Here is a 111,066-nt window from a genome sequence, read left to right as displayed (position 1 = left end):
GATCTATCCGCTGCCTGGCTACTGGGTGGAGTGGGAAGTCCTCGGTGCATGTGAGGTGCTGGGGATTGACTTCGAACACCTAGCTGACCACGAAGATGAAGCTGCGATATCTACTGCAGCGTCAAGCGCAACAAGCATTTGACCAACAACTAACACCTCGGAGGGGTTTAATCGCCCTTCTGGGCGAACCTCTCCGTGGCTTTTTTATGGAGAAACGAAATGGCCCATGAGGCTTACATTGTTGCCGAGCTCGAAGACGCAGGCGATGCTCCGTCCTATTGCGTGAGCTGCGAATGGAAAGGGTCGGCAAGTGAATTCCCGAGGATTTGCCATGTCCCGGGATCTAGAAATCATCAGCAAGGGGCGGTGCGTAAAATTGCTGGAAAGTGAGCTTGATGACATGCGAACCATCGGCTGTGGATGGTTTGCTTATGCCCAGCAGCGTCTGGACAAAAATCACGCCGAGACTTTGGTCTATTTCTCCCAGTACCCGGCATATGCATCACGTATTGCGGGGCTTGTCTCTCGCTAAACCAAATGGAAATTCAAATCAGGCCCAGCATTCCCCCTCGGGGAGGCTGGGCCTTTTTACTGCCGGAGCGTGGTGTCAATGAGGGAAATCAGGAGTGCGCTTCAAACCAGCAAACCCATGTTTGAGCAAAGTCCTCAATTTTGGCGATAGCATCGTCCGTGTGTCGTTCAATGCCGGACAAGACTAGGCGCTGGGCGGTGAGCTCGACGAGGATCGCATCCAGGAGCGGCGGAACATCAAGCTGCTGAGTCGCAACAGTGGGCAGGAGGCGTGCGATACGCGTGTGTCGATTTAGTACGCTGTCGCGCTCCTCTCGTAGGGTAAGTATGCCCTCTACCGTGCCTTTGAAAGCGAATTGGTATTTTGGAATCGGCCAACCTCGTTGGCGAAGGCGGTGTAGGAAGATGACCATTCCAGCACTGTACAAAAATACAGCATAGCGGGCAAGTTTAGGCAATCTCGATTGCGGAATGCGCGGACGCTATAGCAGCGAAAGACGGCGCTTGAAATTTGAGCAAGGCTCAGAGAACATTCCATTGGCAATCTATCAGCGGAACGAAATCGGAGATGGGATGGGGATGACAAAGGAAGAGGTGTTGGCGTTGGCTGAATGCATGATCTCCGCTGCGGGGTCTCGCAAGTACACCGAATTCCAGCTCGGCTATTTTGATGGCCTGGTTGGCGCTTGGTGTCAGAGTGGGCTGATCAGCATCCAAGAGATGCAGACCTTGCGTCGTAGAGTCAGAGAAAGCGTGCCTGTGGCGCGGCCGGCATGGTGGGATATCGCTACCCGCATTGGGCTATGAGTAGATTTCGACAAAGGAGAGTTTGTTGAGTAATTTAAATTTGCCGTACTTGAAGGTCGGGGTGCAACTTACATCCCAAGACGAGTTATTCCCGACCGGCCGTTGCTTTGGCATGGAAGATCATGAGCGCCATAAGGAACGTTTGGCGAATCAGCTTTTTACGATCGAGGATGACCTGCTTTATTCTTGTATCACCTACGGGGAGGGTGTTGAAAACCCCCTTGTTGCCGGATTTACCAAGTCAAAAAACGGTTTGGGCTACGCGTTACTGGCATTCTTCGCAAGCAGGGCACTAGGCTTGTATCGATTGCCATTTTGTCCGGATCGGGCCTTTGAATGGCCCGTTGGATACGGCGATACTGAATTACTTCGGGGTGTCTTGTCTCAACTTACCCCACCTCGCGTTGATGCGATATGTAATGAAGTTTCGCGGCTCTACGAGCACACCCAGCGAATGCTCAGAGAGGCTGGGGTGACAAGTGTTAATTTGAAGCGAAATATCAAGGATGAGAAGGGGGCTTTTGACAGAGGCGATGGTTACGCCGAACTGTTATTCAAGCTGAAAAGCGCTTGTGAAATAGCCGGGCGAGAAACATTGCGTATTGAAATGGATGTACTTAATAGCTACGGGGATGACGGCGGGTATTCGCATTACCCCGTTAGAATCGCGAAGTCGGTAGTGGCTGAAGATATTCTTTACTGCAGCAATCTAATTCGTTCCAGAAAGAGGGGTTACGACGGAGAGCCTACCAGTGCCGTCGAACCGGGTGAATGGGTAGTCATCAACCGGACTCATGATGGTGTTGTTGAGGTTCCGGTAGCGGACATTCAGCTCAATACAAAGGATTGGCTTGATCGATGGGAAAGGCGCTCCAAGGAAGCTGAGAGTGCCAAGCGATTCCTTGAACAGTGGGATCCGATAATCCTGAGAGGGGCTGGAACCTTGAACACCTACAGACCTTTCAATGGCGGGGTCGTAATGCGCAGTAGGGCGCGGATACGAGAGGCAATCCGAATACTTTGGACCGGCCAGCTACGCTCGTAAGCTGTCATCTTGGTTTTGCAAGGGTATGCCCTTGACGAACCACCGTGTTCTGGTACTGTTTGGTTGAAAACCAAACCCAAAATAAACCGGTTCGCGCATTGAACCCCAAGAGTACCAATGAACTACTTTGTCCGCGCCTACCTTCGGGCATCAACCAACGAGCAGGATGCCGAGCGCGCCCGGGGCGCGCTGGATCGATTTGCGGCCGAACGTGGCGTCACGATCTGCAACTACTACGTCGAGAACGAATCCGGGGCTCGCCTCGATCGCCCCGAGTTGTTCCGGCTGCTCTCGGATTGCCGGCCGAGCGACGTGCTCCTGGTCGAAGACATCGACCGACTGTCGCGCCTGGCCAGCGCTGACTGGGAAGCCCTCAAACGGACCATTCGCGAGCGCCAGGTGCGGGTGGTCGCGGTCAACGTGCCAACGACCTGGCAGCATCTGGCGCAGGCGCAAGGCGAGTTCGATGCGCGAATCTTCGGCGCGATCAATGACATGCTCCTGGACATGCTCGCCGCTTTCGCACGCCGCGACTACGAGCAGCGTCGCGAGCGCCAGGCTCAGGGAATCGCCAAAGCCAGGGGGCAGGGGAAATACCAGGGGCGGCAACCCAACCAAGAGCGCTACGACGCCATCAACCGAATGCTGGCCAGCAACAACTCCTGGAGCGTAGTTCAGCGAACGATCGGCTGCAGCCGGGCAACGATCAGCAAGGCCGTCAAGTTTGCCGCGGAACAGCGTTCCGAAACCTACTGCGAAATTCTGACAACATGAGCGAGCAGAATCGAGCGCTCGGAAGTCACCCACAAGGTGTAGTCGCCCCTCAACAAGGAAGAAGCGCATGCGCATCATAGGCCGCCGCAAGGAGCATCCCATCACTTTCTCGGCCTCGGCCGAGCTGTTGGCTGAGGGCGCGCGATTCAATGACGAAATCCACCGCCTTCCGACTGGCAACACGACCCATATCCCGAAGGGGCTCTACCGGTTCAAATCCTTTGAAGAGGCCAATCAACACCAGCAGGATTGCCTGATCGCCGGCATGGCAAAAATCGCCCTGGAGCGGATGTAATGGATGAATACAGCCGCCCGGCAACCATTGATGACCTCAAGTCGCTGATTGCCTCGCTGAATGACCAGGGCGCTGATTACCTGCTGATCGGTGGATATGCTTTGTTCGCGCACGGCTACCATCGAGCCACCACGGACATCGACGTTCTGGTGCCGGCGACTCAGGAGGCCGGGATCAAGATTCGCTCTGCGTTGATGGTACTGCCGGATCAGGCGGCGAAAGACATTGATCCGGCCTGGTTCGACGAAGGCGAGAATATCCGCGTGGCAGATGCCTTTGTGGTCGACGTCATGCTCAACGCTTGCGGCGAAACCTATGAAACCCTGAAGCAGTACGCCGAAACCGTCGATCTGGACGGTATTCCCGTTCGCACAATCAATCTGGAAGGCCTGCTGCGGACCAAGCAAACGATGCGTGAAAAGGACGTGTCCGACAGAATCGTCCTGGAGCGAGCGCTCGAAACGCTCAGGGAGCGCGTAAGCAAGCCGGATAATGATGATCGGTTTTGATTCTGGAGTAAGAGCACGTTATGCATCTGGCCCTTCTCTTTGGTGTTTTCCTTGGAGCCTACCTGATCTACATGATCTTCGTAGGCGGGGCGTCGAGCCTTTGCGCATTCGCGTCCAATCATCCCTATCGGTTTACCAGGGGAGTGATTGGTGCGATCGCCGGCTTCTTGGTCGCCTGGCTGTTTGGTCTTCCCTACGTCATCGAGATAACAAGTTCCAGTGCGCTCTGTTCCGTTGTGCTCGGGGAGATCGTCTGATGGCGTCAGCGCTGGCGATTTTGGTGATGGTCGTGATGGTACCGGTGGTGCTGTATCAGACGGCCTCGGTCCTCATTGGAACCTTGCGAAACGTCATTGTTGCCAGTCCCGGGTTCGCCGTGAAGGCATTCGCGTCGGGTTCGGTGATGGCAATCATTGGCTATCTGAAAGATGGCTTTGTGACGATCGAAATCGTGGTCTACGGATTTCTGGGATGCCTCTTGTATGCCCTGGTTCTCCTGATCAAATTCGACGGCAAATAGCCTACCAACGAAAGGGGAGGGTATGCAGCAGCATTGGAAAATCGCGGGAGCAATAGTCATTGGCTTCGCGATCAGCTTGCCGGCCGCCGGCCAGGATGGCTTCAAGGAACCGCGTTCCGATGCGGAGTGGAAGGCCTTTTGCGAAGCACCGGACTACAAGCAGAAGTTGCTGGCCATCGAGGACAAGGTGCAGCGTGAACGGGTGGCTGGCACCTGCCTGCGGGCACCCTGGCAGAAATTCGTGCCAAGCAAACCGAAAGCCTGGTGAGCGAGTATCCGCGCAGATGACCAGCAGTCGGCCGCATCGCGCTTGGGTTCGTCAGCCTTCCGGCCGGCGCCTTGATCTGGCCAATCCGACCCCTTTCGATTGGGAAGACAGGGATCTTGCGATCGGCCTTGCCCGGACCTTCCGCTGGGGCGGCCACTCGACCTGGCCGAGGCCGATGTCGGTTGCGCAACACAGCATCCTGGTGCTGGAGCTCCGACGCCAGATGTCGCCGACACCACTCGATCGTCAGGCCGCCTTGCGCGAACTCCTGCACGACGCGGAAGAGGGACTGATTGGTTTCGATCCGATCTCTCCGCTCAAACCAATCCTGGGCGATGCGTTTGAGGCCCTGATGGACCGTTTGACGCGAGTGGTTTTCCTGCGCTACGGGTTGCCGTGGTGGACGGAAGAGGAAAAAGCTAGACACAAGGAAGCCGACAGGTTGGCGGCCGCCAGCGAGGCGGTTCATGTGGCAGGGTGGTCGGCCGAGGAAGTCCGCGCAGTGCTCGGCATCAAAATCAAGCCGCTCGTCGAAGATCCGCTTGTCGTTCTGTACGGTGGCACGCCCTGGGAACCCTGGCCGGCGAGCGTTGCGGCCGATCGCTTTACGGCCGCATTGGCAAATCCATGAGGTAACACGATGGGACGCAGAAAACAGGACTCACTGGTCGAAGACATCGCCGAACTGGCAGCACGCTTTCATTGGGGCGTTGGTGTTGCCCTGGCCATTCTCAATTACCTGGTGCTACATCACTTTGCCGGCCTGCCTACGGTGGCCACCGTCACCCCGGGCGAGATTGGTGCGATGGTGACGAGCACGGTGTTTCGCTCAGCATCGCAGCTATTTCAATACCTCGCGCCGCTGCCATTTCTGGCTGGGGCTTTGGTTTCCGCGATCCGGCGCCGCCGCGCCGGCGAGCTGCATGATCAGGTAGCAGCCGATGGATCGGATAACGCGCTCGAGAAGATGACCTGGTTGGAATTCGAAGGTTTGGTCGCTGAGACATTCCGACGCAAAGGCTATCGCGTCCTGGAGAAGGGCGGCGACGGCCCGGACGGCGGTGTCGACCTCGTTGTGTATCTGGGCTCGGACAAGTACCTGGTGCAGTGCAAGCAGTGGAAAACTCGCCAAGTCGGGGTGGCGATCGTTCGGGAACTCTATGGTGTGATGACGGCCGAGCGCGCAGTCGGCGGTTTCGTAGTTGCTTCAGGTGATTTCACGCCGGATGCGAAAGCCTTTGCGATGGGACGCAGCATCGAGCTGGTCAACTCCCGCAAGCTACGGCACTTGGTCGGCGGTGAGTTGCCCGCCGCGCAGGCTTCAGCTACCGCCGCCGATCCCAAATGTCCAAAGTGCGGTAGTGCGATGGTGAAGCGGACTGCAAAGTCCGGCACATACGCGGGCAACCAGTTCTGGGGCTGCACGAAATTCCCCAGTTGCAAAGGGATTATCAATTTGGGCAAATCCGCTGAGTAGCGCTCAACGACAACGGCTCACGGGAACTCCACGAACACCTGGCCACACTCGCAGCACTGGATCTTGAGGCCTGGCTTTCCCCAAAGATTGGTATTGCAGCAGCAGGTGTATTTCGACCGGTTGCTCTTATTGGTGGCGGCGCCGGCAACCTCGCCAGGCGCCGGGGCACCGGCCGAGGCAGATGCTTGCACAAGCTGGACCCCGGATATCGCGGGAATGCTCGCACCGGCCGGCGGCAAGCTCGGCGACAGGCTGGCGACGTTACTTTGACTGACGGCCACTTCATCCGCCGGCGCAAAACGGTCGTACCAGGAGATTTGGTAATCCGTGGTCAGCAGCTCACAACAAACCTGCAGAAATCGTCCGCCATCGAGCGGATAGTCCGCGATGCAGTCGCCAGTTCGTTTCCCCCCAGGCTTGCCCGTGCTCGACGGCATCAAGCCCAGTGCTTCCATCTTGTCCGCCCACTCCCCGTTGTGATAGCGGCCCCGGCCAGGTGTGCCGAAATGGTGCTGCCAGAGGTGCACCATTTCGTGGGCCAGCGTCTGCATGATCTCGACGATCGGGACGACGGCGAAGTAACTGGGGTTGAGCGCGATTTCGTCGACGGTCTCACCGTTCCTGTTTCCGAAGCGATCGGCCGAGAAATAGCCATAGGTTCGCTTTTCCCGCTGTAGGGTAATCAGGCACTCCGGTAGCTGGCCACCGAAGAGGCGAGCGTTGAAAGTGTCATAGGCGAGCTGGAGCTCAGCGTAGGTTTTGACAGTTGGCTTCACGGGCAAATTGTATTGTGCAATACAAACCAAACCGGGAACAACACCCTATAGTCGATAGGTACTCAGTAGATGAGGCGGCAGATGCTGCTCCGCTCCTGTCCTGGAAGAGCAGGCCGTTGCGCAGCATAACCAGGACAGAGCATGATCGACAGCACGGGTTACTGTTTGTCGAGTTCAGTTCGTTGGGCGCAGGCCAAAACCTTTTCATTTTCTGGCTGACCGCAAAATGCTTTCAGTGCTGACCGCATCCGGACCTGGAAATCTTCAGTGGCCATTACTGCGGTCAATTCCTCGCGGCTTTCAAACGGCTTGCCACGCTCGACCTCAATATCGCTGATTGCTTGATACGCGGCCGGCGAAAAGGCGTAGAGCACAGATCGATCGATGGGTTCGGCGGCTGCACTTCCCAGCAGCCCCATCAGCAGCAGGCCGATAGCGGTGTTTTTCATGTTCATGGGTTTCTCCTTGAGTAAAAGTCAGTAAGTGTGGCTACGCCAAATAGGCTGTCCGGTGCTCAAAATGTAGTCAATCACCTCCATCCGTGACAGTTATTGGACTGCAGCATGACTATCCACAGGCTTATCCCCGGATTCTGTGGATAACCGCCTAATTGAATTCCCTGACCCCCTTGGCGACTCGGCAGCGCTCAACGTTGTCACGCATCAAATCGGCCACCGCCATGGGATCGTGAACCGCCTCAAGCACGATGTGAGGGGTACTGACGTCACTGGTGGTCAGGATGACGCGGCCGCAGCCAGCCAGGCGCTGCAGGAGCGGCAATTCGACGGAGATATCCTTGACCCGATAGAGTTCGCAGGCTTCCGAGCGCACGAAAATGATGCCCGAGCGTTCGGAGAGCCGCTGCGAGGTGAGTGTGTAGATGTGATTCCGGACCTGCAGGTAGCGAACCAGGGCGAGCAGCGCCGGCAGCAGCAGCCAGGCCAAGAGCAGGCAAACCAGGTAGTACCAAAATGACGCAACGTGGCCTTCGGTCTCCTGCCAGATCGGATACGAATCCGATTGGTGCTGAGCCGGGGTGTAATCGATGGGTTCCACCATGGTCGTCGCCCTTCCTATTGCGAAATCATCCCGTCCGGCGTGATCAGCACCGGCCACACGGTGATGCCGGCGGCGCCGGCCAATGCGTCGATTGATCCCGGCACCAGGCGCACGGCGCCGGCATGCGAACGCAGATTCTCGAGCGCGATCAAATCACGCACTGAGGCTACCAGGCAGGCTGCGCCCATCTTCTCCAGCGTGCCGCGGTTGAGGCTGAGCCAGTGCCGAGACAGTTGGTCGTCACCAACAATGCAGATCGGAACCCCGGGGCCGCCTGGAAGATTTGCACGCACGGCCGGGCCAAGAATCCCCGGTTTCGCCGCCGTCGTAACCACCGGAAAAATCAGGTGGGGCTGCAATTGTGGTTGCGGTGGCGCGGCTGGTTGCTCGGCCGGGCCATCGAGCTCGATCTCGTCGCCGAGCTCGGCCGCGATCGAGACGCCGCCGGCATCATGAATCACGACCGGCGCAGCACGCGCCGTCTGAGCGCCGGCCGGAATACTTGCGAAGCCCAAGAGAACCACACCAGTGAGACAAATCGCGCGGAGCATCACCATTTTCCCCATGTGACGGCGTAAAGGAATGTGCCTCGCTTTCGGCAGCAGGCATAGGGCCGCCACAGCGTGTAGGCATACGAATCGGTTGAGCTCGTTAACATGTCGCCATAGCCCGATAGCGACAGTGTGTCGTTTGCGCCGAATACGTGGCAGGACGATGTCGCGCTACTGGCGGCCTTCGGCGCCGCGAGTTGCCACAGCCCACCCATTTCACTGTTTTCTCGCGCCGCCGGCGGATCCCAGACAATTTGGCCGCTCCGAGAGGTCCGGCCGCCCGATTTGAGATAGCGGTAGATGTGAGGCTGGCCACTGTGCGTGACGATATCGGCGATCCGCTGCGACAGCACCGCTGCAACCTTGACGGGGTGTTGATGGGTGTGCCAGCCCGTGCGAGGCATGACGCTGCCCCAGGTGTTGAGCGGAAAGCTTCCGATTTCCCGCATGCCCGGCACCCACGACGCCGGATACAGCAGTTCGGCCGGGACAAAATCCCGCCAAACCGCAGCATCGGTGAAGCTCGAAAAGTAGGGCGTAAACGGCGTTACGGCGCGAGGGCAGGTAGCAAGGCCGAAGCCGCTCCCTGGATGGCCAATGGCGTCAGCATCGCGGTACTTGGCGGCCCTGTTGCGGCGATCGCCTTTGGTGAATGATCCCGCGCCGTCTCCGATAAATGCCTTCAGGAGTGTTGAGGCACCCACTGCGAGTGCCTTACCGGTTGGAATGCCGACTTCCGGCCAGGGATGATTGTCCAGATCCTGGTAGGTCGAGACGACGAGATCCGGGGCGAAGTGCGAGTAGCGCACCGTGGTCCGGATACGGCAATGATGCGAGCAGTAGAGAAAGAAGCAGACCCCGCTGACATGCCACTGGCTGCAGGATGGGAAAGTGACCGTTGCCTGAGTGAATAGCGCAGCGGTGTTGGTAACGTCGCCACCGACGCCGGATTTTCCGGAGCCGGTGACTTGGGCGAGGGCCATGCCGCCCATGGCCAGGCCAGCCAAGCAAGCGATCAGCTTTTTCATGGGCGTCCCCTCTGTTGCAGCCAGGTCATGTAGATCGACCGGGCGCGATCGACATCGAAGAGGCCGTAGACCGTTGCCTTGCCTTCGAACACGATCGCCGGTGTCTTCGTGATGCCGTACTCGGCCGCGCGCACTCGTGCGATCGCTGAGGCACGCAAGGCGTTCTGCTCCTGCGGCGTCAGCGCCTGCAGGCGGTTGGCAGCGACTGTCGTAGCCGCCGCTTCGTTGTCAGGCAAGCCCGCAGAGAGCGCATCCATGTTGCGGCGAAGCTGATCGACGACGTGCACAACCGCGATACCGGAACCGACGAAATTGGGCTGATTGCTCAGCTTGAAGACCTCTGCTGTCTGAGCGTGTGCGAGCAGAGATACAGCCGAAAGCCAAGCGGCGGTAACTATTTTGGATTTGGAGAGCATCACCGCACCAGACTACGAAAATCGGAACCCACTTTCTTCCAGAAGGCTTGATTGTGGAATTGCGGATTTGGATACTTGTCGCTTGTGGCCATGCAATACTCAGCACGTACGGTGCTGCCCGCCCCGGTATCGTTCTTGATTAGAACTAAATCGACGTGCATAGCCACATCAGCGTATCCGGGATACTTGACTTGGGTGGCAACGTCATAGCGGACTCCGGGTACTCGTCCGTGATTGAAGCCTGGCTGAGGGTACTTGGCCTTCGCGTACTGTTCTGGCGTTGGAAAGCGGTATTTGTTCATGGCGCGGTTGTAGGCCGCGTCAACGCTGGCCGGACCGGAAGCATTTGTTTGCTCACAGCGCTCTTGGTAGCCCTTGTTACGTTGCTCGGAGCCACCATCATCAATGGTGCCGGTGAATTCGCCGCTCTGCTTTTTCCTGGCGTAGTCCTCGTATTCCTTCTTGGCCTTGGCCTTGCACGCTTCTACGTTGGCGTCACCGGCACACTTGACCGAGTAAATCATGTCGTCCAGGAACTCCAGCGCGCATGCAGGCGGCGAGTTTAGAAGCACACCCAGCGAGAGCAGGGCGGCGAAGGTGTTGCGCTTCATGGGCAGTCCTTTCATTACCAGAGAATCAAGATCAGCAGCATCGTGACGACCATGCCGCGAACAATGTCGCCACTCATTTGGTGGAGCTCGACACGACCTTCCGTAAAGGCCGTCCAGGAACCAAAAACGACATAGGCCAACCAGGTCAGGAAGGCAGCGGCCGCCACCAAAGTCAGCATGCTTCTGGTGTCGCTCATGGTGCTACCTGAGCCACCAGCAAACCCGTCCAGGGGATTGGCGTAAACCGACACTGCGCCGGTCGACGGCGAGGCGAGAACGGATGGGCTCGTCAGCGACGCAGGCAGGGGTGTCGTGGCTGTGCTGCTCGTCGTTGCTGTCGAGGCGCCTCCAGACGGCTTTGCGGACAGCACTTCCGCGTAAGTCGTCGGCGTTGGCAAGCCGTAACCACCGAACTTGGCGATGTAGCTGGCGATGCTGGTGTTGTTGGCATCAGTGCCGATTACGCCGCCCTGCAGGAAGGCCTTCAGGCCGGGATTTTTGGCATTTCCGATGCCCAGGAGGTGATAGCCGGCCAGCAGCCCGCTGGCGGTGACTTCAACACCATTGACGGTTTGACCGACATACTTGTCCAGCCCGTAATACTGAATCGTCTGCCAGGCTTTGGTGTGGTAGGCGGTTACGGCGTTGGTTTGGGCCTGCGCGTTCGCCAGAAAATCGGCCTGACTGTTGATGCCATCCTTGCCGGTCCAGGCGCCAGAGGCCGTCTTGTAGCCCGCGTCCTGCAGCGCGCCCGAGCCCATCTGGTACAGCCCGGAATAGCCGTATTTATTCACCGCGTACTGGTTCATCGACGATTCACGCTGCGCGAGCGATCGCAAATAGTCCGCATAGGTGGTGCCCGCCCAGACTGCAGTTGCCACCAGCAACAGGCTCAACAATGCGTGTCGGCGAATCCAGTTGGATATTGATCTGGCCATCGCTTTGCTCCTCCGGTCGAAATCAGAGCCCTTTGCAGGCGTCGGGCATCTTGGGGTCCGCCACGCGCCCCTTCAGGACGTACTTCCGCTGCGTCTCGGCGTAACCCCAAACGGGATAGCAGAAGCCCCGGACCGCCGGCATGATCTCCGGCCAGGCGCCGGGTTTCGCAGGTTGCATGTGGACCTCGTCACCGTCCGCGCTGATCACTGTCCGCCAGCGGCCTTGCGCGTCACTGGTGACAACATGGGTGACCCGACCTTTCATGCCGTAGGCGCAACTGTTGCCCTCGATCACGATCACCTCGGTGCGGCCATCGCGGTTCAGGTCACGCAGGGTGACCACTGGCTCGCTCGCCTGTTTGCACTCGCTGTCCACCAACCCTTCCGGGCCGATAGCGATAGGGAGCAGGGCGGCGATCGCCTGTCGATCGGCGGGGCTGAGTACCTGGGCATTGGCCACGCCCTTGAACAGCAGGTCAGGCACCGATTGGGCCAGCGCCGGCAACGCCAGCGCAGCGAGAAGGAGTAATTTGCTGTGACGTAATTTCATGAAGGTTCTCCGCAACTGAATTACTGGACCATGGACGCATCAAGCACAGTGGACAGCACATCGATGGGCACGCGGCCGACCATGCGCTGCCCATTGCCCAATACGATCGTCGGCGTGTTCTGCACCTTGTGCTGATTGCCGAGCGCGACGAGCTGGCCGACTTTCGCCAGCGCTGGCTCGCACCCTTGATCGACCTTTGCAGGAATCGCCTCAGCGCCAGTCATGTAGGCATGCCACTTCGCCGCGCGGCGGTTCGCCGGCAAGCAGAGCGTCATCGCGACAGCGGGCGGCGAGGCCTCGGATATGATCGGCAGCGGGAAGTGGTAGATGGTCACATCGCTCAATTGAGCCAGGCTGCCATGTAGCTCGCGACATGCGGAGCATGCTGGATCTTCAAACACCGCAAGCTGACGCTTGCCGGACCCGTTCACCGTCTTGATGGCCAGATCAAACGGCAATTTCTTGAACTCGATCCTGGACACCTTTTCCAGGGTGGCTTGCGTCAGATCCTGACGCTGCTCGGTGTCGACCAGGCGGCCATCCACAATCACGAAACGGCCGCTGGCGTCGCTATAGAAGACATCAGTGCCCGACACAACTTCGAAGAGGCCGGGAATCGGTGTCGGGCTGACCGATGTCACCTCAATTTTTCCCTCGGTGTGGCGAGCGATACCTGCCCGAACACGGTCAAGGGTTGCGTCGGCAAGAACATGCGACGAAAACAACACGCCCACGACAAGGGCGAATACGGCACGCGGCAGCATCATGAAAGCTCCTGGGTTGAATCTTGGTTTGACGAATTCATGCTGGGCGACGACGGTCGCCGTGGCGCCCGGTGAGGGAACCGGAAACTCCGGCCCTTGGCGCCCGTAATCAAAAAGACAGGGAAGATTTCAGCGCCATTGACGCTTGAAACCTTCGCCTCACGCTGAAAACGGTGAGGCAAGCAGGCAGACCATTTTGGACCATGATCCGACGATGGCAGCGGCTTGTAGGACTCCATCATAGCGCCAACCATGACGACGTCAACCATTTCAATCTTGACCACTGGCATCCCCTTGTCCTATCCTGAATGTGCCTCAGTGCTGGGCGCATACTGTGCGCCGGCCCCGTTTATTTGAATGACGTTCCGCCATGTGGCTTTGGCCGCATTGATCGAGGCGGTGAAAATCCCCATCAACGCTTTGCGGAAATAATTCATCATGGACCTCCTGAAATTCCTGTTCTTCACGTTCAAACTGGCTTGGCAATTGCTGCTGGCCGCTGGAGCGTTCTTCCTGTGGCTGTTGTCGTTGCTGCCTGATGAAACTTCCGGTGATGAGGAAGAGTGGCACTCCTACCTTTCCGACAGAGGAAATGGGGGGCACGGGCCGATGCCAGGTGAAGTCAGAACGTACTACCGCCGTGATATGTAATCGGGTCGCTCGTTTGTCGGAGACTGTGTTCATCGCTTGCTGGCCGCTTTCTTCGCCATAGCCGTTCCGCTAGAACCGCTCTGTATGGCCGTTCTGACGGCTGTCTCTTTCATATCAGTCAAGCCACGCATGATGTTGTAACCAATCCACCCCATCATGCCGGACCAGACCATGGGGATACCGAGGTACATGCTCACCAGGACGGTATTGAGCGTGATGCGCTTGATGACGCCGTCAGCGCCGCCGGACTGCCATCCGTCGAAGAACTGACCAAAAACCGTAGCGGCGTCCGGATACATGGCCTTTAGAAGGTGGTCATCCATCACGCGTGCGATGAACCACATCAGCGGCCACATCTTGATCGTGAAGATCGCCAGGCCGCCCAGGAACATCACCTGCAGGCTGTAGCGGCCAATCACCACGATCAATGGCAGGAACATGTAGATCGTCATCAGGATCAGCGGCTGGGCCATGCTGACGAACTGGACGATCGGGTAAAGGGAGGCCCGGGCCTCAATCGCTTTCCCGGCGGTGCCGGCAATCCCCAGGATGTCGAGCGGCGCCTGGATCAGCCGATCCAACTCTCCGCGATCCTCGCCGATGATTGCCGTGGTATCGACCAGGGTTGGACGCTGCTTGGTGATTGCCAAGCGGATTACCGAGTCCTCAATGGTCGTAGGGTCCGTGCCCGGATAAATTGACGTCAGCGCTGTCGTGATCGACGTAGTGAAGGCACCGCCGCTGGTTACAAAGCCGGCCAGGATGTCCGACTTCAATTGCGCCCACCAGGTGTTGCACGCCGGCCGCCCAAAGTCGGGCGGCACCGTCGTGCCGGCGACATCGGCATCTGCGGTGGCGTCAACGGCGAATCCCTCGACGCCACGCGTCGCTGACAGCGTGTCGTAATAGCCAGGTTCGGTCTGGAAGAAATGCGAGCCAATCCACTCAACATCCGAGGGGCCAAACGTGCCGAGGACAGCCGTGCCGGCGGCCGTCACGGGATTGGTGTTCATGTAGTATTTCGAACGTGCTGCGGTGTAGCACTCGGCCGTGAAGCGCTGGACGTTCGCGCGCAACTTCGGATCGTTGATACTGGCCATACGGGCCATTTCTTCCATCTGCCGGAATCCCGCCATATCGTTGCCGATACCCGCCTTCGCTGCTTCGACAACGCCGGACGAGATGCCCATCACGAAATACCACCAGGCGGGGATTTCCACGGTTGCCGGCGCCCCGGCGAAGGCGTCGGTGTAGGAGCCTGCGGCCGCACTCGTCGCCGTCGTCGATGTCGTAACGGCGGTCGCGTCGGGTGTGTGGTTCAGACTGACCTGGCTGATGTTCAGCCCAGGGATCGTCGTGAAGCACATGGCCAGTACGAAGATCGCAACGCCGAGCTCAACCTCCATCACGCGGATCATCCAGCCGGCGTCAGCACCATCGGTCGACGCCTGCTTGTGCGCCTCGATCCATGTGCCGAGAATGAGAAAGATGAACGGCAGGTAGATGAGGCCGGTACCGACCAGGATGTCCTTGAAGATCGCGGCAAAACCCCAGCCATACATCGTGGTGAAGAGTTCAAGATAGCTTTGAACGGTCATGACAATCCTCGCTCATGCGGACCAGAGAAATACGCTCAGGCCGATCAGCGCCAGCCCCCAGAAGAACAAGCGATCGCGGGCGGCCAGCCAGGCCGCCTCGATGGCGCCCGTGAAGTGCGCCGCCTTCACGATGCTCTCCCACTTCCACCAGATGAGTGCCAGGCCGCCGAGCTGCAGCAGAAGCACCGCCGGGCGTGCCAGGTCGAGCCAGTAACGCACACGAACGGCCACCGTCTGCGGCGCATCACTGCGGATCAATAGCCCTGCTGTAAACAAGCCCACTGCGAGCAGGATCAGCATCAACGCAATACCGGCGCCGGCGAAGGTCAGGGCGGTGCGTTTGCGGGACTTGGGCACGGTGTTTTCGGCACGCGGTTGATCGGCGACCATCACTGCACCTTGCCGTTCGTCATCGGACGACTGTCCGCCGGCCGCGTCGCAGGAATGGCCGCCGAAGACGAGCGCGCCGCCTGGTAGGTTTGCAGCAGCGTGCCGGCCGAGGTGGATACCACTTCGCGACGCACCCGGGCCTCGTACATCAGGCTCTCGATCGCCTTGTTGAGGTCATCCAGCTTGGCATCAACGGCCGTAGTCACATTGTCAGAGACTGCGGCCGGAATGGTTTTGCCGGTGACGAGCATCTGACGGACCAACAAGGCACGATCCACCGTTCTAGCCAACGCAATTTCTTGCGACAAGCGACTGTAGGCGATCGCCTGTTCGGGCTTCGGCAAAGCACGTATCGCGTCCACTAGATCTCGGGTGATCAGCACGCCCGGCGCGGAGGCGGCCTCAAGAGCCGATGCCGTCGGCACGTTGGCCGACATGACCGTATTCAAATGACCTTGCGCTACTGGGATCTCTTCTTCGAATTTCTTGCTGAGCCCGATTCCTGACGAGGTGCCTTTTGGCGGGCAGTCCGGCCTATCGCAAGTCGCGATTTCGACGTCACCGACCGTATCGACCGCGAAATCCGATGCTGATTTAGGTGTGGGAAATGCCTTCGCCAAGCGGCTGTTGGTTGACGCATAGTTGGCCGTTGGGGATGCAGTCGTGGGCTGCATCATGGTCAGGTTATATGCACCAATGACTAGATCCGTCACGATCCGGACTGGATCTTGGTTGCTACCACCGACTTTGGTTCCGAAAATCCAGTTCACACCATAACGACCAGAATCGGACTGAACATCCTGCTTCGCACTGACGATACTGCCGCCCGAGGCAGCTTTTTCTTTCCACTGTTCGCCCATAGCCATCGTCACCCACTTGTCGTAGGGGTTCTTGCCGTCCTTGATTTGCGCTTCCATCTGCTCGCAGGACTCGAAGCTCACATTGACCAGGTCGCGGGCCTTCTGCAGGTAGGTCTGCAGGAGTTCGTAGAGGCCGGGCTGAGCACGCTGCAGGATGTACATCGGCAGAGCGGAAATCGCTGCCTGGATGGCATTCATCAGGACGCTGTCCACGTTCTTCAGGCCATTCAGGGTGTCCTGGATTGAGGCCTGAACATCGAATTTCCCGCAGGAGTAATTGAGTCGGCCGCTACCCGACAAACCCAAGCGCAGACGCATCGAATTCGGGTTGGGCGCCCGGGCGGCGGGATCGCTGCCGCCCAGGGAGTAATACAGCGACGAGCCCCGGCCGGATGAGGGCATGGTGACCGCCGCGTCGGCGACCATTGGCGACAGCAAAGCCAGTGCGATCAGGGTTGCACCAATGGACAGCTTGCGATTTCTCATGATTCAGATCCTTCTCCGGATTGCCGGATGAACGACGCGGCAATGAGCGCTGCGCGCTGGTTGCTCACCACGTCGGTTGGAATGAGTGCGTCGGCCGCCATCCGAAGATGGCACAACACCGGATGCCGGATGAAAGGGGCGGCCAGGCTGACTGGGGCGACTGTCAGCCTGCTGCGCCAGGCGCAGCGCCCGAGAAATTTCAGCAGGCTGGGCATGTCTCGGCGAGCCGCGAGGTCAACCCCATCAAGGACAACGACATCGGCGGCCGCTACTCGCTCGAAAAGGGCGGGCGCCTGCAGGTCGCAGTTGTATTCCTCTTGACGGGCGTACCGCAGGCGTATCTCGCCGCCGGCGAGGTCGGCGAGATCAACCAGTGCGGCCGACGGTGTGCGTAGGCTGAAATCCTGGCACCAGGTCGCCGCTGCGAGCGCCGTGATCGACGACGCCCCTGTTTCGGCGAAAACCAGATCGACGGCGCCGTAGCTTTCGAGTAACAGGTCGCCGAGTTGATCGGCGATCGTCCGGCAGGGTTGCAGCACTTCGGTCGAGATCATGCTCGGCGCCTCACGCATATTCACGCCGAGCGGCCAGTTTCTTCGCGACCACGTAAGCAGCCTGCAGCTCAGTGCAACCTTGTTCGTCCATGATCGCGCGCCGCTCGGCTTTTTCGTGCATCTCGGTCATCGCCAGTGCGATCGGCAGCGCCGGCGGGACGTTCCTGAACAACGCCTGCATGACGGACGAAATGACAACGCCTTCCGTGTATTTCGGCGGCTCTTTGGTCGCCGATTCCATCAAGCGGCGCTGCTCTTCGCTGAGGGTCTTGAACCGCGCGACATGCTCAATCTCGTCCGGCGGCATCGTCAGCAGCCACCACCATTCGCACATCGAGAGGATGCGCGCCACGTCATCCGGAAAGTCTTGCATGTTCTGGGTGGCGAGCCAGAACCACGCACCCAGCTTGCGCCACATCTTCGTGATCTTGACCACGTAGTCGGACAGAAGCGGGTTTTTCGTGATCAAGTGGCCTTCGTCGGTCAGGAAGATCAGCGGGCGCCCCTCGTAATGCGTCGCCTCGGCCAGGGCATGGACGTGGCTGACGAGCGACGTGTAAGCGACGGACAGTGCATCCTCGTAGCCCGACATGGCCAGCGTACCCATTTCGACGTGGATCACGTCCGCATCCGGCCAGCTTTCGCCATAGCCGTTGAACAACTTTCCCCGCAAGCCGTTGGAACAGAACACCATCATCGCCTGCCCCATGTCTTCGGCGCGGTCGCGACGTTGCGGCCCAAGGTGGGGCGAATCCCGCATTTCCATCAGTGCAGTTGCGACATCCTGAACCCGGGGATGCGGCTGGCCGGCGGCCTGTGCCTTGCGCGCGGCGCGAAATAGCGCCTGCTCAATCAGGTAACGGTCGGCGCGGCTCATTTTCTCGATTTCGCGCTTTTCGCCGCCGGTGATCATCAGGCTCGCCTGAATCACCATTTCGCCGAGCAGGTCGCGTTTCTCGTCCAGGTTGTTATCGTCGGCGTCAATGTCCGCTTCAATGGTCGAAATCAACGACTCGTCGACCGCATTGGCATCGCGCGCATCGACCGCCGATGCGGCGAGCCCCGGATCTTCGAGCAGCTTGTAGGCGTCAGCAAACGGCGGGAGACTCTCCTTGGAATCCGGCGTGAACCGCAGCTTGTGCACGGACAGCCCATGATCCTTGAAGTGGTCGCTCAAGAGCCCCATCGAATTGCCGGCATCGACGATCACCAGGCGCACGCGATAAATGGCCATCACCAGCATGCAGAGATAGTTCAGCAGCGCCGACTTGCCGGCGCCGGTGGGGCCGAAGATCAGCATGTGCGCGTTCTTCTTGCGGTCCCGCTTGTTCAGCGGATCGCAAAACAGCGGTTCGCCGCCACGGTTCCACAGCCAGAGGCCGGGATTGCCCGTGCCACGCGCCCGGCCGTACAACGGGAGCAGAGCGGCCACCTGTGAGACCCAGACCAGGCGCGATCGGCGCAGTTCGCGGGCATCGAACTCGGGCTCGAAATTCATGGGCAAACCGCGCATGAAAACATCGCAACCGACGAGCTCATGCCGAGGATCGATGAAGCGCAGCCCGGACGCCGTCAGCGACGCCGAAATTTCGGCAACCCGGTTGTTCAGATCCTGGTGATCCTCTCCGCGCACATAAAGGCACATGTAGAATGGATAGAGCTTGTCGCCCTTGCTCATCCATTTGAGCACCCGTTTCGATTCGTCGTGCGCAAGTTGCGCATCCGACGTGCGAGCGCGCGACGCCGACTGGATACTCTGCACCCGGGCACGAATCCGATCCTGCGGTGATATCACCAGGGTGCAGGACAGCATCGTGCCAGGCGGCATCCGGTCGAAACGGGCGAAGCGTTTGCTGCCATGCAGGCGCTCGGCCGTGAAATGACCGCCCTGGGGCGTTTCGCGAACTCCCTGCAGCGCCAGTGCGCGCATCGGCTTGCCGTTGAAAAGCCAGGTGCCGGTTTCCGGGTCTGAAACCGGCGGCGAGAGCAACAACAGGTCGCCCATGTCGGTCCCGAATGGCAACGGTGCCTCGTCGCCTTCCTGGTCATTGGGATAGGGACAGCGCTTCAGGATATCGCTGACCGTGGTCGCCAGGTCGCCGAACGGCCGGGGATTGAAGAACGGCAGCAGCCATGCATAGAAGTCTGGCGCCAGCATGACGCGCGAGCGGATACCTGCCTCGCGAAGGCCGGCAACCAAGCCGTTGGCGGCCTGGATCAGCGAAGTGCGCGGCGACCCAAAGTCGCCGCCGAAGTCGTGTTTCGGTGGATACCAGCGATAGATCGCCATCCGGACACGACGGAATTGACCGCGCCAGATGTTGTCCGACACCGACTCGTCACGGAAGAAGCCCTCCGGCTTGGCGACCGAGCGCAAATGCTCAGCCATTTCCTTGACGAACGACTGGGTGAATTGCGACGACAGCACTTCTTGCGCCCGGCGCCGCTGGCTATCGGCATCCCCTTGAGCACTCAGGATGTAGCGGGTCAACTGATCAATCAGGGGATCGAGACCGGTATCGTCATTGACGAAGAACTGGGCCACCCATTGCGCATCGTCCCATTCCGGCAAAGCCGACAAGGCGAGCTTGACCTTGTGCATGCAGGCTTCCATGAATGCGTCGTCCGAACCTTCGGTCGGGATCGGGTCCAGCTCGTACATCATGCCGCAGGAGATGCCGTCCTCGAGGAGAACCACGCCCTCACGGTCGCATTCCATCCACGGCAGCATATCGACGAAGGAGGGCGGCCGTTGGGCCATGGCGCGGCGCTGGGCCAGCGTCAAACCCGGTAGTTTTCCGGATGCTGCAACATCTGGCTGTTGCAGCGCTTGCGGCGCATCCGCTGGGCTGCCATCAGGCGCCACCTGGGGCGCCTTCTTGCCGCGATGCAACAGCGATTCGATCATGGTGTTGAGCATCAGCGCAGCCCGTCGAAGTTGCTGGAAGCCTCACCGGGCAGCAGATATTCCACCGAGTCGTACATCGGGAACATCGTCACGTAGCCGGGGATCGGGTATTTCCCCCTGGCTAGGTGCGGAAAGACCGTCATCAGGAGGTCCGGGTTGGCCACCCGGGCAAAACGCCGCTCGATCTGTTCCTGGGCGGCAAGCTTGCTCGGCCCCGGGTTGTAGTCGCTGGCGGCGCGCAACGGCAGCCGGTCCCGCGCATCCTTCGTCCCGGTACTGCCGGCGCGATCGTTATGGTTGCGGTAGATTTCTTCCATCGTGCCGCCGCTCTTCGGCAGCGGTGATTCGCGCGGCATGACCGTGCAGGCCGGCAGGATGCCCGTGAGCAGGGCGAGCAGCGACAAAACGCGAAGCGGTGACTTAATCGAAATCATGGTGGCGAGCCTTTCGTTGCGAGGAACGGTTGTCGGCATCGATGCGGTCGTAGTCGATACGGCGGGCATCGGGTTTCTTGTCGATCGGGATTTCCTGGTCGATGTTGACGACGACCTCGGCGCCGGCCAGGGTGAGGATCGCGTCGAACGAGTTGCCCATCCGCTTGGTCAGCCACTCGGTCACCTCGTTGGTGGCGCCGGATGCGGCTTTGCCGAGGATGTAGCGGTTCTGGTCGCCCGTCACCGTGCTGGTCGACGATGTGCCGCCATAGCCGGAACTTGAGGACACCGTCGTCTGTGCCATCGCGGCCGCTTCGCCTGCGAGTGACAACATCTTGAGGCCGATGGTATCGGTCAGGTAGGCCGGGGCATTGGTGATGAACTTGCCGGCAATGCAGGGGTTGCCGTAGCGATCGCTGATGTAGCCGAGCTTCGAGGTTTGAGCCAGGCCTTTGGAGGAACTTCCGCCTTCACCCATGCCCATGGTTGTGACGGCACCACCGTTGCGCTGGCTGACCGTCTGGATCGTGCCGTCTTTGAAGACGAAGGTCATTGACTGGATCAGGCCTTCGGAGCACTGCAGGTTCAGGTCGCCGATCGCGATCCCGGACATGATGATGCCGGACAGGTCGCGGGGCAGGTACTGGCCGCTGGCGGCGAGGTTTTCCGGGCCGATGATCAGTTTGAACTGCATCGGGTCATTGACCTTGCCGTCCACCGGGATGCGGCCGATGATCGCCGACATGGCGGTGGCACCGAGCAGCGTGGAGTTTTCCGGGATGGTGAAATAGCGCTTGGCTTCCTTCTTCTTGCCGTTGCCCGCACCGGTACCATCGAAGGGCGCCAGAGCGCTCGACGACGGCGGGGCGGTGGGCGTTGCCGTGCGGCCGCGTTCTTCGACACCAGCGGTTGCCCGAACCAGGGCGTCCCGGCCGTCAGTCCCCTTGCCGACACGAACACCGAGCGGCAGGACAGTGCGATAACCACCCGGTGCTGCTCCGGCCGTCCCCATCGCCGCGTCGCCCAGGGCGACACCACCGCTGGAGCCGCCCTGCAGGGCATCGAAGCCGAAGCCTTGCGGGAGTTGCGACACCAGGCTGCTGGGATCAAGCAGGCCGTGTTTCGATGGCGTGGCCGGGGCTTGGGCGGGCGCTGCCGGCGCCGGCACTTCGGTACGCAGTTCGTTGCGCAGTTCATCACGCAACTCGTCCTTCATCTGCCGGCGAGCCTGCTCGGTCTGCAGCCCTTGTGCGCGTAGCTGACGGTTCTCGTCGGTCACGCGCTGCATTTCCAGCCGGGCCGCAGCGATCTCGGCGGTCAGCGTCTTGAGGGACTCGGTCGGCGTGTCCGCATCGGCCGATTGCTGCGATTTGGGATTCTTCACCCCGCCCAGCAGACTGCCGCTGACGAGCCCGGGTTGACCGGCATCCGCTTCCTCGGCCGGCGGTTGCTGCGCCGGCACCGCTTCAAGCGGCGACTCCGTCAATGCGGGCGCCGGATCTTGACTCGCCTTCAGGGCAACGAAGCCAACTACGAGTAGCGCGATGACGGCCAGAAACGGAATCAGTTTGTTGGATTTGATCGCCGGCATGATTACGGCCTCGCAGCATCAAAGGGTTGTTCGGAAATGAGGCATACCGCCGTCGTGTCGGCTTCGCTGCCGGCCGGCGCCAGGATGTGATGCTGGGGTGTTGCTGCAACCCAGCGGCCGCGCAACAAGTCCATGTCGAGCTCAAGCTCGGATTGCCCACGATTCGTGAAGCGCACCGCCGTCACGTAGAGCCCAGCACTGCGCCAGGCGCCGATCGGCGTGGTCAGCACGGCGCTGGTCCGATAGAGGCCGGCAACCGGTTTGCTGCGGATATCGACCGCGCGTACCCCGGGCAGCGGTTTGACCAGACGCTGCGGGGCATAGAGTTGTTGGGAGCAATGACGCGTCAGTTGCACCAGGTCCGGTTCGTCCGGTTCATCCTCGTCGTCATCAGCCATGGCTGCGCGACGCGCGGGCGCCCGGCGCTCGTTGCGCGTCGCGATGCTGATCTCCATTTCACCGGGCACGCCCGCTTGATCGCGGACCTGGACATCGAGCGGGATCATTCCCTGGCCATCCAGTCCTTCGGCAATCACCCGCACGGTGGGTTGACCGCTTTGGCCAGTCAGGTAGAGGGTTGAGCCAATGACCTGGGCATTCAAACCAGCGGCATCCGGCGGAAGATGCAACGCGGCCTCCCACGGCAGGTAGACGCGACGCTCCTGCCCGGCGCTCAAGGCGACGCGCAGCGGCGACCGGTCATAGACCACCCGCTCGATGCCGGGAGCGACCGCCGGCTGTCCCGCCTGCAGGTCATCCGCTGGGGGGAAGGTTTCCAGCACGGGCGCTGCGCTTCGTTCGCCGCGGCCCTTTTTCCGGGAAGTCGAAACGACCTTGGCCGTAGGTTCGGCGACCGCTGCAGGGCGATCGGGCGGCAGCTCAGGTCCGGGTTCGCCGGCAATGGCATGCGATCCCACAGCAATCAGGATCAGGGCGATAGGACGTAGGGAAATCATCAGCGACTCCATCTCAACGGGGTTCCTGGGCATTCGGCAGCGCTGCTGCAGCCGGCGCTGCCGGTGTAGGCAAAGCTGTCGGGGCGGGTGCGGCGGCTTCTGGTGCGCCCGGCGCCGCGTTCGACGGGCTTGCAGGCGGTTCGCCAACCAGCGGTATCGCGTTGGTCACCGCTTTGGGCAGTACGGCGGGGATGGCGGCATTGGGTGCCATGACCTGTTCGACAACGATATCCCGCTCTTCCAGGCGCTCCGGTCGGCGGTTGCCAAAGCAGTCGATCGCCAGACCGAACGGGTTCTGTTCGCGGTTGACCTCATAGCGCACGATGCGCAAGGGGTACCGAATGTACGTGCGCTTGACGGCGACGCCGCGCGAGGTCTCCAGCAGTGCCGCGTCAAGCAAGACGGTCCAGGCGCCGCTGCCGTGATCGGTCACCCGGTTTGCGGCAAAGCCATAGCCGGGGATCTCCATGACGGCGCGCGTGCGCTGCGCCAGTTCGCCATTGCCCGCCTTGATCTTCAGGTCGGCATCGAGCTGGGCGCGGCAGGCGGGCGTGATGTAGGACTGCAGTGCGAAAATCTGCTTCGCGTAATCGGTGCCGCCATCATTGGGCCAGTTGTTGATCTGCTGCCAGATGTAATACCCGAAGGAGTAGACATTGGGTGCAGGCACCTGGGGCGTGCCGCCGATCTTGAGCGACGTGCCGTTGGAAAGGTCGGGCGGAATGTGCGCGGTCAATTCCGTTTCCTTGTAGCGCCAGCCGGCCAGGGCGGTCAGCGTGACGATCCCGAGGACACCGATTACGAAGCGTTGCGATCGTGCAATTGAGGCGGCCTGGGAGAGAGCGTTCTTGTAGCGGGACATATCCCCTTATCTCCGGAAGAAGTTGAAGCGACGGTCGGAGACATCGCGTGATTCGAGGCGACGGCCGACATCCCACTCGCCGACGTGGGTGATGTAGCGTGAGCGCCGCAGCCCCTTCTTCAACGCCCACTGGCGCATCGCGTGGACGTAGTAGAGGTCTGGGCGATTGCGTTTGACGACGGCCATCTTCTTGGCGACCAGCCACACCGATGCCAAGGGTCCGACCGTCGCCAGGAGGATGAAAAGAGGCAAACTCGGTTTCAGCAGCATGACCAGCCCAGCGACCGGCACCCAGATGGCGAACGCCAGCCCGATCACCCACAGCGCCTCGCTGTTGGAGAGACCGAGAAGAATCACCGGCTCGACGTTGACGCGATCGATCTCGGGCGCGGCATGCACGTCGATATCGGATAGCGGGTGGTTTTCGCTCATCTGGGGCACCCGATCACAAGACGGCTGCGGCTTCGGTCAGCAGGTAGACGATGATGACCAGGATGACAACGCCGACCACGGCATAGACTGCGACATCACTGAGCTCGGCACGGCCGACACGGAACTCGTTGAATTTGCCGATCGCGCCACCGGCGACGTTGATCAGCGCATACGCGGCGATCAGGAGACCCAGGAACAAGAAGCCGTTCTTGAAGTATTCCTTGGCGATCGAGATGTAGTCCCCCGTGGCCGTCCCGGTGGCCGGCGTGACAGCAGTCGGCAAGGCGGCCAGGACGGGGTTCGTCATGGTTGTGGCAAGCGCGGCGACGACGAAGGCCGCAAGACGAGCCTGCAGACGCGTCCGCGTGGATTGGTAGAGCTTCAGAAGCGTGGTCAGTGGGTTATGCATGGTGATTGCTCCAGTAAGGACGTGATCCCGCGTACTTGAGGTAGGCCGATGCCGTGCGGGAAGGCATCGGCCAGAAAATCAGACATTCAGGATGGAAACGACGAGCAGAACGAGCACCAGGACGCGCACCTTGAAGGCAAACATCTTGGGTGCTGGCATCCGACCAGCCAGGAAGTCATCCCCCAGCCGAAACACGATGTAGGCAGCCCACAGCAACAGCGCGGCCCCGGCAATCAGCCCGAGCAGCAGCGCGAAGTCACCCGGCAGGTATCCGCCAGATGTGCCGCCGACGGCGTTCTTGAAAGCGGTGGTTTGTGCGCTGTTCATGGGGATCGGTCAGCGACGGTAGTTGCCCTTGAGCGGCGGAATCGGGCGCGGCTGACGCGGAGCATCCAGGTGTTCCTGGATACCTTGCTGGATCAGCTCAAGATCACGGTCCAGCCAGTCGTAACGGAACTGCACCCGGGCTGCGCCCGGTGCCTGCTTGGAGGCATCAGCAACCTGGCGGCGCAGGTAGGTGATCTCCTGAGTCAAGTTGGCCAGACGTTCGCGCTCGACGTCGACCTTGTCCTGTACGCGCATTTCGGATTCGGCCCGGACGCGCTCGGCGCGCGGCGCGGGATCGGGGCGGTTTGCGTATGCCGTCACGGATTCCAGGCCAATGAAATCGCTTTCGTTGGCATGAAGCAGGCCGGTGAACGTAAGCGCCAACAATGCAGGCAGTGCATGACGGATGGAGCAGGACCGGGTTTGCATCGAGTTTTCTCCTTAAAGGTATTTTTTAAACGCAGCGACAGTGACGGAGAGCGACATCGCCACTAGCGCTGCGAACGTGAGAACCATCCACGCCGGATTGAAGCCACCGATCGGCCACGCCAGATACAGCGAGAAGCCAGCGGTCAGGAACCACGCGGTGTAGTGTTTGCTGTGGTGATAAACGAAGCTCGATTCGCGCCCACCGGACCACTTGCGTAAATCACGCTTGACCAAACCGTCGACCAGACCCAGTAGGCAGGCCATGGCAAATGCCGGCAGCGCAAAGAAGGCGACGCAGAGACGAACAGCGGTGTCCTGTGTCACGTAGAGCAGGATTTCGAGCACCCGGGCAATCTCGGCAAGAAGCCGCTTCAAGATCCGCTGCATCGGCTTGGCCGGTACCGTCTGTTCGGCATTCCTGGTGCGCTCAAAAAATGCTGGCGCGTTGAGTACGTCCCACGGTTTGGACACCAGGCGCACCATGTCTTTCGCAAATGCCACGGTGTTCGGCACCAGGACCGATTTTGGGAACAACTCGATATAGCCAAGATCCACGATCACCTGCGCCTGGGCATGCTCGATGGCCTTGCCTTTCCACCAGGTGTGATCGCCGATAAGTTCGATTGCGACTCCAAGGAACAACGATGTCACGATGGATGCAACAAATCCGATCAAGGCGGCAACGATGACGCTGACCGGTCCACGCGGCCGTGGGCGGCCGACCTGGCGTTGTGCCGGTGCGCTGTTCGCCGTTGCGGTGTTCGCAGCCATCAGGCCACCCCTTCGGTAGCGGATTCGACACCATCGGACGACGCCTCAGAAGCAACCGGATCGGCGGCATCGAGTGCCGGCGCGAGCGAGAAGTCGCCCAGGTCGACCAAGGCCGGCGAGCCGGCCAGGCCGATCGGCATGTCCTTGAGCCAATCGTTGTCCGATGCCCAGTTCTCGGAGGTGTGATAGCGAGCACGCATGGCATCGCCGATCGCGCGCAGCGACTCGGGCAGAAACTCGTCGTCATTGGCCGATACCGGCAGAGGTATCCGGATGTGATACAGGCGATTGCCTTCGAGCAACGCGAAGGCCTGGCCCTGCGGCTGCGCCATGATGTCGGCCGGCGTTAGCATCTCCGTCTGCGTGGTGCTGACCCGGTCCTCGTTGCGTGACACGAAGTCGACCGGCCCCTGGTCGGCCGAGCTATCGGTGACCCCCGAAACCGACGTCAAGCTGGTGATGTTGACCTTCGGCAATTGGTTGGTGAAAAACTCTGCCGTCTCGGCACTCTTCACGCGCAACATGACCAGGTGGTTGAAGTTGCCGAGCACCTGTTTGGCCTTGGCGGCATCGCCAAGCCGCGCCTCGATGTCGGGGATGGTCTGGGTGTACGCATGGATCCGGAAGCCCGAACCACCCATCTTGTTGACCATGGGCACGAATTCCGGGCCCACGAGCTCGTTCACTTCGTCAAGGTGGCAATCAACGGTGGGCAGAACGATCTTGCCTTCCGGATGATGGGGATCGAGGCCGGTCTTGTAGAGCTTGCCACCGACCGATACCAGGTCGGCCAGCATCGAGTTACCGACGGCGCTGGCCACGACCGGATCGGAGAGCGCATCCAGCCCGACGTAGACGATGCCCTTCTGGCGGATGATGCTCATCCAGTCGAAGATCGGCCGCTTGTCCGTGGTATCGAAATAGTCTGGCGAGATCAGCTTGCCAACGGCGCCAGTAGTGAGCTTTTCGAGGAAGGGGCCAAGGCTGGCCACGATCTTCTCGAAGAAGGTGCGCTCGTAGCGCACGGCAGACGCCAGCCCCTGCACCACTGGCTCGGGCAATTGCAATTCTTTCAGGACATGGACCAGGGCAATCAAGCGCGGCGTGCGGTCCTGCAGGGCGCGTGGCACAGCGTATTTCTTCTGCTGGATGGCTGCTTCAATCTGCTCGATTTTCTTCAGCCAGCCTTCCGGCCCGATCTTGGCCAGGACATGCTCGGAGTAGCGGACGAACAGCGGCTCGATGTCGGTGATGTCGCGCAGCAGCAGTTCGTAGGTGGGCACCATGCCGAGTGCTACCTGAGCCTGCGCGATCAGGTTGGTAAAGCGCCAGGCGAATTCCTTGAACGCTGCCGAGTTGCCGCCAGAGGGCAGGGCATTGGTTGCCCGGTTGGCGACTTCGGTGATGCGGGCAAAATTGCCGATGCCGTTGTAGCGCGCCGATAGTTCCGGGTAGCCCAGATGAAAAATGTAGAGCTGATCAAGGCGCCCGGCGCGTGCCGCTTCGGCGTAGACGCGCATCATCAAATCGGCGTCGCCCTTCGGGTCAATGACAATGACGCAATGCCCATCGCGGATATCCTGAGTCACCAGGAGCTCCATCAAGCGCGTCTTGCCGACGCGCGTGGTGCCGATGACAAGCGTGTGACCGACGCGGTGTTTTTGCGACAACGACACCGGTACTTCGTCCGGTTCGACGCCGTGGAGCAGGGGCGAGCCGCCCAGGTCGGGAATGTCGGCGATCGGGTTCCACCAGCGCGGCGCGACCAAGGCATTGCATACGCGTTCAAACCCGGGCAGTGGCGCGCGGGCGGCGCGCTTGACCAGCTTCCTGCAGGCTTTGGCGGTCAGCGTCCCCAAGGGACTCGGCGTCAGAAAATCGCGGGCGTCCGGCCGACGTGCATCGGTCAAGCGCTGGGTATGACGTTGCGTCCATTCAAACCCTTGCCCCATGTACAAGCGCTCGGGGATGCGCGGCAGCTTGTGCGGCGCAACGGAGGTGATCTTGAACTTGGTCAGGCCGACGGTGTAGCGCAGCACCTGGAAGCCCTGGGTGCCGCGATAGAGGGCGAAGCCTGTGGCGACGCCGGCAGCAGCCAGGCCAATCCCCGGCGACAGCATGAGTGCCCACGGCGCGGTCGCGGCAATGATGCCGATCGAACCGGCCGTCGCTGCGGAGTAGAGCTCGACGGGCGGGCGCAGCATGGCCTCGGTGACGCCGTATTTCATGCAGCCTCCCGTAGCATCGGAATGCGCCGGAAAACGGCCTTCGCATAGGCGGCGGCGCGCGCGGTATCGGTCGGATGGTGATAGCGGCCTGCTGCGACCATCCAGTCGCCGGCATCGCGGTAGTGGGTGGCCAGGATCGAGGCGCCGACCGCCAGGTTGTAGTGCGCGTCGAGCGCCTTCTCGAAGCTCTGCAGCTTGTCGCCATGCCAGCGCCAATTGACCTGCATCGGCCCGCAATCGACGTTCCTGATCCCGCGAGTGCGCACCCAATGACTCAACGCGCGCACGCCGTCGCCGTAGGTCGCGTAGCGATGCGGATTGCCGGCGACGTTGAGTGTCCACAGCCAGGGCAATACGCGCTCACCGAAGAGCATCTTCGATTCCTGCAGGGCGATGCCGTACAGCAGGCGGGGCGGTACACCGGCACGCAAAGCCGCGTCGCGATAGGCGGGCGGCACATCGAGCAGAAGCTGGCCACCGCGAGCCCGGGCGAGCGCTGGCAGCGCCATCGCCGCAAGCGTGCAGCCGGCGGCGGCGAGGAAGGCGCGGCGGCGAAGCGGAGAGGGATGGTCGAAGGCGTGCATCATGTCAGCGCAGGAAGACTTCCTGGCTCTTTGGCAACTTTGCCCCACCGAAATCGAGGAGCTTTTCGTTCGGATAAAGGCGCTTCGTGACTTGCCCGTAGGTCGCGGTCCAAGCCAGGACGCGCTCGGTATCAGCGCGCAGCGCCTTGGCGAAGAGCGTGGCGTAGCGAGTGCGTTCAGCGGCGGTCTGAGCGTGAATGCCGAGCACCTCGACCGGCGAGATGTTCGGCGACGAGAATGTCGCCCTGGGGCTGCCGGGCTGCATCAACTGACGTGCGCGCTGCACTTCCTCGACAGTCAGTCCCCAGACCCGTGCCTGCTCGATGTCCGATGCGGTTTGGGCATTCTGGGCCACGGCAACACCGCCCCGCTGGGTCCGGCCGATCTGGGTTGCGACAGGTTCGGCGGCACATGCCGCGCCAGCGATGAGTAGGGCGAGGACGGAGAGGGCACGCCGCATCACTGCGCCTTTCCGATCAGCGTGGACACTGAACCATCGGCATGCCGGACGGTGACGCGTTGCTCGGCAACCTGCACGCCGCCGATGACGCCGCCGCCGGGCAGGCGGTCACCGAGTGTCAGGAACTGGACCTTGCCGTCGCTGTCGCGCACGACCACGGACGGCTTGCCTCCCCAGCTATCAACCGAGAGCACCGCCGCTTTGGGCGCCGCCGACTGGGCCGCCGGCCTGGCGGCGCGACGATTCTGCTGCGCTGCCCGGCGCTCTTCCGCCTGGCGCGCAGCTTCGGCCGCCTTCTCGGCCTCAGCGTCGGCACGCAAGCGCAAGGTCGCGACGTCGGCCGCGATTGCGGTCTGCGCGTCGATCGAGAGAGTGACCTGCGCGGTGAGGTAGCGCACCATCGTTTCCAACCGATCCAGTCGCTCCACCACCGCATCCGGCACCTGAGCTACCGGTTCGGGAGCCGGCAAAGCCACGGGCTCGGGCCGGGTGATGGCGGTGAAGTAGCCGAATGCGGCAAGGACCACGACCAGAAGGACGAGCGAGCCAGCAATGGCACTGGTGCGTGACAGGCGGCGCTTAATCGGCGCCGGTGCGTCCGGGGAAGGGGAGGGTGTATTCATCATTGGGAGGCCTCGCTATTCGCGGCAGGGGGGGTAACTGCTGGGCAGGAGGAGCCATTGATATCGGCCTGCACCACAATTTCGCGGCCGAAGCGATCAACACACAGCCGGTAGTTGCTACCGCTCAGTACCTGGGCCAGCGTGCTGACCCGGGCGGGGCCGAGCTTGCGTTGCGACTCGGGGAGCGGCAACTGGAACAGGCGAGTGCTGTAGTCGTCTGCCGGGCGAATCGTGTAGCCGGTGCGCTGTAGCAAGTAACGCAGGGCATCACCGACGTTCTGGATCGCTTCGCGAGGAAACTTCAGTTGAACAACGACGGCCAGGGGATCAATTTCGGCGGTCTCGATGGCATCGGTGGTGGAGGTATAGCGACCGACGGTAATGGCGTCGCCATCCCTCGGCGCGGCGCTTGCGGCAACGGAAATCGAAAGAAGTGTTGCAGCCAGCATGAGATAACGACATAGCGGATGCGTCAGCATTTGGAAGCCTCGAATGTCATCAAAAAAACCCCCGGCGTGAGCCGGGGCCAAGGAGGGATGGACACACAACGTCCGTTCCAGTCACGGCGAGACAGTAGGTTTTTGCGACGCGGGCTTCCAGCGAAAAGGGGGAAAAAGATTTATGAGGCTTTTCGCTGGACAGAAATATTCTGTCGTGCTATGGCGACGGGATTTTGACGGCCGGTTCTGGATCGAGAAATTACGATGCGATATGGTTCGCAGTTCATGAACTGCGAACTGCCATGAGGCACGCGCGCCCTGCCGGACATGCCAGGCGCGGGCGGGACGCAACGTCACGCGGGTGGCGGAAATGCCCGCACGGCAAAGGAAACGGCTGGGGCAAGCCGGCGGCGGCTTGCCCTCTACAGGGGTACAGGCCCTATCTGAAAGGCCGCGCCAGCCCTATAAATCGGGGGCTGGCGCAAAGGGTTTTACTGGGAAGGGAGAGGCGAATTACAGGTAGAAAATCTACGGGTAGTTTCTGGTCCGCGCGGCGCGTACCAGAAACAAAAGGCACTGTCCAGCGAAAAGCCGTTATCGTTGATAACGCCTTTTCGCTGGACAGCAGAAGCAAGCCACGGACAATCCGCAGCACCCGTTGTGGCGTGGCGCAAATCAGATGACGAAAGGCTTGCAACCATCGGCACACACGGGCGTCTACGCATAGTGTTGTGCTGGAACGGCAATACGGTCGGTCAGTTGGCAGCTATAACTAACGTGATAGAATCATTTCATGGTCGGACTTCCCCCAATATCTCCCGAACACCAGCGCGAGCATTGTGCTGCAATGGATCGTATCGGTTGTCACCTTGACGCACTCGGCGAGCCCGGGTGGTTTGGTGTCATTTTGGAATGGCTCGACCACTACGCCGGGCTTGAGCAATATGTCTGGCCGGAAGACGATCCTGTCGTGTTGGTTCTTGGCCTGCTGCAGGACTACATCAAGCTGGAGCGCAAGCTCCGGCCGGGTGATTTTGCGCGCGAGCTCGCGGCACTGTCCTTTGTTGGACTGGCGGCACGGCACGTAGACGGAGGCAATCGCTGGGATCCATTGACCGAGAAGTTCGAGACATGGACCCGTGGCGAATACGTCAACGTGTGGGACGCCCTGGAATCCGGTTCGATCCGTGATATGACCCAGACCAGATTGGTGGTCAGGTTTACCAAGGCGAGCACACCCTCAATCTGAAGCAGTGATGTCGCTGCTCGCGGTTATTCTGGCCGCTGTATCGTTCGCTGCCGCCGGGTGGATTGCCTGGCGTTATCTGCGCCAAGCCACCGAACCGGCTGCCACACCCGCAGCGGTGACCGTGCTGCCGGCACCGGTGATACCTCGGTTGTCGGGAAGCGCAGATAGCTGGCTCAGGGTGCAACCTGGCGCAGTCCTGCTGCAGTATTGCCACGCACAGCGAACCATCGACGAAATCTATCGCCAGACGCGCCTGGCGCAGGATGTCTTCGAGCGTGACTTGCGCAATGCACTGGTCGCCTACGCCGAGTTCGTGCAATTGGCGCCCGCCTCGGAATCACATCACCACGCCCATCCCGGCGGACTTCTGGCGCATACACTGGAAGTGCTTTTGGCTGCTACAACGCTGCGCAATGGGTATCTGTTGCCGCTGGGCGCACCTACCGAAACCATTGATCGCCAGCGCGATCACTGGACCTACGCTGTGTTCTACGCGGCTTTGCTGCACGACATCGGCAAGATCATGACCGACTTGCGCCTGCATGTTCGCGACACACCCCAATCGCAGACGCGCCGCTGGCTGCCGCTATCCGGCCCCCTGACGCAATCGCATGCCACCGAATACCAGGTTGGCTTTGCGCCAACCGCTGAACGCGATTATCTGGCCCACAAGAAACTATCACTGATCTTGCTGCAAGCCATTGCTCCGGCCAATGCACTCGCTTTTCTTGGGCGAGAGAACTCGGTCCTGGAGGCGCTGAGTGCCTATCTGGGCGGCGAGGGCGCCAAACCTGGCACCAGCGCCTTCGAGGGCGTAAAGACACTTGGCGCAATCATCCGGCAGGCAGACCAGATGTCCGTTGCTCACAACCTGCAGAGCGGTCCGCGACAACGTTTCGCGACCGCCACGGCAGTGCCGCTCATCGAGCGGCTGATGAGCACAATCCGCAGTTTGCTGGCGCAAGGCACCGCCCTACCTCTGAATCGGGATGGCGCAGCAGGCTGGGTCTTTGATGGCGCAATCTACTTCGTGGCCAAGCGACTGGCCGACAAGGTCCGCGAGCAAATCCAGAAGGACGAACCCGAGGATGCGGCCGGCGTCCCCGGGCCGAACAAGAACGATCGGCTGTTCGACACCTGGCAGGATTATGGCGCAATCGATCTCAATCCCGTCACCGGCCAGGCCATCTGGCACGTCATGATCGAAGGCGAGGGCTACAGTCACGCCTTGTCGGTGTTGCGCTTCCCGTTGCATCGCCTGTACGACGATCCGGCTCGCTACCCGGCGGCCATGGCCGGTCGTATTGTTCTGGTCGAGAAAGGCGCCAGCAAAGTCAAGGTAGCGGCCGCCGAATTGGCAGGGGAGGGCAGTGCTGTCGCTGCGACCGCCGCGCCCATGGAATGGGATGCGCCGGCGAACGATGTACCTACGGCGCTACACCCTGCTGAAACACAGCTTCCACTCGTCTTGCCTGACGCAACGCCGACGCCGGCGCCGGCATCCAGATCGCCGAAGGATCGAGCGCGCGATGCGGACCCTGACGACGACCTGTATGAACCGCTTACCACTGAAGCAGTTACGAGCTCGGCGGCCTTGGCGCCACCGCCGAGCCCTCCAGGGCGACCTCGAGAACACGATGGTGATCGACCTGCCAAGGCAGTAGGCCGATCCAGGGAGATACAAGCGCCGCGCCCACCGCGAGCCGCTGAGAGCAAGAAGCTCGCGGTGATTGATGCCAAGCCGCAGAAAGCCGCCAGCACGCCGCGAAAGGATTCAAGTCCCCCCGAGGCGAAGCCGAGCTCGCCTGGTGATGATTTGCTCGACGAGTCGGACGCGATCGTGACGCATCGACGCAAGAAGCCGGCCGGCAATCGCGCAGCGCCGACAACCACGGTCGCGCCTTACGCCGTCGCGCCGAAACTGGTGCCCAGCGGGCCGACGGCCGAGCCGACGCCCCTGGCGATCGCTTTTATCGAATGGGTGCAACATGGGCTGGCCAGCGGCGGGCTGACGTACAACGAACCGGGCTCGCCGATCCATTTTTTACCGGCCGGTATGGCGCTGGTTTCACCACGGATCTTTCGGGACTACGCAGAGACGGTCGGCGAAAGCAGCAATGCGGTGCAACAACAAGTAATCGCCGCCGGCTGGAACGTCAAGGCTGCAGGAAACAGCAACATTCTGCACTTTGCCGTCGTCAAGCGTGACGGTGTTCGCGCAGGCAAGCTCAGCGCAGTGGTCATTGAACAGCCGGAACGCTGGGTCAATCCGCTGCCACCGATCAATGGCTGCATCGTGCCGTTTGATCTGTCGACCAATGCCTCGTAAAAATGACATTTGAACAAATACGTTGACAGTCCTCGCCTGTTTACGGCAATGTGACGGCGGAAGGACTGAACGGCCAAGGGTGTAGCTGTGAAGCGCGCATAATTTGTATTATGTTAAATTTAACGAAAAATTATGCACATAGAATTACTCGGGTTTGCGCGCCCCTACCTCAAGTTGTTGACTAACAATCTCCACAGGCCGAGTTGGTCCAACCTTTCGTCCTCTTGCTCCTGCTTCTTGATGTACTCCCTTACCACTGCCTCATCACGACCGACTGTCGAAACAAAGTACCCCCTTGCCCAGAAATGCTGCCCAACAAAGTTCCGCTTGCGCTCTCCATACACCCGTGCCAAGTGAATCGCGCTCTTGCCCTTAATGAAGCCAATCACCTGCGACACCGCATACTTCGGCGGTATCGCAATCATCATATGCACATGGTCAGGCATCAGATGCCCTTCCACAATCTCGCTCTCCTTCTGCGCCGCAAGCTTGCGGAACACTTCTCCGAGATGCTTACGCAGCTCCCCATACAACGTCTTTCGCCGACGCTTCGGGATGAATATCACGTGATATTTGCAGTCCCACGCCGTGTGGCTCAAACTTTCAAACTTGTCCATCTGGTTTCTTCCTTTCATGTGCTTGGCGGCTCACGATTGAAAGTTTCCACGATGGACAACCCCGAATACGTCAAACTTTTACTGCCTCCCTGGCAAAGCCGGGGGAACTCCCTTGGTTGTTAGCATTGACGCCGTTGGCCAGGGTAATCCCAGCCACCGAGGCGCTTGGCTCGCAGCAGGCTTCCACCACCGCCTGCTTGAACGCCTCCGGGTGATGCCGCCGCCGGCGAATTGGCTTCTGTATTTCCATTGATAGCGTCCACCATCGCTTTTAAGGGGACACTATCTTCGCGGCCTATCGGAGCAATTTGTAGGTGGGTTTGCCGGGGGCTTACAATTTCGAGGCCTCAATTTAGCCCCTTCGGTCTCAAGCTAGCCCCCTCGCTAGGATGAGGAAGATACGCAAACTATCCCCCTGCCGCAAAGCAGTCTCTTAGGCTGCAGGGGGATAGGATTACATCAGGCTGGCTTCTGTTGTTCCTTCGTTGTTTCAAGGTGAAGGATCCACTCCCCTACCCTATTTCTTTGACATTACCCCCAGTAGGTCAGAGGTTCGGCATTTCCAGCGTTCGCAGGATTGACTGCAGAAGTAAGAAGCGCACTCAGTTCCAGACACCCCACGCGAAAGATTACAGACCGTGAAGGACGGAAATGCGAATAACCGGCTTGTGGTGAAAGCCAGCTGGTCGGCCAGAATTGAATTTCGTTGTCGCTGAAAGAATTTCGAATTCTGGACTCATGCTCCTGCAGCCCGGTCGATAATCAACAGCGTCGATGTCGCTGAGGCAAAGAGCTTGCCCTCGGCGTCTAAAAGACGGGCTTCGGCAAAGGCAACTCGCCGCCCGATGGAAACGACGCTACCCTCTGCCCGCAAGGGCCCCGTGTTATGCGTTATTGCCTTGTGGTAGGTGGTTTTCAGTTCCAGAGTTGTGTAGGCCTGAGCCGCCGTCAATCTGGAATGAACGGCACATCCGCAAGCCGAGTCAAGCAAGGTTGCAGCATAGCCTCCATGGACAGTCCCAAGCGGGTTGTAGGCATGTTTGCCGGGTTTGCCGGCAAAGACGGCTTTGCCGACATCCACCTCAATGAGTTCGAAATCCAGTGACACCAAAATCCCTGGCTTGCGGCCGGAAGACATCAGTGCCCGCAACTGGTCGAGGCCATTGAGTCCGGCGCCGGTTTCTTCGATGAGGCTCATTTCAACACCTTTCGAGACAGAGAGCGATGCCCTGACCGCCGCCGATACACAGCGAGACGACAGCCTTCGATTGACCGGTGCGTTGCAAGGCATGTGCTGCCTTCGTAATCAGGATGGCGCCGCTTGCGCCAATGGGATGTCCATGAGCGATCGCACCACCATCGACATTGAGGCGCGCCGGATCGATGCCCAATTTGGCCTGTGCGACAAGTGCTACAGCAGCGAAAGCTTCATTGATCTCATAGCGATCGACGTCATCGACCCACCAGCCAGCTTGTGCGAGTGCCTTGTGGATCGCCGGGACCGGCCCCACTCCGAACATCCCCGGCTCGACGCCCACCACTGCCGCACTGCGGATCACGAGCATAGGACTCAGACCGAGTTCTTGTGCCAATTCACGCTCACAAACGATCATCGCGGCAGCACCAGCGTTAATTCCTGGAGCATTGCCGGCAGTGATTGTGCCGTCAGGGCGGAAGGCGGGCTTCAGTCGTGCGAGGGACGCCTCGGTGGTTTCCGGACGATTGCTTTCGTCGGATGCAAACAGTGTCGTCCCTTTTCGCGACTCAATGGCGAGAGGAGCGATCTCGGGGACAAAATAGCCCGCTTCTTTTGCCGCGGCAAAACGCTGCTGGCTGCGCGCAGCGTAGGCATCCTGGGCCTCGCGGGTCAGACCAAACTGCTGCACCAGATCTTCGGTGTGCCAACCGGAGTGCTGCGACGAGAAGGCATCGTGCAAGCCATCCAGAAGTATCGAGTCAACGGCCCCCGCATCGCCCATGCGAGCACCGAAGCGCATGGCGGGCATCAAATACGGCGCGCGATCCATATTTTCCATTCCGCCGGCGATCACGCAGCGGGACAAGCCGCTGGCAATTTCGGCAAATGCCGTGACCACCGCCTGAGCCCCGGAGCCGCAAACACGATTAACCGTCATGGCTGGCACATCAACCGGCAGGCCTCCGTGAATCGCCGCCTGCCGGGCAATGTTCATGCCGTTGCCAGCCTGGATCACATTGCCCATGATCACAGAATCGACAAGCGCCGGATCCAACCCGGCACGTTGAAGTGTCGCAGCGATGACATGAGCGCCTAGCGTGGCAGCCGGAACATCCTTTAATGCGCCTCCAAATGTGCCGATGGCACTGCGGACCGGAGAGCAGATAACGATTTCGTGGTTCATTTTCTTTCCTTATTTATCAGATGAGGTTCCCTGGTCCGTGACTTCAGACCAATTCTGTTCAGCTCACATCGGTGGCGGATTGGCAATCAGATCGGCATTGAAGGCATTGATTAGCGCATGTTCGCCGGGACCGGGATTCGCGCGAACCGGACGAACAGCCTCGACGACGACTTCAGGAACTTCAGTGGCCAAGCCTTGCATTGTTTCAGCGATGAAGGCATCAACCGGCATGGCACGGGGGTCACCACTTTTCTTGATGAGATCGGTATCGACCCAGGGCGGTGCAATTTCCTGCACGGTGACATTCGTGTCGCGCAGCATGAAGCGTTGCGACAGCGCGTACGAATGCAGGGCTGCCTTCGAAGCGGAATAAACCGCGCTCGGCGCAAGCGGCAGATAAGCCAGAATTGACGTGTTGTAGATAATCGTCGCTCGCGGTTGGCGCTTCAGGTGCTCGATCAGCACGGAGGTCAGAAGGATCGGGCCTAGCAGGTTGGTATCGACGATGCGGCGAGAAACGGCCTCATCGATATGGCCCCCGGCATCATCGAAAGGCATGATGCCAGCGTTGTTGATTAGCACATTGAGGGTCGGATAGCGGGCGATCAGGGTTGGTGCCACAACGTTGATGCTGACCGGATCGGCGACATCCAGTTCGATGGCTTCCATGCCGGGATTAGCAGAGCAAACCTCTTCAAGTAGCGCCTTGCGGCGCCCTGCGATGATGACTTTGTTGCCCAGTTGATGGAAGGCTTCGGCAAGTCCCCGGCCGATGCCGGATGCGCCACCTGTGATCAATATCGTGTTTTGTTCAAGTTTCAAGATGTGTCCTTTTGAGATGTGAAGCGGAATAAATCAAATTGTTCAGAGCTCAGGCCTTGCGCGTTCCCTTGACGAATGCACCGATCTGCGTGGCCGCAATTCCCGGATATTGGTGGTGCGGTCCGTGGCCGGCCTTCGGATAGGTGATCAGGTTCAGCGTCGGCAACTGACCGTTCAGGGCGTACCAGTTCTCGATCGGGAAGATGATGTCGTGATCGGCGCCGAGATGAAGGATGGGGGTCGTCGTGGTTTTCAAGACATGAAGCACTTCGTCCGACGGAAAGACCGGGTTCCGCGGTGTGTTACCGATCTGGGCGATGGCCCAATCGGCCGGAACGTCCGGACTTCTCTCAATCTTTTGCCCCATGATGCGATCGAATGAACGCTTGGAGGCAGCCCGACTGCCTTCGTCCTTCGGTTCAAAGAAAATGGTGGTGAAGTTATCCAGAGCGATGCCCGGCACGGCGGCAGCGTCATAGAAAAGTTGCTCGGCCGGCTTGACGAGCGTTCCGGGGGGCGTCGTGGCCAGCAATACGACGTGGCTGACGTTGGCGCCAAACATGGCCAGGAATATCTGCGCCACGATGCCGCCTATCGACCAGCCCGCGATCACGACATCCTTGAGGCCGAGTGCATCAACCAGATCCTTGGCATCCTTGACCATGGCGCCCGGGTTGTAGGTCTTCTCGCCAGTCGAAAGACCGAGTCCCGAGTAGTCGAAGGTGACAACCTGGAAGCCTTCCGCTGCCAAAGCATCGATGAAGGCCGGATCCCAGAGACCCAGCACGCCGCGAAAGCGATGGCAGAGCACAAAGGGCTTGCCTGTTCCCACAGAGCGGTAGGCGATTCGTCGACCATCAACTTCGACAAAACTCGTAACCGCGGTGGCCGCGCTATTGCCCTTAGCATGCTTGTCCCGGGGACGTGCGTTTGCCGGCAGTGAGACGGCAAGGGCTGCTGCCATGGCGGCGCCGGCCGTCAGTACCTGACGACGGGACACCGGCTCAGCGCCGCTGATTTCGCTATTGGTTGCAGATATGGCTGTCGTGTCAGCAGTCTTGGAACTATTCATGGCATGCTTCCTTTGTTGGTGTGAAAAGAGGTTTTGCTCTGGTTTTCGTGTTTACGCCAAAGCAGATCGCCAGCGTCAGCAGGGCAAGCCCCGCATAGCACAGGCTCAAAATTTTGAAGTCTTCGAGCATCAGGTTCTGATGCCCGACCAGCACGACCGTCAGGGCAACGCCAAGGACACTTCCGAACTGCCTTATCGCCTGGTTGACCGCGCTTCCAGCGCCGTATTGATGCGGCAGCAAAGTAGCGACTGCAGCGCCTGATAATGAAGGCATGGCCATGCCGACGCCGATGCCGGTAAGTAGCTGACTAGGCAACCAGTGCTGCAGATAGTGCGCATCGACACCGGGCACGGTGGCTTGCCAAAGCCCTCCCAGAGCGAGCATCAGGCACCCAGCGATGAGCAGTGGGCGATGCCCGGCTCGTGCGGCAATCTTGCCGGACAACATGGCGACGGGTACGACCATGAGCGGACCGGGCGTGATGGCCAGACCGGCTTGCGGCAGCGTGTAATGCCAGATGCCAGTCATGAAAAAGAAGAAACCAAAGAACATCATCGAGAAGGCCATCCCGAAAACCAGCGAGGCGAGGTTGACCGCCCGATAGCTCGGATTGGCGAACAGCCGCATGTCGAACGCGGGGTTCGGGTGGTGTCGTGCCCAGCGGGAGAATCCCCACAGCATGACGCCGCCGAAAATGCTGCCGCCCAATACCTGTGGGTGCCCCCAGCCCAGCGCCTCGACGCGAACGACGGCCCAGGTCAGGGTTGCCACGCCGACGATGAGCAGGCACACGCCGACCATGTCCAGCGGCGCGACCGGCTCCGTCCGGTGGGATTCGGTGAGGCGGGTCTGGGCGCGCCAGATCGACCATAGCGCCGGCGGCAGGTTGATGAAGAAGGCCCAGCGCCAGCCCAGATTGTCGACCAGCAGGGAACCCAGGCTTGGCCCGATGGCCGCGGCCAAGCCGCCCACCGCGCCCCACAGACTGACCGCAACGGCACGTTTTTCGATTGGAAAGGCTTCAAGCACGATAGCCAGCGACGCGGGAGTCAGCAGTGCAGCGCCAAAAGCTTGAAGTACGCGGGCAGCAACCAGCCAGTAGATGCCGGGCGCCAGGCCGCAGGCCAGGGAGCCCGCAAGAAAGAGAGCAACCCCGGCGGTGAAGATGCGCTTGCGGCCATGGCTGTCGGCAAGCTTGCCGGCCGGCACCAACATGGCCGCATAGACGACCGTGTAGGCATTTAGCACCCACGATGCATCTGCGGGGCTGCTCTCGGGAAAGCTCTGGCGCAGCCTTGAAAATGCCGCGAAGAGCACAGTCGAGTCGATCGAAACGAGAAATACCGCGACACATGCCGTGAAAAAGACCGGCCAGGGCGAAGAGGACGGTTGATTGGCCCGAGGAATGGCGATCACGGATGTGTCCTTTGGCGATGAATCAGCGGAGCCCGAAGTCTTTCCGGATACTTGCATCAACAGCGCCGGCCGGCATGAAACGCCGCAATTTGCTCAACAGCGCAGCCTGGCCTTTGGGCGGACGACGCATGCGCCACTTGCAACGGGCTGCCGCTACGATCGTCTTGGCGACTACGTCCGGCTCCGGCGCGCCATTGACGTTCTCGGCGATCTTGCGTGCGACGACGGTACGTTCGGCGTCATAAGCCTGAACCTTCGCGTTGGCCTGAGGAGCGTTAATGTCCAGACTGGTTTTGGTATATGCCGGCTCGACCAGCACCACCCGGATACCGAAATCGCGTACCTCGTGGTCGAGGGTCTCGGACAATCCCTCGACGGCATGCTTGGAAGCCGCGTAGATCCCCATGTACGGTGCCGGAATAAATCCCAGCACCGAGCTGACGTTGACGATCCGCCCCGAACGCTGTGCTCGCATCTGTGGCAACACCGCCTGCGTCGTCCGCAGTATCCCGAAGACGTTGGTATCGAACACCGACTGCGCCTCGGTAATCGACGTTTCCTCGAGCGAGCCGACCAGGGAGACCCCGGCGTTATTGACCAGCACGTCGATGCGCTTGGCATCGTCGATGACCGACTGAATTCCGCGCTTTACGGACGCTTCATCGCGCACATCCATTTCAACCAAGGTCACGCCGGGTATCGCCTGCGCTTTGCTCAGATTGCGCACGGTGCCGAATACCTTGTTTTGCTTGGCAAACAATTCTGCAGTGGTGCGCCCTATTCCTGAAGAGACTCCAGTTACGACAACAACTAAAGGAGATGACATAGAAATTCCTTTCATTTGCTATTCATTTCAATTCGACGAAGCTTATTAGCAAGTAACTTGCAAATCACAAGTCACATGCTACGAGTGTTACTTGCAAATTGCAAGCGACAGGGTTAAAATTTTTCCCATGGAGAAAAGCAATCCGAAAAACGCATGCCCCGAGGGCTCTCGCTCGACCTGCCCGATCGCCAACGTGCTGGACATCATTGGTGACAAATGGACGCTGCTTGTGGTCCGAGATTTGTTACTGTCGGATAAGCACCGCTATGGTGAATTTCAATCCTCACCGGAGGCAATACCAACCAATATCCTGGCTGAACGCTTAAAGCGCCTGGAGGCCGCAGGCCTCGTCAAAAAAGAGTTCTATCAGGACAATCCGCCGCGAGCTGAATACTTTCTCACGCGCAAAGGAGCCGATTTAGGACCCATATTGCAAGCGATGGGACAGTGGGGAAAACAATACATACCAGGCGTTATAGTTCCCGAGCGATTCAAGCAGCCAGAGATCAGGGACTAGCCTCGCGTCGTGGCAAGGCGCCCTTGCCGCTGTCGGCGACCGCGGCCGAAGCGGCAGGCTTGCATCGACTTGGTCGGCTAATGGTTTACACCAGCCGGGGCACCGGCTACTGGGGTCCTCCCAAACGCTTTGCTTCCCCTTCGGAAATCACTCTACTACGCTTGGTTGCTGCGTGACGGGGCGAATCGGGAGGTAAATTCGGTGAGCACGCCAGATTTCCTCCTCTGCTCAAAACGAATGCCATCTATGTTTATTGGTGACTCTTCAGTTCCAGATCCGTCAACGCGAAGTCAAATTTTTCGCCCAGCCGTTCAAGAGCGAATTCGATGAATCGACGAACGCGCGCCGGCTGGGCGCGCCGGCTTCCATAGTAGAGATAAACCCCCATATGGTCGGTCATGTGTTGAAGCAAGACGGGTCTGAGTCTTCCGGCACGGATATGGGGAGCGGCCGAGATGGCCGACAACTGCCCTATCGCCCGGCCATCCAGGACAGCCTGCAATTCGAGTTCGATGTCGTTGGTGGATAGCGCCGGGGGCAAGTCGCGCCTGACCACGTCACCATCGACTTTCAGATACCAGGGAAACACCTGGCCGGTTGCCGGATGACGGAATACGCTACAGCGATGCTCGGACAGGTCTTCCAGGCGCTGTGGCACGCCGTGGCGTTCCAGATAGGCCGGTGAGGCGCAGACAATCAACTGTACGGGAAAGAGCTTGCGAGCGATCAGCCCCTCTTCCGGAGGAGCGCCGATCCGGAATCCGACATCAGCACGTTCCAGCACCCAGTTGCCCACGTGATCATCCAGATGCAGGTCGGGTTGTATCTCCGGGTATTGCTGACAGAAGGCATCGACCAGCGGCCAAATCACCGGGACAAAACCTGAGCGGGGTGCGGCAATGTGCAAAGGACCGGCAATTTCATCCTTGGAGCTGCGCACGCGCTGTAGGGCGCGCTCCAGCATGGCTAACGCAGGCTGGGCGGCCTCTAGCAACTGCTGCCCTTCTTCGGTCAGTGAAATGCTTCGCGTTGTTCGATGTAGCAATCGAACGCCCAGATGTTGCTCCAGTTGCGCCATGGCCTGACTGGCCGCTTGCGGGCTCATGCCCTGCGCCGCTGCGGCCTTGCGCAGGCTACCCAACTCGACCGCCTTGGCAAAGGTTTCCATCGCGCGCAATTCGTTAATCGGCATGTGCTCTCCCCATCGACTAAATCACAGGTAATTATCAATTTTTTATTGCTACTGATGCAATGTTTATGCCGCTATTCAATAGACAGTAGGGCAATTAATCTTCAGTTCACCAAATCAACCCACCAAACAGCAGGAGAACAGCCATGCAATCCTCCGACCAGAACAAAACCGAACGCATCTCCCAAGGACGCAGGGATTTCATCACGAGCTCGATGTTGCTGGCCGCCATGTCTCTGGTGTCGGGTAACGTGACCGCGGCCACCAAAAATGCCCAGGCCAGCAAGGAAAGCATGCCGATGCGCCAGCTCGGTGCTCTTCCAGTCTCCGCTATTGGCCTGGGCTGCATGAACATGGCCTGGGGGTTCGCACCTCCCATTGCCAAAGCCGATGCCGTTCGCCTGATTCAGGAAGCCTATGAACAGGGGGTCACCTACTTCGATTCGGCTGAGGTCTACGGCCCCTATATCAGCGAGGAGTATGTCGGCGCGGCACTCAAACCGGTGCGCGACAAGGTGGTGATCGCCAGCAAGTTCGGCTTCGCCATCGACAATGCCGGACAGATTCGCGGCCTAAATAGCCGGCCGGAGCATATTCGCGAAGTGGTCGAAGCCTCCTTGAAGCGCCTCGACACGGATGTCATCGACCTGTTGTACCAACACCGTGTCGATCCCAAGGTGCCCATCGAAGACGTCGCCGGCACGGTCAAACAGTTGATCAAGGAAGGCAAGGTGAAGCATTTCGGCTTGTCCGAAGCGGGTGCTGCGACGATACGTCGAGCCCATACCGAGCAAACTGTAGCCGCCATCCAGAACGAATACTCCATCTGGTCACGTGATCCAGAGGGTGAGGTGCTGCCGCTTTGCGAAGAACTGGGCATCGGCTTGGTCGCCTGGGGACCTCTCGGCAAGGGTTATTTGACCGGGACCATCCCGGCCAGCGCCACCTTTGCCAAGGGGATTGATCTGCGCGCCAGCATGCCGCGCTTTACCCGCGAAGCGATGCTTGCCAACCGGCCCGTGGTCGCCTTATTGGAAAACGTTGCCCAACGTCACGGGGTATTGCCCGGCCAGATTGCACTGGCCTGGTTGCTCGCCCGCAAGCCGTGGATCGTTCCCATTCCTGGCACGACCAAGATCACCCATCTGCGTGAAAACGTTGCTGCGGCCCAGATCAAGCTGACCGCCAACGACTTGCAGGACATCGAGACAGGTTTCGCCAAACTCCAAGTCATTGGTGAGCGTGGGGCCGAAGCCGTGATGGCACTGATCGACGTGGGTGCCCGGGCTGGTACAGCGTCCGCAGGTGGACACGGCATTTCGCCGTTGCGCAATGAAGTGCCTTCTCGCTAGTCGATGTTGAAGGCAGAAGAAATCATCAACTTTTAAAAACAGGAGACTCAAATGAACAACGAAGTCGTAGTCATTATTGGAGCAGGCGGTATCGGACTCGCCATTGCCCGTCGTCAGGGTTTCGGAAAAACCATCCTGCTCGCAGATTTCAACGAAAAAACGCTGTCGACCGCAGCGAAATCTTTGGAAGAGGCCAGTTACACCGTTGCCACGCAAGTCGTCGATGTCTCGTCGCGAGCCTCGGTCCGCGCACTGGCCGATACGGCAGCAGCGCTGGGCAAGGTCGTAAATGTCGTCAACACCGCCGGCCTGTCACCCAACATGGCACCTGTCGCCCGGGTGCTGGAGGTCGATCTTTACGGTACGGCGGTCGTGTTTGAAGAATTCGAACGGGTCATTGCGCCAGCCGGCGCCGGCCTCGTCATCTCCAGCATGGCCGGCCACATGTTGCCGGCTTTGACGCAGGAGCAGGATCACGCGCTGGCTTTCACCCCCGCCGACGAATTGCTTGCCCTGCCCTTCCTGCAGCCCGACGCCGTTCCCAATTCGATGATCGGCTACATGATGGCCAAGCGCGCCAACAACCTCCGTGTTCAGGCAGCCGCCATTACGTGGGGAGCACGCGGCGCCCGCGTCAACTCGATCAGCCCGGGAATCATCGCAACGCCGCTCGCCCAACACGAATTGAATTCGCCGATCGGCGATGGCTATCGCGCCATGATTGCCGCCTCCCCTGTTGGGCGGATGGCACCGCCCGATGAAATTGCCATCGCCGCAGGCTATCTGCTTGGACCAGACGCGGGCTTCGTGACCGGCAGTGATCTGTTGATCGACGGCGGCGTCATCGCAGCAATGCGTGCCGGGAAATTACCTACCCCGGCCTGACAAGGGCCTCAAGCCAGGAATCGGTTCCTGAAGCCCAAAACGTGACAGTTGGAGGAATACCATGAGCAAACATCGAAATACATTTGATCCACAGAGTTATCGTCGTCGCGAATTGATGGCTGCCGGGATAGCCCTCGCTGTCACAGCGCTACCGACCAAGGCCTTTTCCGGTAGTTCTGCCAAGGCTGCACCCGAGATACCCAAACGCAAGCTCGGGGGACTCGAGGTATCGGCCATTGGTTTGGGCTGTATGACCATGAACGGAGGGCAGTACAACCCGCCGAAAGACACGCAGGAAATGGTTGCCTTGATTCATCGGGCGGTGGATCGAGGCGTTACGTATTTCGACACGGCCGAGGTCTACGGCCCCTTCGTCAATGAAGAACTGGTGAGCAAGGCCTTGGCACCGTTCAAGGGAAAGGTGGTCATCGGCACCAAGTTCGGCTTCGAGATCGACGCTAACGGGCGCCGTACCGGTGGCCTGAACAGCCGTCCTGAGCATATTCGCCAGGTCGTAGATGCTTCTTTGAAGCGCCTGAACATCGAAACCATCGACCTGCTTTACCAGCACCGTGTCGATCCAAAAGTGCCCATCGAGGATGTGGCTGGGGCAGTCAAGGACTTGATCGCCCAGGGCAAGGTCAAGCATTTCGGGCTTTCCGAGCCTGGCATGAAAACCCTGCGCCGGGCGCATGCCATCCACCCCGTAGCCGCTGTTCAGAACGAATACTCCCTGCTGTGGCGTGGGCCGGAACTAGAGGAACTTGCCATCTTCGAGGAATTGGGTATCGGCCTGGTCGCGTGGAGCCCGCTGGGCCTGGGTTTGCTGACCGGCAAGTTGGGCCCGAACTCGCGCTTTGATAGCCCGGGCTATACCGACTATCGCAGCTTCAACCCGCGCTTCACCCCGGAAAATCTGAAGGCCAACATGCCGCTGGTCGACATGCTGCAAACCTGGGCCAAGCGCAAGGAAGCAACACCAGCCCAGGTCGCGCTTGCCTGGTTGCTGGCCCAACGCCCGTGGATCGTGCCCATCCCTGGCACCACCAACCCGGCCCATCTCGACGAAGATCTTGGTGCGCTGTCTGTTCAGTTCTCTCCCGCCGAGTTGCGCCAATTCAATACTGAGCTTGCCGGCATCACCGTTCATGGCGTGCGTCTCCGCCCAGAACTTTTGGTTATGTCAGGCCAAGAAGCCCCCGCCAAGGAGTAACACTAGTGAAAACATTGATTGCCGCCGTCTCTACCGCTGGCTTGATTGCTGGCGCGGTGAACGCAGAAGAATCCCGTGACGTTCAAGTCACCCGTATCGGTACCCAAGCATCCGTGACTGGCCCAAGCGACTTCTTTTCCGGGAAAGTACGTATCGATGCCCCGTTCAAAGGCAGCGGACAAGCGCGCGTTAGCGGTGCCACCGTCACCTTCGAGCCTGGTGCACGAACCGCCTGGCATACCCATCCCTTGGGACAGACTTTGATCGTGACAGCCGGCGCAGGACGAGTTCAGCAATGGGGAAACCAGATACAGGAGATCCACCCCGGCGATACGGTCTGGATTCCCCCCGGGGTCAAGCATTGGCATGGTGCCTCCCCGACTGTTGCCATGAGCCATATTGCCATTGCCGAGGCACTCGATAGCCAGGTTGTGACGTGGATGGAAAAGGTCAGTGATGACCAATATGGCAATCGATAGACCGACCTGAAGAGCGAAAGGAAAAGATCATGAGCGAAGTTGTTGTTGTCATTGGCCCGGGTTCGATTGGACAAGCCATCGCCCGACGGGTCGGTACGGGTAAACAGGTTCTGCTGGCTGATCTGCGTGAAGAGAATGCGCAGGCCGCCGCCAAGACCTTGCTCGATGCCGGATTCGAAGTCAGTACCGCATCGGTGGATATTTCGTCACGCCAGTCGATCCATGCACTGGTTGAGCAAGCCCAGGCACTCGGTGACATTACCGGGCTGATTCATGCAGCAGGCGTCTCGCCGACCCAGGCATCCCCCGAAACTATTCTGCGGGTGGATCTCTACGGCACAGCCGTCATTTTGGAAGAGTTCGGCAATGTGATTGCCCGCGGCGGGTCTGGTGTGGTCATCGCCTCCCAATCCGGCCATCGTCTGCCGGCGCTCACCGAGGCACAAGACAAGGCCCTGGCACTTACCCCGGCCGATGAACTGCTGGCCCTGCCGATGCTGCAACCTGAGCAGGTGATCGATCCACTCAGAGCCTATCAACTCTCCAAGCGAGGCAATTCTCTGCGGGTCATGGCCGAGGCGGTTCGCTGGGGCAAACGTGGGGCCCGGATCAACACGATCAGCCCCGGCATCATCATCACGCCGCTCGCCCGCGACGAACTCTCCGGTCCACGTGGCCCTGGTTACCGACGGATGATCGACCTATGTGCGGTCGGCCGTGCCGGAACACCGGATGAAGTCGGCAACGTTGCCGCCTTGCTCATGGGGCCGGATGGCGCCTTCATTACCGGCAGCGATTTTCTGATGGATGGCGGAGTGACCGCCGCCTACTGGTTTGGCGACCTGGCACCCAGCCAATAAAACACACATCTGAAAAATTACCTTTCAGACATTAACGAGGAATCGAGATGGAAAATTTCACCTTCTTTAATCCAACGAAGATCGAATTCGGCACCGGCAAGGAGCAACTGATCGGCCAAATCCTGGCTGAACACGGTGCCAAAAAAGTGCTGCTGTGCTTTGGCAGCGACCGCATCAAGCGCGACGGACTGTTTGCGATCGTCAGCAAGAGCCTGAACGAGCATGCCGTGCAGTTCGTGGAATGCGGCGGCATCGTCAGCAACCCGGTCATTTCCAAGGTCCGTGAGGCCATTGCCCTGGCACGCACCCATCAGGTCGATGCGATCCTCAGCGTGGGTGGCGGTTCGGTGCTGGACAGTGCCAAAGCCATCGCGGCCGGGGCACGCTACGACGGTGACGTATGGGATCTTTTTATCGGCAAGGGCAGCATCCATGCCGCATTGCCAGTATTCGACATCCTGACGCTGGCAGCCACCGGCAGCGAGATGAACAACGGGGCCGTAGTCACCAACGAGGAAACCAAGGAAAAATTCGCCATCGGTTCGGTACATACCTTTCCCAAGGTGTCGATCGTCAATCCGGCACTCATGCAATCCGTGTCGCGTGACTATCTGGTGTACTCCGCTGCCGACATCATTGCGCATTCGATTGAAGGCTACTTTACCGCCAAGGAGCAACCCCGTTTCCACTCGCGCATGGTCGAAGCCATCATCAACACGGCGATCGAGACGACTGAAACCCTGCTCGAAAACCCCCAGGACTACCACGCCCGTGCCGAGTTTGCCTGGTCGGCCACGCAGGCGCTGAATGGCCTGATCTATGCTGGCACTGCCGGATTCAGCTACCCCAACCACATGATCGAACATTCCTTGTCGGCGCTCTTCAATGTGCCGCATGGCGCTGGTCTGTCGGTAATCATGCCCGCCTGGATGAAGTGGTATCACAGCCGCAACCCGGCACAGTTCCAACGGTTTGCAAAATACGTCTTTGGCCTGGACAGCGCTGAGCAGGGCATTGCTGCATTGGAGAAGTGGTTCGACAAGATCGGCACGCCGACCCGACTTTCACAACTGGGGATTACCGAAGCCGATTTGCCAAGAACCATCGAAAACGTCCTGGGTAATGCCCAGTGGTTTGGCATCGCCGACATTTACACCCGGGAGGTTGTAAGCACCATTCTCAACAAGGCCCTGCAATGAGTCTGAACGTACTGATTCTCGGGGCTGGCGGCCAGATTGCACAGGTTGCCAGCAACCTCTTTCTGGACACGACCGATGTCCATTTGACGCTGTATTTGCGTAACGCCAAGCGCCTGAGAGGTTTCGATGGAGAACGGGTTCGCGTCGTCGAAGGCGACGTGTTGGATTTGCCGACCTTGACGGCTGCAATGGTCGGGCAGGACGTGGTTTACGTCAATTTAGACGGCCCGTTAAAAAAACTAGCTCAGAACATCGTTGCCGCCATGAAGGAAACCGGCGTGCGCCGTGTCATCTTCGTCAGTTCAATGGGCATCTACGAGGAAGTGCCTGGCGAACCGTACCGCAGCGTTCTCGATCCTTACCGGGACGGAGCGGCAGTCATTGAGGCATCCGGTCTGGATTACACGATCATCCGCCCCGCCTGGCTGAACAACCGTGATGAGATTGCCTATGGCATTACGCGCAAGGGCGAATCATTCAAGGCCAAGGACGAGAGTGTTTCTCGCAAGAGCGTCGCTCATTTGATTGTTCAGCTAGCGACCACCCCTGGACTGGAAATCGGTGGCAGCTTAGGGGTTCATAAAGCAACAAATCAACACGGCTAATCGACATGAAAACAGCAATGCAAAAACGCAAACTCGGGAATAGCGGACTTGAAGTTTCGGCGCTCGGCTTGGGCTGTATGGGCATGAGCATGGCCTACGGCCCGCCGGCCGACAAGCAAGACATGATTTCCTTGATCCATCAAGCCGTGGATTGGGGTGTCAACTTCTTTGATACCGCGGAAATTTATGGCCCCTACATCAACGAGGAACTGCTCGGCGAGGCGCTTGCCCCTTTCAAGGGGAAGGTCGTCATTGCCACCAAATTCGGTATCCGATTCGATGGCATGCAACAGACGCAGTGCAGTCGGCCGGAGCAGATCCGTCTCAGCATTGAAGGCTCTCTGAAACGCTTAGGTGTTGAGGCCATCGATCTCTATTATCAGCACCGTGTCGATCCGGATGTCCCGATTGAGGATGTTGCCGGAACGGTCAAACAACTCATCGAAGCAGGCAAGGTCAAGCACTTTGGGATGTCGGAGGCCGGGGTGCAGACCATCCGCCGGGCCCATGCGGTGCAGCCCCTGACGGCAGTGCAGAGCGAATATTCCCTGTGGTGGCGCCGACCGGAAGAGGAACTGCTGCCCACCTTGGAGGAACTGGGGATCGGTTTCGTGCCCTTCAGTCCCTTGGGCAAGGGTTTCCTGACCGGCAAGATCGACGAGAACACCAAGTTCGAAGGCAGCGACTTCCGCAATATCGTGCCGCGCTTCTCCGAGGAAGCGCGCCGGGCCAATCGTTCCCTGGTGGACCTGCTCACCGGCATCGCCGTGGCCAAGGATGCTTCTCCCGCCCAGATCGCTCTGGCCTGGCTGCTGGCCAAGAAGCCCTGGATCGTACCCATTCCCGGCACCACCAAGACCCACCGCCTGGAGGAGAACCTGGGGGCTACCTGGGTTGAACTCTCCTTGGCCGAGTTGCAGCGGATCGAGGCCGCCGCCGGGCAAATCCGGATCGTGGGCGAACGCTATCCCGAAGCCCTGGAAAAACGAACGGGGCTGTAATTGTCCCGACACGGAAGGAGATGCAAATGTTGGAAGTTACCCTGAACAATGGCGTCCGCATGCCCATCCTCGGGTATGGCGTATTCCAGATTGCCGATGCGGCCGAGTGCGAGCGCTGCGTCGTGGAGGCAGTGCAGGCCGGTTATCGGCTGATTGATACCGCCGCCTCCTACAAGAACGAGGAAGCGGTTGGTCGGGGCATCAAATCCAGCGGCATCCCCCGAGACCAACTCTTCATCACCACCAAGCTGTGGGTGGAAGATGCGGGCTACGAACGCACCCGGGCTGCCATCGACAACTCCTTGCGCCGCCTTGGTCTGGAGTACCTGGACCTCTACCTGATTCATCAGCCGTATTCGGATGTGCACGGTGCCTGGCGGGCGATGGAAGAAGCCTACAAAGCGGGCAAGCTGCGCGCCATCGGGCTCAGCAATTTCCAGCCCGACCGGCTGATGGACATCGCTGCCTTCAATCAGATCACGCCTGCTGTAAATCAGATCGAGGTCAATCCCTTCCACCAGCAGACGGAAAGCGTCGATTTCATGGCTGGGCTGGGTGTGCAGCCGGAAGCCTGGGCCCCCTTTGCCGAAGGACGGAACAATCTATTTCAGAACGAGCAGTTGCTGGCCATTGCCAACCGGTATGGCAAGACGGTCGGCCAGGTGGTGCTGCGCTGGCTGGTGCAACGGGGCATCGTGGCCCTGGCCAAGTCGGTCCGCAAAGAGCGCATGCAGGAAAACCTGGCGGTATTCGACTTTGAGCTTTCCCCCGATGACTTGAGCCAGATTGCCCAACTGGAAACCGGGACCAGCAGCTTTTTCTCCCATCGTGACCCGGCCATCGTCAAATGGATGAGCGAGCGGCGACTGGATACCTGAGACAAAACTGGCTGATCAGACGAATGAACAACGACAAATCACTGTCGCCTACCAGAGATTCGAGCTCGACTCAGGCGCAAAGCTTCAAGGTGCTGGCCATCCTGAGCACCCTGATGTCCTTCGCGTCCATTTCCACAGACCTCTACCTGCCGGCATTGCCGGCCATGGGGGCTTCCCTGCATGCGGATGCGGGAGCGGTGGAGCTGACCATTTCCGGCTACCTGATCGGTTTCAGCATCGGTCAACTGTTCTGGGGACCGATTAGCGACCGATATGGCCGCCGCCTGCCCGTCGCCCTGGGGCTGCTGTTGTTCATCGTGGGTTCGGCGGGTTGCGCCCTGTCCACCAGCGTGCCGATGATGATCGGCTGGCGCCTGGTGCAGGCGGTGGGGGCCTGCGCCAATGTGGTGCTCTCCCGGGCCATGGTACGCGATCTCTATGCGGGCCATCAGGCTGCCCGGATGCTATCGGTGTTGATCACCGCCATGGCTGTCGCCCCTCTGATCGGCCCCAGCCTGGGGGGGCTGATCCTCCATGTAGCCTCGTGGCACGCCATCTTCTGGCTGCTGGTGGGGGTAGGCCTGCTCACCCTCTGGTCCCTGAAGGTTCTCCCGGAAACCTTGCCACCGGAACGGCGCAACGCCCAGTCCATCCTTTCGGCCTTTCTGGGCTACGCGCAACTGCTGCGCCATCCCAGACTGCTAGCCTATGCGGGAGTTGGCGGAAGCTTCTATGGCGGCATGTTTGCCTACGTCGCCGGCACCCCGGCGGCCTATATCTCCCATCATCAGGTATCGCCCCAGCGCTACGGCCTGCTCTTCGCTCTTGGCATTGTCGGCATCATGGTGGCGAACCAGCTCAACGCCCGCCTGGTGCGCCGCTTCGGCATCGACCGCCTGATTCGTTTCGGTGCGGGGCTGGCGACCATCTCCGGTGCTGTAGCCGCTCTCGATGCCTGGCATGACTGGGGCAGCCTCTGGGGGTTGGTGGTGCCGCTTTTCTTCTTTGCCTCGGCCACGGGCTTCATCGTCGCCAACGCCATCGTGGGCGCGCTGGAAAGCTACCCGGAGCGAGCCGGCTCCGTCTCGGCCCTGATAGGTGCCCTGCAGTACGGTACCGGAATTTTCGGTTCGGCCTGCGTCGGCCACTTCGCAAACGGCACGCCCTTCCCTATGGGGCTGACCATTGCAGGCTTCGGATTGGGCAGTCTTCTGTTCTGTTTGGGACTCCGATCAAAAAAGTAGCGCCCAAGCCTAAATCCCCTTCTTAAATGCCTGCATTGATGGGGAAGTTGTCTTACATCGTCGTATATCTGCATTCAAAGGCAGTGAGTTCGCAGGCCGACAAGGTCAAATCCGTGTTGTCGGTAAACCGGTTCACAGCAAGGTCGATAAATTTCTGCACCCGTAAAGATTTTCTCCGGCCGAACTAAGCATCACGGGGCGGTTTCAAATCCCAAGTGCAACACTTCATAACCGGAGGAGTTGCATGACGAGAACGTATCAACAATTGAGTGCGGAAGAACGCGGCGTGGTAATGGCGATGAAGGAGCAGGCCAGTAGTGCGCGGGCGATAGCCAAGGTGCTTGGCAGATCGCCCAGCACCATCACGAGAGAACTTCGCCGCAACGGCTACCAGAGCGAAGAGGAGCAATGCGTCATGGGACGCCCCCGAGTGGCTGGCGGCTACGATGCAAACCGCGCCGGCAAGCGAGCCCGGCGGGTGCGACGTGCGGCCTGGCCGGTGCGCAAGCTCCACCGCCAAGGCGCCTTGTGGGCCGAGGTCAGGGCGTTGCTGGAACGCAAGCTCTCGCCCGAGCAGATTGCTGCCAAACTCAAGCAACGCCACCCTGAGCAGCCCCAATTGCAAGCCTCCCACGAAACCATCTACACCGCGATCTATGCCATGCCCAAGGGCGATCTTCGCCGCGAACTGGTCGTCCTGCTGCGCCAGGGGCGAGGCGCACGCAAGCCTCGCACGCGAGGCAAAGATCGGCGGGGATCGCTGCAGGACATGCTGAGCATCCACGTACGCCCGCCCGAGGCCAGCGACCGCTTGCTGCCTGGCCACTGGGAGGGCGACCTGATCAAGGGCAAGGCCAACGCTTCGGCTGTCGGCACCCTGGTGTGCCGCAAGTCGCTGTTTGCCATGCTGGTCAAGCTCGACGGCAGTACGGCGATCGATGCGCTCAACGGATTCACGCAGGCCTTCAGCGGGCTGCCGCCTGAGATCCGACAGACCCTCACCTATGACCAAGGCAAGGAGATGGCGCTGCACAAGAAGCTGGCCGAGAACACCGGCCTGAAAATTTACTTTTGTGATCCTCACAGCCCGTGGCAACGTGGCATCAATGAGCACACCAATGGTTTGCTGCGCCAATATTTGCCGAAGGGCACTGACCTGAGTGTCCACTCCCAGCGCGAACTCGATCACATGGCCTGGGAACTCAATATGCGGCCGAGAAAAACCCTGGGGTGGCGCTCTCCCGCCGAGGTGTTCTTCGATAACATCTTCATGGACAAAGCAGGGCTGATTCCAAATGTTGCACTCGGTCTTTGAAACCGCCCGGATATTCATAGATTCGGCTTGCCCAATGGAGGAATTTCAGGCCTTGCCAACAAATGCCTGAATGAAGAGCGCTACATTCGAACGTACCAGTTTAGCGTCCTCGCTCGCGTCCGGTTTATCCAGACCCAGCATTACCCTAATGTGGGCACCACCGTGAAATATTGCCAGGAATTGGTCGGCAGCCTCATCAGGAGATGGGATCGATAGACTGCCTGCAGCATTGGCGGCGCGCAGATAGTCAGCGACCAGTCGAATCAGTTTTTCCGGCCCCTCCCGGTAGAACGCCGTACAGGCATCGACGTGTTCGCCCGCCGCGGCAAACATCATACGGAACGCCCCCACCACATCATCTGAACGCAGCAACTTCAGAAATGAGGTCCCGATCATCGTGAGCGCAGCTGCGGGGTTGTTCGGGTCCAGCGAGCCAGGAGGTAATGAGGCAAACACCACATCGGTACAACTGCCAACAGATGCCTCAAACAAAGCTTCCTTGGTCGGAAAGTAGCTGTAGATCGTCACCTTGGAGACGCCCGACAGTTTGGCGATGGCTTCGACGCTTGCCCGTCCGAAGCCGTGCTCGATGAACTGCCCCGCTGCCGCGTCCAAAACCCGCTTAACTCGCTCAGGGTCGCGCGGTCGTCCGCGCTTGGGAATATTCGTTTCCATTGTTTACTTGACCGTTCAGTAAATATCTGTAAATAATGTTTACCACACCGTTCAGTATATCAACCCGAATGCCCATGGAACACACAATTCGCACAGCCACAGTGGCATATCTCCAAAGTACCGCCCTCCTCTCCATCGCGCTTGCCTTGGGAGGATGCGTCAGCAATCCCGACGTACCGAAGCCGGGCACCTCGCTCAGCCAAGCCTTTCGCCATGCCGGAGAGCAGCGGTTGGACAATTCGTCCGCCAATCTTCAGTGGTGGCGGCATTTCGCGGACGAGCAACTGGCACAACTTGTGGAACGCTCAACCATCGCCAACCACGACATCCGGATTGCCGTAGAACGGGCAAGACAGGCCCGGGCTGGAACGACGGCAGCCGAATCACGGCTGTTTCCCAGCCTCGATCTGACCGCCTCCCGATCCGATAGCCGAACCGGTCTGCCAACAACAATCAAACAATCGATGCCGGACACCAAGGCAACGCGCGCCGGCGTCAACGTCGCCTGGGAGATTGATTTGTTCGGCGGCGCCAGGGCCGCGGCCAGCGCAGCGGAAAAAGATGCGGCAGCGGCCACGTACGGCGTTAACGGCGCTCAATTGATCACCGCGAGTGAAGTTGCGCGGCAATACTTCATTTGGCATGGTGCCCGGCACCGCCTGGAAGTTCTCGAATCCCTGCTGCAAACGCAACGCGACACCGAACGCCTGACACGCAGTCGCCACCGGGAAGGCATGGCGAGCGAATTCGATGTTGCCAGAGCCGCTGGCGAAACCTTGAGCATGGAAGCCGCACTGCCGCCATTGCGGACGCTGATGGCCGTCACCGAGAGTCGCATTGCCGTGCTCTCCGGCTCAGACGCCTCGATGCCGGTCCCGGAACTTCATGCGGCCGCCGAGCAATTTCACTGGCCTTCCCCAACAGCGCCACTCACCGGCCAAGCGGCGGACTTGCTAAGGCGCCGCCCGGATCTCCTGGCGGCCGAGCAACGGCTCTCGGCAGAGTCGTCGCGGCTGGCCGAGGCCAAAGCCAACCGTTTCCCGAAAATATTCCTGAGTCTCCTGTTCGGCACCCAGGAACTGACACTCAACGATGCGCTGAGCCTTTCGGCATCACGTTATTCCAACGTGGCAGCAGCTTTCGTGCTGCCAATATTCAACGCCGGACGCATCCAGGCCGGCATCGACGCCCAGTCGGCGCGCGAACGCGAATCCCTGCTCACTTATGAACAGGCCATCCTCGGCGCGATTGAGGATGTCGAAAACAGCCTTGCCGCGCTGACCGGCGAACGGCAACGCGTGAGTTCGCTGATGGCTGCGGCCATGGAACGGGAACGGGCGGTCACCCATGCCAGTTCCTTATTCCGCGAGGGGCAGATCGACCTCCTGCAATTGCTTGATGTCCAGCGGGCCCGGCTCGCCACCGAGCTGATGCTTGCCGAAAGCAAGGCGCAGCAGGCCGTGGACTACGTTCAACTCTACAAAGCACTGGGTGGCGGCTGGCAGGCAATGCCTGCACCGGCCAATGTCCCCATTGCGGCAAATTCATCTTCCGGAGTCGAACCATGATCGAGACATTCGAGTCAGCACGCGTCTCACGTCGATTGACGCTGCGCGCGGCAATCATCCTCGCTTTTGCCACGGGACTTGCCGCCTGCGGCGACAAGTCGCCACCACAACTCAAGCCGCACCCGGTCCTGGTCGTCACTGCGCATAACGTTTCCGGCGGATATCAACGAACCTTTACCGGCGTTGTCCGGGCGCGCTATGAGTCCGATCAGGGATTCCGGACCGGCGGCAAGGTCGCCGCCCGTTTGGTCGAAGTCGGGCAAAGCGTCGTCGCCGGGCAAGCCCTTGCCAGGCTCGACCCCGCTGATTACGAACTGGGGCTGCGCGCCGCTGAAGACCAACTCCAGGCGGCGCGGGTGGATGCCGAACAGGCGGCTTCGGACGAAGCGCGCTTCCGGCGCCTGCTTGCCGATCACTCGGTTTCCGTCGCTGACCACGAACGGCAAAAAGCCCGCTCGGATGCGGCAGCAGCACGCCAGGCGCAAGCCTCCCGTCAACTTGACCTGGCCCGCAATCGGATGAAGTACGCGACCCTCGTTGCCGAGTTTGATGGCGTCATTACTTCGGTTCGCTTCGAGGTTGGCCAGGTCGTTGCCGAAGGCCAGCCCGTCGTGACCATCGCCAAGCCTTCCGAACTGGAGGTGGTCGCCGATCTGCCCGAAGAACTTGCCGGCAACGCCCGCGCCATCTCGGCATCGGCAAGCTTGTGGGGTACCCCTGAGCTCATCCTTCCCCTCAAATTGCGGGAACTGTCGCCCGCTGCATCAGCCCAGACACGTACCTTTCGCGCCCGCTTCAGCATTCTCGACAAGTCGCCCGCCGCCCGCCAGGCCTTGCATCTCGGGGTGACGGCCAACCTCCATCTGGCAGCCGGGGATGGCGATCTGGCCGCTGTTCTGCCGGCCACTGCCGTCTGGAAGACCGACGGCAAGAGCATGGTCTGGCAGGTGGAAAACACCGGCAGCAAGATCGTTGCCCAACCGGTGGAAGTGATTCGCTATACGGACGAGGCCGTGCTGGTGCGCGGAATTGCTGATGGCGCCAAAGTCGTATCGGCGGGCGTCCAGAAGCTGACACCGGGGCTTGAGGTTGTTCCTGTCGAGCGTACGACCAGCGGCATGAACCTGAGCGTGCCGCCCGTTCAAGCAGCCAAGGCAGCGGGGAATTCGCTGTGAAGGAACTCAATCTTTCGAAATGGGCCGTCACCCACCAGGCCATGGTGCTCTTCATGATTCTGGGGGTACTCATCGCCGGCGTCTTCTCGTATACGCAGCTTGGGCGCTCGGAGGATCCGAACTTCAATGTTCCCCTGCTGACCGCAGTTGTCGTGTGGCCTGGCGCGACGGCGCAGGAGGTGCAGGATCAGGTAATGAACCGCATGGAGCGCCGACTGCGCGAGCTGAATGGCTTCGACTATGTGAAAACCTTCTCCCGCCAGGGCTATGGCGCCATTTCCCTGCGCATGAAAGGCGGCCTGCCCAAGCAGCAACTCACCGACGCCTGGTATCAGGCGCGCAAGAAGATCGGCGATTCCCGGCAAGAATTTCCCGACGGCGTGCGCGGCCCCTACTTCAATGACGAATTCAACGACGTGTACATGTCCCTCTATGCCGTGCAAGGCGATGGGCTGTCGATGGCCGAGTTGCTCGAGTACGCGGAGAAGATCAAGGTCGACCTGCAAAGCGTGCCGACCCTGAGCAAGGTCGACATCCTCGGCAAGCAAGCCGAAAAGGTCTACGTCGAACTCTCCAGCAAGCGACTTGCTGCATTGGGCATGACCCCGCAGGAGGTAATGGATGCCCTGGTCCGACAGAACCTGCTGAGCCCATCCGGCTCGCTCGATACCCGATCGGACCGCGTACTGGCCCGCGTTGACGGTGCCCTGCACAATGCCGCAGACGTGGCGAAAGTCAGCATTGAGGCGGGTGGCCGGCTTGTCCGGCTGTCCGATATTGCGACCGTGCGCGCCGGTTATGAAGACCCGCCGAGTTTTGTCATTCGGCACAACGGCCACCCGGTGCTGGTCCTCGCCACGACGATGACGCCGAACGCCAATATCCTGAAGGTCGGCAAGGCCGTTGACGAACGGATGGCGGAGATTCAGGCAGGCCTGCCAGCAGGGATTTCGGTGGAAAAGTATGCCGACCAACCGAAGGTGGTCGAGGAATCCGTGTGGGAGTTCGAGCGTTCGTTTCTGGAGGCGCTCGCCATCGTGCTGGCCGTTTCCTTTTTGTCGCTAGGTCGCCAAGCCGGGATCGTTGTTGCGGCTTCCGTGCCGCTGGTGCTGGGCATCGTCCTCTTCGTCATGTATCTGGCCGGCTGGAATCTGGACCGGATTTCGCTCGGCTCGCTGATCATCGCACTTGGCCTGCTGGTCGACGATGCGATCATTGCCGTCGAGATGATGGTTCTGAAGCTTGAACAGGACTGGGATCGGTTCGAAGCAGCAACCTTCGCCTACACCTCGACGGCCTTTCCCATGCTGACCGGCACCATGGTCACGGTGGCCGGCTTCATGCCTGTCGGCTTCGCCAAATCAATTTCCGGCGAATACGCTGGTGGGATCTTCTGGGTGGTCGGCGTGGCGCTGATTGCCTCCTGGTTCGTCGCCGTGATCTTTACCCCTTATCTCGGAATCAAGCTATTGCCAGCCAGCATGGCAAATGGCGCGCATGCCGACCCCTACGACAAGCCGATCTATCACCGTTTGAGCAAATGGGTGGATTGGTGCGTTACGCATCGCTGGAAGGTATTGCTTGCCACCGGCACCCTCTTCCTTCTGGCTGGCGCCGGGATGGGCCTGGTGCAGCAGCAATTTTTCCCAACCGCCTCACGCCCCGAGTTGATGGTCGAACTGCGCATGCAGGAGGGCGCCTCGTTCGAAGCGACGCAGGAGCAGGTCAAGCTATTCGAGAAAGTCCTCGCACAGGATGCGGACGCCCAGCATTTCACGGTCTATACCGGCAGCGGCACACCGCGCTTCTACCTTTCGATGGAACCGGAACTGCCCAACCCTGGCTACGCCCAGTTTGTCATCATGACCTCCGGCATCGAAGCACGGGAAGCCTTGCGCACCCGCCTGCTCGACTACTTTGCCAAGGACGAGGCGCAGCCGTTGGTGCGTGGTCGGGTGTTGCGCCTTGAGTTCGGCCCGCCAGTGGGCTTCCCGGTCCAGTTCCGCGTCATCGGCCCGGATCCCGATACCGTGCGCGGTATCGCCTACAAGGTGCGAGATATCGTAGGGAAAAGCCCTCTGGTGCGCGACACCCAACTCAACTGGAACGAACGCGTCCGAACACAGCATGTCCACGTCGATCAGGACAAGGCCCGTCTGTTGGGTCTGTCATCTGCCGATGTGTCGGCAACGCTACAGACCGTTCTGTCCGGCGCTCCGGTGACGCAAATTCGGCGAGGCGAGGACTTGATCGACGTGGTCCTGCGCGCCGATACCGGCGAACGCAAGACGCTGGAGAGCCTGGGCGACATCAATTTGTTCTCGCGCACCGGCGCCGTGGTCCCGCTGTCGCAGATCGCCCGCATCGAATCGACCTTCGAGGAGCCGGTCCTGTGGCGCTGGAACCGCAACATGGCGATCACCGTGCGCAGCGACCTGGCCGATGGCGTCCAGGGGCCCTATGCTACAGACAAGATCTGGCCATCCTTGCAGCCAGTGCTCGACAGCCTGCCCAGCGGCTACCGGATCGAGAAAGGTGGCGCCATCGAGGAAGCCGATAAGTCGAATCTTGCGCTATTGGCGATCTTCCCGGCAATGTTCCTGGTCATGCTCACCTTCCTGATGATGCAGCTACACAGCTTCTCCAGAATGTTCATGGTCTTCATGACCGCACCGTTGGGACTAATCGGCGTAGTACCGGCTTTGCTGATCTTCAATGCGCCGTTTGGTTTCGTCGCGCTGCTCGGCGTCATTGCCCTGGGCGGCATGATCATGCGTAACTCCGTCATCCTCGTCGATCAGATCGAGCAGGATATTGAATCAGGTGCTCAACCCTGGCGTGCCATCGTCGATGCCACGGTTCGTCGCACCCGCCCGGTCGTTCTGACGGCTGCCGCTGCTGTCCTCGCCATGATTCCCCTAACGCGTAGCGTCTTTTGGGGACCGATGGCAATTGCCATCATGGGAGGGCTGGTTGTGGCCACAGCCCTTACGCTCGGTTTCGTTCCGGCGTTGTATGCGGCGTGGTTCAAGGTGAAGAAGCTTTAAAACCCTAAATTTCTCGTCTCAAATTGCGAATGGCCGGTCTGGACTCAGAACCGGCCATGTTTTATTGATCAGCCCGCTAGCCACTTTGGCCGAGGAGCGGTAAGAGGGGCCGACCCTAGCCCCACTTCGTTTGACATTATTCCTCCTGATGTCATTAGCTCAGTCGCTGGGGCACTTCCCTCTCCATGTGTCCAATGACACGGCGGGAGATGGCATTCCCCTAATTAACGCCGAAGCCCAGGGTCGCCTCGATTTTTTCGATCGCCACCCGCAGTGCACGGGCATCGACCAATGCATGGTGTTGTCGGGGATCTGTGACGAAATATTGTACGAGGGTTTCCGTGAAGAGCGCCTCTGCTTCTTCTGATAAGGAGGGGATGACAACCAGCGTTAGGCGCAAATCAAAGTAATTCAGAATTCCCATTTCATGCGTTGGCGCGAGACCAAAACCGGAACGAACCATGGACAAGTCCCACCCGCTGTCCGAAATTAATATGGGATCATTAAACCGAGAGACCCAAGCGGCGAAGCGCTCTTTGAATTTTTCGCGTTGGATTTGACGAATTCCCCCTTCAAGCAAAGGGGGGGCCGAATTTTTGTGTAAACGGGGTTGAACTCAGTTCAGGGCGAAACGCTCCCCGAACTGGATGGTAAAACGGGTGAGTGCAGCTTTCCAATCCCGAATGGGCATTGTCCATTTCTTGCTGATTTTGCGTAGCGCCAGGCAGAAGAGTTTCAGCAGCGCTTCGTCGCTCGGGAATGAACCACGATTCTTGGTCAGCTTGCGCAGGCTCATCGAGATAGACGATGGGATAAATCGGGTCGAGCGGCCGCGATTGCCAAGCCTTCACTTCATCGCTGACCGCATCGGTGACGGAAAAAATCAGGCTGGGCGAGACCTCGGTGCCATACATCTCCTCCAGATGCGCCTGGATTTCACGCACTGTCATCCCGCGGGCGTAGAGCGACAGAATCTTGTCGTCAAAACCGGCCCAGCGGGTCTGGTGCTTGGGAATTAACTGCGGCTCAAAGCTGCCGTGCCGGTCGCGCGGCACCTCATTCGGCAACTCGCCGAATTCGCCCTTGAGCGTCTTCCGTCTCTTCCCGTTACGGGTGTTCCCCGCCTGATTGGCCACCGAGTCATGCTTGCCGTGGCCGAGATGTTCGGTCATCTCAGCTTCCAGCGCACGCTCCACGACCAGCTTGGTCAGGTGCTTGAGCAGCCCTTCTTCACCTATCAGGTCCTCTGGTTTCTTGTAGTTGGCCAGTAATCCAGCCAGCAGTTCTTCAGGTACGTCGTGCTTCTTCTTGCTCATCGTGACTCCAGACAAGTTGGCAGTCTCCTGCCAAAAGTCCGTTTACACAAAATTCTGCACACCCTCGGCGCTTGACCTGAACCGAGGCTACGCTCTTCGCCTGCTTTTTCAGACCCTTGTATTGCGCAACCGCCACTCTGGCCAGCGCCTCGTCGTGCTTGGCGCCGGGTTTGGGCAGATCCTTGAGCCGCTTGCCGTCGCCATCCTTGACGTAAGGCAGCAGAGATTCGTCAAAATTGACGATAAACTGTCGCGGCCCGAAATCGAGCAGCAAGCTGCCCTGCGCATCCAGCCCAAGATCGGGCACGGTGCGGTCGGCCAGTTGCTCGGCGCTGAGATTGCGCTCCTCGGCCAGCGTGGTCATCAACAGTCCCGCCCGCTCGTGAATGTCGTTAAAACGTGTTTGCTGGTGCAGTAGATGGAGGTACATCAGGGCGACATCGCTGCCGATCTGGAGCAGCATGTTCAGGGCGTCGTAGGCGCGCACCCGGTTCAGTCCGGCCCGCCACTGGCGCAAGGCGAGATTGAGCTGGCGCGCGGTTTCGTCGTTGCCGATCAAACCCTGGATTTCGAACATTCAGCGATCCTTGGACGCCGTATCGTTGTCCTGCCACCATTTGAAGAGCGTCTGTCCAAGCCGCGCCAGCGAATCCGCTGTGACGTTTGCCTGCAATACAGTCAGCCCGGCATAGGGTTCGTCGGCTTTGCTCAGCATGAGGAGCATCAGGCTCTCGGGCAGCAGCGCAAGCGGTATCGCGCCGCCTGCCTTCAACATCAGACGATGTCAGCGTTTGCCTGGCGATCGGGCGCAAGGTATTGTCAGGACAGAAGGCGACCGGCAGCATGCCCCGCATCGCCGCCTCTGGAAAACGCAACAGGCAATCCAGGGCCTCCTGCTTGGCACAACGGTTGCGGCAGAAAAGCCAGGCAAGCGGCATGGCCAGGGCATCGCTCTCGATCATTTCGACGAGCGGCAGCGGACGCTTGGTTTTTTCCTGGCTGATGGCGCGAATGACGGCCAATGCGCCAGTTTTATCAAATCGCTCAAGAATGCAGAGGACTTGCAAGCACGGTTCGCCAAAAGGATTTGGCCTCAGAAAATACTGCGACTGGGCATGGCGCAATACCTGTTCGGCCGGGTCATCCGGCAGGCTTAACAACGCGTAACTCAGATCGCACCAGATTGGCTCTGGGCGGGAAAAATCGTCGTCGGAAGCCTGCCGGCTGGCGATCACCTTGTTAGTCCTTGTTCTCTGAATAGCCAAAAAACGCCGCCCGAACCGGGGCAGGCCGTTTGCATTTATTTTGTGAAGCGGCACCCGATGGTCATATTCGAATAGTATATTAAGCCCGATTTTCGCCGATTCAGGCATCACTGGGCGCGCGGCGAAATAACTCATCCCTGCTCACTTTTCCGTCCCGAGAACAATCGCATGACCGCTTCGCTCATTTCCAGCAGCCAGACCGACTGGCAACGTCCCCCGGCCGAAATCGCTTATCGGGAAGAACTGGAAGCCCTGAGCGAGACGGACAAATCCCCCCGGCCACCGGGCTGGAAGATGTCGATGAAGGCCGTGCGCCGCTTCATCCTCGGCGGCGAGGACTGCTCGCCCAAGCTGGTTTGCCCGGCCTCCCTGGTCGAACGGGCGATGATCACCCTGGCCACGACGCGCGGCCTGCTCCTCATCGGCGAGCCCGGCACCGCCAAGAGCCTGCTCTCGGAACTGCTGGCGGCGGCAATCGCTGGCGATTCGACCCTGACCATACAAGGCGGCGCCTCGTTGACCGAAGACCAGATCAAATATGGCTGGAACTACGCCATGCTGGTCAATGACGGACCGAGCGAAAAGGCGCTGGTACCGGCGCCGCTTTATCAGGGCATGCGGCAGGGCAAGATCGTCCGCTTCGAGGAAATCACCCGCTGCCCGCTGGAAGTCCAGGATGCCCTGCTCGCCGTTCTTTCCGACCGCGTACTGGCGATTCCGGAATTGCCGGGCGACGCCGGCATGCTTTTCGCCCGCGAAGGTTTCAACCTGATCGCCACCGCCAACACGCGCGACCGCGGCGTCAATGACATGTCTGCCGCCCTCAAGCGCCGCTTCAATTTCGAAACCGTTTTTCCGATCCGCAACGCCGACGAGGAACTGGCCCTGGTCAAACGCGAAGCGACGCGCCTGCTGGCCCGCTCCGGCGTCCCGCAGGCGCCGGCCGACGATGTTCTCGAAGTGCTGGTTACCTGTTTCCGCGAATTGCGCGAAGGGGTTTCGGGCGACGGCACCGGCATGGAGCGCCTGTCTTCCGTGATGAGTACCGCCGAAGCGGTCAGCGTTGCCCATGCCGTGGGTGTGCGCGGCCATTTCCTGCGCGGCGACAGCGGCACGCCGGAAGATATCGTCGAATGCCTGGCCGGCACCGCGGCCAAGGACAGTGCCGACGACCTGAAGAAATTGCGCCGCTATCTCGATCAGCGCGCAGCCAAGCGCCAGGGCGCTGCCTGGCGGGCGTTCTACGCCGCGCGTCATCAGTTGCCGGGCTGAAAGCCGGATTCGTGTCTGCCGTGATCGGGGCCATGCCGCCCGCCAATCTGCACGTCCTCGGCGTGCGCCACCATTCGCCCGCCTGCGCCCGGCGGGTGCGCGACGGTATCCGCCGCCTGCGGCCGGCATATGTGCTGATCGAAGGCCCGGCCGACTTCAATCCGCACATTGACGATTTGCGTGGCGCTCACCACCTGCCCGTCGCGATCTACAGTTTTCATGCCGAGCCAGGATGCTCGCGCGCCTCCTATAGCCCATTCTGCGATTATTCGCCGGAATGGCTGGCCCTGCAGACGGCCTGGGAGACCGGCGCGACACCGCTGTTTTGCGACCTGCCCGCCTGGCATCCGGATTTCGGCGAACGCACCAATCGCTATGCCGATCCGCATGGGCTCGACGCCCGCGCCCGGGCCATCGACGAAAACCTCATGCAGACGCTCGGCGCCGAAGGCCGCGACGCCCTCTGGGACACGCTCGCCGAGCAGGCCGAGGCGGCCGAACTCGATGCCGTGCTGGCGACCTATTTCGAAGGCCTGCGCCCGGACGGTATCGAAGATCCCGCTGAAAACGGTCGGGAACGCTTCATGGGGCAGCACGCCGCCTGGGCCTTGCGCGAAGCCGGCGGCCGGCCCGTCGTGGTGGTCTGCGGCGGCTGGCACGGCAGCGCGATCCGCCGTCATGCCGGCGAGGCCGATGGCACGCGGCCGCTTGTGCCGCTGCCGCCGGAGGGCGCGCGGGTCGGCAGCTATCTCGTGCCCTACAGCTACGCCCGGCTCGATCGCTTCACCGGTTACGCGGCCGGCATGCCATCGCCGGCCTACTACGAAAAGGTTTTTGCCGACGGTCTGGAGAGCGCCGCCGACTGGGCCATGCGGAATATCGCCCAGGCGCTGCGCCAGGCCGGGCAGGTGCTGAGCACGGCCGATTTCATCGCCTGGCAAACCCATGCCCAGGCTCTGGCCCGCCTGCGCGGCCATCGCGCCCTGCTCCGTACCGATCTGCTCGATGCCGCCCTGGCCTGCATCGTCAAGGAGGCGCTCGATGTCCCGCCGGCCTGGACCGAGCCCGGCAAGGTCAGGCGCGGCGCCGAGCCCATCCTGATTGCCATGCTGCGCGCCCTGTCCGGCGAGCGTCAGGGGCAACTCGCTGCCGCCACCCGGCTGCCGCCGCTGATCGCCGATGTCGAGGCTCGCCTCGGTGCGCTCGACCTCCTGCCGGTCATCAAGCCCCGCAGCATCGAACTGGACTGGCATCAGGCGGAGGATCGGCCCGGGGCACACGCCCTCCACCAGCTGCGCATCCTCGGCCTGCCCGGCATCGTCCGCCGCCAGGGGCCGCAGCATACCGATGCCCGCGAACTGCGCGAAAGTTTCGATATCTACACCCATCCCGACTGGCAGGGCAGCCTGATCGAGGCCGCAATCTGGGGCGGCACCCTGCCCGCCGCTGCCGCCGCCCGATTGCAGGCGCGTGCTGCCGAGCAGCCGGGAAAGCTCGACGTTCTCGCCGAATGCGTCTCGGACGCCGCCTTTGCCGGCCTACTCGGCATCGGCGGCCAACTGACCGACGAACTGGTGGCCAGCATCGAAGCCAGCCACGAACTGGCCGCGCTCGGCACGACCGGCCTGCGCCTGGTGCAACTCTACCGTTACGGCGAAGTCTTCGGCGCGACGCTGCACGACAATCTGCGGCCGCTCTGCGCAAGCCTGTTCGAGCGCATGCTCTGGCTCATCGAAGGCGTCGGCGACGATACGGGGCTGGCGCCGATCCGCGCCGTGCAGGCCTGCCGCGATCTGCTGCGCCACGGCGACGGGCTGCAACTCGATGGCGGATTTGCCGGAGAAGTCTTTGCGCGCCGTCTGGCCGACCCTGAAACCCCGCCCGCCCTGGCCGGCGCTGCCCTCGGCTTTCTGCTCTCCAGCCCGAGCCCGGCGCCGCAGGCTTACCATCCGGCCGAACACATCCGGCGCCACGGCTTGCCGGAATCGCTCGGCGATTTCCTCGCCGGCCTCTTTGCCTTGGCCCGCGAGGAAATCGGCGCTGCCGCCGATACCCTGGGCGCCATCGACGATCTGGTCGCCGACTGGCCGCATGCCGATTTCCTGCGCGCCCTGCCCGCCCTGCGCGGCGCCTTCGCCTGGTTTCCGCCGCGCGAGCGCGAGCGCCTGGCCCGCAATATTCTCAAGAACGCCGGCCACTGCCCTGCCGAGGCAGAAATCCAGGCCTTCGCCTGGATGCGCCAGGGCAACAGCATCGCCGACCAGGCCGCCGCCATGGCCTGCGAACAGCGGGTTCGCCAACGTTTGAGCCGCTTCGGCCTCGAAACATCAACGCATTTGACGCAAGACGATTTGACGCAAAAAGAAAAGGGAGAATGACTTGGAACGTTACGAATTCAGCGACGGGAACTCCGATAAATTCTGGGAAGTTGCCGTCACCGGCAGCACCCTGAACGTGCGTTTCGGCCGCATCGGCACCCAGGGGCAATCCAAGGACAAGGATTTCGGCAGCCATGAGGCCGCCGAAAAGGAAAAGAACAAGCTCGTCAAGGAGAAGACCGGCAAGGGCTACCTCGCCTGCGGCAGCGCCTCGCCGGCGGCCGTAACCTCCGTCGCGGCCGCTGCCCCGAAAGCCGCCGCCGCGCCGCGCTCAACACCGGCCGCGCCGGCTGTCCCTGTTGCCGCACTTGAAGTCATCGAACCCCCGGTCGTCAGCCAACCGGTATTGCGGTCCCCGCCCGCCACGCCGGATGCCCGCCTGCTCGATGCTGCACCGCTGCCCACCCGCTCGCGACCCGGGCCGGCGCTGCCGGCGGCGGAGGCCGCCTGGGCCGATTTCGTGGCCGAAATCCGCGCCTATGTCGACAAGCCCAAGACCGACGCCCAGTTCAAGCACAAGAGCAAACTTGAAGCCATGCTCGCCGGTCCGCCCGATAAACTGCCGCTTGAGCAGGCCGCCGCCTGGTTCGGCGCGCTCGACGACGTCATCGCCAAGGAAATGGGCTACCGGGGCGACGAGGCCGCTCATGCCACCTATTTTGCCGTGGTGCAGAATTTTTCGACCTGGCTGCTTGCCGCACAGGGCGCGCTTTACCTTGTTCAACTCGTACCGGCCCTGAGCACCCAGTTCAGCGCCCGGCGCACCCACTACCGCGACAACGCCTGGGCCGATGCGGCCTGGCCCGCCATGCGCCAGGCCCTGGTCCAGGCGCCGGAGGCCGACTATCAGGCAGCGCTCGAATGGAGTCTTGCCGCCCTTGCCAGCCAGGGCGATCTCAAGCACGGCGCGACGTGGTGCTTCATGCTGGCCGACGACCGACCGGGGCAGCACCACGCCCTCCAACCGGCCAATATCCTGCGCCGCGCCGCCGAGGCCGGTCCGGACATGCTCCGCGAACAGACCTTTTTCCCGCTGCTCGCCGAAGCCGGCGCCAGTCTTGATCCGCGCTGGCTGAGCAGGCAAAACTATCACTTCTACTTTGCCTACAGCTTCGTCGCCCCTGGCTGCGCCGCCGCCACCGTGCTGGCCACGGCGGCCGATCAGGGCATTTCGCCGATCCCGACGCTCGACTGGCTACTCTTCTACGCCAGCGAGGAAGCCCGCACGACCATCGCCGGGGCCATGATCGACAGCCAGGAAAGCGACGCGCTCGCCGTCTTGCTGCCGCTTTCCTTCGACAAATGGATACGCCGGGCGCTCGACCGGGCGCTCGAAGTGCATCCGCGCTTCATGGCCCGCCAGTTGCTCGCGCTGTTCAATGCCGGCCGATCCGACCCGACGGTGCGGGTGCGCCTGCTCAAGCTCGTCCAGGAATACGGCAGCGAGACGCTGGGTGACTGGGTTGCCGACCTGAGCGAACGCGCCGTTGCCCAGCTTGATGTGCTGCTCTCCAGCGCCGCCCGGCTCGCCACGCCGGAAGAATTGCCGGAATTTCTCCGTCAGCCGCCTTGGCACAAGGCCAAGCGCAAGACCAGCGATGACCTGGTGCTGGCGCTCCTTCCCGAAGCCATGCCATTCACTTGCTCGCTGAGCGACGAAGAGCGCCAGTCCATCCTGCAACAGGCCACCACGCGACGGGGCAACTGGGCGGAACAGCTCGGCAAGGTCGGCGGCGTCGTGCATAGCATCCAGAACAGCGAAGCCGAACTACGCAAGAAACACCCGCACCTGCCCGAGCCGGAAACCCCGATTCCCCAAAAAACGGAGAGCGAGGCAGCGGTTGCTGCCTGGTTGGTCACGCGCATTCAGCAACTGCACGCCGCCAGCATCCGCATCTACTACAACCATCCGTATACCGACCTCTACCGGGCGCTCATCCATTTGCCCGAGGCCGTGGCACTGCGTCTTTGGGAACAGACCCAGCCCATGCGCGAACGGCTTTACGGCATTGAGGATACCGGCCAGGCCATGCTCGCCCGCTTTGGCGCGGCAATCCTGCCTGGTCTGCTGTCAGCCATCGAATCAGATCCGCTCGGCGGTCTGGAAATTGCCCGGACGGTCGGTTCGGCCGCGATTGCGCCGCTTGCCGCGCGCGCCATGTTCAAGCTCAAGAAAGCCAAGCAACTGGCCATCGACTGGTTGCTCGCCCATCCCCGGCACGCCCTTGTCGGCCTGATTCCCGACGCCGTCGGCAAGGCCGGCGCGGCACGGGATGCCGCCGAATTCGCGCTGCGCTGGCTGCTGGCCGGAAATCCCGAATTGCAAGCCGAACTCGACGCGGTGGTCGCCCTCTATGCTCGCCAGGACCCGCAAGTCGGCACCGCCGTCGCCCAGGTCATGGCCCGCGACCCGCTCGACCAGGTGCCGGCCAAGCCGCCCAAGCTGCCGGCCTGGTTCGTGCCGGGCAGCCTGAGCCGCCCGCAACTGAAATCCGGCGGCGCCCTGCCCGATGCGACGATGAACGCCGTCGCCGAAATGCTCGTTTTCAGCCCGGCCGACGAGCCCTATGTCGGCATCGCCCTTTTGCGCGAAACCTGCGATGCCGGCAGCCTCGCCGCCTTTGCCTGGGACCTGTTCTCGATCTGGCTGACCGAAGGTGCGGTCGGCAAGGAAAACTGGGCCTTGCGCGCCCTGGGCTGGCTCGGTGACGACGAAACCGCCCGCCGGCTGACGCCGATGATCCGCAAATGGCCGGGCGAAGCGGCCCATGCCCGCGCCGTCCAGGGGCTCGACGTGCTCGCCATGATCGGCAGCGATGTCGCGCTGATGCACCTCAACGGCATCGCCGAAAAGCTCAAGTTCAAGGGCCTGCAGGAAAAGGCCCGCGAGAAGATCGCCGCGCTGGCCGAGGCACGCGACCTGTCGCCCGAAGAACTGGCCGACCGCCTGGTGCCGGATTTCGATCTCGACGAACGCGGTGGCCTCGATCTCGAATTCGGGCCGCGCCGCTTCCGGGTCGGTTTCGACGAATTCCTCAAACCCTGGGTCAAGGACGAGAACGGCACCCGTCTCAAGGATCTGCCGAAACCCAACAAGAGCGACGATGCCGAGCTGGCGGCCGCGGCCACCAGCCGCTGGAGCACGCTCAAGAAGGACGTGCGCACGGTGGCCAGCCTGCAGATCGCCCGTCTCGAAGGCCTGCTCGCCACCAGCCGGCGCATTCCGCCGGCGGTGTTCCAAACCTTCTTCGTCCAGCATCCGCTCATCCGCAACCTGACCCAGCGTCTGGTCTGGGGCGTTTACAACGACCGCAGCCCGGCTACCGCCCCGCGCATCCTGTTCCGCATCACCGAGGACCTGGCCTGTGCCGACGCCCTCGACGACGCGCTCGACATCGATTTCAGCGACACCGCCAGCCACCTGATCGGCCTCGTCCATCCGCTGCAGATGTCGGGGGAACAGCGCGACGCCTGGGGCAACCTGTTCGGCGATTACGAAATCGCTCAGCCCTTCGCCCAGTTGGGGCGTGATGCCCACGCTCTGGCTGTCGACGAACTCGATGTTCTGGAACTGACGCGCTTTGCCGGCATCAAGGTCGACTCCAAGCGACTGCGCGGCTTCGCCACCGGCAGTTGGCGCCTGGGCTCGCCGCAGGACGGCGGCGGCATCTGGTGGATACAGCGCAAGGTGCAGTTCGCCGATGGCCGCCAGGGCTGGGCGCTGCTCGATTTCGCCGACGGCCTGATCGTCGGCGGCATGGAATACGAGGACTCGACCCAGACTTTGGGCAAAGTGACGCTCGACGACAACGACTGGCGCTGGAATCAGAAGCAACAGCACAAGTTTGCCGAGCTCGACCCGGTGACTGCCAGCGAAATCCTGCGCGATCTTGGCCGCCTGGCCGACATGGCCAAAACCTGAGTCCGGCGCCGGCCATGAATCCGCCCCTCGAAACCTCGCACCTCACCCGCTGGCGCCTGATTCTCGGCGAAGCGGCCGATGCCGCCTGCGGTGGCGGCCTCGATGCCGAAGCCCAGGCCATGGATGCCGCCATGGCCTGGCTCTACGGCCGCGATCCGGAACTCGCCGAGCGCGGCGTTTTCGAACGCCGCCAGGGCGGACGCGAGGCCTCGGCGCTGACCACGCCGGAGTGGATCAATGAGATCCACCGGCTGTTCCCGCAGGAAACCATCGAGCGCCTGGAGCGCGACGCCATCGAGCGCTTCGAAATCGACGACGTGGTGACCAATCCCGAAGTGCTGGCCCGGGCGCAACCCAACGAAACCCTGCTCAAGGCCGTGCTGCGCACCAAGCACCTGATGAATCCCGAGGTGCTGGCCATGGCGCGCAAGCTGGTCGAGGCCGTCGTCCGGCAGCTCATGGAAGCACTGGCCCGCGATCTGCAGCAGGCGTTTTCCGGCGTGCTCGACCGGCGCCGCCACACCCGCCTCAAGTTCGCCCGCAACCTCGATTTCCGGCGCACGCTCAAGGACAACCTGCGGCGCATCGACCCGGTTTCCGGGCGCATGGTCGTCGAGCGTCTGCATTTCTACGCGCGCAACCAGCGCAGCCTGCAACCCTGGCAGGTCATCCTGCTCGTCAACCAGTCGGGCTCGATGCTCGATTCGGTCATCCACTCAGCCGTTACCGCCGCCTGCCTGTGGGGCCTGCCGGGCATCCGCACACATCTGGTCGCCTTCGACACGGCGATCGTCGACCTCACCGACGACGCCAGCGACCCGGTGGAACTGCTCATGAAAGTGCAGCTCGGCGGCGGCACCGATATCCAGAAAGCCGTGGCCTACGCCGCCGAACTCATCGAACATCCGGCGCGCAGCATCGTCGTGCTGATTTCCGATTTCTACGAAGGCAGCAGCGAACACCTGCTGCTCTCCCGCGTACGCGCCCTGACCAGCCAGAAAACCTTGTTTCTCGGGCTGGCCGCGCTCGATTCCCGGGCCAATCCGGTGTACGACCGTGCCCTGGCCGCCCGCCTGGTGGCGGCCGGCGCCGAGGTCGGTGCCATGACCCCCGGCCATCTTGCCGCCTGGCTGGCCGAGAAAATCCGCAGTTGATGATGACACCGACCCGCACCGATCTCCTCGCCCTCACGCAGGACGGCCTGATCCAACTGGCGAACGCCGGGCTGGTCAAGCGCGGCTTGCGCGAACTGGCCGCCGGCCAGGGACCGCAACTGGCTGAAAGCGAAGATGGCACCGTCGAGGCCCGCTTTGCCGACGGCACGCTGACCCGCCTCGCCGCCGGCCGCAGTCCGGGTGATGCGACCTGCGCCTGCCCGGCCAGCGGCATGTGCCGGCATCGCGTCGCCCTCGTTCTTGCCTACCAAGCTGCCGCAGCAGGGCAACCCGACAGCGGGAATGCCGCCGCCGAGCCGGCACCGCCCACCGCCTGGAATCCGGCCGACTTCACCGAAGCCGGCGTCAACGCGCTTCTCTCGGCCAGCGGGCGCAACGAACTGGCCCGCCTGCTGCGCCAGCCGCTCGAAATCCATCTCGATCACGGCGCCGTGCCTTCGGCCCGCCTGCCCATGGCCACCGTCCGTTTCCTGGTCCCGGGCGAAATCGCCTACGCCCGCTGCGACTGCGCGCTCGGCCAGAACTGCGCGCACGTCGCGCTCGCCGTCCGGGCCTTTCGCCTCGGCCGCGAACAATCGGCCCAGCGGGTCTGGCTGGGCGAAGCCAGTGCCCAGCCGGCGCCCGCCCTCCTGGCCATCAACGAGACCTGCGATGCGCTGCTCGAACGCCTGTTGCGCGAAGGCATCACCGCCGGCCCCGGCCCCTACCTGCAAAGCATCGAGGCCGCCTTGCGCGCTGCCGAGCAGGCTGGCGCTACCTGGCTGACCCTGGCCCTGCAAGCGCTCGAAGCCCAGATCAACGCCTACGCCGGACGCAGCGCCCGTTACAGCGAAAGGGAAACCCTCGCCCTGGCCAGCGAACTGTTCGCCCGCCCGCGTGCCGACGGTGGACAAGGCGCCGGCCTGGCCTTCAGCCTGGGCATCGGCGAAGCCATGGAAACGGCCATGGCGCAAACCCGGCTGGTTTCGCTGGGCGCCCGCCTGCGCGGCAATCCGCAGGAAATTGTCGCCAGCATCCTGCTGGCTGATACCGACACCGGCTCGGCCCTGCTCCTCGACAAGACCTTCACGCCGAGAACGAGCGAAGAAACGCTCGACCCGGAGGCCCTGCCCGGACGCAGCCTGAGTCCCGGCCTCAGCGTGCGAGCCGTGGCCCGGGGGCAGTTGCTGACCGCCGTCGCCCGCCGCCGCGCCGACGGCAGCCTGGTCCTCGGTGCCGGACGCGGCGGCAAGACGGCCCTGATGCCGCATGCCGGGCGTTATGACGTGCCAGTGCCGATGGCGGTCAGCCATTTGCAGGCACTGACCGCGAGCCAGGCCGAACGGCCGCCGCTTTTCCTGCGCCCGCGCCATCGCGTGCGCGACATCCACGTTTTTCGCATCGAACGTTTTCTCGGCCAGGCCTGGGCGGCCGGCGCTCAGGTCTGGAAAGCTGCAGTCGAACTCGCCGACGATGGTGGCACGCTTTATCTGGAGCGCAGCCACGATGCCGGAGCCCCGCAGGCGATGAACATCCTGTTCGCCGCCGCCGAAGGGAAATACGGGCCGGTACGCCAGATCGCCGGCACCGTGCGCTTCGCGGGCGGCGTCGTGGTCTGCGACCCGTGGTCGCTGAGCGCCGACACCTTGATCGTGCCGGATGTGGACGGCGCCATTCATCCCGCCAATCCGCCGCAACTCGATCTCGATACCGCTACCTTCCCGCTCGCCGAGCAGGTCCTCGAATGGCTGGCCGAAGCCGTGCATCTGGGCCAGCGGCGCCTGCCCGCCGACTATGCCGGACGTGGCCAGGCGCTCGCCGAGCGTCTGCGCCAGGCCGGCTACCTCGAAGGCGCCGAACGCCTCGCCGCCTGGCTGCGGAATGACGCGGCGCCGGTCGATGCCTTTGGCCGCCTGGCCGTGTGGATGCAGGCGCTGTACGAGGAATAGCCGTCAGTGGAACAACAGCCGCCCGATCGGAATCAGGCACGAGAAGAAAAACAAGAAGGTGCAAAAGCAGGCGCTCTGGCGAGTGCTGGCAGTGTGCGCATCGGCACCCTGCTGTCGGCGCTGGAAATTCGCGAACGGGCGATGATGCCGGCCCTCGATAGCCTGCCCGGCGAACACCAGCCCCCCCTCGAAGCGCCGGTTGACATCAGCCGGATCAGTGCCGGCACCAGACGCACCCTGAGAAACTCCAGTGGCCTCCTCGACCTTCGAAGGTTCGCCATGTGTCTCACGGAGACGCAACCGCCGTCACTCTGTTGGCGTATATCCGAGGACGTAGAACTCGCGGGCGAATACTAGGCGCTCCACTATCGCATTGCGCACGATTCCCAGGGGCATGACCGTCTCCATGTCATCGGAGAAGTGCCGTTCAAATTCGCGCAGCACCAGCCGTGTGCGACCATTGCGCAGTTCTTCCGGCACGGCGATGCGGCCCTTCCAGATACAGTCTTCGATCGATATCAGCTGGGCGATCAGGCCTGGATCGAGGCGCGATTTCGCGCGCAAAGCGCTGGTTGACCGCTCGGTCATCGCCGCCGACGGCTGGTTCGCCTGCATGGCCTGCGTGGCGAACTGCAGCAGAACCTGATTCGACTGGTGCGGGACGGCATCGCCGCTCGCCTTGGCGCCCTCCTCCACGTCGCGCCAATCGAGATCGGTGTCGTACCCTGCCGCCTGGTTCTGCACCGCGACCTCGATGCGGTTATGCCCTGCCCCGGGCCCGAACAGCGCCTGGAGGAAAGGCGGCATCCCCGGCAGATAGGCCTGGCTGGAGCCGGCGCCGCGGCGCGGTGCCGGGCCATAGACGCTGAAGTCGAAAACGCCGTTGATTTCCCGCCAGTCGATGCGGCGCCTGGGCAGCAGCGAGGCGAAGGGGGCCTGAACGGGAACCGACAAGGCCATGCCGTCGATGGCGTGTGGCTGCAGGCGCGCCAGACTGAGGCGCACGAAGGGCATGTAGCTGTTGCCGGCCTCGATGCGCAGATCGGCAAACCATTGTTTCCGTTCGGCATCGAAATAGACCCGGTGGCCACAGACTGTGACGTCGCGCTGCGCTTCCGGCAACCAGGTGTCGAGCTTGCACACGGCATCCGGGAAGGCGGCGGCGGTAACTGCCGCACGGGGATGGTCGGAGTCGAAGATCGGATCCAGCCCCCACTGGCTGACCAGGTGTTCCAGTTCCGGGTGGGCGGCCAGGTCGGCGAGCGTCTTCTGGCTGCCATCGGCGGCGGCAACGATGACGCCCAGCAATTCGCCTTCGCCGGACGCGAACCAGGGACGCTCCAGGTAGATGCGCAGGCAGTTGCCCTGCCGCACAACACTGTGCGTTGCGCCGTTGTCGCTCGACGTCCAGGTCTGCGTAGGGACCTGATAGACGACCTTGGGCGACTGTGGACGACCCGAGGCACGCACGATCTGAGCTTGCGGATCGCCATCGACCCGCAGCAAGGGGGCACCGCATTCGGCGGAGATGGCCCCGTCCAACGTTTCGTCGTAATAGCCGGCCGGCAGCGTGAGGCGGTCGCGGACCCAGACCGGGCCGAGCCGCGTGATGTTATCGTCCTTTGCGGTCAATTCGGGAGGCAGGTACTCGCGAAAGCGGGAAGTGGCCAGAAGCCGGTACTGGATGAAGCGGAACTTGTGGTCGCCGAACTCGTGGCGCAGATGGACGCGCAGGCCCTCCTCGGTCGCTGTGCCGAGCAAGGCGTAGTCGAACTTGATCGGATCGGGCGAACCAACCGAAGGCTGGGCGATTTGCACCTCCTTTAGACGGGCGCTGACCTTGCGCCGCACCGGCTTGTCGGTTGCCTCGTCGTCTACCCATTCCATCCATTCGGCCAGAACCTCGAGTTGCGCAGTGCTGCGGGCGTGGTAGCGGACAAAGGTCTCGCGCGTGAAGTCGGCATAGGTCGCCAGGTCCGGCCGAGTCTGATGAAGGTTGGCAAAAGCGGGCGGACAGACCGGATGCTGGGTGGCGTGCACGAGTGTCAGCGTGCGGTCGGGGGTGATCATCCAGTGGGCGCCGAAGGTGGCGAGAAGGCCGGGGTTCGGCCACGGAGGATTGGCTCCCACCCACTCGGGCAGGGCCAGATGGTGGACCAGATCGGTACGCACGGCGCAGGCGTAGCGCACCGGCGCGATCTCGCCTTTGCGCAGAAAGACGGTCAGCGTGCGGGTCTTGCCGTCCCAGCACGGCGCCGACTTCCTGGCATTGTAGTCGTCGATGAAGCGGGGCGCGTCGATGGACTCGTCGGCCTCCGCCACTGCGATGCGGAAGCCATGGACATGCGGCCAGACATCGTGTGCTTCGGCAGTTCCGGTGAACGGCACGTACAGAACCAGTTCCTCGGTGTCGGTGATGTACTCGGCGAATACGCCGTCGTCCTTGTCGATTTCCATCGGCTCGGTGACGCCGGGTACATCGCGCAGAACCACCGCAGCGGCCAGCGGGTCGGGCAGATAGGGCGTTTTCAGGAAATCCTCGGTGTGAATCACGTACTGACCGGGCTCCAGGCGGAAGCCCTCGCCCGGCGGCGGATCGAGCTTGTCTTCCAGGGATACCCCGTTCTTTGCCGGCGTGATCAGATGCACCGGTGCGCCGCCATCGTAGAGCGTGCCGGCTTCGAGCCCGACGATGGTCTCGTAGGCAGTCTTTATGGCGGCCGGTCCGCCGGCGCTGCCGGCCGCATCGAACGCCTGCTCGAACATGCCGTGCTGCTCGGCCATGAACTGCGAGGTCTTGGGCGGCACCACGTGCCGCAGATTCAATGCCTGGTAGGTAAAGCCGCTGCTGGCCGGATTGTTGTCGGCATAGGGCGCGCCCTTCAGGTAGTCGGCGGCGCTCTGCGGCTTGTAGCTGCCGGCGTCTTCGGCGACGTCGGAACGGATGACCAGGCGTTCCAGCGACTCGCCTTCGGAGAGGCGCGCCTGCAAGGCCAGGGCCGGCGGGTCGAGCGGTTCGAGGCGGCGGTAGACGATCTCGTCGCTGGCCTGCTCCAGGTCGCCGATGTTTTTGTCGTTCCAGGCAAGGCCGTTGCCCGCCAGGTCGACGACACGCGCCCGGAGCCGGTAGCTGTTGCCAAAACGCAGGCGCGGCAGGCTATTCGGCTCAACCGCCGTGCTCGTCAGGACCTTGCCGGCGCCGATCGCCTGGTCGCCGTCATCGTGCGCTTCGGCACGCTCCTCCTGGATCAGGCCGTGCTCGTTTTTCGCCACGATGCGCTTGCCCGGTCTCGGCGCCACCAGCGACCAGCCCGTCCATTTGAATACGGCTTCGTGCAGATAGTGATCCTGGGTGCCGATGTTGTTGTCGACCGCGTCGGGACTTACCTGGGTAGTCGTCGAGGCACCACGTACATAGCCCTCGTCGCGAACCTGGTTACGCTGCTCGTCCGGGTCGAAGACGTTGCTGCGGTCGTCGGCGTAGCGGTAGCTGGCAATGCGTCGGCAGAGCCCGCGCCAGCGTTTCAGGTGCCCGTCGCGCACATCCACGCGATAGCCGCGCAGCACGTCTTCCGCATAGAGCAGCATGCCGTCCGACGTGCTGGGGTCGGCAAAGGCGTCATTCTTGACGTCGCTGGCGATCAGGTCGTCGGCAACCGTCGTGGCGCGGTCGTGGCGGATCACCGTCAGACCGCCGGAGCGCAAGGCCGGCGTGCTCTCGCGGTTGGCGTTGGTGGTGTAGGTCAGCTTGCCGGGCTGATTGAGGGCCTCCGGGTCGTTGGAGTTGGCGACTTTCTGGATGTGGGTCAGCATGCTGTTGGCGAAGTTGACCATCTTGTGCGCCGAACCGTCGGGATCGACCTGCACGAGGTTGAATGCGCTGGGTTCGAGCTTGTGTTTGCCGAGCTCGACGCTGCGCAGCACATCGCCGGCACCGGCAAGCGCGAGCAGGCCATCGTGATGGTCGCCGCCCGGTCGGGCGGCGACGACGAAACGGTTCGGCAAGAGGCGCCACGCGGTGCGCGGCAGGTGGTTTTCAACACCGGCCGGATCGCCATCGCTGCGCTTGAGAAGCAAGGACATCGCACCTTGCAGGCCGGCCGGGCCGGTCGCCTGCAACTTGGCGAGCAGTTTCCCGTCATCGTCGATGACCGCGTTGACGACCAGCCCCAGGCGGCGCATCATGCTTGGCGCATCGCCAAACGAAGCGACCAGCTTGTGGAAGTCGAAGCTCGGCGTCTTGATCAAGGCCTTGACGGCCTTGGGGTCAGAGTGCGAGCGATAGGCCTGTTGCGCTTCGGGCCGGGAATAGAAGCGGTTGGCCTGATACAGCGCGTAGGCGGCCGTGCTGCCGCCGAATTCGCCGCCGAGGTCGGCAGGCAGATCGGCCGGCAAGGTGCGGCGGCGATAGCCCTTGCTATTCTTGATCGGCTTGCCGTCGATGCCGCGCACCGATTCCGGCGCATGCCGGCTGTCCGACCCGAAATAGCTCCACCCGACCGTCTTGTCCACGCTACCGCCGGTGAGCAGATGGCCGATGCCGGGCGGCACGCCGCTCTTGTCGCTGTGCCCATATTCGCGTCCCAGACGGCCGCCGGACGCGGCGCCGATCATCGGCCCCAGCGGGCTGCTGTCGAGCGGGAAAAGCGGAGGCCGCTCCAGGCCGTTGCTGCGCGCCAGGTCGCCGTAGTGATCCTTCAGGAAACGCACCAGATGGCGAACCGGAAAGGAGCGCAGATTGTGGCGGCTGAGATCGGTAAACTTGAAAGCGTCAACCCACAGATCGGGAGTGAAGATGCGCGTCCACGTGGCGCTGTCGGGCCGGCTGGTCACGTTGAGAGCGTGCTCGTGGCCGTCGATGCGGATGCCGAACTCGATGCCTTGCAGGGTCTTTGGCCAGTCGATCATATCGCTGTAGCCATCGAGCCGCTGCTCGTCGGGCGAGGTCGGCGACAGGCGCGGCGAGACAACGATGGATACGCAGGGCCGGCCTTCCGCGTCGAAACCGTTGGGCAGCACGGTCCACACCAGTTTTTCCTTGATGGCCATTTTCTTTCTCCGGTTGTTCAGGCAAAGGCTTCGACGTAGTCGCGCCACGGGTAGCGCGTGTCGAGCGTGAGTGGCTCATCGGGCCCCATCAGGGCGGCGAACGGCGGGTCGCCATTGGAGCCCGCGAACTGGCGCTGGCAATGGATCGATACGCTGATCGAGAACAGGAAGAGGCTGACGGAGATGGTCAGGGTCGCCTCGCCGCAGCACTTGCCGGTATCGAACTGATAGCTCAGCGCGAGGTAGAGCTCCAGCGATGCCGAGATGATGCACAGCACCTCCACTTCGCCACCCAGCCGGAAATAGCCGGTCAGCGAGCAGGCGCTGTTTTCCATCCGGAAATAGATGCCGGCCATGACGTGCACGCCGCCGGAAGCGACCCCGAAATCGATGGCAATGGCCGCACCGAATTCGAAGGAGGCTTCCAGCACTTGCACGCCATGCGGATCGACGGTCAGGCCGAAAAAGCCGCCACCGCCGAACATGGCCACCGTAAGGCAGAAAGGCTGTTCGCGCGTGCAGAAATTGAAGCGTACCGACAGCGGCTGGCCGATGAAGGGCACGCAGAAGCCGGCGCCCAGCGACAGGTTGCTGAGGTTCAAGACACCGACCGAGAGGTTGGGGAGCGACAGGGAAAAGCTGGCGTCGATGCCTTTCTCAGAGATGTCCAGCGCCGGCGGATCGCTGAAGCCGTCCAGCGGGATCAGATCCTTGAGGGTCTCGACGAATTTCAGCGGCCCGAGGAAATGGATCGCGTCGAGGACCACGTCGACATCCATCTTCAGCGAGGAATCGGCGTTGAACTCGATCTTCTCGAAGGCCAAACCCATGAAGGCGTTCTTCTCCCCGAGCAGGATCAGGTCGAAGTGGCGCAATGCGCACTGCACCCTGGCCTTGACCTCGCCGCTGCTCTTCTTGACCTTGGCCTCGACCGCGATGATGAAGGCCTTCTTGTCGTTGGGCTTGAACAGGGTGCCGAGGCTGCCGTACAGCGAGGAGCCGGGCGCTGGCCAGGGTGCGATCTCCGGCTGCCAGGCAAAACGCACCGTGATCTGATCGCCGAACAGCGCCGTCAACAGGGCGATGAGTTCGTCGGATTTGGCGGTGATGGCGGCAAGCCCATTCAGGGCGTCGAGCACAGTCTTCTTCAGGGCTCCCTCGAACAGCGCGATGCCCGCCATCAGCGGCTGGAACGTGGCGAGCGCCGCATTGATCTTGTCCAGCAGTTGCTGCAGCGCCAGCGGGTTATCGAGCAGCGCCTTCAACTGGTCGGGAGGAACCAGCAGGCAACCGATCTGCTGGGCAAGGTCGGCGGCAGCATCGATCAAGTCCGGCAGCTTCTGGATATCGGCGACGATTTTCTGGACCTGCGCGATACGCGCGGCGAGCGGTTTGAGTTGCTGCGCAACGATGGTGTTGACCGTCGCCGACAGCCCGGCGTCCGGCAGTTCGGCGAGGCGCTGGCTGGTCGCCGCCAGCAGCGGCGCGAGCGCATCGGTCAGCGGCTTGAGCGCGTTGCTCAGGTCGGCGGGATTTTCGACTGCATTGGCTGCGGACTCGAAGGTGGCGGCGGCCGTATTGGCGGCGTTCTCGGCGGCGGTGATCAGGGACGCGATGCTCGCAGTCGCGACATCGAGCACGGCGATCTGCGCGGCGAGTTCGTGCATGGCCAGCGCAACCGCCTGCCGCAACGCACCTGCCACTGCACTCTGGGCAAGCGACGGCAGGGACCCGGCCAGGTCGTGCGTCTGGCCAAGGGTGGTGAATACCGTCTGGGCGACGCTTGCCGCCTCGGTGACGAACTTGGGCAGTTTGCCCAGGTTGCTGGAGTCGATGTTGAAGGCGCTGATCACCTCGCCCAGCGGAATGCAACCGAACAGCAAGGGGCTGAGCGACTTGAAGAAATCGCTGCCCTTGAACTGGCCACCGCCGAACTGGCCGACGTCACCGGAAATCGGTCCGGACAGGCGTGAAACGCCGGACGGCGCGAGGTTGGGCTGGACGAAACCGCCGGAACGGTTGCCCTGCTTGGAAAAGTCGAGGGCGCCGCCGCCCGGTTCGACGTCGAGGAACACCTCGCCGGCGTTGAATCCTTGCGCCTGACCGACATAGTCCCGGTTCCAGGTCACGGTGTTGCTGGCGTCGCCGCCGGCCAGGTAGGCCAGGCAGGGAATGCGCACCTCCGCCGAGGCGAAGGTCGGATACATCAGAGGGCCGTGCTGCGTGGCGGAATCAAAACGTAATTGCGCAACTTCGGCGCCGAAGGTGACATTAACCATCTCGAACGAGGTGTCGCCCGGCTTGTGGCTGGCGGCAAGCGCCACGCGCTGACGGCCAAAGGCCGCAGTGCGCCAGCTAAGGGCACCGGGGTCGAGGTAGGCTTTCTGCGCCTTCTTGAAATTGCCCTCGGCCAGCAAGCGCCCGGGGTCGCTGCCGGGGTTGGCGAGCGTATTGTCGATGAAGATCGCCGGCAGCTTGAATTTCACCTCGTTGCCGTCGAGGTCGGTGCCGACGTAGCTGAAAGCATAGGGGGCGATGCCTTGCGCTTGACCAGCGGCCGGCACCGCCGGCCAGAACAGCGACTGCAGCTTGTTATCGATATCGGTCAGGGCAGGATCGGCCAGGTTGGGCGTCACCCGCGTCAGGATGCGCACCCGCGCGAACGGGAACTCACGATGATAGTAGCGGCCATAAGGCGTGTCGCCAGCCAGATGCATGACCGGGAAGTCGCGCACCGGCTCGCGGATGATCATGAACATCCGCTGGCGCAGGTAGGCGGGGTTGCCTTGGTCCTTGGCATGATGGAACTTGCGCTCGCTGACCTTGACCAGCGATACACGGTGACCGAAAGGCAGCAGGTAGCCCTTGTACACCACCTTGACGTAATGGTCGCGTGCCTGGGTGGACTGGTGTACCCACTCCTCCACCGCCAGGCCGTCCGGTACTTTCCAGGCGCCGCGCACGTCCATCCAGCCGCCCAGGGCGGACAACATCAATCGTTTGCACTCGATCGGCTCGGTGTCGCCGCCGACCAGGCTGAAATTGCTCGACAGGTGGACGATGTTGAAGCGGTCGAAATCGTCCAGCGTGGCGCGGAAAGGTTCGTTGCTGTGTTCGGGTTGTTCGGTGTGCTTGGCATTGACGCGGTTGCTCCAGGCACCGTTGAAATAGGTTGGCGACGATTCCGGCCCGACCCGCGCCCAAATGGCACGAACTTCGGTGCCGGAACCCGGGCCTTCCAGCACCGCGCCGTTCTCGTAGGTGCCCAGCCTGCTATGCCAAATCGGCGTGCGGCCGGTTGCCGGAAAGGCGAACGCCTGCGGATCATGCACGAAGCGGCCGGACTCGTTGGGCGACAGCAGGAGGCGGAATGGCATCTCCAGCGCGGTTTCGGTTGCCGTCGGTTTGTGCGGGACCGGAGGCTGGATCAGAAAGCGCGTTGTCGGCGCGAAGGCCACCTGCAGACGGCTGGCGCGGATGGCGCTGACTGCGGCAATCGCCGTGCCGTAGAGCGGAGCGGAATGCTCCGGACGGGGCGATCGACCGGCGGCGCGCTGGGCATTCTGCGCCGTGGTCGGCAGGTGGGCGTTGAGCGTCTCGGCATTCAACTCGGCGCGGCGCAGCAGCAGGTTGGCCGCATCGGCGCCGTGGCGGGCAATCAACTGCTGGTTGCGCAGGGTATCGGCCAGCACCGCCGCCCGCTTGCTGACCGGGAACTTGCCGAATGACCGGCGCTGAGCGCCGAGCAGGCTCGACTTGCCGCCGACCACCAGCCGGACCACCGGCTGCCGTTGCGCATTGCGGGCGATGCTCAGCGGCAGATGGCGGCAGGCTTCGAGGATGCCGGCCAGGGTGTACTCGATCCGCACTATGCCGGCCTTGGCAAGGAGCTTCTCGTCGTAGATGAAGGCCACGCGGCTGCGGCCGGCGATGCGCGACTTGATCGGCGGATCGGCGAGCGTTTCGTTGCCGCCGGGTTCGGTTTTGGTTCCCGGCGGAACCGAGGCGTCGACATCCTTGACGTTCTGATCCGGCGTCTCGTAAAAGACCTGTTCGGCAATCGACTGCGGCGGAAAGCGCAGGACGATGTAGGCGCGGCCCCTGCCGCTCGGTATCAGGATCGGCATGCCCTTGCCGGCGGCCGGGACCTCGACGCGAAGGTTCACGAGGCCGATCTCCAGGCTGAGGAAGTCGGCGCTGCGTATTACCGGCGGGCCGAAGGCCACGCGCGTCGGCGTCACAACGCCAGGCACCGGCACGATCTGGATCGCGTTCGGATCGCTGCCAAGGAGAAAGCGCTTGTCACGGGCAAACTGGATCAGTTGCTCCGCCGTGGCCGGCTTGGTGTTGGGCGCATTGGAGGGTGAAAGCCCCTTCGTGTTCTTGGCCATTGTGATTCTCCTAACGAGGTAGCGCGAAAGGATCGCCCACCAAGTGTGTTCGGAGTGCCCTTACTGTCTGAGGTGGACACCAGGGAAGACTGACCGCAGCATGGTCAAATGACCGTCATTGAAGGCAAGGCACGGTGCGACCCAACTGTCGAGGTCAGAGCCCCGAGACGGCAGTGCCTTTACGCATGCCTGCATTAAGCGCTAGGGCATCCCCCCCGCAATGGTTCACTTGGCGTCACTGCAAGTACGTGAAAGCAAATAATGCCTTTGACGTATGTTAACTGCATTACCGCGAGGCAAAGGAATATTTGTGACCAATCGGTCAGTAAGATAGGTGCTTGGAACCATTTAGTGGGCACCTATGCCGAAAGCAACGACATTCCTCTTGTGGGCTGTGACGGTGAGATGCGTCACCAATAGGACGACCGGTAGATCGGCCGAAGCTGTCATTGCTAGGTGCTAGCCGTATGCGTCTGAGGTCATGGCTGTCCAGCGCGTTTCGCATGACGAATTCATCTTCAAGAAAACACCCGGATGATGCAATAACATTGATATTTAGCGGGATTTTTTCGGGAAAAATTGCGCAGGTTAAACAATAAAATTTCACCCTCCTGGCGACGACGCTCGCCTTCGTCCCCTCGTTGAAAGCAAGGCCTGTCATGCTGACCCACAACCCCAAGGCTCTCCGCACAAGTTATCCAGAACATCTGAAAGCTACCCTGAGCATTGAGGCAGCCGCGGAAACCGGCGCTTGGCTGTCGCATTGGCCTCGCCTGAATCGCCAACCGACGCCGCTTCTCGACTGGCCGGGACTGGCGGCTCGGCTTGGCATCGCCGGCTTGTCGATCAAGGACGAGTCACATCGTTCTGAACTGGCCAGTTTCAAAGCCCTGGGCGCGCCTGCCGCCCTGGTTCGCCTGTTACATCGGCTGATGCCGGCATGTTCGCCGCAAGGCTTGTTGAAGGGAGAGTATCGAAGCGTAGCGAACAAGCTGACGGTGATCAGCGCCAGCGCCGGAAATCACGGACGGGCACTTGCCGCCGCGGCGGAATCGATCGGCTGCGCGTGTGTCATCGTCCTGCACGCGCGGGTCAATGGCGAACGTGCAGCCGCAATTGCCGGGTATGGGGCAAGGATCGTCCGTGTCGCCGGCGATTACGATGCCTCGGTCGACGAAGCGGCAAGGCTGGCGCGGGAGAATGGCTGGCATGTCGTCGCGGATACGTCCTATCCGGGTTATGAGGCTGTTCCGCGCGACGTCATGCAGGGTTATGGGACCATTGCGGCAGAAGTGGTCGAGCAACTCAGCGAGCCCTACTCCCATGTCTTCCTGCAGGGCGGTGTCGGCGGATTGGCGGCCGGGCTTGCCAGTTACTTCTGGGAATACTACGGCGCGGCTCGACCGCGCCTGGTTTCGGTCGAGCCAGAGCGCGCCGATTGCCTCCTTCAAAGTGCATTGAAAGGCTGCCCCAGTCAAGCCAGCGGCGATGCCGATTCGCTGATGGCTGGCTTGGCCTGTGGCAAAGCTTCACCCCTGGCTTGGGAAATCATTTCTCTGGCTGTCGATGATTTCATGACCATCGGAGATGAAGAAGCGGTTTCGGCCATGCGCCTGCTGGCAGCAGGCTCGGCGGACGACATACCGGTCGTTGCCGGGGAATCGGGTGCCGCCGGATTGGCCGGTCTGCTCAACATTGCCCGGAGTCCGGCTGGTTTGGCTGCCATCGGACTGGGAGCGGATAGCCGTGTCTTGCTGATAAACACGGAAGGCGCAACGGCCCCGTCGATTTATCAGGAACTCGTCAAACAGTCGGCAACCCAGGTTGTCGAGCGGCAGCAGCAGTGGCTTGCGCTTGATGCCGCCAGACGACGATTGCCTTCCTTGCCGTCGGAGATCGCTGGCGAGAAGGCGTCGCCAGCCCCCTGACGATATCCAGCGCCCGGGCGACATTCTCGGCAGGTGCAAGACCGCCGATGACGGCGTTGATCTTCCCCTCCCGGTCGACAACGAAGCGGGGACTTTCGGCAAAGCCGTGATCGATATAACCAGGCGCCTTCTAAGCTGAGAGCAACTGAATCGTTCCCGGCGCCAGCGGCGGGCGTTAGATTTCGCTAAACACCGATCTGGAGTCCATCATGCCCTTGAGCGAAATCGTTCGTACCCTGAATTCCCCGCCGGCCGAGCGGCATCCGGACTATCTGTACCGCTCCGGCCTCGACCACCCCTTTGTCGCCGCCGAGGGGCGCGTCTTCATCCATTACGCCAACATCCGCCTGGAATCGAAATTCCTGCCCATCGTCGATACGGCAAGCGGCAAATCCCATGGCCATGCGTCAACCATCCAGGCCTTTGGCCTCTCCAACAACATTCCGATGTCGCCTGACGCCGTCTTCGTCCTGCCTACCGATGCCGAAGAGTTCGTCTACCTCGATCGCCTGGTCCGCACCCTGCACGCGCTCAACTACCTGACCCAGCCAGTACGCGGCAATCTGCTGCTGCGCGTCCATGCTCGCCACATCATCAGCGTTCCCGCCAATCACGGTCTGGCCTTCGAGGAAATCCTGCGCCCGTGCGGACTGTTTCCCGACCAGATCACGCTGGAAATCAATACCGACAACGTTGCCGACCCGGCGCACTTCATCCGCGCCGTCAACAGCTACCGCTCGCGCGGCTACGGTATCGCGGTCAGCCATTTTGGCCGCACGACCCTGGATTTCGACTTCCTGGCCGCGCTCCAACCCGACATCGTCAAGCTGGACAACCTGCTGCTCGCCTCCAGCCGGCCGCTCGACCGGATCATCGACAACATCCATGCCCTGCGGGCGCGCGTCCTGATCGAGGGCATCGACAGCGCCAAGCTGCGCCGCAACGCCAGTCACCTGGACATCGACCTGCTGCAGGCCCATGCCCCGATCGTCCGCCCGGTCGGCATCCGCATCGCGGCGGATGCCGGAAACTGGGCGCGGATCGATGCCGCTGCCTGAAGCTTACTCGGCCGCCGGCGTCGGCTTCAGGGCGGCCCGGATCGCCTCCTCGCCAAGATCCGGGCAAACCTTCTCGATGAAGGCGTGGGCATAGCTGCGCAGGTAGGTGCCGCGGCGCACCGCGAGGTGCGTGGTGTTGGCCGGAAAGAGGTGCGGCACCTCGATCAACTGCAGGTTGCGGTCCTGCTCCGGGTGGTAGGCGACCGAGGCGACGATGCCGACGCCCAGCCCGAGGCCGACATAGGTCTTGATGACGTCGGCGTCGATCGCCGAGAGCACGATATCGGGCACCACACCGGCGTCGGCGAACGCCGCATCGACGTGGGCGCGGCCGGTGAAGCCTTCGTGGTAGGTGATGACCGGATACTCGGCCAGCGCTTCGAGCGTCACCGGCCGGCAGTCGAGCAGCGGATGGCCGTCGGGAACGATGATCGCGTGGTGCCAGGAGTAATAGGGAAAGGATGCCAGTTCCGGCACCTTGTTGACCGCCTCGGTGGCGATCCCGATATCGGCCCGGCCACTGACCACCAGTTCGGCGATTTCCTGCGGGCTGCCCTGGAGCAGGGTCAGGTGCACCTTGGGATAGTCCGCCTTGAACCACTGGATGATCTTCGGCAGCGCGTAACGCGCCTGGGTGTGCGTCGTCGCCACGACGAAGTGGCCGGTCTCGCGGCTGGCGAACTGGTCGGCGATGCGGCGCAGATTCTGGGTGTCGAGCAGGATGCGCTCGACCACCCCGACCAGTTCCTTGCCCGGTTCGGTCAGGCCGAGCAGGCGCTTGCCGCGGCGGACGAAGATCTCGATGCCGAGTTCGTCCTCGAGGTCCTTGATGTGCTTGCTGACGCCCGGCTGCGAGGTATACAGCGCATTGGCCACCTCGGTCAGGTTGAACTCCTGACGCACCGTCTCGCGGACGATCCTCAGTTGCTGGAAATTCATGGTATCTCTCCCGTCGGACACGGGGTCCGCATCATCGATCAGCGAACTTTATGAGCATCTTGTTATGACGTGAAATAATAAAAAACGAATAACAAATCACAATCCAGAATAAAACATGGCGGTTTCAAAGACCGAGTGCAACATTTGGAATCAGCCCTGCTTTGTCCATGAAGATGTTATCGAAGAACACCTCGGCGGGAGAGCGCCACCCCAGGGTTTTTCTCGGCCGCATATTGAGTTCCCAGGCCATGTGATCGAGTTCGCGCTGGGAGTGGACACTCAGGTCAGTGCCCTTCGGCAAATATTGGCGCAGCAAACCATTGGTGTGCTCATTGATGCCACGTTGCCACGGGCTGTGAGGATCACAAAAGTAAATTTTCAGGCCGGTGTTCTCGGCCAGCTTCTTGTGCAGCGCCATCTCCTTGCCTTGGTCATAGGTGAGGGTCTGTCGGATCTCAGGCGGCAGCCCGCTGAAGGCCTGCGTGAATCCGTTGAGCGCATCGATCGCCGTACTGCCGTCGAGCTTGACCAGCATGGCAAACAGCGACTTGCGGCACACCAGGGTGCCGACAGCCGAAGCGTTGGCCTTGCCCTTGATCAGGTCGCCCTCCCAGTGGCCAGGCAGCAAGCGGTCGCTGGCCTCGGGCGGGCGTACGTGGATGCTCAGCATGTCCTGCAGCGATCCCCGCCGATCTTTGCCTCGCGTGCGAGGCTTGCGTGCGCCTCGCCCCTGGCGCAGCAGGACGACCAGTTCGCGGCGAAGATCGCCCTTGGGCATGGCATAGATCGCGGTGTAGATGGTTTCGTGGGAGGCTTGCAATTGGGGCTGCTCAGGGTGGCGTTGCTTGAGTTTGGCAGCAATCTGCTCGGGCGAGAGCTTGCGTTCCAGCAACGCCCTGACCTCGGCCCACAAGGCGCCTTGGCGGTGGAGCTTGCGCACCGGCCAGGCCGCACGTCGCACCCGCCGGGCTCGCTTGCCGGCGCGGTTTGCATCGTAGCCGCCAGCCACTCGGGGGCGTCCCATGACGCATTGCTCCTCTTCGCTCTGGTAGCCGTTGCGGCGAAGTTCTCTCGTGATGGTGCTGGGCGATCTGCCAAGCACCTTGGCTATCGCCCGCGCACTACTGGCCTGCTCCTTCATCGCCATTACCACGCCGCGTTCTTCCGCACTCAATTGTTGATACGTTCTCGTCATGCAACTCCTCCGGTTATGAAGTGTTGCACTTGGGATTTGAAACCGCCCATCAATCCGAACGATGGTCGCGAGTTCTTTGCACCCGGTAGCCATGGTGGCGCAAGAGGCGCACGGCGCCGTTGATCGAGCGTCTGACCTCCTCGGTTAGATCCACCGGCGGATCGGCCGGGCCGGCTCGACAGCAAGCTGATCATCAAGGGCGTGAACATCTTCCCCAGCGATATCAAGGCGATTGCCCACAAGGATCACGACCTGACCGGCGAATACAGGCTGATCGTCGAAATCGAACGGGTCACGGTCGACGCCACCACCACAACAGACTCCTGGGTCAGGCGCGAGGTGGCCAGACAGCGGTCCGGCATTGGGGGGGCGATTTCCTGAACATCGGCGCTGCCGGTCGTATCAACGTCGATTCCGGGCACGGTCGGTGGCCGGAGGGACTAGCGCTGTTCGAAAAGCTGCGCGCTGCAAGCCGGCGCTGAAGCGCCGCCGGCAAGAGCGGCGGGAAATTACTGCAGGTCTTCGTCGCTGAGCGTCGGCAGGTTCATGATCTCGATGCCCTCGTCGCGCAGGGCCTCGCATTCGTCCGGCGTTGCCTGACCGTGGATCGAGCGCTCCGGTGCTTCGTTGTAGTGGATCTTGCGGGCTTCATCGGCAAAGGCGCTGCCGACATCCTCGCTGTTCTCCATGATCGCCCGGACCAACTGCCGGTAGGCACTGGCGACCTGTTGCCCGGCCGGCATCAGTGCGGTTGCGGCACTTGTGCGCCCAGCGCCGGATGGCGGCGTGGCGGCCGGATCGGGGTGCGCCCCACCGATCGCGACGGCCGACGGCACACGGCGGACATCGGCACTGTCGCACTGCGGGCAGCGCACGATGTGCTTTTCGAGCTGCGCCTCGAAATCGTCGGCGCAGCGGAACCAGCCTTCAAAACGATGCGCGTTGTCGCAACTCAGGTCGTAGATGATCATTACAGGCCTTGGTGCCCGGGACGGGACTCGAACCCGTACACCTTTCGGCGAGAGATTTTAAGTCTCTTGTGTCTACCGATTTCACCACCCGGGCGGGTTTTCGATTATATCGGGGAGCCCGATACGAAAAAGGGAAAGCGCATCGCGCTTTCCCTTTTTGTGACTGGAGCGGCAGAAGAGTCTCGAACTCTCGACCTATACCTTGGCAAGGTATCGCTCTACCAACTGAGCTACTGCCGCAAAAACTTCTGGAGGCGCGGGCCGGAGTCGAACCGACCTACACGGATTTGCAATCCGGTGCATAACCGCTTTGCTACCGCGCCCCGCCTTCAAACTTCACCACATGGAAAAAGCCATCGGCTTTTCCCGGAAAATCTGGAGCGGCAGAAGAGTCTCGAACTCTCGACCTATACCTTGGCAAGGTATCGCTCTACCAACTGAGCTACTGCCGCGTCAAACAGAGCGCGCATTATAGACGCCCCAAGGATCTTGTCAACACTCTCCGCTATTTTTCCGCACTGCGCCGGGCGATTTCCGGCCACGCCATGCGCAGGTAATAGCCCATCGACCACAGCGTCAGCAGCGCCGCCAGCCAGATCAGCCACTCGCCGGCGAGCAGCGTGTTGTAGCCGGCCAGCGGTGCCTGGTAGAGCAGCAGCGGGATCGCCGCCATCTGGGCGGTGGTTTTTACCTTGCCCAGCATCGAGACGGCGACGCTCTTCGCAGCGCCGATCTTGGCCATCCATTCACGCAGGGCGGAAATGGTGATCTCGCGACCGATGATGATGGTGGCGATGATGGCATCCACTCTACCCAGTTGGACCAGCACGATCAGCGCTGCGGCGACCATCAGCTTGTCGGCGACCGGGTCGAGGAAGGCGCCGAAGGCCGAGGTCTGGTTGAGCTTGCGCGCCAGGTAGCCGTCGGCCCAGTCGGTCAGCGCGGCGGCGATGAAGATCAGCGTCGCCACCAGGTTGCGCTCCTGCGCCGTCGCCCATTCGGCCGGCAGGAAATAGATCGCGATCAGCAGCGGAATGGCGACGATGCGCAACCAGGTCAGCAGGATGGGAAGATTGAAAGGCATAGGCCGTCAGTGTAAGGCGGAATGGATCTTTTCGGCCAGTTCGCGGCCGATGCCGGAAATCTCGGCGAGTTGGTCAATACTCGCCTCGCGCACGCCGGCGAGGCCGCCGAAACGCGCGATCAGCGCCTTGCGCCGGGCCGGGCCGACGCCGGGCAGGCTTTCCAGCGTCGAGGTCTTGCGGCTTTTGGCGCGTTGCCCGCGGTGGCCGGTGATGGCGAAGCGGTGCGCTTCGTCGCGCACTTCCTGGATCAGGTGCAGTGCCGGGTGGTCGGACGGCAGGTTGAGCGGCGGCCGGCCGTCGGCTTCCGGGAAGATCAGGCTTTCCAGGCCGGGCTTGCGCTCCTCGCCCTTGGCGACGCCAATCATGTTGAGCTGGGTCAGGCCGAGGTCGGCGAGCGCCGCCCAGGCCGAGGCGACCTGCCCCTTGCCGCCGTCGATCAGGATCAGGTCGGGCGCCCTGCCCTCGCCGCTGGCCACGCCGTCGTAGCGCCGCGTCACCGCCTGGCGCATCGCCGCGTAATCGTCGCCGGGCGTGATGTCGCGGATGTTGAAGCGACGGTAGTCGCGCTTGCTCATCTGGTTGCCGTCGTAGACCACGCACGAGGCGACGGCGCTTTCGCCCATGGTGTGGCTGATGTCGAAGCATTCGATGCGGGCGATCGGCTCGGCGAGTTGCAGTGCTTCCTGCAGCGCGGCGAGGCGTTGCTCCTGCTGCGCCGTCGTCTGGTTGCGCGCCAGGATCGCCAGGCGGGCGTTCTGCAGCGCCATGTCGACCCAGGCCTTTTGCGTCAGGCTGCGCGCTTCGAGGATGGGCAGCGGACGGCCGGCGAGTTCGGCCAGGCTGGCGGCGGCTTCCTCGACCTCTTCAATCTCCGGCAGCGGCGAGACCAGCAGCCGACCGGGCGCCGGGTGCAGCTCGTAATGCTGGCGCAGGAAGGCGGTCAGTGCGTCGGCGGCGGTCGAGTCGCCGGCATTGCTCGGGAACAGCGGCCGGTCGCCGAGGTGGCGGCCGCCGCGCACCATCGCCAGGTTGACGCAGAGCTGGCCGGCTTCACGCACGGCGACGACGATATCGACGTCCTCGCCCTTGCTGCTCGAGACGAACTGCTTTTCCTGGACCTGGTGCAGCGACTGGATCTGGTCGCGGTAGATCGCCGCCAGTTCGAAGGCGAGTTTCTCGGCGGCCTTCTCCATCGCCGTGTTGAGGCGCTTGATCACTTCCTGCTGCTTGCCGGCAAGGAACATCGCTGCGTACTGGACGTCGGCGGCGTAGTCGTCGGGCGCGATGTAGCCGACACAGGGTCCGCTGCAGCGCTTGATCTGGTACAGCAGGCAGGGCCGCGAGCGGTTGGCGAAGACGCTGTCCTCGCAGGTGCGCAGGCGGAACATCTTCTGCAGCAGGTGGATGCTGTCGCGCACCGCCCACGACGACGGATAAGGCCCATAGTAGTCGGCCTTGCGGTCGGGGTTGCCGCGGTAGAAGCCGAGGCGCGGGAACTTGTCGCGCGTCAGCACGATGTAGGGATAGGACTTGTCGTCGCGGAACAGGATGTTGTAGCGCGGCGCCAGCGACTTGATCAGGTTGTTTTCCAGTAGCAGCGCTTCCGCCTCGGTGCGCGTTGCGGTCGTCTCGATGTGGTCGATCTGGCCGACCATATGGGCGATGCGCGGACTGGACAGGTTGTCGCGGAAGTAGGAAGCGACCCGCTTCTTCAGGTTCTTGGCCTTGCCGACGTAGAGCACGGCGCCGTCGGCGCCGATCATGCGGTATACGCCAGGCAATTCGGTCAGCGATGCGAGAAAGGATTTTGAATCGAAAGCCACGGTCAACCGGCGGAAAGGGCAAAAAACGGGGAGGAAGGCACGGGCCGCGATGTTAACATGCCGCCCATGCAGCTTCATTGGGACATTTTCTGCCGCGTCGTCGACAACTACGGCGATGTCGGCGTCTGCTGGCGACTCGCCCGACAACTGGCGGCCGAACACGGCAAGCGCGTGCGCCTGTGGGTGGACGACCTGGCAAGCCTGCAGCCGCTGTGCCCGGCCTGCGATCCGGCCCGGGCGACGCAGGCGCTGGCCGGCGTCGAGGTGCGCCGCTGGGCGGACGCTGCGACGGTCGACTGGTCCGGCGCAGCAAAAACCGCCGATGTCGTCGTCGAAGCCTTCGCCTGCGAGTTGCCGCCTGGCTACATCGCGGGCATGGCGCAGCGGCCGACACCGCCGGTCTGGCTCAACCTGGAGTACCTGAGCGCCGAGTCCTGGGTCGAATCCTGCCACGGCATGGCCTCGCCGCATCCGTCGCTGCCGCTGACCAAGCATTTCGTTTTTCCCGGTTTTTCGCCGTCGACCGCCGGCTTGCCGCGCGAGGCCGGACTGCCGGCAGCGCCGCCCGCACCGCTGCCGGCAATCCCGGAAATCAGCCTGTTCTGCTACGCTACGGCGCCGGTCGCCAGCCTGCTCGATGCCCTTGCCGCCTCGCCCCGGCCGCTGCACTGCCACGTTCCGCCCGGCCGGCCGCTGGCCGCGGTGCGCGCCTGCCTGGGCGGCGACGGCCCGTGGCAACTCGGCCTGGCACGCATCGAGCCGATTCCCTTCCTCGCCCAGGACGACTACGACGCGCTGCTGCGCCGCTGCGTGATCAACTTCGTGCGCGGCGAGGATTCCTTCGTCCGCGCCCAATGGGCCGCACGGCCTTTCGTCTGGCAGATCTACCGGCAGGACGACGACGCCCATCGGGTCAAGCTCGACGCCTTCCTCGATCGCTACTGCGCCAATCTCGCCGAGCCGGCCGCTGCCGCGCTGCGGGCGATGTTCCAAGCCTGGAACGCCGGTGCCGACTGCACCGCCGCCTGGGCGGATTTTCTCGGCCATTACGACGAAATCGCGGGCCATGCGGCGGCGTGGAATGCCGCGCTGCGCGAACAGCCCGATCTGGCGACGAATCTCGTCAAATTCTGCGCCGCGCAGGTATAATCTCGCGTTTTATTTTTCCGCTTTGGGATATCCCTCATGAAGACCGCTCAGGAACTCCGCTCCGGTAACGTGATCATGGTCGGCACTGAGCCGCTCGTGGTCCAGAAGACCGAATACAACAAGTCCGGCCGCAATGCCGCCGTCGTCAAGATGAAGCTCAAGAACCTGCTCTCCGGCAACCCGTCGGAAGCGGTTTACAAGGCTGACGACAAGTTCGAAGTCGTCGTCCTCGACAAGAAGGAAGTCACCTACTCCTACTTTGCCGATCCGATGTACGTGTTCATGGACGCCGAGTACAACCAGTACGAAGTCGAAGCCGAGAACATGGTCAACGCGCTCAAGTACCTCGAAGGCGACATGCCCTGCGAAGTCGTCTTCTACGATGGCAAGGCGATCTCGGTTGAAATGCCGAACTCGCTGGTCCGCGAAGTCATCTACACCGAGCCGGCGGTCAAGGGCGATACCTCGGGCAAGGTCATGAAGCCGGCCAAGATCTCCACCGGTTTCGAGCTGCCGGTCCCGGCCTTCGTCGAAATCGGCGACAAGATCGAAATCGATACGCGCACCGACGAATACCGCAGCCGCAGCAAGTAATTCCCGCTACAGCCGGAATCGCCAGGGGCAGCTTCGGCTGCCCTTGCCTTTTCGGCCCTGTCGCCAAAGCGACATGCTTTTCTGCCAGAATTCCCGTTCAACCAACCCGAACCGCGGACCCCACCATGAGCTACAAAGTCTTTGTCAACGGCCAGGAAGGCACCACCGGCCTGCAGATCAACGAATACCTCGCGCAGCGCGCCGATATCGAAATCCTCAAGATCGACGCCGACAAGCGCAAGGATCTCGCCGAGCGCAAGCGCCTGATCAACGCCTCCGACATCACCTTCCTCTGCCTGCCCGACGCGGCGGCCAAGGAATCGGCCAGCCTGGTGGACAACCCGAACACCTGCATCATCGACGCCTCGACCGCGCATCGCGTCAATCCCGATTGGGTCTTCGGCCTGCCCGAGCTGTGCCCAGAACAGCGCGCCAAGATCCGCGCCAGCAAGCGCATCGCCAACCCCGGCTGCCATGCCAGCGCCTTCATCCTGGCGCTGCGCCCGCTGGTCGCCGCCGGGCTGCTGCCGGCCGACACGCAGATTGCGGCCAATTCCATCACCGGTTACTCGGGTGGCGGCAAATCGATGATCGCCGACTACGAGGCCGCTGCCGCCAGCCCCACGCAACTGAAGGCGCCGCGCCCCTACGCGCTCGCCCTGGCCCACAAGCACCTGCCGGAAATGCAGGCCTATACCGGCCTGACCGTGGCGCCGATCTTCCAGCCCGTCGTCGGGCCGTTCTACAAAGGCCTGGCCGTCACCGCCTTCCTGCAACCGGGACAATTCACCCGCGCCGCGACGCCGGCCGACGTCCAGAAGATCATCGCCGACTACTACGCCGGCGAGCGCTTCATCAATGTCCTGCCGGTCGATCTCGACGCCACCACCGACGGCGGTTTCTTCGACGTCGAAGCCTGCAACGGTAGCAACCGCGTCAACATCGCCGTCTTCGGCAACGCCGAGCGCATGCTGGTGATCGCCCGTCTCGACAACCTGGGCAAGGGCGCTTCCGGCGCCGCCGTGCAGGCGATGAACGTGCATCTCGGCATTGAGGAAAGCGCTGGTTTGCTTTGATCGTCCTCAGCAAAGTCACCCTGCGTCGCGGCACGAAAGTGCTGCTCGACAAGACCACGGTCACCATCAACCCGGGCGAGAAGGTCGGCCTGGTCGGGCGTAACGGCGCCGGCAAGTCGACCTTGTTCGCGCTCCTCAGCGGCAAGCTGCACGAGGACGGCGGCGACTTCTCGATGCCCAGCCAGTGGCGCATGGGCCAGGTCGCCCAGGAAATGCCGGAAACTGACCAGTCGGCGACCGATTTCGTCATCGACGGCGACACGCCGCTGCTCGCCGCCCGCAACGAGGTTGCCGCCGCCGAGGCGAGCGATGACGGCATGCGCATGGCCGAGGCCTACATGGCGCTGCACGACGCCGGCGAGCACGACGCCGAGGCGCGCGCCCAGGCGCTGATCCTCGGTCTCGGCTTCAAGGTCTCCGAGCTTTATCAGCCGGTCAACAGCTTCTCCGGCGGCTGGCGCATGCGCCTGCAACTGGCGCGGGCGCTGATGTGCCCGTCGGACATCCTGCTCCTCGACGAGCCGACCAACCACCTCGACCTCGATGCCATGGTCTGGCTCGAAGCCTGGCTCAAGCGCTACCAGGGCACGCTGGTGATGATTAGCCACGACCGCGAGTTCCTCGACGCGATCACCCAGGTCACGCTGCACATCGACAACGCCAAGCTGGTCCGCTACGGCGGCAACTACAGCAAGTTCGAAGACATGCGCGCCGAGCAGATGGCGCTGCAGCAGGCGACGATGGCGCGCCAGGCGGACAAGATCGCCCACCTGCAATCCTTCATCAACCGCTTCAAGGCCAAGGCCAGCAAGGCCAAACAGGCGCAGAGCCGGGTCAAGGCGCTGGAGCGCATGGAAAAGATCGCGCCGGTGCTGGCCGACGCCGACTTCAGCTTCGAATTCCAGGAGCCGCAAAACCTGCCCAACCCGATGCTGTCGATGGTCGATGTCGCCATCGGCTACCCGCCACCCGCCGACGCGCCGGCCGGCACGCCGCCGACGACCATCGTCCGCAACATCAACCGCTCGGTGATGGCCGGCCAGCGCATCGGCATCCTCGGCGCCAACGGCCAGGGCAAATCGACGCTGGTCAAGACCATCGCCCGCGACCTCGGCGCCATCAGCGGCCAGGTCACCGAAGGCAAGGGCCTGAACATCGGCTACTTCGCGCAACAGGAACTCGACGTGCTGCGCCCGCAGGACACGCCGCTCGAACACATGATCCGCCTGGCCAAGGAAGCGATCGCCGCCGGCCGTAGCAACGTGCCGGGCCGCGAGCAGGAACTGCGCAACTTCCTCGGCAACTTCAATTTCGGCGGCGAGATGGTCAAGCAGGCGGTCGGCACCATGAGCGGCGGCGAGAAGGCGCGCCTGGTGCTGTGCATGCTGGTCTGGCAGCGGCCCAACCTGCTGCTCCTCGACGAACCGACCAACCACCTCGACCTCAACACGCGCGAGGCGCTCTCCGTCGCGCTCAACGAGTTCGAAGGCACGGTGATGCTGGTCAGCCACGACCGCGCCATGCTGCGCTCGGTCTGCGACGAGTTCTGGCTGGTCTCGCGCGGCGGCGTCGGTCCCTTCGACGGCGACCTCGACGACTACCAGCGCTACCTGCTCGACGAAGCCAAGCGCGCCCGCGAGGAAGCTTCGGCACTGCTCAAGGCGGCCTGAGGCCGGCGATGGCGACGACAGCGTTCACCGCCCTCGCCTGCCCACTCGACGGCGCGCCGCTGACACCGGTCGACGGCGGCTGGACCTGCCCGGCCGGCCACCGCTACGACCAGGCCGCGCAAGGCTACGTCAACCTGCTGCCGGTGCAGCACAAGCGCTCGCGCGATCCCGGCGACAGCAAGGAAATGGTCGCTGCCCGCCGCCGCTTTCTCGAAGCCGGCCATTACCGGCCGATCGCCGACCTCGCGGCGCGTGCCGCATTGGCCGACCTGCCGGCCGACGCTGCCTGCCTCGACGCCGGTTGCGGCGAAGGCTACTACCTGCGCCAGCTCGCCGCGGCAGCCGAAGCCGCCGGAAAAACCCCGGCGCTGCTCGGTCTCGATATCTCGAAATGGGCCGTCCAGGCGGCGGCCAAGGCGCAGCGCGGCACCGCAACCTGGGTGGTGGGCAGCAATGCCAATCTGCCGGTGCTGCCGGCGACGCTGGACCGCGTGCTGTGCCTGTTCGGCTTCCCGGTCTATCCGGAATTCGCCCGCGTCCTCAAACCGGGCGGCGCCCTGATCATGATCGACGCTGGCCCCGATCACCTGCGTGAACTGCGCGAAATCATCTACCCCAGCCTGAAGGCGCCCGCGCCACAGAGCAACGACGCGCCACCGGGATTTTCACTCGAGCACCGTGAATCGCTGTCTTACCGCATCGTGCTCGACGCCGCCGCACAAATTGCCGACCTGCTGGTCATGACCCCGCATTTCTATCGCGCCAGCCCGGCCGGCCGGGAGAAGGCGGCGCAACTCACCCGACTGGAACTGACGGTGGATGTGCGCTTGCAGATTCTGGGGAAATTACCGGCTTGAGCGGTATGCGCTACCCCGGCGCGAAAATGGCGCACGCTGGATCGCTTGCATCCAAGACTCGGGAGACCGTTAGAACGCCCAACTCGCTTTGGCCGAGGCAGAATGATTCAAGAGACCGCTACGGTACTCGGCGTCATAACGCACGCTGATTTCCGTTCCGCTCTTGGTCTTATGCATCAATCCCAAGCCGCCACGGGCCTGCCAAGGACTTTGATCGATCCCATGCGTGACGAACGATGTCTCTGATCTCCCCGCATATGCGGCCAGGATGGGAGCATTCTTGTTGATGACATCGTAAGCGACGCCGACATTAACGCTGACCCTGGTTGAATCGTTCAACTGGTAGTTCATTTTGCCGTTCACGCCTAAGCTCAACTCGTCCGAACTACGGTCAACGACATCGAGCAACAATGGCGAAACGGAAACCGAACCGGCTTCCCGATAGGCCCGATCCTTGATCCAGGTATAGTCGATACGGATTGACGGCAGGAAGCTCGTTTGCGCGTTGAGCTTGAAAGTTTTTTCCAGACCGATGCCAGCGCTGGCCGTCACACTGCGATAGCGGGAATCGGCCGTGCCGGAAGCGAATGAAATATGGCGGTGCCCCTTGGTTGTATTCTGGCCAAATCCAGCCAGATAGGTCAGTTCGGTGTTCGTATCCAGCTTGCGGCTGCCGTAGCCGAGCAATAGATAAGCATCAAGGGTCGCGCGATTGGGTGCAACCAACGAATTGCCCGTCACGTTACTGTTGGCATAGGCAAACGCAAGACCAAGTCAACTGACGGGAGAGATTGCCGTATCTGCGCCGAGCGCAATACCGCCGGTATTGGCGCTGTAGCCGGAGACGCCATGGCGATCATGCTGGTCGGCCCAGGAACCGAACGGCTTGATCCACATTTCCTTCTCGCCGATAAGCGCCTCGCCCGATGACAGGCCATTCAGGCCATCTTGACGCGCCTGCACGATGCGGTTGACTTGTCCCAGGACAGCCAGGGCGACGCGGGTCGATTCGCCGGTCAGCAGCGGCAGAGTCTGGCTGACGGCATGCGCAAGCTGGGTTTCCTGTCCATCGATGAAGCCGGTAAACATACCGGCGAGTAGGCTCGTTGGGTCGCGGGCAAGCTCACTATCGATCGCCCGCGCCGCACCAGTCGCTGCTCGCTTGCCGGCGTTGGCGACGATTTTCTGCAAGTTGACGGAAGCATCATGTCGAACGCTCAAATCGACGCTATTGCCATCCTTGATCGCGCCGAAATTGAACAAAAGAGAGTTATCCACAACGCCAAAAGTGCCATTGCTATTCAGCGCACCTGCACTGAGGATGTTCTCCAGCTTGCCAGTGGCGTTGAAACCAGCGCCAATAACATCCACGACGATATTGGCATTGTCAGGCAGCACTGCCGTCCCGACCACATTCAGCTTGCCAAAGGCGGTGGCGCTGGCGACCCTGGTAAGAAACGTACTAGCCGCGTCCATTGTTACGTTGTCGGTCACCGTGAGTGTTCCCACCAGATCACCCGGTGCCAGCGTCCCATTGACCGTGAGCGCGCCAGACAAGCTGCCGCTACCGCGCAGTGTGCCGCCGGCAGCAACGTTCACCGGGCTGAGCAAACTGCCGTTGACCACCAGCGTGCCGCCGTTGACGAAGGTGTTTCCGGCATAGGTATCTGCCCCGGTCAGCGTCAATGTGCCTGCACCCAGTTTTGTCAGGCCGCCGTCCAGCCCGGCACGATGGCCAATATCATTGCTGAAGACTGACGCATAGCCACCCGGGACATTCGCCTCGAAATCCTCTTCGAAAAGACCTGGCCCCTGAATCGCCTTGCCCACATCCAGAAGGCCGCGTCCCCATTCAACATCAGGATTCGCCGCTCTGGTTCCGGTGCTCAGGATGGTCACCCCCAGGTTTTTGTTGGTCATCCACGGAAACTGCTCGGCCACCAAGGCAACCGCCCCGGAGACGATAGGGGCTGCAATGGAAGTGCCATTCTGGTAAAAATAACCGCTATTGGAATCCCTGTCCGCACCGAGAATTCCTGTTGCGGAAAATGGCTGGCCGGCTATCTCGTCGCCCCCTGGGGCGGCAATGCAATACTCTTTGCTGACGCCGCAACGGTTCGAGTAAGAAGCCAGTGACATGCCGTCATTCGTCGTCGCCGCCACGACGATAAATCCGCCTTTGGCGCCAACGCTGGGGTCATAAAATGGCACGATCGATGGCGATGAAGGATTGGCTGCCGCTTCATTGCCAGTGGCAAAAACAAGCACGCTGCCGCGATCCAGTGCGGTTTTGATTGCGGAAATCACGATCGGAAGTTTGCTGGAGAAATTCTGATAATCGACTAACGGATCAATCGTTTCAGAAGTGAACGCCCAACTGTTATTGATCACCTTGGCCGATTGACCACTGACGTAATCCAGCGCCGCTGCAATATAGCGGGCACTGATGTTGTCATCGGGATAAAAATTCATCGCGCCAACGACCAAGCCGGCATTGTAGGCAACGCCATGCATGTTATAGCTACGGGTAGCACCATCCAGGCGAGCAGCCAGAATGCTGGCAACAAAAGTGCCGTGATTGACATGATCTTGCAGGAAGCTTGCAAAATCGCTGGTTCCCGAACGGTCGGAAATGGCGTCGTAACCCGCCACAATGGCGTTGGCAAACTCGACGTGACTCGGGTTCACGCCGCTATCCACCAGACCAGCCTTGATCCCCGCGCCGCTCAATCCCGCCCTGTAAGCCGGAAGGAGATTGATGGCAGAGAAGGCTGGCTGATTGTAAAACTCGGTACCAGGCGTGAATTCAGCCAGGGATGACGAGGCAAAAACGGATAGAACAAAGAATATGGGGAGTTTTTTCAATTCGAAGCTTCCGCAGTCTCTCAAAGGGTAGAGGAAAGAACGGACTCTCGCCGGCCCCTCCCTTATCAAACCGAGCAGGCGGTCGTCCCGCACACGGCTTTCCAACGTTGTTCATACCGGGGGGCAATTCCCGCCCAGTCAGTGCCATCAGCCTCGTTTCGACCTTCTTTACCGATTTATCCGCCCTGGCTTGCTTTTCTTGTTTGGCAGACAGGTAGGGGATTGTCCTTCAGCAGACGGGGATGCGCAATGTATGGCGATGCCCCGGCAAACCATGACAACGGCCTCGTGCCACCGGCAGCAAGTATTCGAAACGGCCATGCCGGACAGGTATGGATTTTTCGTACTTGCTGGTCATGGCTGGCAATCAGGCAAACAACCGGACAACATCGGCCTCGGCGGCACGAATGCCGACATTGAGCGACAGGGTGTTCAGGTTCTTTTCTTCGGCGGGTTAAATGCTGGCCAGCAGCAACGATCCTTTTTCGCGCGGATCAAGGTCGATACGTCGGACCGAGGCGAAGCCGGCTTCGTCCAGCCATGCGCGATAGTCGGATTCGCGGTGGATGCTGGTGCCGGTTTCGTACAGCAGGGTCAGTTTGAAAGCTGCCAGATAAGCGCCGGGCGGTTGATCGTCGAGGTATTCGTGGATGACCAGCAGGCCGCCGGGATTCAGGCTATCGTGGATGCGCCGGATGACTCGCCGGTTGTCCTCGGCGGTCTGGTTGTGCGCCACCGACAGATAGAAAACGAGATCGTGGCCTCCTCCCCAGTCATGCTCGAGAACACTGCCTGGCGTCAGCGCGATGCGCCCTGACAGGCCGTGCGCCGCGATCTCAGCCGGCGTGGCCTCAAGGGCGCTGGGAAAATCGACGATCCGAGCCATCAACTGCGGATAGTGCTCGCAGAAGTGGATGCTGTGCAGTCCGTGCGAACCGCCAAGATCCAGCAGCCGGCATTGCTCCGGGCGGACCGGGACAAGTCTGAGCAGGTCCGGTCCGAGATCCTGGGCAAAAGCCGCCATATAGGCAGCGAAAGTCTGGCCGAGCTGCGGTCGGGATTGCATCGCCTCCCACAGGGTCGTTTGCGGGCCACCGCGGCGCACTGCCGTCGCCAGCTCGCCCATCATCGGCCAGGCTTCGGCAGTCCACAGCAGACCCGGCGTGTAATCGACGGCGCCATGCGAGGTGAACCAGCGCTGAGTCATCGCCGTGTTGGCGTAGGCCTCATCGCGGCGCTCAAGATAGGCGATGCTCACCAGGAAATCAGCGAGCATCGCGATGCCGCGCGTCGACGACTGCAGCCGCCCGGCCAATTCGCCCGCCGTCAGCGGCCTTTCGGCCAGGGCTTCGAACAAGCCGAGCTGACCGGCCGAGATGATCGCTGCCGATTTCATCATCGGCAGGTACACATCAATCATCGGCAGATCGCCCCCAAGCGCGGGCTGCTGGCTTGGTGAGCTCATCCGAGCGCCACCTTGATTGCCGCCCGCAGCGCGGCATCGTCAGGTTCGGTATCCGGCGAGAAACGGCCGACCACCTGGCCGTCACGGCCTATCAGGAATTTCTCGAAATTCCACAGCACGTCGCTATCCCGCGCCGGCAAGAGTTTGTGGCCGGCAAGCTTTTCCCGGAAATCGCTGCCCGCCGGATAAACCGCAGCAGGTATCGCGGCGATCAGCTTGGTGTAGAGCGGATGGCGCGGCTCGCTGTTGATCTGCACCTTGGCAAACAGCGGAAAACTGACCCCGTAGGTGGTGCTGCAGAATGCCTGGATTTCCTCGGCCGAACCCGGTTCCTGGCCGGCAAAATCGTTGCAGGGGAAACCGAGCACCTGAAAATCCCGTGTCGCCAGGCTTTCATGCAGTTTTTCCAGAGCCGCGTATTGCGGCGTCAGACCACAGCGCGAAGCGATGTTGACGATCAGCAGCACCTGGCCGGCGTAATCGCGCAGGCTAGCGGGGCGGCCATCAAGGGTATTCAGGGGAATGTCGTAAAGGCTCTCGTTCATTTTCTTCTCCATGTTTTCAGGGCGCAGCTTGGAGTCCGGGCCAGACCTGTGCGTTCCATCGACTTTGACGGTATACACTCGTCCCTTGACGTTTTTTCCCTGCCATCATGCCTCAATCAATTGCCATCCCTATCAAGGAAATCGAATTCACCGCAATCCGCGCCCAGGGCGCCGGCGGGCAGAACGTCAACAAGGTGTCGAATGCTGTACACCTGCGCTTTGCCATTGCCGCCTCCTCCCTGCCGGAAGATGTTCGCAACCGGCTGCTGGCGCTCGACGACCGGCGGATCAGCAAGGACGGTGTACTGGTGATCAAGGCGCAGGAATACCGCAGCCTGGAGAAAAACCGCGCCGAGGCCCTGCGTCGTCTCGAAATGCTGGTGGCCGCAGCGAGCACGGTAGCCCGTCCGCGCCGACCAAGCAAACCGACCCAGGGCTCGGTACGCCGCCGCCAGGATGCCAAGCGGCGGCATTCAACGCTGAAGGCTTTACGCCGCGGCGGCACGGACGATTGATTCAGGCCAGCCGCGCCAGTACCTGCAGCGCTTCGCGATAAGCGTGCGGATCGGGATAGCTGACGGCATGTTCCGGCAACATCCGGTCGATCCGCTGAGCACGTACCGGATCAGCCTTCGGCTGCCAGCCGTCGAGCACCAACGCCACCGCGTCCGGCGCGTTGCACACGAGCAGCATGTCGCAGCCAGCGGCCCAGGCAGTTTCGACGCGGGCCAGCATGTCGCCGACGACGCCGGCACCGGCCATCGACAGATCGTCGGTGAAAACGACCCCGTCAAACTTAAAGTCGTTTCTTAAATAAGTTATCCATTTATTTGAAAATACAGCAGTATTGCAATCGAAGCATTCGTAGATAACGTGCGCCGCCATCACCGCATCGAGCGCCAGTTCGCGGTAGGGGCGCAGGTCGTCGGCCATCGCTGCGAGCGGCCGGTCGTCGACCGGCAGTTCGACGTGCGAGTCGGGAATGACGTAACCGTGGCCGGGAAAATGCTTGCCGCAAGTGCCCATGCCGCCGGCTTTCAGGCCCTCGCCGAGGGCGCCGGCGAGCGCTACGACGACCGTCGGGTCGCGGTGGAAGGCGCGGTCGCCGATCACCCGCGACGGACCGTAGTCGAGGTCAAGCACCGGCGTGAACGAGTAATCGACACCGCAGGCGCGCAGTTCGGCGGCGAGCACGAAACCGGCGGCGCGGGCGGCTGCCAGCGCGGCCACCGGATCGCTGTCATGCAACTGACCGAGGGCGCGCATCGGCGGCAGCCGGGTGAAGCCCTCGCGGAAGCGCTGCACCCTGCCCCCTTCGTGATCGACGGCGATCAGCAGGCGCGGCTCGCGCAGCGCGTGGATTTCGTCGCACAGCGCCGTGAGTTGGGCGCGGTCACGATAGTTGCGGGTAAACAGGATGATGCCGCCGACCAGCGGATGGCACAGGCGTTCGCGGTCGAGGTCGGTGAGTTCGGTGCCGGCGATGTCGATCATCAGCGGACCGGGCAGCTTGGTGCTCATGCTTGCTCCAGCAAAACGTAGGCGACGGCGTATTCGGCTTCGTCGCTGATTGAAAGGTGCGCGGTCAAGCGGCGGTTTTCGACGATTTCCGCCAGTTGACCGTGAAAATTGAACACCGGCTTGCCCAGTTCGTCATGGCTTATAGCGATGGCTGGCAGCAGCACCGGTGGCCGCACGCCGCTGCCGAAGGCCTTGGCAAAAGCCTCCTTAGCGGCGAAGCGCTTGGCCAGGAAGCGGCCCTTGTCGGCGGCCTTGGCGAAATCCGTCCGCTCTTCGGGCGCCAGCAGCCTCTCCAGCGACCTTTCGCCATGCCGTTCCCACATGCCGCGCAGGCGCGCGACGGCGACGATGTCGGTGCCGATGCCGACGATCATTCGGCTTCCGGATTCGCCGCGGCGGCGACCATCAGCGCCTTCATCTCGCGCACCGCCTCGCGCAGGCCGGTAAACACGGCGCGGCTGACGATGGCGTGGCCGATGTGCAGCTCGCGGATGCCGGCCAGCCGGGCGACCGGCTGGACGTTGTAGTAGTTGAGCGCGTGGCCGGCGTTGAAGCGCATGCCGAGCTGGCGGATGGCACGGCCGGCGGCGCGGATTTTCTGCAGTTCGGCCAGCACCGCCGGCGCCTCGGCATCGCGGCCTTTTTCGTAGAAAGCGTGGGCGTAGGGGCCGGTGTGGATTTCGCAGACGCTGGCGCCAATGCGTGCCGCAGCCTCGATCTGCGGGATTTCGGCGTCGATGAAGACGCTGGTGGTAATGCCGGCGTCGCGCAGCCGAGCGATCACGTCCTTGAGGCGGGCTTCCTGGCCGACGATGTCGAGGCCGCCTTCGGTAGTCACCTCGTGGCGCCCTTCCGGCACCAGCATGGCCATTTCCGGCCGGGTCGCGCAGGCGATGCCGACCATCTCGTCGGTCGCCGCCATTTCCAGGTTGAGCTTGATCTGCGTCGTTTCCTTGAGCCGGCGGACGTCGGCATCCTGGATGTGCCGGCGGTCCTCGCGCAGATGCACGGTGATGCCGTCGGCGCCGCCCAGATGCGCCTCGACAGCGCCCCAGACGGGATCGGGTTCGTAGGTGCGCCGGGCCTGGCGGACGGTGGCGATGTGGTCGATGTTGACGCCGAGTTCGATCATAGTTCCTGCAACTCCTTGAAAATCTTGCGGGTTTCCAGTTCCTGGCCGCCCAGGTAATAGCTCAGCAGCGTGCGCATCAGCGTCTTGGCCTCGCCGCGCGAACGCGGGTTGGAGAAATCGCCGGCGCCGAGATCAAGCAGACTGCTGCCGCGCACCACCTGGGCGTCGGCCTCGGCGTGCGCCAGGCGGACCGGGCCTTGCTCCATCCGGTAAGTGTAGAACGCATCGGCGGCAATCGGCTCGCCGGCGGCGTCGTGGTCGAGCATCAGGCCGTAGCCAAGCTCCTGCAGCAGCGCCTTCTCGAAGCTGCGCAGGTCGCCTTCGCGGGTTGCCACGTCGTTGTGCGCGGCGAGCCGCTGCAGGGTTTCGGCGTAGCGGGCAAACAGCGTCTGGTGCGCGTCCTCGCGCGGCAGCAGGTGCATCAGCAACTCGTTCAAGTAGTAACCGCAGAACAGCGCCTCGCCGCCGAGCAGCGGCTGGCCGCCGACCCATTCGGCCTTCATCAACGTCAACACCTCACCCTTGCCGGCCCAGCCGATTTCCAGCGGCTGGAAGCCCATCAGCAGGCCGCGGATCGCCGCCCGCGGCCGACGGGCGCCGCGCGCCAGAAGCGCCATGCGCCCGAAATCGCGGCTGAAGACCTCGACGATCAGGCTGGTTTCGCGAAACGGCATGCTGTGCAGCACGTAGGCGGGCTGGCCGTCGACCTTGCTGCGCAGACTCATGGCGAAATGGCCCGGATTAGTGGCTTACTCGTAGCCGAGGCTCTTGAGCAGGCGCTCGTCGTCGTTCCAGCCCGACTTCACCTTGACCCAGACTTCGAGATAGACCTTGCCGTCGAACAGCCGCTCCATGTCCTGGCGCGCCTCGCTGGCGATGCGCTTCAGCGATTCGCCGCCCTTGCCAATGACGATCGCCTTGTGGCTTTCGCGGTCGACAACGATGGCGGCGAAGATGCGGCGCAGGTTGCCCTCGACTTCGAATTTCTCGATCTCGACGGCGGTGGCGTAAGGCAGTTCGTCGCCGAGCAGGCGGAAGACCTTCTCGCGGATGTATTCGGCGGCAAGGAAACGCTCCGACTTGTCAGTCAGATCGTCTTCCGGGAACATCAGGCCCTCGTTCGGCAGGTGCTTGCGCGCCTCCTTGAGCAGGTCCTGCGTCTGCCGGCCCTTGGCGGCGCTGACCGGGACCACGGCGGTGTAGTCGAAATCGGCCGAGACCTCGGCGAGGAAAGGCAGCAGGGCTTCCCGGTTCTTCAGCAGGTCGGTCTTGTTGATGACCAGGATCACCGGCCGGTCCTTCGGTAGCAGGCGCACCACCGCCTTGTCCTTGGCGTCGTAGCGGCCGGCCTCGATGACGAAGAGGACGAGATCGACGTCGTTCAATGTCTGCGTCACGCCACGGTTCATCGCCCGGTTCAGCGCGTTCGAGAACTTGGTCTGGAAGCCCGGCGTATCGACGAAGACGAACTGGGCGTCGGCTTCGGTCAGGATGCCGGTGATGCGGTGCCGGGTGGTCTGCGCCTTGCGCGAGACGATGCTGATCTTCTCGCCGATCAGGTGGTTGAGCAGCGTCGACTTGCCGACATTGGGGCGGCCGACGATGGCGATGTAGCCGGAGCGGATTTCGGTCATGGATTGAGGGCTTTCAAGGCCGCTTCGGCGGCGTTCTGTTCGGCGATGCGGCGGCTGCTGCCGCACCCCTGGGACCGCAGCGCCGGCTGATCGATTTCGCAGGCAACAACGAAGGACTGTTCATGGGCGGCACCGCTGGTTTCCAGCAGCACATAGCGCGGCAGCGGTTTCTTGCGCCCCTGCAGGAACTCCTGCAACCGCGTCTTGGCGTCTTTCTGGAACTGCCCCGGCTTGAGTTCATCGATCATTGGCGCATACAGGCGGGAAATCGCGTTGCTCGCCACGTCGAAACCGGCGTCGAGATAAATCGCGCCGAAGATCGCTTCCAGCGCATCGGCGAGGATGGAGGGGCGCGTCGCGCCACCGCTTTTCAGTTCGCCTTCGCCCAGGCGCAGAAATTTGCCGATTTCCAGCTGCTGCGCCAGCAGGTGCAGGCTCTCCTGGCGCACCAGGTTGGCGCGCAGGCGCGACAGATCACCTTCGGGCAAGGTCGGAAAGCGATGATAGAGCGCCGCGGCGATGACGCAATCGAGGATGCCATCGCCGAGAAATTCCAGCCGTTCGTTATTGGGCGTGCCGAAACTGCGATGGGTCAGCGCCGTCCGCAACAACGCCGGATCGGCAAAGCGATGGCCGATCCGCTCGGCTACGGTCTGCAAGGTCATGCCTACTTGGCAGTCGACCCCTTGAATTCGATCAGCAGGCTGGTATTACCGAACAAGGGAATCTTTTTGTCGTAGGCGAATTCGATGACGAGTTGCCCGCGGCTGTTCTTGGTGATGTCGAGATTTTTCGAAGAGAAGGCCAGTTGGTCGACTTCGGCAAATTTCTCGAAGGAGTTGCGCAACTCGGGTACCGTCGCTTCCGGCTTGGCTTTCTCGACCACCGCCTTGATCCCGTTGAGAATCTTGTAATACTCGATGACCGAAGGAACGACCTTCATGCCCAGAACGGCCACGAGGATGAGGACGATGCCCCAAAGAATCAAACCGGTCAGTGCCACGCCGCGTTGATGTTTCATTACTCTCACCTTACCTGAACGAACCGATGCGGCTGAAATCGCTGAAATTCAGCCAGATGAAAAATGCCTTGCCGACGATGTTCTCTTCCGGCACAAAACCCCAGGCACGACTGTCGCGACTGTTGTCGCGATTGTCACCCATCATGAAGTAATGACCGTCCGGCACCTTGCAAGTCACGCCACTGGCATTGTAATTGCAATTATCCCGGTAGGGAAAGGACGATACGCCGGGGATGAAGGCCGGGGCATCGGCGTCGTTGAGCACGCGATGCTCGGCTTCGCCGAACTTTTCCGAAAACTGCTGCGAGTAGTACAGGCGCTCGGCGTGCAGGAAATCGGCTTCCGGCTTCATCGCTACCGGCTTGCCGTTGATGCGCAAATGCTTGTTGTGGTACTCGATGGTATCGCCCGGCAGCCCGACGACGCGCTTGATGTAGTCGAGCGACGGATCCTCCGGGTAGCGGAAGACCATGACATCGCCGCGCTGCGGATCGCCAACTTCGATCACCTTGGTGTTGATCACCGGCAGGCGGATGCCGTAGGCGTACTTGTTGACCAGGATGTAGTCGCCGACCAGCAGCGTCGGGATCATCGAGCCGGAGGGAATCTTGAACGGCTCGAAGAGGAAGGAACGGAGCACGAAGACGATCAGGATCACCGGGAAGAAATCGGCGCCCCACTCCACCCACAACGGCTGCTTGTCGTTGGCAGCACGCAGTTTGCGGAACTTGACGATATCGATTGCGTAGAGGATGCCGGTGACGACGGTCAGGACGAGGAGGATCAGGGCAAAGTTCATGCGTTATCTCAGTTATCGACGCGCAGCACGGCGAGGAAGGCTTCCTGCGGAATCTCGACCGAGCCGACCTGCTTCATGCGCTTCTTGCCGGCCTTCTGCTTTTCGAGCAGCTTCTTCTTGCGGGTGATGTCGCCGCCGTAGCACTTGGCGAGCACGTCCTTGCGCATCGCCTTGACGTTTTCGCGGGCGATGATGTGCGAGCCGATGGCGGCCTGGATGGCGACGTCGTACATCTGGCGCGGAATCAGCTCGCGCATCTTGGAGGCCAGTTCGCGGCCGCGGTATTGCGAATTGGAGCGGTGCACGATCAGCGACAGCGCATCGACCTTCTCACCGTTGATCAGGATGTCGAGCTTGACCACGTCGGCGGCGCGGTATTCCTTGAAATCGTAGTCGAGCGAGGCGTAGCCCTTGGAGCAGGATTTTAGCTTGTCGAAGAAATCCATGACCACTTCGGCCATCGGCATTTCATAGACCAGCTTCACCTGGCGGCCGTGATAGTGCATGTCGACCTGGTTGCCGCGCTTCTGGTTGCACAGCGTGATGACGTTGCCGAGGTAATCCTGCGGCACGAAGATGGTGGCGGTGATGATCGGCTCGCGCACCTCCTCGACCTTGCTGACTTCCGGCAGCTTGGCCGGATTCTCGACCTGGATCACCGAGCCGTCGCGCTGCACGACTTCGTAGACGACGGTCGGCGCCGTCGTGATCAGGTCCTGGTCGAACTCGCGCTCCAGGCGCTCCTGGACGATTTCCATGTGCAGCAGGCCGAGGAAGCCGCAGCGGAAGCCGAAGCCGAGCGCCTGCGAGACTTCCGGCTCGTACTGCAGCGAGGCATCGTTAAGCTTGAGCTTTTCCAGCGCTTCGCGCAGCGAATCGTACTGGTTCGACTCGACTGGGTAGAGACCGGCGAACACCTGCGGCTTGATTTCCTTGAAACCGGGCAGTGGTGCATCAGCCTTGCGGTCGGCCAGGGTGATCGTGTCGCCGACCTTGGCCGCCTTCAGCTCCTTGATTCCGGAGATCACGAAGCCGACCTCGCCGGCCTTCAGCGACGGGCGCTGCAGCGACTTCGGCGTGAACACGCCAACCTGCTCGCACAATTGGGTGGCGCCGGTGGCCATGAAATACAGCTTGTCTTTCGGCTTCATCTCGCCATCGACAACGCGCACCAGCATGACGACGCCGACGTAGTTGTCGAACCACGAGTCGATGATCAGCGCCTTCAGTGGCGCTTCCAGGTTGCCCTGGGGCGGCGGCACGCGGGCGATCACGGCTTCGAGGATGTCCTCGACGCCGAGTCCGGTCTTGGCCGAAGCAAGGACCGCGTCGGTGGCGTCGATGCCGATCACGTCCTCGATTTCCTGGCGGGCGGTATCGGGATCGGCCGACGGCAGGTCGATCTTGTTCAGCACCGGCAGCACTTCGACGTCGAGCTCGATCGCCGTGTAGCAGTTGGCCACCGTCTGCGCCTCGACGCCCTGCGAGGCATCGACGACCAGCAGCGCGCCCTCGCAGGCCGACAGCGAACGCGAGACTTCGTAGGAGAAGTTGACGTGTCCGGGCGTGTCGATCAGGTTCAGGTTGTACACCTTGCCGTCGCGCGCCTTGTACTGCAGCGCCGCCGTCTGTGCCTTGATGGTGATGCCACGCTCACGCTCGATATCCATCGAATCGAGCACCTGCGCCTCCATTTCGCGGTCGGACAGGCCGCCGCAGAGATGAATGATGCGATCGGCCAGGGTCGATTTGCCGTGGTCGATGTGGGCGATGATCGAAAAGTTGCGGATATGGTCCATTGCAGCCAGTAAAAAAGGGCGCGCTCGGCGCCCTTCAAGATTCGGAAGACCGTGAATTCTAGCGGATTCCGCTCAAATATTCACGGGTTTTGGCGGCGTCCAGGAAGTGGTGGCAAAGCTCGGTTTCACCGTGCAGCAACACCGGCACCTGTTCGTCGTAGCGGGCTTCGAGTTCGGGATCGGCATCGACGTCGATCACCCGGACGGTAGCACCGAACTCGTCGAGCAGAGGCGCCAGCGCTTCCTCCATGTCGTGGCAGAGGTGGCAGTAGCCACGGCCGAGCAGCGTCAGTTCAATGGCCATTGATTCCCCGGATGGTAACGAAATTCTGCATGCCGCCGCGCCGGATCAGCAAGGTGACCGCGCTCATCTTGTCGAATTGCGCCAGCAGGCGGTTGAATTGATCGACCGTCTTC

Annotated in this window: 111 protein-coding genes, 4 tRNA genes and 2 pseudogenes (2 of these 117 running past the window's edge); 47 read left to right on the top strand and 70 right to left on the bottom strand. The window is 61.7% G+C overall.

Annotated features, from left to right (window positions below; genetic code table 11):
* A protein-coding gene (locus tag AC0KWY_RS03325) for a hypothetical protein (protein WP_474028229.1) crosses the window boundary here: on the top strand, positions 1-142 show its end. It extends 215 nt beyond the left edge of the window; the window shows 142 of its 357 coding nt (coding positions 216-357); its start codon lies beyond the left edge, outside the window; its stop codon occupies positions 140-142.
* Between the two features lie 189 nt (positions 143-331).
* Positions 332-532, top strand: coding sequence for a hypothetical protein (locus tag AC0KWY_RS03320; protein WP_474028228.1), 201 nt, complete (start codon positions 332-334; stop codon positions 530-532).
* Positions 533-620: 88 nt separating this feature from the next.
* On the opposite strand, the gene AC0KWY_RS03315 is transcribed toward AC0KWY_RS03320, so the two are convergent.
* Positions 621-989, bottom strand: coding sequence for a hypothetical protein (locus tag AC0KWY_RS03315; RefSeq protein ID WP_474028227.1), 369 nt, complete (start codon positions 987-989; stop codon positions 621-623).
* Between the two features lie 46 nt (positions 990-1,035).
* Between AC0KWY_RS03315 and AC0KWY_RS03310 the strand changes: the two genes are divergently transcribed.
* The 10 genes from AC0KWY_RS03310 (at position 1,036) to AC0KWY_RS03265 (ending at position 6,226) form a co-directional block, all read left to right on the top strand.
* Entirely contained in the window at positions 1,036-1,338 is a 303-nt protein-coding gene (locus AC0KWY_RS03310) for a hypothetical protein (RefSeq protein ID WP_474028226.1), read from the top strand.
* 25 nt (positions 1,339-1,363) lie between these two features.
* The gene (locus AC0KWY_RS03305) at positions 1,364-2,383 is read left to right on the top strand and encodes a hypothetical protein (protein ID WP_474028225.1); all 1,020 of its coding nucleotides are present in this window, start codon (positions 1,364-1,366) and stop codon (positions 2,381-2,383) included.
* A 117-nt stretch (positions 2,384-2,500) separates the two neighbouring features.
* Positions 2,501-3,157 (top strand): recombinase family protein, encoded by a 657-nt coding sequence (locus AC0KWY_RS03300; protein ID WP_474028224.1) that lies wholly within the window; start codon positions 2,501-2,503, stop codon positions 3,155-3,157.
* Between the two features lie 67 nt (positions 3,158-3,224).
* Positions 3,225-3,452 (top strand): hypothetical protein, encoded by a 228-nt coding sequence (locus tag AC0KWY_RS03295; RefSeq protein WP_474028223.1) that lies wholly within the window; start codon positions 3,225-3,227, stop codon positions 3,450-3,452.
* Positions 3,452-3,961, top strand: coding sequence for a hypothetical protein (locus AC0KWY_RS03290; protein WP_474028222.1), 510 nt, complete (start codon positions 3,452-3,454; stop codon positions 3,959-3,961). The genes AC0KWY_RS03295 and AC0KWY_RS03290 overlap by 1 nt, the downstream gene beginning before the upstream one ends.
* Before the next feature lie 20 nt (positions 3,962-3,981).
* A complete protein-coding gene (locus AC0KWY_RS03285; protein ID WP_474028221.1) occupies positions 3,982-4,218 on the top strand; it encodes a hypothetical protein in 237 nt (78 codons plus the stop codon).
* Entirely contained in the window at positions 4,218-4,481 is a 264-nt protein-coding gene (locus AC0KWY_RS03280; RefSeq protein WP_474028220.1) for a hypothetical protein, read from the top strand. Before AC0KWY_RS03285 ends, AC0KWY_RS03280 begins: the two co-directional genes overlap by 1 nt.
* A gap of 22 nt (positions 4,482-4,503) precedes the next feature.
* A complete protein-coding gene (gene trbK, locus AC0KWY_RS03275; protein WP_474028219.1) occupies positions 4,504-4,749 on the top strand; it encodes an entry exclusion lipoprotein TrbK in 246 nt (81 codons plus the stop codon).
* 16 nt (positions 4,750-4,765) lie between these two features.
* The gene (locus tag AC0KWY_RS03270) at positions 4,766-5,380 is read left to right on the top strand and encodes a hypothetical protein (protein ID WP_474028218.1); all 615 of its coding nucleotides are present in this window, start codon (positions 4,766-4,768) and stop codon (positions 5,378-5,380) included.
* 9 nt (positions 5,381-5,389) lie between these two features.
* Complete coding sequence (locus tag AC0KWY_RS03265; RefSeq protein WP_474028217.1) at positions 5,390-6,226, top strand: restriction endonuclease; 837 nt, start codon at positions 5,390-5,392, stop codon at positions 6,224-6,226.
* Positions 6,227-6,243: 17 nt separating this feature from the next.
* Here AC0KWY_RS03265 and AC0KWY_RS03260 read toward each other — a convergent pair whose 3' ends face one another.
* From AC0KWY_RS03260 to AC0KWY_RS03215, 10 genes are all read right to left on the bottom strand, one after another.
* Positions 6,244-7,002: a SprT-like domain-containing protein gene (locus tag AC0KWY_RS03260; RefSeq protein WP_474028216.1), complete on the bottom strand. Its 759-nt coding sequence runs from the start codon at positions 7,000-7,002 to the stop codon at positions 6,244-6,246.
* 158 nt (positions 7,003-7,160) lie between these two features.
* Entirely contained in the window at positions 7,161-7,457 is a 297-nt protein-coding gene (locus tag AC0KWY_RS03255; protein ID WP_474028215.1) for a hypothetical protein, read from the bottom strand.
* 151 nt (positions 7,458-7,608) lie between these two features.
* A complete protein-coding gene (locus AC0KWY_RS03250) occupies positions 7,609-8,061 on the bottom strand; it encodes a PH domain-containing protein (RefSeq protein WP_474028214.1) in 453 nt (150 codons plus the stop codon).
* Positions 8,062-8,075: 14 nt separating this feature from the next.
* Positions 8,076-8,612 carry a PFL_4695 family integrating conjugative element protein gene (locus tag AC0KWY_RS03245; protein ID WP_474028213.1) on the bottom strand — a complete coding sequence of 179 codons (537 nt, stop codon included), beginning with the start codon at positions 8,610-8,612 and terminating at the stop codon, positions 8,076-8,078.
* Complete coding sequence (locus AC0KWY_RS03240; protein ID WP_474028212.1) at positions 8,612-9,640, bottom strand: TIGR03756 family integrating conjugative element protein; 1,029 nt, start codon at positions 9,638-9,640, stop codon at positions 8,612-8,614. Before AC0KWY_RS03240 ends, AC0KWY_RS03245 begins: the two co-directional genes overlap by 1 nt.
* The gene (locus tag AC0KWY_RS03235; RefSeq protein ID WP_474028211.1) at positions 9,637-10,056 is read right to left on the bottom strand and encodes a DUF1525 domain-containing protein; all 420 of its coding nucleotides are present in this window, start codon (positions 10,054-10,056) and stop codon (positions 9,637-9,639) included. Before AC0KWY_RS03235 ends, AC0KWY_RS03240 begins: the two co-directional genes overlap by 4 nt.
* Complete coding sequence (locus AC0KWY_RS03230; RefSeq protein WP_474028210.1) at positions 10,056-10,667, bottom strand: hypothetical protein; 612 nt, start codon at positions 10,665-10,667, stop codon at positions 10,056-10,058. Before AC0KWY_RS03230 ends, AC0KWY_RS03235 begins: the two co-directional genes overlap by 1 nt.
* A 14-nt stretch (positions 10,668-10,681) precedes the next feature.
* Positions 10,682-11,605, bottom strand: coding sequence for a DUF3262 family protein (locus tag AC0KWY_RS03225; RefSeq protein ID WP_474028209.1), 924 nt, complete (start codon positions 11,603-11,605; stop codon positions 10,682-10,684).
* A gap of 22 nt (positions 11,606-11,627) precedes the next feature.
* Entirely contained in the window at positions 11,628-12,155 is a 528-nt protein-coding gene (locus AC0KWY_RS03220) for a hypothetical protein (protein WP_474028208.1), read from the bottom strand.
* A 20-nt stretch (positions 12,156-12,175) separates the two neighbouring features.
* Complete coding sequence (locus AC0KWY_RS03215) at positions 12,176-12,922, bottom strand: DsbC family protein (protein WP_474028207.1); 747 nt, start codon at positions 12,920-12,922, stop codon at positions 12,176-12,178.
* Positions 12,923-13,357: 435 nt separating this feature from the next.
* On the opposite strand from AC0KWY_RS03215, the gene AC0KWY_RS03210 reads away from it, so the two are divergent.
* A complete protein-coding gene (locus tag AC0KWY_RS03210; RefSeq protein ID WP_474028206.1) occupies positions 13,358-13,570 on the top strand; it encodes a hypothetical protein in 213 nt (70 codons plus the stop codon).
* A 29-nt stretch (positions 13,571-13,599) separates the two neighbouring features.
* Here AC0KWY_RS03210 and AC0KWY_RS03205 read toward each other — a convergent pair whose 3' ends face one another.
* The 19 genes from AC0KWY_RS03205 to pilL2 all read right to left on the bottom strand — a co-directional run bounded on the left by AC0KWY_RS03205 (position 13,600) and on the right by pilL2 (position 30,951).
* Complete coding sequence (locus AC0KWY_RS03205) at positions 13,600-15,168, bottom strand: conjugal transfer protein TraG N-terminal domain-containing protein (protein ID WP_474028205.1); 1,569 nt, start codon at positions 15,166-15,168, stop codon at positions 13,600-13,602.
* A gap of 12 nt (positions 15,169-15,180) precedes the next feature.
* Positions 15,181-15,558 carry a hypothetical protein gene (locus tag AC0KWY_RS03200; protein WP_474028204.1) on the bottom strand — a complete coding sequence of 126 codons (378 nt, stop codon included), beginning with the start codon at positions 15,556-15,558 and terminating at the stop codon, positions 15,181-15,183.
* Positions 15,558-16,904, bottom strand: a complete 1,347-nt coding sequence (locus tag AC0KWY_RS03195; protein ID WP_474028203.1) for an integrating conjugative element protein — start codon at positions 16,902-16,904, stop codon at positions 15,558-15,560. Before AC0KWY_RS03195 ends, AC0KWY_RS03200 begins: the two co-directional genes overlap by 1 nt.
* Positions 16,901-17,458 carry a hypothetical protein gene (locus AC0KWY_RS03190; RefSeq protein ID WP_474028202.1) on the bottom strand — a complete coding sequence of 186 codons (558 nt, stop codon included), beginning with the start codon at positions 17,456-17,458 and terminating at the stop codon, positions 16,901-16,903. Before AC0KWY_RS03190 ends, AC0KWY_RS03195 begins: the two co-directional genes overlap by 4 nt.
* 10 nt (positions 17,459-17,468) lie before the next feature.
* Positions 17,469-20,378 carry a conjugative transfer ATPase gene (locus AC0KWY_RS03185; RefSeq protein WP_474028201.1) on the bottom strand — a complete coding sequence of 970 codons (2,910 nt, stop codon included), beginning with the start codon at positions 20,376-20,378 and terminating at the stop codon, positions 17,469-17,471.
* Positions 20,378-20,839 carry a TIGR03751 family conjugal transfer lipoprotein gene (locus AC0KWY_RS03180; RefSeq protein ID WP_474028200.1) on the bottom strand — a complete coding sequence of 154 codons (462 nt, stop codon included), beginning with the start codon at positions 20,837-20,839 and terminating at the stop codon, positions 20,378-20,380. The genes AC0KWY_RS03185 and AC0KWY_RS03180 overlap by 1 nt, the downstream gene beginning before the upstream one ends.
* Complete coding sequence (locus AC0KWY_RS03175; protein ID WP_474028199.1) at positions 20,787-22,391, bottom strand: TIGR03752 family integrating conjugative element protein; 1,605 nt, start codon at positions 22,389-22,391, stop codon at positions 20,787-20,789. Before AC0KWY_RS03175 ends, AC0KWY_RS03180 begins: the two co-directional genes overlap by 53 nt.
* Before the next feature lie 2 nt (positions 22,392-22,393).
* Positions 22,394-23,347, bottom strand: a complete 954-nt coding sequence (locus tag AC0KWY_RS03170; RefSeq protein WP_474028198.1) for a TIGR03749 family integrating conjugative element protein — start codon at positions 23,345-23,347, stop codon at positions 22,394-22,396.
* Positions 23,348-23,360: 13 nt separating this feature from the next.
* Positions 23,361-24,209: a PFL_4703 family integrating conjugative element protein gene (locus tag AC0KWY_RS03165; RefSeq protein WP_474028197.1), complete on the bottom strand. Its 849-nt coding sequence runs from the start codon at positions 24,207-24,209 to the stop codon at positions 23,361-23,363.
* A 6-nt stretch (positions 24,210-24,215) separates the two neighbouring features.
* Positions 24,216-24,641: a TIGR03750 family conjugal transfer protein gene (locus tag AC0KWY_RS03160; RefSeq protein WP_474028196.1), complete on the bottom strand. Its 426-nt coding sequence runs from the start codon at positions 24,639-24,641 to the stop codon at positions 24,216-24,218.
* Positions 24,642-24,654: 13 nt separating this feature from the next.
* On the bottom strand, positions 24,655-25,050 hold the full coding sequence (locus tag AC0KWY_RS03155; protein ID WP_474028195.1) for a TIGR03745 family integrating conjugative element membrane protein: 396 nt from the start codon (positions 25,048-25,050) through the stop codon (positions 24,655-24,657).
* Between the two features lie 78 nt (positions 25,051-25,128).
* On the bottom strand, positions 25,129-25,377 hold the full coding sequence (locus AC0KWY_RS03150) for a hypothetical protein (RefSeq protein ID WP_474028194.1): 249 nt from the start codon (positions 25,375-25,377) through the stop codon (positions 25,129-25,131).
* A gap of 9 nt (positions 25,378-25,386) precedes the next feature.
* Positions 25,387-25,806: an integrative conjugative element protein, RAQPRD family gene (locus AC0KWY_RS03145; protein WP_474028193.1), complete on the bottom strand. Its 420-nt coding sequence runs from the start codon at positions 25,804-25,806 to the stop codon at positions 25,387-25,389.
* Between the two features lie 12 nt (positions 25,807-25,818).
* Positions 25,819-26,577 (bottom strand): TIGR03747 family integrating conjugative element membrane protein, encoded by a 759-nt coding sequence (locus AC0KWY_RS03140; protein ID WP_474028192.1) that lies wholly within the window; start codon positions 26,575-26,577, stop codon positions 25,819-25,821.
* Positions 26,577-28,805, bottom strand: coding sequence for a type IV conjugative transfer system coupling protein TraD (gene traD / locus AC0KWY_RS03135; protein ID WP_474028191.1), 2,229 nt, complete (start codon positions 28,803-28,805; stop codon positions 26,577-26,579). The genes AC0KWY_RS03140 and traD overlap by 1 nt, the downstream gene beginning before the upstream one ends.
* Entirely contained in the window at positions 28,802-29,392 is a 591-nt protein-coding gene (locus AC0KWY_RS03130) for a lysozyme family protein (protein ID WP_474028190.1), read from the bottom strand. The genes traD and AC0KWY_RS03130 overlap by 4 nt, the downstream gene beginning before the upstream one ends.
* Before the next feature lies 1 nt (position 29,393).
* On the bottom strand, positions 29,394-29,849 hold the full coding sequence (locus AC0KWY_RS03125) for a hypothetical protein (RefSeq protein ID WP_474028189.1): 456 nt from the start codon (positions 29,847-29,849) through the stop codon (positions 29,394-29,396).
* Positions 29,849-30,475, bottom strand: coding sequence for a hypothetical protein (locus AC0KWY_RS03120; protein ID WP_474028188.1), 627 nt, complete (start codon positions 30,473-30,475; stop codon positions 29,849-29,851). Before AC0KWY_RS03120 ends, AC0KWY_RS03125 begins: the two co-directional genes overlap by 1 nt.
* Positions 30,472-30,951 (bottom strand): PFGI-1 class ICE element type IV pilus protein PilL2, encoded by a 480-nt coding sequence (gene pilL2 / locus AC0KWY_RS03115; protein ID WP_474028187.1) that lies wholly within the window; start codon positions 30,949-30,951, stop codon positions 30,472-30,474. Before pilL2 ends, AC0KWY_RS03120 begins: the two co-directional genes overlap by 4 nt.
* Before the next feature lie 808 nt (positions 30,952-31,759).
* On the opposite strand from pilL2, the gene AC0KWY_RS03110 reads away from it, so the two are divergent.
* Positions 31,760-32,161 carry a hypothetical protein gene (locus AC0KWY_RS03110; RefSeq protein WP_474028186.1) on the top strand — a complete coding sequence of 134 codons (402 nt, stop codon included), beginning with the start codon at positions 31,760-31,762 and terminating at the stop codon, positions 32,159-32,161.
* 7 nt (positions 32,162-32,168) lie between these two features.
* Positions 32,169-34,490: a MobH family relaxase gene (gene mobH / locus AC0KWY_RS03105; protein WP_474028185.1), complete on the top strand. Its 2,322-nt coding sequence runs from the start codon at positions 32,169-32,171 to the stop codon at positions 34,488-34,490.
* A 164-nt stretch (positions 34,491-34,654) separates the two neighbouring features.
* On the opposite strand, the gene tnpA is transcribed toward mobH, so the two are convergent.
* From tnpA to AC0KWY_RS03065, 8 genes are all read right to left on the bottom strand, one after another.
* Positions 34,655-35,107, bottom strand: a complete 453-nt coding sequence (gene tnpA / locus AC0KWY_RS03100) for an IS200/IS605 family transposase (RefSeq protein ID WP_474028184.1) — start codon at positions 35,105-35,107, stop codon at positions 34,655-34,657.
* A 70-nt stretch (positions 35,108-35,177) separates the two neighbouring features.
* The gene (locus AC0KWY_RS03095) at positions 35,178-35,357 is read right to left on the bottom strand and encodes a transposase (protein WP_474028183.1); all 180 of its coding nucleotides are present in this window, start codon (positions 35,355-35,357) and stop codon (positions 35,178-35,180) included.
* Positions 35,358-35,843: 486 nt separating this feature from the next.
* Positions 35,844-36,305, bottom strand: a complete 462-nt coding sequence (locus tag AC0KWY_RS03090; RefSeq protein WP_474028182.1) for a PaaI family thioesterase — start codon at positions 36,303-36,305, stop codon at positions 35,844-35,846.
* A 1-nt stretch (position 36,306) separates the two neighbouring features.
* Positions 36,307-37,488 carry a thiolase family protein gene (locus tag AC0KWY_RS03085; RefSeq protein ID WP_474028181.1) on the bottom strand — a complete coding sequence of 394 codons (1,182 nt, stop codon included), beginning with the start codon at positions 37,486-37,488 and terminating at the stop codon, positions 36,307-36,309.
* 63 nt (positions 37,489-37,551) lie between these two features.
* Entirely contained in the window at positions 37,552-38,310 is a 759-nt protein-coding gene (locus tag AC0KWY_RS03080) for an SDR family oxidoreductase (protein ID WP_474028180.1), read from the bottom strand.
* A gap of 49 nt (positions 38,311-38,359) precedes the next feature.
* Positions 38,360-39,382 carry an alpha/beta fold hydrolase gene (locus AC0KWY_RS03075; RefSeq protein ID WP_474028179.1) on the bottom strand — a complete coding sequence of 341 codons (1,023 nt, stop codon included), beginning with the start codon at positions 39,380-39,382 and terminating at the stop codon, positions 38,360-38,362.
* Positions 39,375-40,799 carry an MFS transporter gene (locus AC0KWY_RS03070; RefSeq protein ID WP_474028178.1) on the bottom strand — a complete coding sequence of 475 codons (1,425 nt, stop codon included), beginning with the start codon at positions 40,797-40,799 and terminating at the stop codon, positions 39,375-39,377. The genes AC0KWY_RS03075 and AC0KWY_RS03070 overlap by 8 nt, the downstream gene beginning before the upstream one ends.
* Before the next feature lie 22 nt (positions 40,800-40,821).
* Complete coding sequence (locus AC0KWY_RS03065; RefSeq protein ID WP_474028177.1) at positions 40,822-41,640, bottom strand: oxidoreductase; 819 nt, start codon at positions 41,638-41,640, stop codon at positions 40,822-40,824.
* A 76-nt stretch (positions 41,641-41,716) separates the two neighbouring features.
* Between AC0KWY_RS03065 and AC0KWY_RS03060 the strand changes: the two genes are divergently transcribed.
* A complete protein-coding gene (locus tag AC0KWY_RS03060; RefSeq protein ID WP_474028176.1) occupies positions 41,717-42,142 on the top strand; it encodes a winged helix-turn-helix transcriptional regulator in 426 nt (141 codons plus the stop codon).
* A gap of 250 nt (positions 42,143-42,392) precedes the next feature.
* Here the strand turns inward: AC0KWY_RS03060 and AC0KWY_RS03055 are convergent, their stop codons facing one another.
* A complete protein-coding gene (locus AC0KWY_RS03055) occupies positions 42,393-43,334 on the bottom strand; it encodes a LysR family transcriptional regulator (RefSeq protein WP_474028175.1) in 942 nt (313 codons plus the stop codon).
* A gap of 143 nt (positions 43,335-43,477) precedes the next feature.
* On the opposite strand from AC0KWY_RS03055, the gene AC0KWY_RS03050 reads away from it, so the two are divergent.
* The 11 genes from AC0KWY_RS03050 to AC0KWY_RS03000 all read left to right on the top strand — a co-directional run bounded on the left by AC0KWY_RS03050 (position 43,478) and on the right by AC0KWY_RS03000 (position 54,362).
* Positions 43,478-44,683 carry an aldo/keto reductase gene (locus AC0KWY_RS03050; protein WP_474028174.1) on the top strand — a complete coding sequence of 402 codons (1,206 nt, stop codon included), beginning with the start codon at positions 43,478-43,480 and terminating at the stop codon, positions 44,681-44,683.
* Between the two features lie 51 nt (positions 44,684-44,734).
* Positions 44,735-45,568 carry an SDR family oxidoreductase gene (locus tag AC0KWY_RS03045; RefSeq protein WP_474028173.1) on the top strand — a complete coding sequence of 278 codons (834 nt, stop codon included), beginning with the start codon at positions 44,735-44,737 and terminating at the stop codon, positions 45,566-45,568.
* 61 nt (positions 45,569-45,629) lie between these two features.
* Complete coding sequence (locus AC0KWY_RS03040) at positions 45,630-46,781, top strand: aldo/keto reductase (RefSeq protein ID WP_474028172.1); 1,152 nt, start codon at positions 45,630-45,632, stop codon at positions 46,779-46,781.
* A gap of 5 nt (positions 46,782-46,786) precedes the next feature.
* On the top strand, positions 46,787-47,260 hold the full coding sequence (locus AC0KWY_RS03035; protein ID WP_474028171.1) for a (R)-mandelonitrile lyase: 474 nt from the start codon (positions 46,787-46,789) through the stop codon (positions 47,258-47,260).
* Positions 47,261-47,289: 29 nt separating this feature from the next.
* On the top strand, positions 47,290-48,120 hold the full coding sequence (locus AC0KWY_RS03030) for an SDR family oxidoreductase (RefSeq protein ID WP_474028170.1): 831 nt from the start codon (positions 47,290-47,292) through the stop codon (positions 48,118-48,120).
* A gap of 47 nt (positions 48,121-48,167) precedes the next feature.
* Entirely contained in the window at positions 48,168-49,319 is a 1,152-nt protein-coding gene (locus AC0KWY_RS03025; protein WP_474028169.1) for an iron-containing alcohol dehydrogenase, read from the top strand.
* Entirely contained in the window at positions 49,316-49,924 is a 609-nt protein-coding gene (locus tag AC0KWY_RS03020) for an NAD(P)H-binding protein (protein WP_474028168.1), read from the top strand. The genes AC0KWY_RS03025 and AC0KWY_RS03020 overlap by 4 nt, the downstream gene beginning before the upstream one ends.
* 17 nt (positions 49,925-49,941) lie before the next feature.
* Positions 49,942-50,925: an aldo/keto reductase gene (locus AC0KWY_RS03015; protein WP_474028167.1), complete on the top strand. Its 984-nt coding sequence runs from the start codon at positions 49,942-49,944 to the stop codon at positions 50,923-50,925.
* 26 nt (positions 50,926-50,951) lie between these two features.
* Entirely contained in the window at positions 50,952-51,803 is an 852-nt protein-coding gene (locus AC0KWY_RS03010) for an aldo/keto reductase (RefSeq protein WP_474028166.1), read from the top strand.
* Between the two features lie 23 nt (positions 51,804-51,826).
* The gene (locus tag AC0KWY_RS03005) at positions 51,827-53,047 is read left to right on the top strand and encodes a multidrug effflux MFS transporter (RefSeq protein WP_474028165.1); all 1,221 of its coding nucleotides are present in this window, start codon (positions 51,827-51,829) and stop codon (positions 53,045-53,047) included.
* A gap of 244 nt (positions 53,048-53,291) precedes the next feature.
* Positions 53,292-54,362: an IS30 family transposase gene (locus AC0KWY_RS03000; protein ID WP_474025629.1), complete on the top strand. Its 1,071-nt coding sequence runs from the start codon at positions 53,292-53,294 to the stop codon at positions 54,360-54,362.
* A gap of 45 nt (positions 54,363-54,407) precedes the next feature.
* Here AC0KWY_RS03000 and AC0KWY_RS02995 read toward each other — a convergent pair whose 3' ends face one another.
* Positions 54,408-55,037 carry a TetR/AcrR family transcriptional regulator gene (locus AC0KWY_RS02995; RefSeq protein ID WP_474028164.1) on the bottom strand — a complete coding sequence of 210 codons (630 nt, stop codon included), beginning with the start codon at positions 55,035-55,037 and terminating at the stop codon, positions 54,408-54,410.
* A 74-nt stretch (positions 55,038-55,111) separates the two neighbouring features.
* Here AC0KWY_RS02995 and AC0KWY_RS02990 point away from each other — a divergent pair, with 74 nt between their 5' ends.
* Genes AC0KWY_RS02990 through AC0KWY_RS02980 form a run of 3 tightly spaced genes read left to right on the top strand, consistent with a single transcriptional unit; the run spans position 55,112 to position 60,827 of the window.
* On the top strand, positions 55,112-56,605 hold the full coding sequence (locus tag AC0KWY_RS02990) for an efflux transporter outer membrane subunit (protein ID WP_474028163.1): 1,494 nt from the start codon (positions 55,112-55,114) through the stop codon (positions 56,603-56,605).
* Positions 56,602-57,780: an efflux RND transporter periplasmic adaptor subunit gene (locus AC0KWY_RS02985; protein WP_474028162.1), complete on the top strand. Its 1,179-nt coding sequence runs from the start codon at positions 56,602-56,604 to the stop codon at positions 57,778-57,780. Before AC0KWY_RS02990 ends, AC0KWY_RS02985 begins: the two co-directional genes overlap by 4 nt.
* Complete coding sequence (locus AC0KWY_RS02980; protein ID WP_474028161.1) at positions 57,777-60,827, top strand: efflux RND transporter permease subunit; 3,051 nt, start codon at positions 57,777-57,779, stop codon at positions 60,825-60,827. The genes AC0KWY_RS02985 and AC0KWY_RS02980 overlap by 4 nt, the downstream gene beginning before the upstream one ends.
* Positions 60,828-61,047: 220 nt before the next feature.
* Here AC0KWY_RS02980 and AC0KWY_RS02975 read toward each other — a convergent pair whose 3' ends face one another.
* From AC0KWY_RS02975 to AC0KWY_RS02960, 4 genes and pseudogenes are all read right to left on the bottom strand, one after another.
* Entirely contained in the window at positions 61,048-61,290 is a 243-nt protein-coding gene (locus AC0KWY_RS02975) for a hypothetical protein (protein WP_474028160.1), read from the bottom strand.
* A 153-nt stretch (positions 61,291-61,443) separates the two neighbouring features.
* A pseudogene (locus tag AC0KWY_RS02970) lies at positions 61,444-62,143 on the bottom strand (transposase).
* Positions 62,115-62,720 carry a hypothetical protein gene (locus tag AC0KWY_RS02965; protein WP_474028159.1) on the bottom strand — a complete coding sequence of 202 codons (606 nt, stop codon included), beginning with the start codon at positions 62,718-62,720 and terminating at the stop codon, positions 62,115-62,117. The pseudogene AC0KWY_RS02970 and the gene AC0KWY_RS02965 overlap by 29 nt, the downstream one beginning before the upstream one ends.
* A complete protein-coding gene (locus tag AC0KWY_RS02960; RefSeq protein WP_474028158.1) occupies positions 62,721-62,867 on the bottom strand; it encodes a hypothetical protein in 147 nt (48 codons plus the stop codon). It lies immediately after the preceding gene.
* Between AC0KWY_RS02960 and AC0KWY_RS02955 the strand changes: the two genes are divergently transcribed.
* The 7 genes from AC0KWY_RS02955 to AC0KWY_RS02925 all read left to right on the top strand — a co-directional run bounded on the left by AC0KWY_RS02955 (position 62,857) and on the right by AC0KWY_RS02925 (position 74,440).
* The gene (locus tag AC0KWY_RS02955; RefSeq protein ID WP_474028157.1) at positions 62,857-63,300 is read left to right on the top strand and encodes a hypothetical protein; all 444 of its coding nucleotides are present in this window, start codon (positions 62,857-62,859) and stop codon (positions 63,298-63,300) included. The genes AC0KWY_RS02960 and AC0KWY_RS02955 overlap by 11 nt on opposite strands.
* A 276-nt stretch (positions 63,301-63,576) precedes the next feature.
* Positions 63,577-64,680 carry an AAA family ATPase gene (locus AC0KWY_RS02950; protein WP_474028156.1) on the top strand — a complete coding sequence of 368 codons (1,104 nt, stop codon included), beginning with the start codon at positions 63,577-63,579 and terminating at the stop codon, positions 64,678-64,680.
* Positions 64,681-64,712: 32 nt separating this feature from the next.
* Positions 64,713-67,058: a DUF5682 family protein gene (locus tag AC0KWY_RS02945; RefSeq protein ID WP_474028155.1), complete on the top strand. Its 2,346-nt coding sequence runs from the start codon at positions 64,713-64,715 to the stop codon at positions 67,056-67,058.
* Position 67,059: 1 nt separating this feature from the next.
* Positions 67,060-70,980, top strand: coding sequence for a DUF4132 domain-containing protein (locus tag AC0KWY_RS02940; protein ID WP_474028154.1), 3,921 nt, complete (start codon positions 67,060-67,062; stop codon positions 70,978-70,980).
* Positions 70,981-70,994: 14 nt separating this feature from the next.
* Positions 70,995-72,134 (top strand): VWA domain-containing protein, encoded by a 1,140-nt coding sequence (locus AC0KWY_RS02935; RefSeq protein ID WP_474028153.1) that lies wholly within the window; start codon positions 70,995-70,997, stop codon positions 72,132-72,134.
* A gap of 2 nt (positions 72,135-72,136) precedes the next feature.
* Complete coding sequence (locus AC0KWY_RS02930; RefSeq protein ID WP_474028152.1) at positions 72,137-74,083, top strand: SWIM zinc finger family protein; 1,947 nt, start codon at positions 72,137-72,139, stop codon at positions 74,081-74,083.
* Positions 74,084-74,089: 6 nt separating this feature from the next.
* Positions 74,090-74,440: a hypothetical protein gene (locus tag AC0KWY_RS02925; RefSeq protein WP_474028151.1), complete on the top strand. Its 351-nt coding sequence runs from the start codon at positions 74,090-74,092 to the stop codon at positions 74,438-74,440.
* Here the strand turns inward: AC0KWY_RS02925 and AC0KWY_RS02920 are convergent.
* Complete coding sequence (locus tag AC0KWY_RS02920) at positions 74,390-79,132, bottom strand: hypothetical protein (protein ID WP_474028150.1); 4,743 nt, start codon at positions 79,130-79,132, stop codon at positions 74,390-74,392. The two genes, AC0KWY_RS02925 and AC0KWY_RS02920, sit on opposite strands and share 51 nt — an antisense overlap.
* A gap of 17 nt (positions 79,133-79,149) precedes the next feature.
* The gene (locus AC0KWY_RS02915) at positions 79,150-83,523 is read right to left on the bottom strand and encodes a hypothetical protein (protein WP_474028149.1); all 4,374 of its coding nucleotides are present in this window, start codon (positions 83,521-83,523) and stop codon (positions 79,150-79,152) included.
* Between the two features lie 659 nt (positions 83,524-84,182).
* On the opposite strand from AC0KWY_RS02915, the gene AC0KWY_RS02910 reads away from it, so the two are divergent.
* Positions 84,183-85,451, top strand: coding sequence for a diaminopropionate ammonia-lyase (locus AC0KWY_RS02910; RefSeq protein ID WP_474028148.1), 1,269 nt, complete (start codon positions 84,183-84,185; stop codon positions 85,449-85,451).
* A gap of 209 nt (positions 85,452-85,660) precedes the next feature.
* The gene (locus tag AC0KWY_RS02905; RefSeq protein WP_474028147.1) at positions 85,661-86,509 is read left to right on the top strand and encodes an EAL domain-containing protein; all 849 of its coding nucleotides are present in this window, start codon (positions 85,661-85,663) and stop codon (positions 86,507-86,509) included.
* 3 nt (positions 86,510-86,512) lie between these two features.
* On the opposite strand, the gene AC0KWY_RS02900 is transcribed toward AC0KWY_RS02905, so the two are convergent.
* Both AC0KWY_RS02900 and AC0KWY_RS02895 read right to left on the bottom strand, forming a co-directional pair.
* Entirely contained in the window at positions 86,513-87,448 is a 936-nt protein-coding gene (locus AC0KWY_RS02900; RefSeq protein WP_474028146.1) for a CysB family HTH-type transcriptional regulator, read from the bottom strand.
* Between the two features lie 124 nt (positions 87,449-87,572).
* Positions 87,573-88,643, bottom strand: coding sequence for an IS30 family transposase (locus AC0KWY_RS02895; RefSeq protein WP_474025629.1), 1,071 nt, complete (start codon positions 88,641-88,643; stop codon positions 87,573-87,575).
* A gap of 201 nt (positions 88,644-88,844) precedes the next feature.
* Here AC0KWY_RS02895 and AC0KWY_RS02890 point away from each other — a divergent pair, with 201 nt between their 5' ends.
* Both AC0KWY_RS02890 and AC0KWY_RS02885 read left to right on the top strand, forming a co-directional pair.
* Positions 88,845-89,024, top strand: coding sequence for a hypothetical protein (locus AC0KWY_RS02890; protein ID WP_474029774.1), 180 nt, complete (start codon positions 88,845-88,847; stop codon positions 89,022-89,024).
* Positions 88,967-89,125, top strand: coding sequence for an alpha/beta hydrolase (locus AC0KWY_RS02885; RefSeq protein WP_474029696.1), 159 nt, complete (start codon positions 88,967-88,969; stop codon positions 89,123-89,125). The genes AC0KWY_RS02890 and AC0KWY_RS02885 overlap by 58 nt, the downstream gene beginning before the upstream one ends.
* 27 nt (positions 89,126-89,152) lie before the next feature.
* Here AC0KWY_RS02885 and AC0KWY_RS02880 read toward each other — a convergent pair whose 3' ends face one another.
* The 7 genes from AC0KWY_RS02880 to uvrC form a co-directional block, all read right to left on the bottom strand.
* Positions 89,153-89,614: a DUF1178 family protein gene (locus AC0KWY_RS02880; RefSeq protein WP_474028145.1), complete on the bottom strand. Its 462-nt coding sequence runs from the start codon at positions 89,612-89,614 to the stop codon at positions 89,153-89,155.
* A gap of 9 nt (positions 89,615-89,623) precedes the next feature.
* Positions 89,624-89,708: transfer RNA gene (locus AC0KWY_RS02875), tRNA-Leu, on the bottom strand.
* A gap of 70 nt (positions 89,709-89,778) precedes the next feature.
* Positions 89,779-89,854: transfer RNA gene (locus AC0KWY_RS02870), tRNA-Gly, on the bottom strand.
* Between the two features lie 9 nt (positions 89,855-89,863).
* Positions 89,864-89,937 (bottom strand) — tRNA-Cys (locus AC0KWY_RS02865).
* Positions 89,938-89,990: 53 nt separating this feature from the next.
* A tRNA-Gly gene (locus AC0KWY_RS02860) sits at positions 89,991-90,066 on the bottom strand.
* A gap of 53 nt (positions 90,067-90,119) precedes the next feature.
* Positions 90,120-90,698: a CDP-diacylglycerol--glycerol-3-phosphate 3-phosphatidyltransferase gene (gene pgsA, locus AC0KWY_RS02855; protein ID WP_474028144.1), complete on the bottom strand. Its 579-nt coding sequence runs from the start codon at positions 90,696-90,698 to the stop codon at positions 90,120-90,122.
* A gap of 6 nt (positions 90,699-90,704) precedes the next feature.
* On the bottom strand, positions 90,705-92,522 hold the full coding sequence (gene uvrC / locus AC0KWY_RS02850; protein ID WP_474028143.1) for an excinuclease ABC subunit UvrC: 1,818 nt from the start codon (positions 92,520-92,522) through the stop codon (positions 90,705-90,707).
* Positions 92,523-92,588: 66 nt separating this feature from the next.
* Between uvrC and AC0KWY_RS02845 the strand changes: the two genes are divergently transcribed.
* From AC0KWY_RS02845 to AC0KWY_RS02825, 5 genes are all read left to right on the top strand, one after another.
* Positions 92,589-93,671 (top strand): elongation factor P maturation arginine rhamnosyltransferase EarP, encoded by a 1,083-nt coding sequence (locus tag AC0KWY_RS02845; RefSeq protein WP_474028142.1) that lies wholly within the window; start codon positions 92,589-92,591, stop codon positions 93,669-93,671.
* A 36-nt stretch (positions 93,672-93,707) separates the two neighbouring features.
* Positions 93,708-94,265 (top strand): elongation factor P, encoded by a 558-nt coding sequence (gene efp / locus AC0KWY_RS02840; RefSeq protein WP_474028141.1) that lies wholly within the window; start codon positions 93,708-93,710, stop codon positions 94,263-94,265.
* Positions 94,266-94,390: 125 nt separating this feature from the next.
* Entirely contained in the window at positions 94,391-95,341 is a 951-nt protein-coding gene (gene argC / locus AC0KWY_RS02835; protein ID WP_474028140.1) for an N-acetyl-gamma-glutamyl-phosphate reductase, read from the top strand.
* Positions 95,338-97,011, top strand: a complete 1,674-nt coding sequence (locus AC0KWY_RS02830) for an ABC-F family ATP-binding cassette domain-containing protein (protein ID WP_474028139.1) — start codon at positions 95,338-95,340, stop codon at positions 97,009-97,011. Before argC ends, AC0KWY_RS02830 begins: the two co-directional genes overlap by 4 nt.
* Positions 97,012-97,019: 8 nt before the next feature.
* Complete coding sequence (locus AC0KWY_RS02825) at positions 97,020-97,868, top strand: putative RNA methyltransferase (protein ID WP_474028138.1); 849 nt, start codon at positions 97,020-97,022, stop codon at positions 97,866-97,868.
* A gap of 69 nt (positions 97,869-97,937) precedes the next feature.
* Here AC0KWY_RS02825 and AC0KWY_RS02820 read toward each other — a convergent pair.
* The 4 genes and pseudogenes from AC0KWY_RS02820 to AC0KWY_RS02805 form a co-directional block, all read right to left on the bottom strand.
* A pseudogene (locus tag AC0KWY_RS02820) lies at positions 97,938-98,630 on the bottom strand (autotransporter outer membrane beta-barrel domain-containing protein); the annotation flags it as partial.
* Positions 98,631-98,642: 12 nt separating this feature from the next.
* The gene (locus AC0KWY_RS02815; RefSeq protein WP_474028137.1) at positions 98,643-100,733 is read right to left on the bottom strand and encodes a S8 family serine peptidase; all 2,091 of its coding nucleotides are present in this window, start codon (positions 100,731-100,733) and stop codon (positions 98,643-98,645) included.
* A 454-nt stretch (positions 100,734-101,187) separates the two neighbouring features.
* The gene (locus AC0KWY_RS02810) at positions 101,188-102,153 is read right to left on the bottom strand and encodes a methyltransferase (protein WP_474028136.1); all 966 of its coding nucleotides are present in this window, start codon (positions 102,151-102,153) and stop codon (positions 101,188-101,190) included.
* A gap of 41 nt (positions 102,154-102,194) precedes the next feature.
* Positions 102,195-102,743 carry a thioredoxin domain-containing protein gene (locus AC0KWY_RS02805; RefSeq protein ID WP_474028135.1) on the bottom strand — a complete coding sequence of 183 codons (549 nt, stop codon included), beginning with the start codon at positions 102,741-102,743 and terminating at the stop codon, positions 102,195-102,197.
* A 107-nt stretch (positions 102,744-102,850) separates the two neighbouring features.
* On the opposite strand from AC0KWY_RS02805, the gene arfB reads away from it, so the two are divergent.
* Entirely contained in the window at positions 102,851-103,258 is a 408-nt protein-coding gene (gene arfB, locus AC0KWY_RS02800; protein WP_474028134.1) for an alternative ribosome rescue aminoacyl-tRNA hydrolase ArfB, read from the top strand.
* A gap of 1 nt (position 103,259) precedes the next feature.
* Here arfB and nagZ read toward each other — a convergent pair whose 3' ends face one another.
* The 11 genes in view from nagZ to AC0KWY_RS02745 are tightly spaced (at most 58 nt apart) and all read right to left on the bottom strand, a layout consistent with a single transcriptional unit that may run on beyond the window.
* Positions 103,260-104,264 (bottom strand): beta-N-acetylhexosaminidase, encoded by a 1,005-nt coding sequence (gene nagZ, locus AC0KWY_RS02795; RefSeq protein ID WP_474028133.1) that lies wholly within the window; start codon positions 104,262-104,264, stop codon positions 103,260-103,262.
* Positions 104,261-104,638, bottom strand: a complete 378-nt coding sequence (gene acpS / locus AC0KWY_RS02790; RefSeq protein ID WP_474028132.1) for a holo-ACP synthase — start codon at positions 104,636-104,638, stop codon at positions 104,261-104,263. Before acpS ends, nagZ begins: the two co-directional genes overlap by 4 nt.
* A complete protein-coding gene (locus tag AC0KWY_RS02785; RefSeq protein WP_474028131.1) occupies positions 104,635-105,396 on the bottom strand; it encodes a pyridoxine 5'-phosphate synthase in 762 nt (253 codons plus the stop codon). The genes acpS and AC0KWY_RS02785 overlap by 4 nt, the downstream gene beginning before the upstream one ends.
* A complete protein-coding gene (gene recO, locus AC0KWY_RS02780) occupies positions 105,393-106,121 on the bottom strand; it encodes a DNA repair protein RecO (protein WP_474028130.1) in 729 nt (242 codons plus the stop codon). The genes AC0KWY_RS02785 and recO overlap by 4 nt, the downstream gene beginning before the upstream one ends.
* 24 nt (positions 106,122-106,145) lie before the next feature.
* Positions 106,146-107,030 (bottom strand): GTPase Era, encoded by an 885-nt coding sequence (gene era / locus AC0KWY_RS02775; protein WP_474028129.1) that lies wholly within the window; start codon positions 107,028-107,030, stop codon positions 106,146-106,148.
* On the bottom strand, positions 107,027-107,695 hold the full coding sequence (rnc, locus tag AC0KWY_RS02770; RefSeq protein WP_474028128.1) for a ribonuclease III: 669 nt from the start codon (positions 107,693-107,695) through the stop codon (positions 107,027-107,029). The genes era and rnc overlap by 4 nt, the downstream gene beginning before the upstream one ends.
* A gap of 2 nt (positions 107,696-107,697) precedes the next feature.
* Positions 107,698-108,051, bottom strand: a complete 354-nt coding sequence (locus tag AC0KWY_RS02765; RefSeq protein WP_474028127.1) for a DUF4845 domain-containing protein — start codon at positions 108,049-108,051, stop codon at positions 107,698-107,700.
* Between the two features lie 10 nt (positions 108,052-108,061).
* Entirely contained in the window at positions 108,062-108,850 is a 789-nt protein-coding gene (lepB, locus tag AC0KWY_RS02760) for a signal peptidase I (protein WP_474028126.1), read from the bottom strand.
* An 8-nt stretch (positions 108,851-108,858) separates the two neighbouring features.
* Positions 108,859-110,649 (bottom strand): translation elongation factor 4, encoded by a 1,791-nt coding sequence (lepA, locus tag AC0KWY_RS02755; RefSeq protein ID WP_474028125.1) that lies wholly within the window; start codon positions 110,647-110,649, stop codon positions 108,859-108,861.
* A gap of 58 nt (positions 110,650-110,707) precedes the next feature.
* Positions 110,708-110,953, bottom strand: a complete 246-nt coding sequence (locus AC0KWY_RS02750; protein ID WP_474028124.1) for a glutaredoxin family protein — start codon at positions 110,951-110,953, stop codon at positions 110,708-110,710.
* Positions 110,943-111,066: the 3' portion of a DegQ family serine endoprotease gene (locus AC0KWY_RS02745; RefSeq protein WP_474028123.1), read on the bottom strand. It continues 1,301 nt past the right edge of the window; only the last 124 of its 1,425 coding nucleotides appear in the window; its start codon lies beyond the right edge, outside the window; it ends in the stop codon at positions 110,943-110,945. The genes AC0KWY_RS02750 and AC0KWY_RS02745 overlap by 11 nt, the downstream gene beginning before the upstream one ends.

It is taken from the genome of Azonexus sp. MM2026_4 (assembly GCF_055901855.1).
This window is presented reverse-complemented; position numbering and strand designations above follow the sequence as displayed.

Bases quoted from the DNA above. Each gene is read 5' to 3' on its own strand.
- AC0KWY_RS03320 (WP_474028228.1), top strand. From the start codon at position 332: ATGTCCCGGGATCTAGAAATCATCAGCAAGGGGCGGTGCGTAAAATTG.
- AC0KWY_RS03300 (WP_474028224.1), top strand. From the start codon at position 2,501: ATGAACTACTTTGTCCGCGCCTACCTTCGGGCATCAACCAACGAGCAG.
- AC0KWY_RS03295 (WP_474028223.1), top strand. From the start codon at position 3,225: ATGCGCATCATAGGCCGCCGCAAGGAGCATCCCATCACTTTCTCGGCC.
- AC0KWY_RS03290 (WP_474028222.1), top strand. From the start codon at position 3,452: ATGGATGAATACAGCCGCCCGGCAACCATTGATGACCTCAAGTCGCTG.
- AC0KWY_RS03285 (WP_474028221.1), top strand. From the start codon at position 3,982: ATGCATCTGGCCCTTCTCTTTGGTGTTTTCCTTGGAGCCTACCTGATC.
- AC0KWY_RS03280 (WP_474028220.1), top strand. From the start codon at position 4,218: ATGGCGTCAGCGCTGGCGATTTTGGTGATGGTCGTGATGGTACCGGTG.
- trbK (WP_474028219.1), top strand. From the start codon at position 4,504: ATGCAGCAGCATTGGAAAATCGCGGGAGCAATAGTCATTGGCTTCGCG.
- AC0KWY_RS03270 (WP_474028218.1), top strand. From the start codon at position 4,766: ATGACCAGCAGTCGGCCGCATCGCGCTTGGGTTCGTCAGCCTTCCGGC.
- AC0KWY_RS03265 (WP_474028217.1), top strand. From the start codon at position 5,390: ATGGGACGCAGAAAACAGGACTCACTGGTCGAAGACATCGCCGAACTG.
- AC0KWY_RS03255 (WP_474028215.1), bottom strand. From the start codon at position 7,457: ATGAACATGAAAAACACCGCTATCGGCCTGCTGCTGATGGGGCTGCTG.
- AC0KWY_RS03250 (WP_474028214.1), bottom strand. From the start codon at position 8,061: ATGGTGGAACCCATCGATTACACCCCGGCTCAGCACCAATCGGATTCG.
- AC0KWY_RS03245 (WP_474028213.1), bottom strand. From the start codon at position 8,612: ATGCTCCGCGCGATTTGTCTCACTGGTGTGGTTCTCTTGGGCTTCGCA.
- AC0KWY_RS03240 (WP_474028212.1), bottom strand. From the start codon at position 9,640: ATGAAAAAGCTGATCGCTTGCTTGGCTGGCCTGGCCATGGGCGGCATG.
- AC0KWY_RS03235 (WP_474028211.1), bottom strand. From the start codon at position 10,056: ATGCTCTCCAAATCCAAAATAGTTACCGCCGCTTGGCTTTCGGCTGTA.
- AC0KWY_RS03230 (WP_474028210.1), bottom strand. From the start codon at position 10,667: ATGAAGCGCAACACCTTCGCCGCCCTGCTCTCGCTGGGTGTGCTTCTA.
- AC0KWY_RS03225 (WP_474028209.1), bottom strand. From the start codon at position 11,605: ATGGCCAGATCAATATCCAACTGGATTCGCCGACACGCATTGTTGAGC.
- AC0KWY_RS03220 (WP_474028208.1), bottom strand. From the start codon at position 12,155: ATGAAATTACGTCACAGCAAATTACTCCTTCTCGCTGCGCTGGCGTTG.
- AC0KWY_RS03215 (WP_474028207.1), bottom strand. From the start codon at position 12,922: ATGATGCTGCCGCGTGCCGTATTCGCCCTTGTCGTGGGCGTGTTGTTT.
- AC0KWY_RS03210 (WP_474028206.1), top strand. From the start codon at position 13,358: ATGGACCTCCTGAAATTCCTGTTCTTCACGTTCAAACTGGCTTGGCAA.
- AC0KWY_RS03205 (WP_474028205.1), bottom strand. From the start codon at position 15,168: ATGACCGTTCAAAGCTATCTTGAACTCTTCACCACGATGTATGGCTGG.
- AC0KWY_RS03200 (WP_474028204.1), bottom strand. From the start codon at position 15,558: ATGGTCGCCGATCAACCGCGTGCCGAAAACACCGTGCCCAAGTCCCGC.
- AC0KWY_RS03195 (WP_474028203.1), bottom strand. From the start codon at position 16,904: ATGAGAAATCGCAAGCTGTCCATTGGTGCAACCCTGATCGCACTGGCT.
- AC0KWY_RS03190 (WP_474028202.1), bottom strand. From the start codon at position 17,458: ATGATCTCGACCGAAGTGCTGCAACCCTGCCGGACGATCGCCGATCAA.
- AC0KWY_RS03185 (WP_474028201.1), bottom strand. From the start codon at position 20,378: ATGCTCAACACCATGATCGAATCGCTGTTGCATCGCGGCAAGAAGGCG.
- AC0KWY_RS03180 (WP_474028200.1), bottom strand. From the start codon at position 20,839: ATGCCGACAACCGTTCCTCGCAACGAAAGGCTCGCCACCATGATTTCG.
- AC0KWY_RS03175 (WP_474028199.1), bottom strand. From the start codon at position 22,391: ATGCCGGCGATCAAATCCAACAAACTGATTCCGTTTCTGGCCGTCATC.
- AC0KWY_RS03170 (WP_474028198.1), bottom strand. From the start codon at position 23,347: ATGATTTCCCTACGTCCTATCGCCCTGATCCTGATTGCTGTGGGATCG.
- AC0KWY_RS03165 (WP_474028197.1), bottom strand. From the start codon at position 24,209: ATGTCCCGCTACAAGAACGCTCTCTCCCAGGCCGCCTCAATTGCACGA.
- AC0KWY_RS03160 (WP_474028196.1), bottom strand. From the start codon at position 24,641: ATGAGCGAAAACCACCCGCTATCCGATATCGACGTGCATGCCGCGCCC.
- AC0KWY_RS03155 (WP_474028195.1), bottom strand. From the start codon at position 25,050: ATGCATAACCCACTGACCACGCTTCTGAAGCTCTACCAATCCACGCGG.
- AC0KWY_RS03150 (WP_474028194.1), bottom strand. From the start codon at position 25,377: ATGAACAGCGCACAAACCACCGCTTTCAAGAACGCCGTCGGCGGCACA.
- AC0KWY_RS03145 (WP_474028193.1), bottom strand. From the start codon at position 25,806: ATGCAAACCCGGTCCTGCTCCATCCGTCATGCACTGCCTGCATTGTTG.
- AC0KWY_RS03140 (WP_474028192.1), bottom strand. From the start codon at position 26,577: ATGGCTGCGAACACCGCAACGGCGAACAGCGCACCGGCACAACGCCAG.
- traD (WP_474028191.1), bottom strand. From the start codon at position 28,805: ATGAAATACGGCGTCACCGAGGCCATGCTGCGCCCGCCCGTCGAGCTC.
- AC0KWY_RS03130 (WP_474028190.1), bottom strand. From the start codon at position 29,392: ATGATGCACGCCTTCGACCATCCCTCTCCGCTTCGCCGCCGCGCCTTC.
- AC0KWY_RS03125 (WP_474028189.1), bottom strand. From the start codon at position 29,849: ATGCGGCGTGCCCTCTCCGTCCTCGCCCTACTCATCGCTGGCGCGGCA.
- AC0KWY_RS03120 (WP_474028188.1), bottom strand. From the start codon at position 30,475: ATGATGAATACACCCTCCCCTTCCCCGGACGCACCGGCGCCGATTAAG.
- pilL2 (WP_474028187.1), bottom strand. From the start codon at position 30,951: ATGCTGACGCATCCGCTATGTCGTTATCTCATGCTGGCTGCAACACTT.
- AC0KWY_RS03110 (WP_474028186.1), top strand. From the start codon at position 31,760: ATGGATCGTATCGGTTGTCACCTTGACGCACTCGGCGAGCCCGGGTGG.
- mobH (WP_474028185.1), top strand. From the start codon at position 32,169: ATGTCGCTGCTCGCGGTTATTCTGGCCGCTGTATCGTTCGCTGCCGCC.
- tnpA (WP_474028184.1), bottom strand. From the start codon at position 35,107: ATGGACAAGTTTGAAAGTTTGAGCCACACGGCGTGGGACTGCAAATAT.
- AC0KWY_RS03095 (WP_474028183.1), bottom strand. From the start codon at position 35,357: ATGGAAATACAGAAGCCAATTCGCCGGCGGCGGCATCACCCGGAGGCG.
- AC0KWY_RS03090 (WP_474028182.1), bottom strand. From the start codon at position 36,305: ATGAGCCTCATCGAAGAAACCGGCGCCGGACTCAATGGCCTCGACCAG.
- AC0KWY_RS03085 (WP_474028181.1), bottom strand. From the start codon at position 37,488: ATGAACCACGAAATCGTTATCTGCTCTCCGGTCCGCAGTGCCATCGGC.
- AC0KWY_RS03075 (WP_474028179.1), bottom strand. From the start codon at position 39,382: ATGAATAGTTCCAAGACTGCTGACACGACAGCCATATCTGCAACCAAT.
- AC0KWY_RS03065 (WP_474028177.1), bottom strand. From the start codon at position 41,640: ATGAAAGGAATTTCTATGTCATCTCCTTTAGTTGTTGTCGTAACTGGA.
- AC0KWY_RS03055 (WP_474028175.1), bottom strand. From the start codon at position 43,334: ATGCCGATTAACGAATTGCGCGCGATGGAAACCTTTGCCAAGGCGGTC.
- AC0KWY_RS03050 (WP_474028174.1), top strand. From the start codon at position 43,478: ATGCAATCCTCCGACCAGAACAAAACCGAACGCATCTCCCAAGGACGC.
- AC0KWY_RS03045 (WP_474028173.1), top strand. From the start codon at position 44,735: ATGAACAACGAAGTCGTAGTCATTATTGGAGCAGGCGGTATCGGACTC.
- AC0KWY_RS03040 (WP_474028172.1), top strand. From the start codon at position 45,630: ATGAGCAAACATCGAAATACATTTGATCCACAGAGTTATCGTCGTCGC.
- AC0KWY_RS03030 (WP_474028170.1), top strand. From the start codon at position 47,290: ATGAGCGAAGTTGTTGTTGTCATTGGCCCGGGTTCGATTGGACAAGCC.
- AC0KWY_RS03025 (WP_474028169.1), top strand. From the start codon at position 48,168: ATGGAAAATTTCACCTTCTTTAATCCAACGAAGATCGAATTCGGCACC.
- AC0KWY_RS03020 (WP_474028168.1), top strand. From the start codon at position 49,316: ATGAGTCTGAACGTACTGATTCTCGGGGCTGGCGGCCAGATTGCACAG.
- AC0KWY_RS03015 (WP_474028167.1), top strand. From the start codon at position 49,942: ATGCAAAAACGCAAACTCGGGAATAGCGGACTTGAAGTTTCGGCGCTC.
- AC0KWY_RS03010 (WP_474028166.1), top strand. From the start codon at position 50,952: ATGTTGGAAGTTACCCTGAACAATGGCGTCCGCATGCCCATCCTCGGG.
- AC0KWY_RS03005 (WP_474028165.1), top strand. From the start codon at position 51,827: ATGAACAACGACAAATCACTGTCGCCTACCAGAGATTCGAGCTCGACT.
- AC0KWY_RS03000 (WP_474025629.1), top strand. From the start codon at position 53,292: ATGACGAGAACGTATCAACAATTGAGTGCGGAAGAACGCGGCGTGGTA.
- AC0KWY_RS02995 (WP_474028164.1), bottom strand. From the start codon at position 55,037: ATGGAAACGAATATTCCCAAGCGCGGACGACCGCGCGACCCTGAGCGA.
- AC0KWY_RS02990 (WP_474028163.1), top strand. From the start codon at position 55,112: ATGGAACACACAATTCGCACAGCCACAGTGGCATATCTCCAAAGTACC.
- AC0KWY_RS02985 (WP_474028162.1), top strand. From the start codon at position 56,602: ATGATCGAGACATTCGAGTCAGCACGCGTCTCACGTCGATTGACGCTG.
- AC0KWY_RS02975 (WP_474028160.1), bottom strand. From the start codon at position 61,290: ATGGTTCGTTCCGGTTTTGGTCTCGCGCCAACGCATGAAATGGGAATT.
- AC0KWY_RS02965 (WP_474028159.1), bottom strand. From the start codon at position 62,720: ATGTTCGAAATCCAGGGTTTGATCGGCAACGACGAAACCGCGCGCCAG.
- AC0KWY_RS02955 (WP_474028157.1), top strand. From the start codon at position 62,857: ATGAGGAGCATCAGGCTCTCGGGCAGCAGCGCAAGCGGTATCGCGCCG.
- AC0KWY_RS02960 (WP_474028158.1), bottom strand. From the start codon at position 62,867: ATGCTCCTCATGCTGAGCAAAGCCGACGAACCCTATGCCGGGCTGACT.
- AC0KWY_RS02950 (WP_474028156.1), top strand. From the start codon at position 63,577: ATGACCGCTTCGCTCATTTCCAGCAGCCAGACCGACTGGCAACGTCCC.
- AC0KWY_RS02945 (WP_474028155.1), top strand. From the start codon at position 64,713: ATGCCGCCCGCCAATCTGCACGTCCTCGGCGTGCGCCACCATTCGCCC.
- AC0KWY_RS02935 (WP_474028153.1), top strand. From the start codon at position 70,995: ATGAATCCGCCCCTCGAAACCTCGCACCTCACCCGCTGGCGCCTGATT.
- AC0KWY_RS02930 (WP_474028152.1), top strand. From the start codon at position 72,137: ATGACACCGACCCGCACCGATCTCCTCGCCCTCACGCAGGACGGCCTG.
- AC0KWY_RS02920 (WP_474028150.1), bottom strand. From the start codon at position 79,132: ATGGCCATCAAGGAAAAACTGGTGTGGACCGTGCTGCCCAACGGTTTC.
- AC0KWY_RS02915 (WP_474028149.1), bottom strand. From the start codon at position 83,523: ATGGCCAAGAACACGAAGGGGCTTTCACCCTCCAATGCGCCCAACACC.
- AC0KWY_RS02910 (WP_474028148.1), top strand. From the start codon at position 84,183: ATGCTGACCCACAACCCCAAGGCTCTCCGCACAAGTTATCCAGAACAT.
- AC0KWY_RS02905 (WP_474028147.1), top strand. From the start codon at position 85,661: ATGCCCTTGAGCGAAATCGTTCGTACCCTGAATTCCCCGCCGGCCGAG.
- AC0KWY_RS02900 (WP_474028146.1), bottom strand. From the start codon at position 87,448: ATGAATTTCCAGCAACTGAGGATCGTCCGCGAGACGGTGCGTCAGGAG.
- AC0KWY_RS02895 (WP_474025629.1), bottom strand. From the start codon at position 88,643: ATGACGAGAACGTATCAACAATTGAGTGCGGAAGAACGCGGCGTGGTA.
- AC0KWY_RS02880 (WP_474028145.1), bottom strand. From the start codon at position 89,614: ATGATCATCTACGACCTGAGTTGCGACAACGCGCATCGTTTTGAAGGC.
- pgsA (WP_474028144.1), bottom strand. From the start codon at position 90,698: ATGCCTTTCAATCTTCCCATCCTGCTGACCTGGTTGCGCATCGTCGCC.
- AC0KWY_RS02845 (WP_474028142.1), top strand. From the start codon at position 92,589: ATGCAGCTTCATTGGGACATTTTCTGCCGCGTCGTCGACAACTACGGC.
- efp (WP_474028141.1), top strand. From the start codon at position 93,708: ATGAAGACCGCTCAGGAACTCCGCTCCGGTAACGTGATCATGGTCGGC.
- argC (WP_474028140.1), top strand. From the start codon at position 94,391: ATGAGCTACAAAGTCTTTGTCAACGGCCAGGAAGGCACCACCGGCCTG.
- AC0KWY_RS02825 (WP_474028138.1), top strand. From the start codon at position 97,020: ATGGCGACGACAGCGTTCACCGCCCTCGCCTGCCCACTCGACGGCGCG.
- AC0KWY_RS02810 (WP_474028136.1), bottom strand. From the start codon at position 102,153: ATGATTGATGTGTACCTGCCGATGATGAAATCGGCAGCGATCATCTCG.
- AC0KWY_RS02805 (WP_474028135.1), bottom strand. From the start codon at position 102,743: ATGAACGAGAGCCTTTACGACATTCCCCTGAATACCCTTGATGGCCGC.
- arfB (WP_474028134.1), top strand. From the start codon at position 102,851: ATGCCTCAATCAATTGCCATCCCTATCAAGGAAATCGAATTCACCGCA.
- nagZ (WP_474028133.1), bottom strand. From the start codon at position 104,264: ATGAGCACCAAGCTGCCCGGTCCGCTGATGATCGACATCGCCGGCACC.
- acpS (WP_474028132.1), bottom strand. From the start codon at position 104,638: ATGATCGTCGGCATCGGCACCGACATCGTCGCCGTCGCGCGCCTGCGC.
- AC0KWY_RS02785 (WP_474028131.1), bottom strand. From the start codon at position 105,396: ATGATCGAACTCGGCGTCAACATCGACCACATCGCCACCGTCCGCCAG.
- recO (WP_474028130.1), bottom strand. From the start codon at position 106,121: ATGAGTCTGCGCAGCAAGGTCGACGGCCAGCCCGCCTACGTGCTGCAC.
- era (WP_474028129.1), bottom strand. From the start codon at position 107,030: ATGACCGAAATCCGCTCCGGCTACATCGCCATCGTCGGCCGCCCCAAT.
- rnc (WP_474028128.1), bottom strand. From the start codon at position 107,695: ATGACCTTGCAGACCGTAGCCGAGCGGATCGGCCATCGCTTTGCCGAT.
- AC0KWY_RS02765 (WP_474028127.1), bottom strand. From the start codon at position 108,051: ATGAAACATCAACGCGGCGTGGCACTGACCGGTTTGATTCTTTGGGGC.
- lepB (WP_474028126.1), bottom strand. From the start codon at position 108,850: ATGAACTTTGCCCTGATCCTCCTCGTCCTGACCGTCGTCACCGGCATC.
- lepA (WP_474028125.1), bottom strand. From the start codon at position 110,649: ATGGACCATATCCGCAACTTTTCGATCATCGCCCACATCGACCACGGC.
- AC0KWY_RS02750 (WP_474028124.1), bottom strand. From the start codon at position 110,953: ATGGCCATTGAACTGACGCTGCTCGGCCGTGGCTACTGCCACCTCTGC.